This window comes from uncultured Reyranella sp. (genome assembly GCF_945957355.1).
GTDB lineage: Bacteria > Pseudomonadota > Alphaproteobacteria > Reyranellales > Reyranellaceae > Reyranella.
This window is the reverse complement of sequence record NZ_CAMFKM010000001.1, coordinates 393,118-505,489: the sequence shown is the minus strand read 5'-3', so window position 1 is coordinate 505,489 and position 112,372 is coordinate 393,118. Positions and strand designations below refer to the sequence as shown.

The following is a 112,372-nucleotide window of genomic DNA, read 5'->3' as shown; positions in this document are numbered from 1 at the left end:
TCATCCCTTCCATGGCCTCGCAGATGATCTGCGATACCGCGAGATTGCGGAACCACTTGTGGTTGGACGGGATGACGTACCACGGCGCCCGGTCGGTCGAGCAGCGGTCCAGCATATCCTCATAGGCCTTGACGTAGCCGTCCCAGTATTCGCGTTCCTTGTAGTCGCTGTCGCTGATCTTCCACCGGCGCGCCGGATCGTCCAGCCGCTGCTTGAAGCGCTCGAGCTGCTCTTCCTTCGATATCCAGAGGAAGAACTTGAGGATCGTCGTGCCGCTGTCGGCCAGTAGGGTCTCGAAGGCGTTGATGTGGTCGTAGCGGAGGGACCAGGTCTCCCTGGGTGCGAGATCGTGCACGCGCACCACCAGCACGTCCTCGTAGTGCGAACGGTTGAAGATCGCCACCTGGCCGAGTTCCGGCGCATGCCGGTGGACGCGCCACAGGAAGTCGTGGCCGCGTTCCTCGGCCGTGGGCTGCTTGAAGCCCGTGACGGCGCAGCCCTGGGGATTCATGGCGCCGATGACGTGCCGGCACACCCCGTCCTTGCCCGCGGCATCGATGCCTTGCAGCACGATGAGCAGGGAATGGGCGCGCTCGGCATAGAGCGTGTATTGCAGCCTCCCGAGCTTCTGGAGATGGGCGGCGATCTCAGGCGCCGCGGCTTCGCTGGATTCGTGCTTGCCGTGGAAGCCGGGATCGACGTCCTTGAGTTTGACCTTGCGTCCCGGCGCCACGACCAGCTCGTGTGCGTAGTTCATCGCCGCACTCCCTTTCAGCTCATGGATTTCGGGCGCAGGGGCACGTTGCCCTGCAGCGATTGCGTCACGATCGACGCGCTGCGCTGGCGGCCTGCCGTGCGATTGTCGATCGTCCGCTCCGTCGCGAGGCGCACCGCGCCGAGCACGACCATCCAGACGAGATTGTAGGCCCACACCGCCGCGATCGTCCCCCACGAGATCGCGGGCACCAGCCAGCCGTAGCCGCACATCAGGGCGGCCACGACCTGCGTGGCCGCAATGGCGCCGAACAGCGGCGCCGCCGGGAAGGGCGGCAGGAAGAACCAGCGCTCCGTGCGGGTGACGAACAACAGGAGATGCCCGCCGACCACGAGTTGCAGGAACACCGCGGTCTGCAGATGGTCGCGGTCGTCGAGTGCGAACCAGGCGTTCCAGGCCGGGTTGGACAGCACCTCCATGCCGATCAGCAGCAGGCCGAAGGCCTGTGCCACGGAGAACAGGCCGAGCACTGCCGACACCGAAAGCAGGCGCGCCATGCGCCATCGGATCGGACGCTCGGTCACCGGCGTGTTGTCGTAGGCGATGGTCATGATCGGGATGTCGTCGAGCAGCGACATGATGACGATCATGACGGCTGTCAGCGGCTGGAAGCCCAGCGTGATGGACGACAGCACCACCAGGAACATGATCGTCATGGTGAGCGCGACGCGATAGATCGTGTAGCTGGTGATACGGCCGAAGATGCGGCGCGCCTCGTCGATGGCGCTGTTGATCACCGAAAGGCCCGGCGAGGTCAGGATCAGCGCGGCCGCGCCGCGTGCGGCGTCGGTGGCGCCGGACACCGCGGTACCGCAGTCGGCCTGCTTCAGGGCCGGCGCGTCGTTCACGCCGTCGCCGGTCATCGCCACCAGGTGGCCGCGGCCCTGCAGAGCCTTGACGATGGCGTACTTGTGCTCCGGGAAGACCCTCGCAAACCCGTCCGCCGTCTCGATCGCATCGACGATGTGCGGCGGCACGTTGTTGGGGTCCATGTCCTTGGGGAAGGCGTCGGCCGCGGCGATGATATTGGTGCCGAGCCCGAGCTGCCGCGCGGTCTCGCGGGCGATCGCGGTATCGTCGCCGGTGATCATCTTGACGGTCACGCCCTTGGCGCGCGCGAGGTCGATGGTCGCCTTCGAATCGTCGCGGGGCGGGTCGAACATCGGCAGGATGCCGAGCAGCCGCCAGGTCGCCCCGGCGTCGTCCGAGCGGGCCACGCCCAGCGCACGGTAACCCCGCGCGCCCAGCGCCTCGACCGTCTCGTGCACGGTTGCGACGGCCTTTGCGTCGGCCTTGACGAGATCGGCGATCACCTGTGGCGCTCCCTTGGACACGACGATCTGGCGTCCGTCGGGCGCCGTCACGTGCGCCGTGGTGCGCTTGGTCACGGGATCGAAGGGCGTGAAGCCGGTCTGCTTCCAGCCCTTCAGGGCCCCGGGGTCCGCCAGCGCCTCGATCACGGCCGTGTCGATGGCGTCGCGGTCCTCCGCCTTCGAGGCCAGCGCGCCGGCCAGCACGACCTCCTGCCCGTCCCTTGCGGCGAACAGGATCGGGTCGCCGAGCTTGAGCTGGTTCTTGGTGAGCGTGCCGGTCTTGTCGGAGCAGAGGATGTCCACCCCGGCCATCTCCTCGATCGCCTCGAGCCGCGACACGATCGCCTTCTGGCGCGACAGGGCGAGCGCGCCCAGCGCCATGGTGACGGAGAATACCGCGGGCATCGCGACGGGGATGGAGGCCACCAGCAGGACGAGCACGAACTGCAGGATGCGCAGCGCATCGGCGGTGCTCCAGGAGTCGGCCACGACGATGTCGCGATAGACGCGAAAGGCGACCATCACGGCGGCCAGCGTCAGCGCCAGCACGATCAGGAAGTTGCCGATCTGGAACATGGCCTTCTGCGCGTGGCTTGCCGCGCCGGCACCGGCCACCAGCCTGGCGGTACGGCCGAAGAAGGTGTGGGAGCCGGTGGCGATGACCACGCCCTCCATCTCGCCCTGCTTCACGACGCTGCCCGAATAGGCCCCGTCGCCGATCTTCTTGGCCACGGGCAGCGATTCGCCGGTGAGGGCGGACTGGTCGATCGCCGCGTAGTCGCCGCCGACCAGGCGCAGGTCGGCGGGCACGATCTCGCCCAGGCGGATCTTCACGATGTCGCCCGGCACCAATGTCGAGGCGGCGATGTGGCCCCACGTTCCGTCGCGTCGCGCCGTGGCCACGGGCGCCAGGCCCTTCTTGAGGGCCGCCAGCGCGTTCGAGGCCTTCAGGTCCTGCCACAGGTCGAGGGCGGCATTGAACAGCAGCAGCGCAGCGATGACGGCGAAGTCTTCCCAGTGACCCAGGAACGCCGAAATGGCCGCAGCTGCTTCGATGAGATAGGCAATCGGTCCCGTGAAGCAGCCCAGCAGCTTCGCGGCGAGGCTCTTCTCCTTCTCGATGATGGCGTTGGGACCGTACTGGTTCAGGCGACGGTCGACCTCCGCTGCCGACAGACCTGCCCCGGGAACCGTGTCGAGGGCGGCGAGCACGCGCTCGATGGGAAGCTTCTCGAGATCGGCCACGGCCGCGGCGTCCTTGCCGGGCTGGCCGGTTGTAGCGGTGTCCATGGTGGTCGCCCTCGCTGTGCTCTCCGCTGTTGGTCATCGCCGACCGAGAGCGCGGGCGGCAATGGTCGTCGATCGTACTTATTGGAATGGCCAGGGGTGGGTATGATCTGGATCAAGGAAGCGGCGGCTCATCCGAGGCGACGCCTCCCCCGGCGGCGGTTTCGGGCGCGTCGAGCCGCCACCGGCGGACGGTCAGCCGCTCGCGCCGTCCCTTGATCGCGACGGATTCTTCGACGCCGAAGCCATGGTCTCCGGCGGTGCGTACCGTATCCGTGTCCACGACGAGCTCGCCGCGCGCGGCGATGCTGCACAGGCGGGCCGTGATGTTCACGCTGTCGCCGATGACGGTGAAGTCCATCCGATCCGCTGACCCCACGGTGCCGAAGATGACGTCGCCGGTATAGATCCCGATGCCGACTCCGCGCGGAAACCCTGTCTGGTCCAGGCGGCGCAGGGCCTCGCGCGCCGCCGATATGGCGCGTACTTCCCCCCGGTCGCCTTGAAAGCGCGCCAGCACCGCATCGCCGATCAGCTTGTCGACGTCGCCCCCGGCGCGGTCGACTTCGTCGACGATGATCGCCATCAGCCGATTGAGGAAGCCGATCACCTGTTCCGGCTCGTTGGCCTCGGAAAACGAGGTGAAGTCGCGGATATCCGAATAGAACAGCGTGCAACGCGCCCGTGCGGAACGAATGCCGCTGCCCGTCCCGACTGCCCGATGCACGGCCCGCGACGCCGCGCCCGAGACCAGCCGTTCCAGCCGTGTGCGAAGATCGGCCACCAAAGCCGCCCGCCCTGTGATGTTGTTCTGCGCCAGCACGACCATGCGCGTCATGGCCAGCATCAGCCCCAGCAGGATCAGGCTCGGCACGCCGGCTGCGGCCGCGCCGGCGCGCCAGAGCAGCGCGTTCAGATGGTCGACCGGTTCGTACAGCTCGAACACGACCGGCGCGCTGCCGGGCACGGCGACCAGCACGTACAGTTCGTAGAGCGCCGATCCGTTGGGATCGATCCGGTACACGAGCGAACTTTCGCCGCGTTCGGCCGCAACATAGGCCGCGCTGCGATCGATGCTCCCGATCCGTCCGGTATCGGTGTCAAACTGGATGACGCCGCCGTTGGCATAGATTTTCAGCGCGGTGAGATCGAGCTCGCGCACCTCCCGTGTCAACTCGGCCAGCAGCAATTGTCCTTGGGGCTCGGCGTAGATCGGGCCGGGTGCATCGCCGCTCTTGAGGCGTTGCCACGGTTCAGGCGCCACCTCGGTCATCGCGCGATCGATCACCTGAGCGCGCCGCATTGCCAGTTCGAGATAGATGCCTTCGACGAGCTGCCGGGCGCCGTACATCGTGAGGGCAGCCGAAACCACCAGCAGCAACGCGAGACCCGGCAGGATGAGGCGAACGAAGGATCGCAGAAGCGGATACGGCTGGTCGAACCGAGCCTGGTCGTCCGGCTCAGTCTTCACGCGACCATTGTCCTCTCAGCGCCCGCTGCCCGGGAGCATGCGCGCAAGAGTGCGGTCGTGCAGGATCCAATGGTGAACAAGCGCCGCGGCGGCATGCAGGGCGGCGAGAATCACCAGTGCGTTGGCCAGGACCTCGTGCACTTCCTTCATCGAGCGCGCGAACGCGCGGTCAGCGGTCCACGGCGAGGCAATATCGGCCAAGCCGAACAAGGGCAGGGGGGCGCCGCGCGCGAACTGTACCGCGATGCCGACCACCGGCACCAGCAGCAGGAGCGCGTACAGCGTGTAGTGCGCAAGCCGGCTCGCGCGATCGCCCCACCTGCCGAACGTGGTGGGTTCAGGAAGCGGCGGCGGATCGGTCGCGCGCCACACCAGGCGCACGGCGAGCACCACCAGGACCGCGAGCCCGGCAGCGATGTGGACGGCCAATCCCGTCGTGCGCGCTTCGCCCTTGGGCAGGACGTCCCCGAACGTGCCCACTGCCCAGGCGATCAGCACAAGGAAGACGGTGATCCAATGCAGGGACCGCGAAATGGCGCCGTAGCCGCTCGCCGAGTTGCGCAATTGCATGGAAAGCCTCCTCTGGAGGCTTCCCTGCGACCGATGCGGCGGAATGTCATTGATTTGAGTCAAGGTCGGACGTCCTCGGCGGGACATCATCGCACGCCCGAAGTCCGGTTAGCTCTTGATTTGTCTCAAGGCCCGCCGTTCGCTGCCCGCTAGAGTGCGCCCCGCAAAGGTGAAAGGCGGTCGATGGACATCGTGCGAAAAGACGAACGTGCGTCCGACGCAGCCTCGCCGGTCGAGCGCGATTCCTATGTCGTCACGGCGCTGTCGGACATCACCGATCGCGCGCTCCATGCGACGATGGCGCGGTTCACCATGGGCCTCTCGCCGGCGGCGATCGCGGCGGCCTATCTCGACTGGCTGGCCCATCTGATGGCGGCGCCGGGCAAGCGCCTGCAGCTGATCGACAAGATGACGCGCAAGTCGATGCGCTTCGCCGACTTCGCCTGGCAACAGGCGCAACGCCCGGGACATGTTCCCCCGGCGATCGAGCCGCTACCCCAGGACCGGCGCTTTGCCGGTGAGGCCTGGCAGCATCCCCCGTTCAATCTGTTCTACCAGGGGTTCCTGCTGCAGCAGCAATGGTGGCACAATGCAACCTCCGACGTCCGTGGCGTGACGCGTCATCATGAGGATATCGTCAGGTTCGCGTGCCGGCAGATTCTCGACGTCTTCGCGCCCTCGAACTTCCTGCCGACGAACCCCGAACTCCAGCAGCGCACCCTCGAGACCGGCGGCCAGAACTTCCTCGCTGGACTGCAGCACCTGTTCGAGGACTGGCAACGAACCGTCAGCGGCAAGAAGCCGGTGGCCGCCGAAGCCTACCAGGTCGGGCGCAACGTCGCGGCGACCCCCGGCAAGGTCGTCTTCCGAAACCGGCTGATCGAACTGCTGCAATACGAGCCGGTGACCCGCCAGGTCCATGCCGAGCCGGTGCTGATCGTGCCGGCATGGATCATGAAGTACTACATTCTCGACCTGTCGGCGCAGAACTCGCTGGTGAAGTACCTGACGGAGCAGGGCTTCACCGTCTTCATGATCTCGTGGAAGAACCCATCCGCCGAGGACCGCGACCTGGGCCTGGACGACTATCGTCGCCTCGGTGTCATGGCGGCCCTCGATGCCATTGCCGACATCGTTCCCGGCCGCCAGGTACACGCGCTGGGCTACTGCCTGGGGGGCACGTTGCTGGCGATCGCCGCCGCCACCATGGCTCGCGACGGCGACTTACGGCTCAAGACGATGGTGCTGCTGGCGGCGCAGACCGATTTCAGCGAAGCCGGCGAACTCATGCTGTTCATCGACGACAGCCAGATCGCGTTCCTCGAGGACATGATGTGGGAGCAGGGCTTCCTGGATGCCAAGCAGATGGCGGGCGCCTTCCAGTTGCTGCGCTCCAACGATCTGATCTGGTCGGTGGTGCTGCACCGCTACCTGATGGGCACACGCGAACCGATGAGCGATCTCATGGCCTGGAACGCCGATTCCACGCGCCTGCCCTATCGGATGCACTCGGAATATCTGCGCGGCCTGTTCCTCGGCAACGACCTGGCGGAGGGACGGTATCAGGTCGACGGCCGGCCGATCACCCTGACCGACATCCGCGTTCCGATCTTCGCCGTCGGAACGACATGGGATCACGTGGCGCCCTGGCGATCGACCTACAAGATCCATCTGCTGGCCGACACCGAGGTCACGTACGTGCTGACCAATGGCGGCCATAATGCCGGCATTGTGTCGGAACCGGGCCGCGACGGCCGCCATCACCAGGTCATGACCAAGAAAGCCGAGGATCGCTATGTCGATCCCGATACCTGGCTGGCCATCGCGCCACAGCAGCAGGGCTCGTGGTGGCCCACGCTCGCCGCTTGGCTCACATCGCGTTCGGAGGGCGATCATCTGCCACCGCCGATGGGCAATCCAGCCGCCGGCCTGACGCCGCTTTGCGACGCGCCGGGTACCTATGTGCTTCAGGAGTGACGTTGCCCGAGTGCAACGTCAGCGCCAGAACAGCGCCAGCAGGATGATGATCGGAATCGGAACGCCGATCAGCCAGAGCAGAATTGAACGGCCCATGGGAATCTCCTTTGTGTCAAGGCGATTGCAAACGGGGCTCTGGTCTTGAAGGTTGCGTCGGTCCATGCAACTTGGATGATGCAGGTACGTTCACGCGAGGCTGATTGGAGTAGCGTTCCTTGGCACTTCTCGATGGCCGCACGATCCTCATCGTGGAGAACGACCCGGCCATTGGGCTGGACCTGCGGGCAACTCTGTTCGCGGCGGGGGCTGTTCCGGTCGGACCGGCCAACAGCGTCGAGGGCGCCTTCGCGCTGATCGCCGATCATGCGATCGATGCCGCCATTCTCGACATCCGCCTCTACAAGGACGAGCTGGTCTTTCCCGTTGCCGACACGCTGCAGGCGCTGCGGGTGCCTTACGTCTTCGCCAGTGGCCGGTCGACGGCTCTGATGCCGCTGCGCCATGGCGATAAACCATTCTTCGACAAGCCGTTCCGCCCCGAGCAGATCGTCGAAGCGCTGGCGGAAATGCTGGCTGGACGGAGTGCCGGCTAGAGTGCTTCCTGGCTCGGGCGAACCGAATTGGATGGCAAGGGGAATGGCCCGGTCGAAGTCGCCTCGAAGACGCGACCGATTCCGATCTGGATGAGCGTCCCGTCACGGCGCTCGACGAGCAGGGCGTCGAAGTCGTGCTTCTGCGCAAGTGCCCTGCCTTCTCCCGGCCCGAGCACCATCAGCGCGGTCGCCCACGCATCCGCATCCATGCAGCTCGACGCAACGACCGAAACCGAAGCAACCGCATTGTCGACCGGACCGCCGCGCGCGCGGTCCATCGTGTGGGAGAGCCGCGTTCCTTCGACCTCGATCCAGTGCCGGTAGTCGCCCGAGGTGGCGACGGCGGCATCCCGCAGCTCGATCGTACCGAGCGGACTACGAAGCTCGTAGTCGGGCTTTTCCACGGCGATGCGCCACGGCGCTCCGTCCGGCTTCGTGCCGCTTGCCGCAAGTTCACCATCCAGTCCGACCAGCGCGTCGGAGATGCCGAACGTCTTCACGGTGCGCATCATCTCATCCACCGCAAACCCCTTGGCGATACCCGAAAGGTCGAGATCGAATTGGGCGTGCTTGCGTGCCCGTGCGCCCGGCGCGTCGAGCTCCAGGACCGTATGGGTCGGCGGCGGCCGTTGGTGAAGGGCCGCCCGGATCGCTTCCCCGTCGGGCACCGTGCCAGCGGATCCGAAGCCCCAGGCCTTGACCAGGCGCCCGACACCGATGTCGAACGCGCCTCCGGACAGGGCTCCGATCTCCAGCCCTCTGGCCAGGACCTGCATGAGTTCTCCTGGCAACGACACCCAGGTACCGGGAGAGGCGGCATTGAGGCGCATCAGGTCGCTATCCGGCTTCCAGGTGGACATCTGGCGGTCGACGCGGTCGACGGCGTTCGCCAGGGCGATGTCCAGCGCGGGTATGTCGGTCGCGGGTGAGGCATGGAGGAGCGCCGACCACCGCGTTCCCATGGTTGCGCCGTTCAAGGCGTGGAGACGAAGGCTAGTAGACATCTTCGAGGTACCTCCCTTCGTCCTTCAGAAGGCCGGGTGTCAGGCCGGCGGGAACGAGCAGTTCGCCCAGCGTTTCCTTCACGCCGGCGGCCATCTCGCGTCCGCCGCAGACCAGGACCTGGGCGCCCGCGCCGACGAGGGTGCGCAAGCGTTCGGCATCCGCCCGGAGGCGATCCTGCACGTAGCCGCCGCCGCTCACGCGCGAGAACACGGTCGCCAGGCTCGTCAGCCGCCTGTCGTCCAGCCACCCCTGGATCTCGCGCCGGTACAGGAAGTCCGATTCCGGATCGCGTCCGCCGAAATAGAGGTGCACGGGCCGTCGTCCACGATTGGCACGAATGAATCCCGCCAGGGGACCAATGCCGGTGCCGGCGCCGATCAGGATGATGGGCTTGCGGCCCGCTGCCGGATGGAAGGACGGGTTGGGCTTCACGAAGGCCTCGATGCGATCGCCCGGGCGCAAGCCATGGAGCTGCCCTGAGCAGAGGCCGCCGGGATGTTTGCGCACGCAGATCTCGACGAAGCCATCGTGGGTCGAACTGGCCAGGGAATAGGAGCGCGGCAGGGTGTCGCCCGGCGGCACGACCGCCAGCAGGTCGCCGGCGGAGAACTGCGGCCAGCCACGGCCGGCGAGACGCGCGAACGCGCTGCTGTGCGGCAAGGCGAAGCGCAGCACGCAGGTGGGCGCCTGCACCTCCGTGCCGTAGTCGATACGCTCGATGAGCGTCAGCGCCTGGGTACGGGGCCGCTCCGGCACATGCGCCAGCGCGAGGTCCTCGCCCAGGACGGCCGACAGGGACTTGCCCCAGCGCGCGAATTCCTGCGGGGATTGACGGTCGATCGTCTCCAGGGGGAGCAACGACGTCCAGCCTCTGCGCGTCAACGCGGCATCGACATCGCGCGCGAATTGGCAGAACTGCGGGAACTGACGATCCCCAAAACCCAGGACGGCGAACGGGACCGGCGATGGCGCCCCGTTCCCGTCGAGGCGCTCGAGGAATGCGCCGGCGCTCGCCGGGGCCGTGCCGTCGCCATGGGTCGCCGTCAGCAGCAGCATGCGCTGCACCGCCGAATAGGAGCGCGCGACGCGGTCCATTGCGATGGTGTGAACCTTGTGGCCGTTGGATGTCAGGGCCGCATGCAGTGTCCGGGCGAAGCCCCAGGTGCTGCCTCCTTCGCTGCCGACCAGGATCACCGTATCGGCCGTCCTGGCAGGGGCATTGGCGGCGATCGGCGCGCGGGTGCGCCGCCGCCTCCACCACAGGGCAGTGCCGCTCACGCCAAGGACCGGAACACCGAGGGCGGTCAGCCCGAGCAGCACGCCGACCCACCACAATCCCCGGCCGGTATGCATCATGTAGATGACTTCGTAGATCTGGCGGCCGAGCGTGTGATCCTGCCAGGCCAGCAGCTCTCCACTGGACGGGTCGACATAGCCCTCGCCATCGGCGGTCGACAGCTGGAAGACGTCGGTCGGATCGGCCGGGTTGGGAAACGTCAGCTTGCGAAGCTGGCTGAGATCAATGCCGCGCAGCGCATCGATCCCGGCCAACGGCAGAGCGGGACCGTTCGGCGCCGTTGCCGGGAAGGCGGGCGCCTGCGACGGGCCGTCCGGGATCACCCCGAACGTCGTCAGCGACAGGACGAGCGCGGTGAACGTCGACACGATGAGCCCGGGCGTCGCCAGTCGACCCAGATCGGCATGCAACCGCTCCATGGTGCCGCCGCGCGAGCGATCGAGAAGGCGGGTCCACCCGCCCATTCGACGGGCCGTCATCTGCAGGCCGGACAGCGTCAGGACGAGCAATGCCAGCGCCGCCGCGCCGGCGGCCATGCGCCCGCCGTCGCCCAGAAAGAAGGAGCGGTGAAGATTGGTCATCCAGCGCTCGAACGCGGATGGGGCGTAGGTCGAAACCGGTTCGCCACTGGAAGGATCGACCACGGTCGCAACCGGTCCGTCGGTCCCGGCGTGGAACGCAACGACCTTGCCCGAGGACAGCCGCTTGATCTGCTCCACGCCGGGCAGGGCGCTGGCGGTCCGCGCGGCCAGCTCGGCCATACTGATGCCGTCCGCGGGCGGTGAGATCGCCCCGGCACGGTCCAGGGCCGGCATCACCGACAGCACCGAGCCGCTGATGACGAGCGCCATCAGCGGAATGACGACGGAGAGGGCGAGAACCTTGTGAAGCCAGCGCAGCATGACATGCCTCCCGAGCGGCCTGGGCCTACATGCCGTAGCTGAAGGTCTGGATGTAGCTGCGGCCCGCCACGGGCCGGCCGGCTCCCGCGGCGGTCAACGGGACGACCACTTCGGACGGGCTGTCGCGCATGTCCTCGGCCGCAACGTCGATGTGCAGCTTGTAGCCTGCATCGAACAGGGCATCGGCCAGGTCGACGGTGACCTTCAGCGTACGGCCGGCACCGACGCTCGCGCCGGTGATGCCGTTGATCCCGGCGACGTTCCCGCCAGACGCACGTTGCCAGCTGCTGAGATGGCTGTGGTACTTCGACTTGGGGCCGGCCACCCACAACGTACCCTTGTAGGCTCCCGAAGCGTCGGTCACGTAGAGCGCGAGATAGGCGCCGTTGCCGCCGTAGTTCTTGAGCGTGGTGGTCAGTGTGACGGGGCGCGCCATCGCCAGTTCCGGGACGGTCAGGGCGGTCGTCAGGGCGAGGCCGGCAAGAAGCGTCTTCATTCGCATTGTCTCATCTCCAGCGGATCGTGTTGGCGAGCTCACACTGGAGGCAAAGGCTGAAGCATTGCTGAAGCGCGTCGGGACTCTGCTTCAGGTCGCCGTCAGGTTGGAGATCGCGGAACGATCGGGTTCACACGAGGCGTCGGTTACTGAATCTCCGCCTTGGGCGGCGTCGTTCCCTTGAAGAGCTCGTTGGCGGGCGGTGTCGGGTTGGCCGGGAGGGGCTGTTCAGGAGCGACACCGCGCCGTCCGCCGTCGCCATCGCCGCCGCCGTTCCTGCGCTTCATCCGGACGATGGCAAGCGATCCGGGGTCGACCTTTGCTGCGATCTCGCGGCCATCTGCATCAATTCCCTTGATCTGATAGCAGCCGTCATCAACCTTGAGTCGCTGCACCGTCCAACCTCGCGCCTTCGCCATTTGTTCGACGGCTTCGCGCGGCTGCCACTGGGCCATGGGGACCTTGCAGTCGTCCTCCCCGGCCATTGCCGCCGGGGATGCCAGCGCGCCCGAAAGAATAGCGGCGATCAATATCGTCCTTTTCACGTTCCGTACTCCCGCCAATGGACTCGATGTCTTCTCTTGAGCCGGATTCCTGACGGCGACCTGAAGGCGCCCCCCGATTTGCTTCAGGTCAATGTCAGCTCGCCGACTATAGTTCACCGCAGGTCCGGCGGGCGGACCCTGGCAACTGACCGGATTGGGACCATGCGGGTTCTGTTGATCGAGGACGATACGATTTTGGGCGCGGCCGTGCGCGATCAGATCGCCGCCGAGGGCCACTCGGTGGACTGGGTCACGCGGCTGGACGCGGCGCGGGACCATATCCGCAGTGCCGCCTACGACCTTCTCCTGCTCGACCTGATGCTGCCCGATGGCCGCGGCATTGGCCTGCTGCGCGATCTCCGCGCCCGGGGGAATGTCACGCCGGTCATCATCCTGACCGCGATGGATCAACTTTCCGACCGTGTAGAAGGCCTGAATGCGGGGGCCGATGACTACCTGGTCAAGCCCTTCGATCTCTCAGAGCTGTCGGCCCGGCTGAATGCCGTGGCGCGGCGCTATGCGGGGAACCCCAATCCTCTGGTCTGTATCGGGGATCTCGAGATGGATCTTGCCGCGCGCTCGATCCGCCGTGCGGGGCGGACCGTCGACCTGACGGCTCGCGAATGGGCGCTGTTCGAGGCCTTCGTGCAGCGCCCCGGCCAGATCCTGTCCAAGGCGCAACTGGAGGAAAGGCTATACTCCTTTGGGGCGGAGGTGGAGAGCAACACGACCGAGGTGCACATCAGTCGCCTGCGCAAGAAGCTCGGCCATGGCATCATCGAAACCGTGCGCGGCGTCGGCTACCGGCTGGGGGGCGCCGCGTGACGGGGCCGCGCAGCCTGCAGTGGCGGATTTCCCTATGGCTGGGGCTTGGCATTGCGCTCTTGTGGGGCATTGCCACCGTGGCGACGGCACAGAGAATTCGCCACGAGATGGACGAGGTCTTCGACAGTGCCCTCGAGGAGACCGCCCAGCGTCTTCTCCCGCTCGCCGTGCTCGATATCCTGAACCGCGAAGAGGGCGACAAGTCCCAGCGTATCGTCACGCTGAGGGAGCACGACGAGTATTTTACCTACGCGGTACGCGATGCGCGCGGAGAAATGTTGCTGCGCTCCCATCGCGCCGACGATTCGGTGTTTCCGCCCTTTTCGAAGATGGGGTTCGTCGATACGCCGACCCACAGGATCTACTTCGACGCCGCCTTGCAGGGCACGATCACGATCGCCGTGGCCGAACCGCTCGGGCATCGACGCGAGGTCGCGAACGAGGCTCTGCTGGGCCTTGCCTGGCCGCTGGCCCTGCTGATACCCGCCAGCCTTCTTCTCGTCTGGGGCGTCGTTCGCGTCTCGATGGCGCCCATCAGGAACCTTCGAACCGGAATCGAGTCGCGCGGCAGCGGAGACCTCACCCCCATTCCAGCCGCCGGCCTGCCGTCCGAGATCGGGCCGATCGCGGACGCCGTGAACCATCTCCTCCTCAGACTGGGCCGCGCCCTCGATGCCGAACGCAGTTTCACCGCCAATTCGGCGCACGAACTGCGCACGCCCGTTGCCGCCGCGCTGGCACAGACGCAACGACTCATTGCCGAGACCGGGGACGCTGCTTCCCGGGAGCGGGCGCAGCAGATCGAGACGGCATTGCAGCGTCTTTCGCGGCTGTCGGAAAAGCTGATGCAACTGGCCCGGGCGGAGGGCGGCCGCCTCAAGGGCAGGGAGACGACCGACATCGCAAGCGTCGCGAAGATGGTCGTCGACGAGATGGCGCGGAAGCCCGGCATGACAGAACGGATCACGCTCGATGTTCCCGGGACTCCCGTGCCGGCCGGAATCGATGCCGACTCATTCGCAATCGTTTTGCGCAACCTCGTCGAGAACGGTCTCAAGCACGGGCTCCCCGACCGGCCGGTCGCGATCGCCCTGTCAGGAGACGGCGTTCTCACCGTTTCCAATGAGGGGCCATCCGTTCCTCCCGACCTGCTGTTGCGCCTGCTCCAGCCTTTTGAGCGCGGCCGCACCGCCGCCGAGGGCTCCGGTCTCGGCCTCGCCATCGTCAACGCCATCGCCACCGGAACCGGCGGTCGGCTGGTCCTGTCATCGCCGTTGCCGGGGCGGCAAAGCGGCTTCGAGGCGAGATTCTCGGCCCCACGTCCTGGCGTGGAAGGGCTCACTGCCGGAAAAGCGAGAGCCGGATGACGATCCCGATCGAAAAACCAACTAGAAGTTGCGGCGGAACGAGAAGAGATCGCCGTCCGGATCGTCGCTGCCGGCGATCGCTGCCGACAGGATTTGCGCCGACAGCATCGAGAAGGTGATGCCGTTCCCGCCGTAGCCGAGCGCGGCGAAGCAATTCTTCATGCCGGGCACCGCACCGATCGAGGGCGATCCGGTGGGCGAGGTGCCGAAGCTTCCGGTCCAGGCATAGTCGGCCTCCGGGCGCACCCGTGGCAGCAGGCGCACGAGTTTTTTCTGGAGGGCCGCGATCTTTTGCGGGATCAACGCATCGCGTTTCTCTTCGTCGAGAAATGCCTCGTCCTCGCCGCCGCACAGGATGCGGCCCTGCGGTCCGACCCGCAGGTAGAGATAGGGATCGGAAGCCTCGCTGATCATCACCTCGTCCCGCCAGAGGGCCCGCGGTTGCGGCCGCGTCGCGAATGCCCAGGTCGAGGTCACGCGATGTCCCTTGTGCGGAACGCCCTTGGGCATCTCGTAGCCGGTGGCAAAGACGACGGCGCTGGCGCGGAGCGAGGGACCGGCGGCGGTATGAACGACGGCGCCGGAGGCAAGCGGCTCGATTTCGGTCGCTTCCACCGGCGCATGCAGGCGCGCCTTGCGGGTGACGGCGTTCCGCAGGAAGCCCGCGGCGAGCTTGCGCGGATCGGCCGCCAGCCCGCCATGGCCGAGCAGCGCCGCGCGACCCTTGATGCCGTAGAGGCGATGGACCTCGCCGCGGTCCAGGTAGGAGACCTCGAAGCCGGCGCTCCGGCGCGCGGTCGCCTCGTGGCGTAGTCCCTCGGCATCGAGCACGTCGCCCTGCAGGTAGATCGAACTGCGGTGTGCGCAGTCGGCGCCGAGGCCTAGGCGATGGAGTCGCTCGCCGAGCGCATCCAGCGCGAGCTTGGAGCGCCGCCACAGCCGCTCGGCGCGGATGAGGCCGATCCGCGTCGAGAGGCGGCTCAACGGGACATCGAGCTCGTATTGCAGCAACGCGGTGGACGCCATCGTCGAGCCGGCGAGAGGCCCGCGGCGGTCGATGATCACGACGTCGAGACCGTCCTCCGTCAGCCGCTCGGCGATCATCGCGCCGCTGATCCCGGCGCCGATGACGACGACGTCGCAGGCGAGATCGCGTCGGAGGGGGCGTGTCGTGACTCGGGGAACCGGAATGTCCTGCCAAACAGTGCGTCCTGTCCGCAGGCTTCGATGATGCGTCGCACTCACCCGCGGCCAACGTCGCTGACGGGCGAATCGTTGCAACGGGGCTCGGGGGCGTGCGTTGGCCGGCCACCCAAAACCACCAGAGAGGAGCTGCCATGCCCACCCCGAAGGAAATCGAAGAGAAGTTCTGGTCGGCGCTGAAGTCCGACATGACCATGATGCTGGGCCTCGATGGCGTCGAGGATGGTCATGCCCGACCGATGACGGCACAGCTGGACGGCGAGCGGGAGGGTGGTCGGGGGCCGATCTGGTTCTTCACCAGCCGCGACAACGCCATCGTGCAGAAGCTGGGTGCCGGGCAGGGCAATCGCGCCATCGCGACCTTCACCTCCAAGGGCCACGACCTGTTCGCCACGGTTCATGGCGGGGTGTCGCTCGACAACAACCCGGCGACGATCGACCGGCTGTGGAACCGCTATGTCGCGGCCTGGTATGAGGGCGGCAAGACCGATCCGAAGCTGGCGCTGCTCAGGCTCGATCCGGAGAAGGCCGAGATCTGGCTCGACGCGTCGAGCCTCGTCGCGGGAATCAAGATGCTGCTCGGCGTCGATCCCAAGCCCGACTACAAGGACAAGGTCGCCCAGGTGAGCCTGCGAGGCTGACATGCCGACCACCATCGATCGCGTCGCATTCAACACGGCCCAGGCCATCAACAGTCGTATCGAACGGGCGACCGGGGAGCGCCTGCGCCGCTGCGTGGGCAACCCCCTGTCGATCGAGCGGCGGCTGCGCGAGCTGGATCGCGAATGGGACATCGAGCGCGTGCTGGAAACCAACGCGTCGGTGGTTGCGTTCCTTGGGCTTGTGCTGGGCACTACCGTCAATCGCCGCTGGCTGCTCGTCCCCGCGGCGGTGACGGCATTCCTTTTTCAGCACGCCGTGCAGGGCTGGTGTCCGCCTCTGCCCGCCCTGAGACGCATGGGCGTGCGGACATCGCGCGAGATCGAGGTCGAACGGGTTGCCCTCAAGATCCTGCGCGGCGATTTCGACGCAATACCCGCGCCGTCGGGCAGCCGCCGCCGTTCGGACGATGCGATCCGGATCGCCCGCGCCTGACGGCGCGAGCTATCGCGCGGCCGGTCAGTCGCCGGCGGCGGCGACACCTTCGGGCGGCGGCGCGGTCGGCTTCTTCTTGGCCTTGCGGCGTTCCTCGAAGCGCTGCAGCACCGTGAAGAATGACGGCACGAACAGCACGGCCAGGCAGGTGGAGGCGATCATGCCGCTCATTACGCACATGCCGAGCGAGATGCGCGAGTTGGCGCCGGCGCCGGTCGCCGTCACCAGCGGCACGACGCCGAGGATGAAGGCGAACGATGTCATCAGGATCGGACGGAAGCGGGTCCGCGCCGCCTCGATGGCCGACTCCATGATGTCCCTGCCCTCGGCGCGACGCTCGCGCGCCACTTCGACGATCAGGATCGCGTTCTTGGCACCGAGCGCGATCAGGAGCATCAGGCCGATCTGCGTGTAGATGTTGTTGGCGAGGCCCACCGCGGTCAGCGCAATGGCCGGGCCGCTCAGCGCCAGCGGCACCGCCAGGATGACGCCGAGCGGCGCGATCCAGCTCTCGTACTGGCCGGCGAGGCAGAGATAGACCAGCAGGATGGCCAGCGCGAAGACGTACATCAGCTGGTTGCCGACGATGTTCTCCTGATAGGCCATGGCCGTCCATTCATAGCCGGTGCCCGGTGGCAGGATGGCCTTCGCGATCTGGTCCATCAGCTCGATGCCATCGCCCGAGCTGAACCCGGGCGCGGGCGAACCGACGATCGCGGCCGAGGGATAGAGGTTGTAGAGGCTGATCAGCGGCGGGCCGAGGGCCGGCTTCAGCTCGGCGATGGCACCGATCGGCACCATCTGGCCGTCGAGGTTCTTCACCTGCAGCTTCAGGATGTCCTCAGGCCGCGTGCGATACTGCGAATCGGCCTGGATGTAGACCTGCAGGCTCAAGCCGAACTTGTTGAAGCGGTTGACGTAGGACGAGCCCATGTAGCTCGACAACGTCGTGAAGACGTCGCCGACCGGCACGCGCAGCGACTCGGCCTTCACCCGATCGACTTCGATCCGCACATGGGGGGCGCCGGAGCGGAACGAGGTGACGAGATTGGTCAGCGCCGACTGCGTGCTGGCATTCTGGATCATCGTGTCGGTCACGGCCTGCAGCTTGGTGTAGTCGAAGCTGCCGTCCTTCTGCTCGATCTGCATCTGGAAGCCGCCGGCATTGCCGATGCCCTGGATGGCGGGCGGGACGATGACGAAGGCGCGGCCGTCCTCGAGGGACTTCAGCTTCTCCATCAGGCCGAGCACGATCGAGCGCAGGTCCTGGCCGGGCTGCTTCAGGCGCACGTTCCAGTCCTTGAGGATGACGTAGGACACGGCGGCATTGGCCAGCGACGAGTTGCTGTCGAGCACCGACATGCCGCCGAGCGCGACCACGTTCTCTACGCCGGGGGCGGCCATCGCGATCTCGGCGGCCTTGTGCAGCGAGGCGCCGGTGCGTTCGAGCGAGGCGCCGTCGGGCAGCTGCACGCCGATGATCACGTAGCCCTGGTCCTCGTTCGGGATGAACGCCGTCGGCAGGCGCGCGACGCCCCAGCCGCCGATACCGGCGGCGATGAGCGCGATGACGACCATGATGCCGGCACGGTGGACCATGTGGCCGACGATCCAGGCATAGCCATCCTCGAGCTTGTTGTAGACCTTGTTGAAGCTGCGGAAGAAGATGTTGCGCTTCTCCGGCGGCGTCGCCGGCCGCAGCCACATCGCGCACTGGGTGGGCTTCAGCGTGGCCGCGTTGATGGCGCTGATCAGCGCCGTCGCGGCGATGACGAGGGCGAACTGTGCGAACATCTGGCCGGTGAGGCCCGGCAGGAAGGCGGCCGGCAGGAACACCGACATCAGCACCAGGGTGATGCCGATGACGGGCCCGAAGAGCTCGTCCATTGCCTTGATCGACGCGTCGTGGGGCGTCATCCCGCGCTCGATGTGATGCGCCACGCCCTCGACGATCACGATCGCGTCGTCGACCACGATGCCGATGGCCAGCACGATGCCGAACATGGTCGTGGTGTTGATGGTGAAGCCCAGGGCGGCCATGGCGGCGAATGCGCCGATGATCGTCACGGGGATCGTGGTGGCCGGCACGAGCATCGCGCGCCAGTCCTGCAGGAAGACCACGATCACGATCAGGACCAGGATGCCGGCCTCGATCAGGGTCATGAAGACCTCGTGGATCGAGGCGGTCACGAAGCGCGTGGTGTCGAACGGCACTTCGTAGGCGAGGCCGGGCGGGAAGGACTTGGACAGTTCCGCCATCTTGGCCTTCACGGCCTTGGCGACGTCGAGCGCATTGGCGTCGGGAAGCTGGTAGATCGCGAGGCCCGAGTTGGGCTTGCCGTTGATGTGCGACGTCGTGGAGTAGGTCTGGGCGCCCAGTTCGACGCGGGCGATGTCCCGCACCCGGACGATCCTGCCGCCGCTGCCCTGCTCGGCCTTGACGATGATGTTACCGAACTCCTCGGGCGTGCTGAGACGCCCGACGACATCGATCGTGTACTGGAAGTCCAGGCCCTTGGGTGCCGGCGGCTGGCCGACCTGGCCGGCCGTCACGTCCTGGCTCTGCTGCTGGATGACCTTGCTTACATCCGACGGCGTGAGGCCGAACGTGTAGAGCTTCTGCGGATCGAGCCAGACGCGCATCGAGTACTGGCCGACGCCCAGCACGTTGACGTTGCCGACGCCGGGCAGGCGCGCGAGCTCGTTCACCAGATTGATGGTGGCGTAGTTGCTGAGATAGAGGCTGTCGTAGCGCTGGTCGGGCGACGTCAGCGACACGATCTGCAGGATCGATGTCGACTTCTTCTGGACGACGAGGCCCTGAGCCTGCACCGGCATGGGCAGCGAGGCGAGCGCGGCGCTGACCTGATTCTGCACCAGCACCTGCGCGAAATCGAGATCGGTGCCGATCTCGAAGGTCACGGTGAGCGTGTAGGTGCCGGAGTCCGTGCTGTAGGACTGCATGTAGATCATCTTCTCGACGCCGTTGACCTGCAGCTCGACGGGCAGGGCGACATCGTTGACGACGACCGCGGCGCTGGCGCCCGGATAGGTCGTGGTGACCTGGACCGTGGGCGGCACGACGTTGGGATATTGCGCGACCGGCAGGGTCGCCAGCGCCACGCCGCCGATCAGGACGATGATGATGGCGAGGACGTTGGCCAGGACCGGCCGGTTGATGAAGAACGCGGAGATCATGGCTGCGTTTCCCGGCCGGTCACTTCGGGGCGGCGGGAGTCGGCGCTGGGGGCGCGCTGTCGGTCGTGACCGGGATGGTCGTCACCTTGGGAACCACCTTGGCGCCGGGAATCGCGGCGCCGTTCAGGTTCAGCACCACCTGGTCGTCGGGCTGGAGCCCCGTCGAGATGACGCGCAGGCCGTTGGGGAGGAGCTGACCGGTGGTGATCCGCGTCTGGACGACGACATTGTCCTTGCCGACCGTCAGGAGATACTTACCGGCCTGGTCCTCCGCGATGACGCGGTTGGGCACCAGCAGCGCGGCGTTTGCGGCCAGACCCTTCGGTACCTTCACCCGCACGAAGAAACCGGGAATCAGGATGCGGTCCGGATTGTTGAACAGGGCGCGGACGAGGATCGTGCCGGTCGTCGCGTCGAGTTCCGGCGACACGTAGTTGAGGAAGCCCTTGTGGGGGAAGCCCTCCTCGTTCATCAGGCCGATCTCGACCGGCACCTTGCTCAGCTCCTCGACGTCGACGCGCCGGTTCTTCAGATTCTGGCGGATCTGCAGAATGTCCTGCTCGCTCATGTTGAATGTGACGTAGATCGGATCGAGCTGGACGATCGTGGCGAGCTTGGTGGCCGTGGTGGCGCCCACCAGTTCGCCGACCGAGACGAGATGCTTGCTGACGATGCCGTCGAACGGCGCGGTGACCGTCGTGTAGCCGAGGTTCGTCTGGGCGATCGTGAGGTTGCCCTCGGCATTCTCGACATTGGCCCGCGCATTGTCGCGCTTGGCCTTGGCCTGATCGAAGGTGTTCTGCGCCGAGACGTTCTGGCGGAGCAGGGTTTCCTGGCGGGTGAACTCGGCCTCGGCCTGGACCAGCGAGGCCTTGGCGCCGTCGAGCTGGGCCTCGGCCTCCTTGACCTTGGCCTTGTACATCGTCTGCTCGATGCCGAAGAGCTTGTCGTCCTTCTTCTTCACGGAGCCGTCGACATAGTCCTGGGAGACCAGGAAGCCCTCGACGCGGGCGACGAGATCGACGGTCGCGAAGGCGACCGTATTGCCGGTGAGAACTTCGAAAGGCGCCACGTCCTGCTTGACGGGCACCCCGACGCTGACCTCGGCGGGCGGCGGGGGCTGGAACTTGTTCTCCTGCTTGCAGCCGGCCAGCAGTGCAGTCAGCGTGAGCGCGGCGAGAAGGGGCGCCAGCGCTCGGAAGGGTCTCATGACTGCAAGAACTACGGCTTCATCGTTACGATTCGACATATTTCCGACGATGCTCCCCGCGAGGCCGGCCCCAGCGTTAGCGCATCCCCTGCAGGATTGCCACCGCCCAAGGTCATCACAGGCGATTGAACAGCAGCGACAGATTGTTTGCTGGCATCCCGACGATCTCCGGGGCGGAAAAGCCCTGCGCGGCGGCCAGATCGACGACGGTCTCGAGGTCGCGCACGCCCCATGCGGGATTGCGGCGCCTGAGGTCGGCGTCGAAGGCCTCGTTGCTGGGCGCGGTATGCCGGCCGCCGCGTCGGTAGGGGCCGTAGAGGAAGAGCAGGCCGCCGGGCGGCAGCAGGCGTGCGGCGCCGGTCACGAGCCCGATCGCGGCCTCCCACGGTGCGATGTGGATCATATTGCAGCAGAGCACGGCGTCCGCGCGCTCGACCGGCCACGACTCCCCGGTGACATCGATCTCCAGCGCCGGCCGCACATTGCCGAGGCCCAGCGTCCGCACCCAGTCGTCGACGCTGGCGCGGGCGCCGGCATCCGGGTCGCTCGGCTGGAAAGTGAGTTCGGGCCGGGCGGCGGCGTAGTGCACGACGTGCTCGCCGGTGCCGCTCGCGATCTCCAGCACCAGGCCCTTGGCCGGCAGGCGCGGCTGCAGCACGTCGAGGATCGGTTGCCGGTTGCGGGCCGCCGCCGGTGCTTCGCGTCTCATCGTGCCTCCTGGATGGCCTGCCAGATCCGCAGCGGACTCGCCGGACCGTCGAAGCCTTTCACGCCAAGCGGTGCCAGCGCGTCAAGGATCGCGTTGGCGATGGCGGGGAAGGCCGCAATGGCGCCGGCCTCGCCGCACCCCTTCACGCCCAGCGGATTGGTCGTGCAGCGGGTCGGATTGAAGCCGAGATCGAACGAGGGCAGGTCGTCGGCGCGCGGCAGGGCGTAGTCCATGAAGGAACCGGCCACCATCTGGCCCGACTCCGGGTCGTAGGTGGCATGCTCCAGCAGCGCCTGGCCCGCGCCCTGGGCCATGGCGCCGTGCGCCTGGCCGCTCGCGATCATCGGATTGACCAGCACGCCGTAATCGTCGACCGCCGTGTAGCGCGCCAGGTCGACCCGGCCGGTGTCGCGGTCGATCTCGACCTCGACCACGTGCGCGCCATTGGGAAAGGTCATGTGCTCGCGCTTCCAGGCATGGAACGTGTCGAGCGGCCGACCCCTCTCGCGGCCGAGCGCCGCCACGTCGAGCAGGCCGATGGCGCGGTCGGTGCCGGAGACGACGAAGCGCCCGTCCTCGAAACGGATATCGGCTTCGGAGGCCTCGAGGGCGTCGGCCGCCAGCGCGTTGCCCTTGGCGATGATCTCGTCGGAGGCGCGCCAGATCGCCGTGCCGCCCATATAGGTGGCGCGCGAGCTGCCATGGCCGCCGCCGAACGGGATCGCGTCGGTGTCGCCCTGCACCAGGCGGATTCGCGCGTTGGGCACGCCCAGCCGTGTGCTGAGGATCTGCGGGAAGGTCGTCTCGTGGCCCTGGCCGATATGCTGCGTGCCGGTGATCAGCGCGACCGTGCCGTCGGCCTCGAAACGCACGTCGACATTCTCGTCGGGCGGGCCGCCCGTCGCCTTGATGTGATAGGCGAAGCCCAGCCCGCGCAGCCGTCCGCGACCCTCGCTCTCGCGCCTTCGGGTGTCGAAGCCCGCAAGGTCGGCTCGCGACAGCGCATGGTCGAGCGATTCGGCGAAGCGGCCGCTGTCGACCTCGAAGCCAAAGGCGTTGGTCATGGGCATCGCTTCCGGCGGCACCATGTTCCAGCGCCTGAGATCGGTGCGATCGAAGCCGGTCTGGCGGGCCGCCGCATCGATCAGCCGCTCGACGATGTTGATCGCCTCGGCGAAACCGGGACCGCGCGTCACGCCGATCGGCGCGGTGTTGGTGACGACGGCCACGACGTGCAGCGCGATCGCCGGGATGCGGTACACCGAGCCCTGGAGATGGATGTACTGGAAGGTCTGCACGCCGCCGCCGGCGCCGGCCATGTAGGCGCCGAGATTGGCCACGCTCGCGATCTTCAAGGCGAGGAACTGGCCCTGTGCGTCGAGTGCCAGCATAGCCTCGGCCTGCATGTCGCGCGCCGCGTGGTCCGACAGGAAGACCTCGCTGCGGCTCGCGATCCATTTCACTGGCCGGGCGACCCGGCGCGCGGCCCACAGGATCAGCGCGTGCTCGACATAGGCAAAGTTCTTGGCGCCGAAGCCGCCGCCGACATCGTGCGCCACGAAGCGAACGTCCTTCGGCTCGACGCCGAGCGAGCGGGCCACGTGGTTGCGGTTGATGTGGATGTTCTGGCTCGAGACGTGGAGCGTGTAGCGGCTGCTCGCCGGATCGAACGTGCCGACAACGCCGCGCGGCTCCATCGGGTTCATCACGATGCGATGATTGTCGAGGCTGAGCGATACGACATGCGCGGCCCTGGCAAAGGCTGCTTCGGCGCCTTCCGAATCGCCGGTGTGCCAGTCGAGGCAGGTGTTGCCCGGAACTTCGTCCGAGAGCTGCGGTGCGTGCGGGGCGCGGGCCGCCTCCGGCGAGGTCACGGCCGGCAGCGCCTGATAATCGACGACGACCCGCTCGGCGGCGTCGAGCGCCTGCGCCTGCGTTTCGGCGACGATCAACGCCACGGGCTCGCCGGCGAAACGGACCTTGTCGGACGCCAGCAGAGGCTGCGGTGCGAAGGCGAAGGGCTCGCCGGTCTGCACGTTCGCCTCGGCATAGGGGCGTAGCGGCTTCAGCCCGTCGGCCGTGGCCTCGGCGGCGGTGAGGACGGCGAGCACGCCGGGCGCGGAGCGTGCCGCCGTCGTGTCGATGGACCGGATGAGCGCATGGGCATGTGGCGAGCGCAGCACCACGGCCTGCGCGACGCCTTCGAACTTCAGGTCGTCGAGATAGGCGCCCTGGCCGGTGACGAACCGCGCATCCTCGCGGCGCCGGGGCGAGTCACCCATCCGTTCGATCGTCATGTCCGCAACGTCTCCGCGTTCTGGGCCTGGCGCTTCTCGTCCCACCAGTCACGCATCTGGAGGCCCCAGTAGGCAAGCTGCGTCGCCGCGCGTCCGGCCGTTCCCCCGGCCCAGCCGGTGCCGAAGGGTGCGAACAGGTGCCAGCGCGACGGGTCGCCCAGGATGCCGGCGGCCACCGCATCTGCGCCGGCCGCCGTCTGCGCGACGCCATGGCCGCCGAACGCCGAGCAGACCCAGAGGCCGGGCTCGATCTCGCCCACCTGGGGCATCTTGTGCGGCGCGTAGCCCATGATGCCGGGCCACGCATAGTCGATGCCGATCTCGCCGAGCTGCGGATAGACCGAGAGGATGTCGCTCCGCATCATCTCGCGCAGCCGCGGCGGCTCGGTCGTGTCGGTGGTGATGCGACCGCCCCACAGCAGCCGGTCGCCATCGACGACGCGATAGTAGTCGCCGGCGCGGCGCGTGTCGGAGATGGCGCCCGTCCAGCGGATCGCCTCGCCGAGGCGGGGCCCGAGCCTTTCGGTGACGGCGACGTAGGTCGCGACCGGCAGCACTGCCCGCGCGATGCGCGGCTGCACGGCACCGAGATCGGCATTGCCGGCCAGCACGACGTGCCGGGCCCTCACGCCGCCGCGCGGTGTGCGCAGTCGCCAGCCATTGCCGTCGCGCGTCAGTGCGATGGCCTCCGTGTTCTCGTGGACCCGACCGCCCCGACGCTCGATGTCGTCCGCCAGCGCCAGCGCCAAGTCGAGCGGATGGATATGGAACGAGGTCGGGTCATGGATCGCCTGATGGTAGCGCATCGTGTCCAGCACGCTGCGCGTGCGCCCGGTCGGCCAGGGTTCGAACGAAGCGCCGAGCTGCTCCGCCAGCTTGCGCGTGCGGTCGGCGAACCCTGCGCCCTGGTCGGAGCGCGAGACGCTGAGCTTGCCGGTGCCCATCAGGATGCCGGGCCGGCCGAGCTCCGCGATCGCGCCGCGCACGATCGCCACGCCGCGCTGCGACTGGGCATAGAGCCGGCGTGCGTGATCGAGTCCCAGCCGGTCGATCAGCGCGCCGGACCGCTGGGCATAGCCCGGGCCGACGAAGCCGCCGTTGCGGCCGGAGGCACCCCAGCCGATGCGCCGCCGTTCCAGCAACATCACGCGCTTCCCCTGCCGCGCCAGCAGCCGCGCCGTGTGCAGGCCCGCAAAGCCGCCGCCCACGACCGCGACGTCGGCCTCTTCCGTCGTGGCAAGCGGTGGGCGCGGCCTGTCGGCGTCTCGCGTGGCGGCATACCAGCTCGCCGGATAGTCGGATTCAGTCATTTCCATTCTTCTCCGCGAGAAGAGGTGCCACGGGAAGGCTTGCGTGGCCACCTGCTCTCCCGCACTAATTTTGCCGAGGATTTTCTACCGACTTCAGCAATTCCGGAGGATGCATGTCGATCGATTTCGATGCGGTGATCATCGGCGCGGGCTTCGGCGGCATGTACATGCTGCACCGGCTTCGCCAGAAGGGGTTCACGGCGCGCGTGTTCGAGGCCGGCAAGGGTGTCGGCGGCACCTGGTACTGGAACCGCTATCCCGGTGCGCGCTGCGACGTCGAAAGCGTGCAGTATTCCTATCAGTTCTCGCCCGATCTGGAGCAGGAATGGGAGTGGAGCGAGCGCTACGCCACCCAGCCCGAACTGCTGCGCTACGCCAACCACGTCGCCGACCGGTTCGACCTGCGCCGCGACATGCGCTTCGAGACGCGCGTCGGCAAGGCGGCGTTCGATGAGAAAGCGAACCTGTGGCGGGTCGAGACGGAGAAGGCCGGCCCGTCCGGCACGGCCGAGGCGGTCACGGCGCGCTTCGTGATCACTGCCATGGGCTGCCTCTCTTCGCCCAACACGCCGAAGATTCCCGGCCTCGAGGAATTCAAGGGGCCGACCTACCACACCGGCAACTGGCCGCATGAAGGCGTCGACTTCACCGGCAAGACCGTGGGCGTGATCGGCACCGGCTCCTCGGCGATCCAGTCGATCCCTGTGATCGCGGAGCAGGCGAAGCACCTCACCGTGTTCCAACGTACCGCCAACTACACGGTGCCAGCCCACAACAGGCCACTCGATCCAGACTATGTGCGGCAGGTGAAGGCGAACTACCCGGAGATGCGCCGGCGGGCCAAGACCAAGCCGGCCGGCATCGACTTCACGATCAATCCTGCCTCGGCCGCCGAGACACCGGAGGAGGAGCGCGCCCGCGTGTTCCAGGAACGCTGGGACTATGGCGGCCTGGGCTTCATGGCCTCCTTCTCCGACCTGCTCCTGAACGACGAGTCCAACCAGTACGCGGCCGATTTCGTGCGCGCCAAGATCGGCGAGGTGGTGAAGGACCCGAAGACGGCGGCGGCGCTGGTGCCGAAGAACATCATCGGCTGCAAGCGGCTGTGCGTCGACACCGGCTATTGGGCGACCTTCAACCGGCCGAACGTCACCTTGGTCGACATCAGCGACGAGCCGATCGAACGCATCACGGCGACCGGGCTGCGCGTCAAGGGAGAGGATTTCACCTTCGACTGCCTCGTGCTGGCGACCGGCTTCGACGCGATGACCGGGGCCCTGCTCAAGGTCGATTTCCGCGGCAGGGGCGGCGTGTCGCTGAAGGAGCGCTGGAACGAGGGGCCGAAGACCTATCTCGGCCTGACCGTGGTGGATTTCCCCAACCTGTTCATGATCACAGGTCCGGGCAGCCCCTCGGTGCTGACCAACATGCTTCCCTCGATCGAGCAGCACGTCGATTTCATCGCCGATTGCCTCGAGGCGTTGCGCGCCCAGGGCAAGACGGTGATCGAGCCGGTGCCGGAAGCGCAGGAGGAATGGGTCGGCCATGTCGGCGACGTGTCCAACATCACCCTGCGCTCGACCTGCAGCTCCTGGTATGTCGGCGCCAACATCCCCGGCAAGCCGCGCGTGTTCATGCCCTATATCGGCGGCCTGCCGGCCTACATCCGGGCCTGCGAGAAGGTCGTGGCCAACGGCTACGAGGGCTTCGCGCTGGCCTGAAAAAGCCGGAGCGAATGCTTCGATTGACGAGAGCGTCCGTATCGCCGTAATGTTAACCATCGGGTTAACTGAGGCGGCGCGGATCGAATGTGGAAGTTTCTGAAGATCGTCGGCGCCATCCTGCTGGTGGCCGTCGCGGCGATCCTGATCTACGCCTCGACCCGGCCCGACTCGTTTCGCGTCGAGCGGTCGACGGCGATGAACGCGCCGCCCGAGAAGATCTTCCCCTATATCGAGGGGCTGAAGCGCTGGACCGAGTGGTCGCCTTACGAGAGCCGCGACCCCGCGATGAAGCGCACCCACAGCGGTGCCGAGAGCGGCAAGGGCGCCGTCTATGAATGGGATGGCAACGACAGTGTCGGCAAGGGCCGCATGGAGATCGTCGACTCCAGGCCCCCGAACAAGGTCACGATCAAGCTCGACTTCCTGAAACCCTTCGAAGGTCACAACATGGCCGAGCTGACGGTGGAACCGAAGGGCGGTCGGACGATTGTCACCTGGGCGATGTACGGTCCCAGCACCTTCATGACCAAGCTGGTCGGCACCTTCGTGGACATGGACGACATGATCGGCCGGGATTTCGCGGCAGGATTGGCGAAGCTCAAGACCGTCGTCGAGAAGTGAACACACACTTGTCGAGGAGGATCACATGAACCGCGTATTGCGCACGTTCGCCGTCGTTCTGGCGATGGGTCCGACGGCGGCACTGGCACAGGCGCCTGGACCCATGGCCCTGCCGCCCGGTGTCTTTGCCGGGGAGCGGGACATCGCCCTCGCGACGGCCGGCGCCTATACGCTCGACGAGATGCACACCGCCGTCATCGTCCGCGTCTCCCATATCGGCTATTCGCAGAGCGTGTTCCGCTTCGACCGGGCCAAGGGGTCGCTCACCTGGGATCCCGCGGCAATCGAGAAGTCGAAGCTCTCGGCCTCGGTCGAGACGGCGTCCATCACGACCAACGTGAAGGGCTTCGCCGAGGAGCTGGCGGGCGACAATTTCCTGAAATCGAGGGCCTTCCCCGACGCCACTTTCGTCTCGACCGCGTTCAAGCCCGTCGACAAGACCCGCGGCAAGGTCGAGGGCGAGTTCACCCTGATGGGCAAGACCCGGCCCGTCACCTTCGACGTCGAGCTGGGCGGCGCGGGCAAGGGCTTCGAGGGCAAGCCGCGCATCGGCGTTCATGCCGTTGCGACGATCAACCCGCAGGATTACGGGCTGCCGCCGCTCTTCACCGACCCCATCCAGATCCAGATCGATACCGAGTTCGAGAAGAACCCTTAGCAAAGGAGAAAGACATGGCTATTCAACCGTACCTGTTCTTCAACGGCCGCTGCGAGGAAGCGCTCGACTTCTACAAGGAGAAGCTCGGCGCCAAGGTCGACATGCTGATGCGCTTCAAGGAAAACCCCGACAAGGGCGCGGCCGAGTGCATGCCGGTCAATCCCGAATCGGTCATGCATGCCAGCATGCATATCGGCGACGCTATGATCATGTGTTCGGACGGCATGGGAAGCGACGGCAAGACCAACTTCCAGGGCTTCTCGCTGGCGCTCAACGTCGCCAACGAAGCCGAAGCGGACAAGGCGTTCGAGGCGCTGGCCAAGGATGGCCAGATCCAGATGCCGATCGGCAAGACGTTCTTCTCGCCGCGCTTCGGCTGCGTCGCCGACAAGTTCGGCGTGTCGTGGATGGTGATCGTCCCGCAGGAGATGTAGTTCTGAGACGAGGTCTCGAAATGGAGCGCGCCACTTCAGTGGCGCTCAAGCTTCGTCGATAAGCTAGGGATGAGCGCAACTGGAGTTGCGCGCTCCATTGATCGGCTTCGACAAAAGAGAAGGGCCCGGCGGAGCGATCCGCCGGGCCCTTCTTTTTGAAGAAGACCTACCTCTTCTCGACGTTGGCCGAGCGCAGCGGCACGCCGAATTCGCGGCGGCAGACGTCGGCCAGGACCTCGACGCCCTTGCGGATCGTCTCGGGCTCGGGGTTGGCGAAGCAGAGCCGCAGGCGCGAGCGGGCGTATTCCTTGTTGGTCGACCATTCCGGACCGGGATTGAGCGACACACCGGCCGCCAGAGCGGCCTGCGCGAGCTTCGTCGTGTCCACGTTGTCGGGCAGCTTGATCCAGAGATAGATGCCGCCCTCGGGATCGCCGAATTCGGCATCGGTTCCGAACTGCTCCGCCAGCGCCTCGCGCAGGACCTGCAACTTGGCCGACAGGGTCTTGTTGAGCTTCGGCACGTGGTTCGCGAAATGCTGCGTGCAGAACTCCGCCAGCACCATCTGCTCCAGCGCGCCGGAACCGGCGTCCTGCTTCAGTCCGAGGATGCGGCCGAGAATGTCCCACTTGGCCACGATGTAGCCGACGCGCAGCGCCGGTGCGATCGACTTGGAGAAGGAGCCGATGAAGATGACGCCCTCGCCCTTGGCCATGGCGTAGAGCGATTTCGGGCGCTTGCCGCTCCAGATCAGGTCGGAATAGCACTCGTCCTCGAAGATCATGACGCCGTATTCCGCGGCGATCTTCAGCAGCTCGGCGCGGCGCGCCTCGCCCATGATGGCGCCGGTCGGGTTCTGCACCGTCGGGATGGTGTAGATGTACTTGGGCTTGATGCCCTTCTGCTTCAGCTCCTCGAGCTTCTGCTTCAGCACGTCGAGGCGCAGCCCTTCATGGTCGAGCGGGATGCCGACGACGTTGGCGCCCAGCTTGTTCAGCTTGGTGAGCGCGCCGCCATAGGTTTCCTGCTCGATCATGACGGTGTCGCCCCTGGTCACCAGCAGGCTGTTGATCAGGTCTAGGCCCTGCATCGATCCCGAGGTGATCAGGATTTCGTCCGACGCGCAGTCGATGCCGGCATGATCCTTGAGTTTGCCCGCGAGGAACTCGCGCAGCGGCTTGTAGCCCAGCGGGCCGCTGTTCAGGCCGTAGGTCGCGAGCGTCGCGCCCTCGCGCGCCAGCACCGCCGTGGCCGCATCGATCAGCGCCTGGACCGGCACGTTGGCGGCGTCGTTGTGGCCGCCGATGAAATTGTACTTCGGGAAGCCGTTCCACTTGACGGCGGGCGCGGGCGTTCCGGGCGCCAGCAGGGGCGTGAAATCGAACGGAGCGGTCATGGTCGTTTCCTCTTTGGTTGGCCAATTGCTGGGCCAACCAAAGGGGAATCGCAACAGATTTGCGCGGACTCAGGCCGTCGCGCGGAACGAATCGGCGTGAGCCATGTCCCACGCCTTGCGCCAGCGCGGGTTGTCCGTGCCGGCCACCAGCTCGCCCTCGGCCAGCGCCGGGTACAGGTCGGCGAAGGTCTTGACCTCGCTGCCCGAGACGCGCTGGGAGATGTGGATCGGCTTGAAATCGGTCGGATGGTCGAGGCCCGCGGCGGCGGTCAGCTCGGCGAGCTCGCTCAGGGTGGCGCGGTGGAAGTTCGCGACCCTCTCCATCTTGTCCGGCACGACCAGCGCCCGCTGGCGCCCCGGATCTTGCGTCGCGACGCCGGTGGGGCAGCGGTCGGTGTGGCAGGACTGCGACTGGATGCAGCCCACGGCGAACATGAAGCCGCGTGCGGAGTTGCACCAGTCGGCGCCCAGCGCCATCGCGCGGATGATGTCGAAGGCGGTGACGATCTTGCCGGCGGCGCCGATCTTGACCCTGTGGCGGGCGCCGATGCCCACGAGGGCGTTGTGCACGATGTGCAATCCCTGCCGCAGCGGCTTGCCGACATGGTCGAGGAACTCCAGCGGCGCCGCGCCGGTGCCGCCTTCCTTGCCGTCGACGACGATGAAGTCGGGATAGATGCCGGTCTCCAGCATCGCCTTGCAGATCGCCAGGAATTCCCATTCGTGGCCGACACAGAGCTTGAAGCCGGCCGGCTTGCCGCCCGAGAGACGCCGCATCTCGGCGATGAACTTCATCATCTCGATGGGCGTCGTGAACGCCGTGTGATGCGAGGGCGAGATGCAGTCCTGACCCATCGGCACGCCGCGCGTGAGGGCGATCTCCTCGCTGACCTTGGGCGCCGGCAGCACGCCACCATGGCCGGGCTTGGCGCCCTGGCTGAGCTTCAGCTCGACCATCTTGACCTGCGGGTTGGCCGCGCCGGCGGCGAAGCGCTCGGCAGAGAAGGTGCCGTCGGCATTGCGGGCGCCGAAATAGCCCGAGCCGATCTCCCAGATGATGTCGCCGCCGCCCTCGCGATGATAGGGGCTGTAGCCGCCCTCGCCAGTGTCGTGGGCGAAGCCGCCCAGCTTGGCGCCGCTGTTCAGCGCGCGGATGGCATTGGCGCTGAGCGCCCCGAAGCTCATGGCCGAGATGTTGAAGATCGAGGCCGAGTAGGGCTGCGTGCAGTCGGGCCCGCCGATGTTGATGCGGAACGGCTCCTTGCTGACCGGGGTCGGCGAGATCGAATGGGTCATCCACTCGTAGCCCTCGGCATAGACGTCGTGGGTGGTGCCGAAGGGCCGGACGTCGAGGGACGACTTGGCGCGCTGGTAGACGATCGCACGCCGGTCGCGCGAGAAGGGCATGCCGTCCTTCTCGCCCTCGAAGAAATATTGGCGCATCTCGGGGCGGATCGCCTCGAAGATGAAGCGCAGGTGCGCGGCGACGGGATAGTTGCGCAGCACGGCGTGCTTCGTCTGGAAATAGTCGTAGAGGCCGACGCAGGCGAGGAAGACGGCGATGAGGAAAGCGACGCCGATCCACCAGGAGCGGGGATCGAACGCCCAAGCGAGGCCCAGCACGACAGCGAAGGTCGTCGCCAGCGTCCAGGTGATGAAACGCGGCGTGAGCGGCAGCGGCATCGACTTCATTCGGTTCCTCGCGTTCATTGGCGGGCCAATGTGCCCACCCGCACTCTAGCGCAGTTAACTGCGTTCGAATGACACGCTCTTGACGACGGCGTAGACCGGCCGTCCGGGCGCCAGGGCCAGCCGGTCGACCGATTTGGCGGTCACCCGGGCCAGCAGGACGGCACCGCTGCAGTCCAGGCGGACATCGGCCTGCGCATTCGTCGTCGCGCTGATGGACGCGATGCGCCCGGCCAGCACGTTCAGCGCGCTGATGTCCTCGGGAGGCCGGAGGCTCAGCATCACGTCGCGGGCGCGGATATAGGCACGGACAGGTGCGCCGGCGGGCGCATCGAGCCGCGGTACCTGAAGCTCGCCCGCAACGCTTTCCAGCACCGACAGGTGGAACGTCTCGTCGTGCCGGACGATCCGTGCCTCCAGCACCGCGCCGCCATCCGTGGCGTCGGCCATGGGCAGGATGTCCTGGACCGGCCCGACCGCCGTCACCGTGCCCTCGCTCATGATCACGACCGTCGTGGCGAGCCGGGCGACCTCGGCGACCGAGTGGCTGACATAGAGGATGGGGACGCCGGCCTCGTCGCGCAGCCGCTCGATATAGGGCAGGATCTCGCTACGCCGCGATTCGTCGAGCGAGGCGAGCGGCTCGTCCATCAGGACCAGCCGCGGTCTCGCGAGCAGGGCACGGCCGATGGCGACCCTCTGCTTCTCTCCGCCCGACAGGGAGTCGGGATCGCGCTCCAGCAGATGCCCGATGCCCAGCAGCTCGACCACGGCGCCGAGATCGGCGGTCGCGCCGCCGTCGCCGCGCGCGAACCAGCGCCCGTAGAGAAGATTGCGCCGCACGCTGAGATGGGGAAACAGGCGGCTGTCCTGGAAGACGTAGCCGATGCGCCGGCGATGCGCGGGTACGAAGACGCCGCGTTCGGTGTCGACGAGCGTCTGGCCGTCGACGGCGATGCGGCCGCGGTCGGGACGGATCAGGCCGCCGACGATGTTGACCAGGCTGGTCTTGCCAGAACCCGAGCGGCCGAACAGCGCCGTCAGGCCCGGCGCGGCCGTGAAGCGCGCCTGTAGCCGGAAACTGCCGCGCCTGTGGTCGACGTCGACGTCGAGGCTCATGCCGTCTGCCGCCGTGCGCCGATACGCTTGGCCAGCAGCTCGGAGCCGAGCAGCGCCAGCATGGAGATCGCGATCGACACCAGGGTGAGGCGCATCGCGGCGGCGTCGCCGCCCGGTACCTGGGTCAGGGTGTAGATCAGGGCCGGGAGGGTCTGCGTCTCGCCGGGAATGTTGGAAACGAAGGTGATGGTAGCGCCGAACTCGCCCATCGACTTGGCGAAGGCCAGGATGGCGCCGGCGATGATGCCGGGCAGGCAGAGCGGCAGGGTGATGGTGGCGAAGACCCAGAGCGGGTTGGCGCCCAGGGTGCCCGCGGCCGCTTCGAGCCGCTGGTCGACGGCCTCGATGGACAGGCGGATGGCGCGCACCAGCAGCGGAAAGCCCATGACGGCGCAGGCGAGCGCCGCGCCGGTCCAGCGGAAGGAGAAGACGATGCCGAATTCATCGGCCAGGAACGAGCCGATCGGCCCGCGCCGGCCGAACGACAGCAGCAGCAGGTAGCCGGTGACGACCGGCGGCATGATCAGAGGCAGGTGAACCAGCGTGTCGAGCACGCTCCTGCCCCAGAAGCGTCCCCGCGCCAGCAGCCAGGCGACGGCGATGCCGACCGGCAGGCTGCAGAGCGTCGCCGTCGCGGCGATCAGGAGGCTCAGCCGTACGGCCGTCCATTCTTCCGGAGTCATACCTTCTTCCGTTCAGGAAGTCGGTATAGTCGGACGGATATAGCGCTGCGTCCAGAGCCTGCTCGCCGCGGCGAGCCCGCGCCGCAGTCCGACCAATCCGATCGCCAGCAGAGAGACCGCCAGCACCTTCTGGGCCGGTCGCGGCACCAGCTCGGGATCGAGGTTGGCGGCCAGGACGCGGACCGGATCGATCTTGTTGACCAGCCCGTACCACGAGGCCTCGAAGACCACCGTGATCGCTGTCGCTCCGATGGCGAGCAGGGCCAGGCCGGCGAAGCTCTTGCGCAGCTGCACGGGCAGCACGCGCCACAGCATCAGCCAGGCGAACAGGCCTGCGGCGAAGGCGGCCTCGCCGATCTTGACCTTGGACTGGATGAAGAAGTGCAGCAGGGCCAGCGTGACGGCCGGATAGACCATCCAGTGCAGGCGCTTCCAGTTGCGCTTCAGCCGCTTCTGCCAGCCGTTGGTCGAGGTGATCGCCAGCGCCACCAGGGCGAGCAGCGCCACGAAGCCGATGGTGAGATAGAAGCGCTTCACGATCTCCGTGGCGACGACAACCAGGTTCCATTTCTGGTCGAGCACGTAGATCAGCAGGTGAGCGACGGCGTAGAGCGCCGCCGCGACGCCGACCCTGCGGCGGATGTGGATCAGCGGCGCCCAGTCGAAGACCGCGCGGGCCGGCGTCAGCGCCAGCGAGACCAGCAGGAACACGACCGCCCAGTCGCCGGTGATGTGCGTGGCGAGCGTCACGGCACGCGGTTCGAGATCGCCCGTGTACCAGCGCCAGGCCAGATCGAGGGCGGGCAGGCAGAGGGCGACCAAGGTCGCGAGCCTCAGCCAGAAGATGATGCGTTGGTTGGACACGCGCCGACCCTAGTCGATTGGGCGATCAACGATGGGTCAAAGAAACGTCATCGCTGGTTGCCGAACAGGAACCTGTAGGTGCCGATCGAGGGTGCCGTCTCTACACCGAAGGGCCGCAGTCGAGCGATCGTGAACAGCGAACGCGCGGCGGCGCCGACGGCGGCGACGTCCGCGCCCTCCAGCAGCACGACCCATTCGGACTCGTCGGCCCGCGGATGATCCATGCTCTTGTCCTGCAGCGGCGCGTGCATCACCTCGAGATCGTTCTCGCCGGCCGCGGCACCCAATACGCCGGGTCGCGCGATCAGCTTCGGGAGCGCCTGGGTGGAGAGCCATTCGACCAGCGCATTGCGCCGGTGCAGGTCCGGCACGAAGCGCACCGTGGCCAGCGCCGCGCCCACCCCGTGGGTCTGGTCGACCTGGATGCGCAGGGTGAGCCGGGTGAAATGCGTGAACCGCGCCATCACCCGCTGGCTCCACGGCGTCTGGTTGTCCAGCGTGCGCAGGTAGTTCTGGGTGCCCAGGATGGCGACCGTGTCGCATTCATAGACTGCGAGATATCGCGGCGTGCCGCGCACCGCGGCATAGCGCCGGCCGCGATGGAAGCCCGGCAGGTTCACACGATCGTCGATATGCTCGCGATTGTACCACTCGTTGTAGTCGCGCTCGTCGCGCGCCGACACGTCGGTGAACGTGAGCAGCATTCCCTTGCCGAGGAGGGGCATCATAACTCCTGTCGTGGATGCGCCGGTGCCTGTGCAATCTAGCATTTTGCGGGAGCGCGGTTACATCTTTCGGCGGTTCCCGGCCAGACCAACGCTCTACGACGGTTCGGTGGCCGCTCGCCGACAAGTATGGCGGTCCGTGTCCTGCCACGATGTTTTGGAACCCGTGCAACGTCGATTCTCCGCGCGCTTTGATGCGCAATGACTGAAATCGATCGCGAACTGGAGCGCCTCGACAAAGCCGCACGGGACGCCCATGAACGGTACCTGCGCCTCGAGAGCTTTCATGACGTGCAGGTTGTCGAGGCGGCGCGTGCGCTCTGGCGGACGGCGCTTGCCGCCCTCGATGATTACCGCGCCCGGAAAGAGCGCCGATCCTAGGGGTTCATGAGGCTGGCCGGTCGTGCCGGCGAGGTGACAGGGACTTCTGGTTCAGTGGCTCCGGCCGGCAACAGCGAAGGGAGTTGGAATGGCACGTATCCCCAGGCCGCCGAACGAGGCGCCTTGCGAACCGCCGCCCGGATCGAGGCCAACGCCTCTGCCTCCGATGCCGCCCCCGCGCGAGCCGCCTCCGGGTCCTTCGCCTGCATCATAGGCCCGCAAGAGCAGGTTCTTTTGCCAACCCTCCGGATTCGCCACCGAACCACCTATCTCTATCACGCGCCCGTCCGGCTGGGGCCGCACCGGCTGATGCTGCGGCCGCGCGAGAGCCGCGAGCTGCGGCTGGTGTCGCACGAGGTCACGGTGACGCCGGCGGCCAGCGTGACCTGGGCGCACGACGTGTTCGGCAATGCCGTGGCGATGGCGGGCTTCGAGGGGCTGACCGACCGGCTGGTGGTCGACAGCGAGGCGGTGCTCACGCTGCGCGTCGATCCCTGGCCGGTGTTCGACATCGCCGCCGTCGCAACGCGCTATCCCTTTGCCTACACCGATGCCGACTGGACGGATCTCGGCGCGCTGGTGGTGCCGCAGTATCTCGATCCTGATCGGAAGCTGGCAGCCTGGGCGAAGGGATTCGTGCGCAGCGATCCGACGGACACGCTGTCCCTGTTGAAGGACCTCAGCTCCGGTGTCGCCCAGCAGATCCGCTACCAGAGCCGCGAGAGTGAGGGGACGCAGGCGCCGCTCGAGACTCTGGCGCGCGGGCTGGGCTCCTGCCGCGACCTGGCGGTCCTGTTCGTCGAGGCGGCACGCTGCCTGCGCTTCGGCGCACGGCTCTGCTCGGGCTATCTCTTCAGGCCGGATCGCGCGACGGGACACTACGAAGCCGACTCCACGCACGCCTGGGCCGAGGTCTATGTGCCGGGCGCGGGCTGGATCACCTTCGATCCGACCAACCGCAGCGTCGGCGGGCATAACCTGATCCCGGTCGCTGTGGCGCGCGAGATCTGGCAGGTGACGCCGGTGTCGGGCGACTTCATCGGCGCCAGCGACGCCTATCGCGGCCTCTGGGTCGATCTCAGCGTGACGCCTCTCTGAAAGCGGCGTCGAACGCGGCCAGGTCAGGGCGCCTTGCGCGCCTTTTCTCCAATCACGATGCGTATGGCAGCGTCGGTGGGGCTGGGTATCTGCGGCCCGTTGAGCGTGCCGCGGAACCGGCCCCAGTTCGCCGGCCAGTCGCCCTTGCTGGCGTTGAAGCCGGCGGTACCGAGTGCATCGACGAGGGCGGCGGCGGCCTCGTGCGTGGCCGGGTCGCTGCCGTCCCGGACCAGCACGACGACACCATAGATGCCGGCCACGCCGCCCCAGGTCCAGGTCTGCGGCGCCCAGCCTGCCTGGCCTAGATCGTCGGAAATCGTTGCCCCGATGGCGGGCGCGTCGGAGATCTGGCCCAGCAGGAAGATCGCGGCCGGCGTGCCGGCATATCTCTGCAGGCCCGCGACAAAGGGCGAGGGCGGCGGGGCGGGGGCCGCCACGGCCGGCGGGGTCGCTTCCGGGGTCACCTCTCGGCCGGGCTCCGGTGCGCGTGTGGTCGCGTCCTTGACCATCTTGCCCAGGTCGGCGAGGCGGCGCCGGATCTCGGCCGCATCGAACAGCGGGGCGCGCGCGCTTTCCGCGGCCGCCTTGTTCTCGGCAGAGGCCTGGGTCACTCGCTCGGTCGCCTCGCGGGCGGCCTGCTCGAGCGCCAGGCTCCGCTGGCGCGCTTTCTCCGCTTCCTGTGCGAGCGCGGTGGCCTGGTCCCGCGCGAGAGAGACCTCTCGTTCGAGCTTTGCCGTGCGATCCCGCTCGGTGGCGATGGCCCGTTCGAGCGCCGCCGCCTGTTCGCGCGCCGCCGAGGCCTCCCGCTCGCGCCGTGCGGCCTCGCTTTCCAGATCCTTGTAGCGGTCGAGGGCGGCCTGTTCGTGGGCGCGAATAGCGCCACTGTACCGGAACGACAGGAACGTCGTGATACCCAGCGCCGACACGGCCAAGAGGGTGGCGACAAGGCTCGCGATCATGGCCTTGTCCATGACCGACGCCCATCCCCGAAGCTGATCGATGTCCATGTTCACCGGCTTGTTGGAGCGCATGCCAAGCCCGTGCTCTCCCCGCGCTCGATTAACAATCGGCAAATCGCCGCCGGCTGGTGAATCGTCGTGACAAATGGGAGGCGTGACCCCCTGTCGAGGAGGGAACTGCGCTATCTAGGCGCGCCGCCCCTGGAGGACGACGGCCCGGCCTTCTTCCTTGAGCCGGACCGTATCGGCGGCGAGCTGTGTCCATCCACGTCGCGCGCAATCCTTCGCGATGGCCTCCGCTTCGAAGAAGCCGAGACGCATGCGCGACGCGACGGTATCGAGCATCCGCCAGGAGCCGGCCGACATGCCAGGCGTCTCTTCCGCCAGAGCGGCGCAGAAAGCGCGTGCACGGTTGTCCGGAACGGAAGGCGTAGACATCAGCGACTCCTGGGTGGCTCACGACTGCTGCGAGTTGCAGCGCACCGCGCATTCGACTTCATGGCGCGCTGCTCCACCCTATGTCAGATCGGAGAGACTTCCGTCGACACTGTTCCTCGCGATATCCACATCACTTGTCGTGGCCACGGCCATGCGCCATGTCGATCAACGCCTTGAACGCGGCCGAGTGATTGCGCCGGCCAGGATAGTACAGACAGAGCGGTGCCAGCAGCGGCGTCCAGTCCTCCAGGACCCGGACGAGACGTCCCGCCTCGACGTCTTCGAGCACATCGGACTCCATGAAGTAGCCGATGCCGACATGGTGGAGCACCGCGATGCGCGAGAGGCTGGCCTCGTCCAGCGTGATGGGCCCTTGAACGTCGATCTGGACGGGCCGCCCGTTCTTTTCGAATTGCCAGCGATGCAGCGTGCCATTCGGCAGTCGGATGCGGAGGCATGCGTGGCGTAGCAGGTCGGGAGGCACGCGGGGCTTGCCGTTGGTTTTGAAATAGTCGGGCGATGCGACCACGGCAAAGCGACGGGGAGGACCGACGGGAATGGCAATCATGTCGCTCGGCACCAGGTCGGCGCTCCTCAGGCCGAGATCGAAGCCTTCGGCGACGATGTCCACGATCCGGCCCTCGGTGACGAGATCGATGTGAACTTGCGGATAGCGCCGCAGGAACTTCAAGAGGAGTGGACCAAGCACCTCCCGCGCCCCTGTCGCGAAGGCATTGATCCGAAGGGTCCCGGATGGGGTTTCCTGCTGCGAGCGGGCGGCGCCCATCGCATCGTGCAGGGTGCGTACTGCAGGACCGACCTGATCGACGAAGGTTCGTCCGGCATCCGTCAGGGAAACACTGCGCGTGGTGCGATTGAACAGTCGGACGCCGAGCCGGCGTTCCAGCTTGCCGATGAGGTTGCTCAGGGCGGTGGTCGACAGGCCAAGTTCCTGCGCCGCTGCCCGGAACGATCCGCGCCGGGCAATGGCGAGAACGGCATCAAATTCGATCAGACCGTGATTCGCCATTGTCCTGATTTTCGCAACATCGCATGTCGGTTTGCCCCGATTATCGTGAGTGATCGCTCCTTCTAAATCAATCTCCTCACTTCAAGGAGCCGAGCGATGCCGATCGAACTACCCAAACCCATAGCCGACTATGTCGAGGCCAACGCGGGGCTCGATGTGGACGGAATGCTGAAGCCCTTCGCCGCCGATGCGGTCATCGTGGACAACGGAAAGCGCCACGAAGGCCACGCCAGGCTGCGCACCCTGTTTGAAGACGAGGTGATTGCGGTCAAGGCCATCTTCACGCCGGACACTGTTCGCCACGAGAACGGTCAGGTCGTGGTCGAAGGACCTGCCCATGGCGACTTCAAGGGCAGCCCGATCCGCTTCACCTATCGCTTCACGCTCGAACACGACGTGATCAAAGCCCTGGAGATCACGATATGACCATCAAGGCTGATCCCACGGAGTTCGCGGGAAAGCGCGTGCTCGTCAGCGGCGGCACCAAGGGTCTGGGCCGCGCCACCGTCGACCGCTTCCTGGCCGGCGGCGCCGCGGTGATCACCGCCGCCCGGGGAAGCGCTGAGCCCATCGACGGCGTCGAGTTCGTGCAAGCGGACCTGACGACGGCCGAGGGCGGAGAAATCCTGGCCAGGGCCGCGCTCGAGGACATGGGTGGCGTCGATATCCTGGCCCATGTGATTGGCGGCTCGCCCTCGCCGGGCGGCGGCTTCGTTGCCCTGACGGACGATCACTGGCTCGCCGAGCTGAACCTGAACCTTCTCGCCACGGTCCGCCTTGACCGGCTTCTCATCCCGCAGATGGTCGAACGGGGCACCGGCAGGGTGGTGCACGTCACCTCGATCCAGTCGGTCCTGCCTCTTCCCGAAGCGACCACCGCCTACGCCAGCGCCAAGGCCGCGCTCAGAACCTACAGCAAATCGATCTCGAAGGAACTCGGGCCGAAGGGGGTGCGGGTCAACACAGTGTCCCCCGGCTGGATCATGACCGAGTCGTCCGTCGACCTGTTGAAGCGCCTGCAGGCGGCCAATGGCGGAACGATCGAGGAGGCGCGGCAAGTCGTCCTCGACAGCCTGGGCGGCATCCCGATCGGGCGCGCGGCCGAGCCCTGTGAGGTCGCCGACCTCATCGCCTACCTGGCTTCCGATCGCGCCGCCGCCATCCACGGCGCCGAATTCGTCATCGATGGGGGCACCATTCGGACCGTCTGAGGACTGCCGGCAAGAGCATTGTTTCGTCCCGCCGTCGTTGCCGCCTAGTCTATGCTCCAGGCTCCGCGGGAGGAAAAATCATGAAAATCGCCAGGATCGAGGATCTCCATTGCGACGCCGGCTGGCGCGACTTTTCGTTTCTCAAGGTCACGACCGACGACGGGCTGGTCGGCTGGTCGGAATACAACGAAGGCTATGGCAGCGCCGGTCTCACCGCCGTGATCCGGCGCATGGCGCAGGGGCTGATCGGCCAGGATCCGCGTCCCGTCGAGCGCATCATGTCGACGCTCTATGCGATCACGCGCCAGGCGCCGGGTGGCATCAACCAGCAGGCGATGGCCGCGATCGAGAATGCCCTGATCGACGTGAAGGCCAAGGCACTGGGCATCCCGGTCTGCGAGCTGTTCGGCGGGCCGGTGCGCGATCGGCTGCCGCTCTACTGGTCGCATTGCGGCAGCTACCGGTTCCGCAATGCCGAGGTCATGGGTGTCGAGCCGGTGCGCTCGCTCGACGACCTCGTGACGCTCGGCCGGCATGTGAAGGAGCGTGGCTTCAAGGCGCTGAAGACCAACATCTTCCGCTTCGATCTCGATCCGCCGAACATGTACCAGCCGGGCTTCGGCCGCAGCCCCGGCGGGCCCGAACTGAATGCCGACGGCGCCGTGCTGGGTGCGATCTCCGACGGGCTGGCGGCCTTCCGCCAGGGCGCCGGCCACGAGATGGGGATCCTTCTGGACACCAACTTCAACTTCAAGACCGAGGGCTATATCAAGGTCGCGCGGGCCTGCGAGCCCTACAATCTCTTCTGGATGGAAATCGATTCCTACGATCCGGAGGGCTTGCGCCTGATCCGCGACCGCGCCTCGATGCCCATCGCCTCCTGCGAATCGCTGTTCGGCCGCCGCCAGTTCCGGCCCTACTTCGAGAACCGATCGATCGACGTGTCGATCATCGACGTGCCGTGGAATGGGCTCGCGGAGTCGCTGAAGATCGCGTCGATGGCCGAGGCCTACGAGATCAACTGCGCGCCGCATAACTTCTACGGCCACATGTCGACGCTGATGAGCGCGCATCTCTGCGCCGCCATGCCGAACTTCCGCATCATGGAAATCGATATCGACGACGTGCCGTGGAAGGACGATCTGGTGACTCACCCGCCGGTGATCCAGAATGGCGAACTGATCGTGCCCACCCGGCCCGGCTGGGGCGCCGACATCAACGAGGAGGCGGTGAAGGCACATCCGCCGAAGAACCCGCATCCCTGAGAGGACTCAAAAAGATGGTCTACGAGTTTCGCACCTACACGCTGGCGCCCGGCAAGATGCCGGAATATCTCAAGGCCGCCGAGACGATCGGCCGCCCGGCGCGCGGCAACAACTACGGCGTCAACCACGGCTACTGGACGTCGGAGTTCGGCGCGCTGAACCAGATCTGGCACCTGTGGAAGTACGACAGCTACGAGGAGCGCACGCGCCTGCGCACCGAGCTGCAGAAGAACAAGGACTGGACCGAGAAGTATCTCCCGATCGTGCGCACGTGCGTCGTGCGCCAGGACCTGCGCCTGATGAACGCCGTGGTCGACATCCGGCCGGACGACGGCACGACCGGCAACGTCTACGAGCTGCGCATCTATCGCTGCGGCCTGGGCGGCGCGGTGCAGTACGGCAAGGACTTCAAGGAAGTCCAGGCGGCGCGCGAGAAGTACTCGCCGATCTGGGGCGCCTGGACCGGCGAGTTCCCGCAGCCCAACGAGTGGATCCACCTCTGGCGCTACAAGAACCTGCAGGAGCGCTTCGAGGCCCGCGCCGCGGCCATGAAGGACCCGGCGTGGCAGGCCTATCTCGCCAAGGGTCCGGCCAAGCTGCAGGAGATGCATTCGACGCTGTTGCTGCCGACCAACTACTCGCCGCTGAAATAGCAACGAAGTAATTGTCATCCTGAGCGCAGCGAAGGATCCTTCGCCTGCGGCTCAGGATGATTTTTTGTGAGTATGCGCATGGACACGTTCGACGACAGCCTCGCCTTCGTGAAGTTCGGCGTCGGCCAGCCGGTGGCCCGTAAGGAAGACCCGACCCTCCTGCGGGGCGAGGGCCGTTACACCGACGACATCAATCTTCCGGGCCAGGCCCATGCGGTGATGGTGCGCAGCCGAAACGCGCACGGCGTGCTGAAGGGCATCGACACGTCCGAGGCCAAGGGGATGCCGGGCGTTCTGGCGATCCTGACGGCCGCCGATCTCGACGAGGCGGGCTTCGGTCCGCTGGTGTGCCCCCTTAACCTTCCGCAGCGGGACGGCTCGCCGATGAAGCGGCCGCCGCGCTGGCCGCTGGCGAAGGGCAAGGTGCGCTTCGTGGGCGAGGTGGTGGCCATGGTCGTCGCGGAGACGGCGGTCCAGGCGAAGGACGCCGCGGAAGCCGTGATGCTCGACATCGACGAACTGCCGGCCGTGACCAGTCCCGAGGCGGCGCTGGCCGACGGGGCGCCGCAGATCCATGCCGAAGCGCCGGGCAATCTCGTGCTCGACTTCCACTTCGGCGATGCGGAGGCCGTCGCGAAGGCTTTTGCCGAAGCCGCCCATGTCACGCGGCTCGAGATCGATTCCCAGCGCATCGTGGTCAACGCGATGGAGCCGCGCTCGGCGATCGGCTCCTACGACATGGCGAAGGACCGCTGGGTGTTGAACGTTGGCTGCCAGGGCGTGTTCGGTTTGCGCGGCGGGCTGGCCAACGACGTGCTCAAGGTCACGCCGGACAAGCTCCATGTACTGACCGGCAATGTCGGCGGCTCGTTCGGCATGAAGGCGCCGCCCTATCCGGAATATGGCCCGCTGCTGCTGGCGGCGAAGAAGCTCGGCCGGCCGGTGAAGTGGACCGACGAGCGCTCCGAGAGCTTCCTGTCGGATCATCACGGCCGCGACCATGAGCGCGTCGCCGAACTGGCGCTCGACAGGGACGGCAAATTCCTCGCCGTGCGGCTCACCGGCTACGGCAATGCCGGCGCCTACATCTATCCGCCGATGCCGGCCACGACGAATGCGGTGAAGAACCTGATCGACGTCTATAGGACGCCGGCGATGGAGGTGAACTCGAAGATCGTCTTCACCAACTGCACGCCGGTCGCGGCCTATCGCGGCGCGGGCCGTCCCGAGGGCAACTATTTCATGGAGCGCCTGATCGACACGGCGGCGCGCGAGATGGGCATCGACGCCATCGAGCTGCGCCGGCGCAATCACATCGCGCCGGAGCAGATGCCGTACAAGTCGCCGGCCAACAATCTCTACGATTCCGGCGAGTTCCGCGCCATCCTCGACGAGACGCTGCAGCTCTCCGACTGGGAAGGCTTCGCGGCCCGCAAGGAAGAGAGCGCCAAACGCGGCAAGCTGCGCGGGCGCGGCGTCGGCAGCTATCTCGAAGTGACGGCGCCGGCCGGCAAGGAGCATGGCGGCATCCGCTTCGAGCCCGATGGCGACGTCACCATGCTGAGCGGCACGCTCGACTATGGCCAGGGCCATGCCTCGGCCTTCGCCCAGGTGTTGACCGGCCTGCTGGGCATTCCCTTCGAGCGCTTCAAGCTGCTGCAGGGCGACAGCGACCAGCTCAAGGCGGGCGGCGGCACCGGCGGTTCGCGCTCGGCGCTGGTGGGCGCGGAAGCCTTCCTCGAAGCCAGCAAGAAGGTCATCGACCAGGGCAAGCAGATCGCCGCGCATGTGCTCGAAGCGTCGGTGGCCGACATGGAATTCGAGAAGGGCCGCTTCAAGATCGCCGGCACGGATCGCAGCATCGGCATCCTCGAACTGGCGCAGAAGCTGCACGACGGGCTGGCGCTGCCGGAGGACGTGCCGCAGACGCTCGACGTCGCGCATGTCTCGGACACGCCGCCCTCGTCCTTCCCCAACGGCTGTCACGTCTGCGAGGTCGAGGTCGATCCCGAGACCGGCACGATCGAGCTGGTGCGCTACTTCATGGTCAACGACTTCGGCACGGTCATCAATCCGCTGCTGGTCGAGGGCCAGGCGCATGGCGGCGTCGTGCAGGGACTCGGCCAGGCGATCATGGAGCGCACCGTCTACGACGAGCAGGGCCAGCTGCTGACCGGCTCCTTCACCGACTACGCGCTGCCCCGGGCGCAGGATGCGCCGAGCTTCACGATCCAGAGCCATCCCGTGCCGGCGAAGACCAATACGCTCGGCGTGAAAGGCTGCGGCGAGGCGGGCTGTGCGGGCGCCCTGCCGTCGATCATGAACGCCATCGTCGATGCGCTGGGCGGCAAGCACATCGACATGCCGGCCACGCCGGAAAAGGTCTGGCGGGCGTTGAACGGGGGGTAGCGACGAAGCCGTTCAGCGGAGCGCGCTTAGCCCTTCTCGATCTCGATCGTCTTCTTGACCGCCGGCCGTTCCAGCATGCGGGCATGGTGGGCTTCGAGCGCGGGGAAGTCGCCGGGCTTGCGCTCGAGCTGGTCGCGGAAGCGCCAGTAGACGCGGAACAGGTGAATGTCGGCGATCGAGTAGCGATCGCCCAGGATCCATGTGCGGTCGCCCAGGCGCCTGTCGGCCACGGCGTAGAGCTCGCGCGCCTCGGCGACGCCCTGCCGGATCGCCGGATGGATCGTCGAGGCGACGTAGGACATCCAGGAGATGGCCTGCGCCTCGGCCTCGATGTCGCCCGCCGGCAGGAGGTTGGCCGCGGGGTAGGTGCGGGCGAGGTAGTAGAGGATGCCGGCCACCTCGGTGAGCGGGCGGCCGTCGATCATCAGTACCGGGACCTTGCCGACGGGATTCACGGCCAGGAACCCGGGCGTGCGCGTTTCCTTGCGCGGCACCGAGACCGCGTGCTTGTCGAAAGAGGCTCCGACCTCATGGAGGGCGATGTGGACGGCCATGGAGCTTGAGCCAGGCGAGCAATAGAGCGTGAGCATGAGTGACCGTACCACGCCTGTCATCGTGGTCGAGGGTCGGTTATCCTGCCGCCATGATCACGCTTCTGCTGTCGTCCCATGCGCAGCGTATCTGGGGCGAGCGCATCGCGGCCGCCGTGCCGCCGGGCACGTTGTCTTTCCTGACCGCCGAGGAGGCGCTGGCGGCCGAGGGTCCCAGCGCCGCCGACATCGCCTTCATGACCCGCGAGGTCACGGGCAAGTCCAGCCCGGCCAATCCGACGCCCGAACTGCAGGGCTTCGACGCGGTGGTGCGAAAGTCGCCGAACCTCAAGTGGCTGCAGATCCATCTGGCCGGCGCCGAGCGCCCGATCTATCGCGAGCTGCGGGCGCGGGGCGTCAAGGTGACGACCGCCTCGGGCGCCACGGCGATCACCGTGGCGCACAGCACGCTCGGCGCCGTGATCGCGATCAACCGGCGGTTCCCGCTACTGGCCGACGCCCAGCGCCGCCATGCCTGGGAGCCGCGCCTGGCTGAGCGTTCGCCGCGCGATCTCGCGGGGCAATGTGCGGTGATCGTCGGTATGGGCCCGATCGGCCGCAACATCGCGTCGCTGCTCGCGATGCTGGGTATGCGCACGATCGGCGTGCGCCGGACCGCCGAACCGGTGGAGCCATGCGAGAGGGTCGTGGCCTACGAGCAGTTGCACGAGGTGCTGCCGCAGGCCGACTGGCTGATCCTGTGCTGCCCGGCCTCGCCGGTGACGCGCGGCATCGCCAACGCCGCGGCCTTCGCCGCGATGCCCGAGGGGGCGCACCTGATCAACGTCTCGCGCGGCGAGGTCGCGGTGGAGAAGGACATCATTGCGGCGTTGCAGGGTGGCCGACTGGCCGGCGCCTATCTCGACGTGTTCGAGCGCGAGCCGCTCGATCCGGCATCGCCGTTGTGGGACCTGCCCAATGTGATCGTGTCGCCGCACACGGCCAGCCATTCGCTCGGCCAGAACGAGGCGATCTTCGGCATCTTCCTCGAGAACCTGGCGCGCTTCCGCGCCGGTCAGGCGCTGCGCAACGACGTCGACAATCTAGGCTGAAGCGCCTGCTCCACGGCGCGGCGATCCAGGTCCCGGCGCAGGCCGATCACGACCAGCCTGCCCGGTTTCGCGCCGGCAGGCGCTGCATCGATCTCGAAGCGCCGGCCCACGACGTGCAGTGCGACCTCGCCCAATATGCCCTTGGCGCGCAGGACGCCTGTGCCGGGTGCGCTCAGGCGCCGGCCGAGTTCGGCGACGTCGATGTCTTCCGGGATGGCCAACTCGAGTGACTCGTAAAGCGCAGCCGCGTCGGGTGCGCCCGGCGTGGTGAGCGTCGCCGACAGGCGGGGCCGGGCGCCGTCGCGCAATCCCAGCAGCAGGTCGGGCGCGACTTCCGCCCGCGTCGCCGGCAGGATCCGGGCCGCAGGACTTTCCGTGGCGAGCCAGCGGAGTGTCTCCTGCAGGGAGGCGTCGTCCACGAGGTCGCATCGATTGGCGACGACGAGATCGGCGGCGGCGAGCTGGCGTGTGATCGTGTCGCCAAGATAGGCATCGTCCGCCATTTTCCGCACCGTCTCGACGTCGACCATCACGACGATACCGTCGATGCGATAGGGCAGCAGGAGCGTGACGGCACTGGCCACCATGCCCGGCAGCGCAACGCCGCTTGTCTCGATGACGACGCGCTCGATGTCCGGCTGCCGTTCGGGCAGAGCCATCAGCACGTCCATCAGGTCCGAGCCGTAGCTGCAGCAGATGCAGCCGCCGGAAATCTCCAGCGTGTCGCCGTCCGACGACACGATCAGGTCGCGGTCGATCGGCGTGGCGCCGAAATCGTTGACCAGGACCGCGAGCTTCCGGCCGTCGGCCGCGCGCAGCAGGCGATTGACCAGCGTCGTCTTGCCGGTGCCGAGATAGCCGCCGATCACCGTGACCGGCAGCCGTCCGCCCGGTCGCGTCTCGCTCACGTTCCGTCCCTCACACTCCGTTGGCGGGGAAGAGCCGGCCGCCCTGGACCGTGCCCCAGATGCGCACGTCCTTGAGCTTCTCCGGCGCGATCTCCAGCGGATCGTCCTCCAGCACGGCGAAATCGGCGCGCTTGCCGCACTCGATCGAACCGACCTCGCCATCGAGCCTGAGGGTCCAGGCGGCGCCCAGCGTGATCGTGCGCAGTGCGTCGGCCACGGAGATGGCCTCGCTGGTGCCCAGCACCCGGCCGCTGGCGGTGCGGCGGTTGACGGCGCCCCAGGCGGTGAAGAGTGGGCCGAGCGGCGTCACCGGCGCGTCGGAATGGATGGCCAGCGGCACGCCGCTGGCCAGTGCCGTGGCGCAGGCATTCATGCGCATCGCGCGCTCGGGTCCGACCGTCGTCTCGTAATGCTGGTCGCCCCAGTAGAAGTGGTGGTTGGGGAACAGATTGGCGCACATGCCGAGCCGGGCCATGCGCCGGAACTGGGCGGCATCGGCCAGCTGGCAGTGCTGCAGGGTGAAGCGGTGGTCGCGAGCGGGCTGTTCGAGCAGCGCACCCTCGAGACAGTCGAGCGCCATCTCGGTGGCCTGGTCGCCGTTGGTGTGGCTGTGCACCAGCACGCCCTTCTGCAGCGCCAGCTTGTAGAGACCGCTGATCGCCTCGGGCGGCGTGTACCACAGGCCGTTGGGCGCGCCGTTGTAGTAGCCCGGCCAGCGCAGACGGGCCGAGAAGCCCTGGATCGAGCCGTCGACGAACAGCTTGACGGCGCCGAGGCGCAGCCGGTCCGTCGACCTGGCCTTGAGCTTCACGGCCATGTCGACCACCTGCTCGGGCGTCAGCGCCTGGAAACGGCGGAACGACACGATGCGCACGGGATACCCGGCCTCGCCGGTGACCCTCACCATCATCGAGACGGCGTCGTCGGGCAGCAGGTTCGCGAGATCGGTGGCGGTCGTGACGCCCTGGCGCACGCAGAGCTTGGCGAAGCGCCGCAACCCGCCCTCGTCGTTGGCCAGCGCTTCGCGGTCGAAGCCGACATGGGCGCCGACGATCGTCATCGCCTCGGGACCCTTCAGCTCGCCGGTCGGCAGCCCGTCGGGCCCAAGCGGGATTCCCGGATGGTTGACGCCCTGGCGCAGCAGGCCGGCCAGCTCCAGCGCGCGGCTGTTCACGTTGAAGATGTGGCCGCTCGCATGCATCACGCCGACCGCACGTGTCGTCGACACGCGGTCGAAGTCGGCGCGCACGACGCGGCGATCACCATAATAGATCGGGTCGAGACCCCAGCCGGCCAGCGCTTCCGTGGGCGAGGCCAGCTTGCGCTCGGCCTCCTGCAGGCGTGCCACCACGTCCTCGATCGACTCGGCACCGGGCCAGACCTTGCCCTCGGGATCCATGCGGTCGAAGCGGCCGAGATAGGTGTAGCGCCAGAAGGTGCCTTCGGCGGCATGGCTGTGGCCTTCGACGAAGCCCGGCATCAGCACCTTGTCGGCGAAACTGTCGTCGAGCGTATAGGTGCCCCAGCCGGTCAGCTCCTCCAGCGGGCCTGCACCCAGGATGCGGCCGTCGCGCACGGCCACATGGGTGGCCTCCGGACGGGCGGGGTTCATGGTGAGGATGCGGCGGGCGCGGAAGATCGTGATCGGGCTCGGTGTCATGCACCGGACAGTAGCGGTCACGCGGCGCGAGGCCAATCGGTAGTGAGAAAAGAGACGGCGGTGTCAGGGACACCGCCGCCGGTCGATCATTGATTATCGCACCGTGTTCCGCGGCACGTCGCGGAAGGGCTTGGTGGTGTCGATGCTCGGCTCCTTGGGCATCTTGAGGACGCGCTCGGAGATGATGTTGCGCTGGATCTCGTCGGTGCCGCCGGCAATCGACGTCGCCGGGACCGAGACCAGGATTTCCGCGATGACGCCGTTCATCGGGCTGTCGGAGCCCGAGAGCAGCGTATCGGCGCCGGACAGCTGCGTGTGCACGCGCGCGGCGGCGCGGGCGACATGGCTGGAGACCAGCTTGCCGAGCGAACCTTCGGGTCCCTGGGGCTTGCCCTGCTGGGCGGCCGCACGGGCGCGACGCGCCGTCCATTCCGCGGCCTTCGACATGACCAGCAGCCGGGCGATCTCCTGCCGCACCACCGGATCGTCGAAGTGGCCGGTTTCCCTGGCGCGCGACAGGATCAGATCGACCCGGCCGGCGCGCTGCGGATACCACTTGTAGGGCTCCATCGTCGTGGCGATCTCGGCGCGCTCCTCGTCGTAGGCGCGGCCCTTGCGGTCCGATCCCATCGCCCAGCTGCGCAATCCGTCGGCGCCGCGGCGCTCATGCATCAGGGTCGTCGTCGTCACCGCCCAGCCGTCGCCGACATTGGCGACCAGGAATTCCGGCTCGACCACGGCGTCGGTCATGAACACCTGGTTGAACGAGGCATGGCCGTTCATCTGCTTCAGCGGCTGCACGTTCACGCCGGGCTGGTGCATGTCGAGGATGAAGTAGGAGAGGCCCTTGTGCTTGGTCTGGTCCCAGTCGGTCCGGGCCAGCAGCAGGCCCCAGTGCGCATGATGCGCCGATGTGGTCCAGACCTTCTGGCCGTTGACCACCCACTTGTTGCCGCGCATCTCCGCGCGGGTGACGGCGCCGGCCACGTCGGAGCCGGAGCCCGGCTCGCTGAACAGCTGGCACCAGGTATCCTCACCCGTGAGGATGCGGCGCAGGAACTTCTCCTTATGGAGATCGGTGCCGTGCGCGAGGATGGTCGCCGCGGCCAGCGTGCGGATGCCGGCCTTGGCGACGCCGATCGCGCCGATCCTCTGGAATTCCTCGTCGACGACGCCCTGGAAGGCCTGCGGCAGGTCGCGGCCGTACCACTGCTTCGGCCAGGTGGGCACGCCCCACCCGGAATCGGCCAGCTTGTTGCGCCATTCGACGAGGCCCAGCTCGGGATTCCAGTTGGCTTCGAGCCAGGCGCGGACTTCGGCGCGGACGGAGTCTTCGGTGAGTTCGCTCATCTTCCTGCTCCTCAGGCGGCCCAGTTCTGCATCATCTTCTCGCGGTGGTGATGGGCATCGCCCAGCAGCACCTCCGAGCTCTTGGCGCGCTTGAACCAGAGATGGGTATCGTTGTCCCAGGTGAAGCCGATGCCGCCATGGATCTGGATGGCATGGATGCCCGTCTGCAGGGCGGCTTCGCTGGCGGCCGCCTTGGCGAGCGACGCCACGGCAACGATATCGTCGTCACCCTCGTCGAGCGCGGCGGCGGCGTAGTAGGCCGCCGACTTCGCCAGCTCGACGTCGACCAGCATGTCGGCGTGCTTGTGCTTCATGGACTGGAAGGAGGCGATGGGCCGGCCGAACTGCATGCGCATCTGCGCATAGGCCAGCGCATCCTCGCGCAACCGCTCGGCAACGCCTGCCATTTCGTTGGCCAGGCATACCGAAGCTTCGACCATGGTGCGGGCAAAGGGCGCCGCCGCGCCGCCCGCCGTACCGAGGAGCGTCGCCTCGACGCCCTTGAAGTCGAGCCGCGCCAGCTTGCGCGTCGGATCCATCACCTTGAGGTTCCGCCGCTCCAGCCCCTTGGCATCGCCCTTGACGGTGAACAGCGAGAGGCCCGCCTCACCCGCGGTGCCTGCGGTGCGCGCCAGCACGACGATGAGATCGGCGGTATGACCGTCCAGCACGTAGCTCTTGTGGCCGTCGAGCGTCCAGGTGCTGCCCGACGGGGTGGCCGTCATCTTCGTGGCCGCTCCGTCCCAATGGGCGGGATCCTCGACCCAGGCCAGGGTCGCGACGGTGTCGCCCGAAGCGATGCCGGGCAGCAGCGCCTGCTTCTCTGCTTCGGTGCCGGCATTCAGGATGGCGCCGGTCGCCAGAACGGCCGTCGAGAAGAACGGCGCGCAGAGCAGCGCACGGCCCATCTCCTCCAGAACGATGCAGAGTTCGCCGAAGCCGAAGCCCTGTCCGCCATAGGCTTCCGGGATGCGCACCGCAGTCAGTCCCAGCTCGGTATTGAGCTTGCGCCAGGCCGCCGGCTCGAAGCCGGCATCGGTTTCCATCAGGCGCCGCACTTCCTTGGTGGGTGAGCGCTCGGCCAGGAAGCGGCGCAGGCTGGTCCTGAACTCTTCCTGCTCGCTCGAGAAGCTGAACTTCATACACAAATCCTCCCGGTGCCGATTTTAGGCACAGGGAGTGACGACCGGAAGCGCCCCGCGAGCGTCGTGGATTGCAGGGCGAGACGCCGCAGGATCAGAGTTTCTCCGGCCGAGAAAGAATCATCTGTTTGAGAAAAACACCTCACCCTGAGGAGCGCTCTACAGGAGCGCGTCTCGAAGGGTGGGCACGCGCACCGCGTTTGTTGCCCATCCTTCGAGACGCAGCCTGTGGCCGCTCCTCAGGATGAGGTTAGGGGGCAAATCCGAGACAAAAGGCAGCGTCACCTCTGAAGTTCGACCTCAGACGTGCAGCAGGTCGATGTGCACGGTCGATGGATTCTGGGCGCCCGAGGCCACGAATCCGAAGCTGGTGTCGCCGTCATGGGCGATCGTTCCGTTGTACGAGGCGTTGCCGACGACATAGCCGCTCGCATCGTGCGATACGATGACGGCGTTCCAGATGTCGGTGATCTGGTTGGTCGTCTCGATCCTGACCTGCCAGCCGTTGACCGCGCTCGCGCCGTCATTCTCGAGCGTCACACTGCCGTTGAAGCCGCCCGACCAGGAATTGACGATCGCGAACATGGCGTCCAGGTCGCCCGAGCCCGACGGCGGTGTCGGATCGGTGGGCGTCGTCGGCGTCGTTGGTGCGGTATCGTCATCGACGATGGTGCCGGTGCCGGTGGCGCGTGCGATCGTGGCGCCGGCGGCGTTGCTCAGCACGACGCCGAAATGCTCGTTCCCCTCGGCCAGCCTGTCCGGCGAGATCTCGATCGTGATCGTCTTGCTCTGCTCGCCGGCCGCGAAGGTGACGTGGCCGTTGCTGGCGATGAAGTCCGATGCGCCGGCCGTGCCGTAGACGGTCTGGTAGTCGACCGTCACCTCGTGCGTGGCGGCCTCCGAGAGGGTGAGGACGAAGCTTGCCGTCGGACCGCTCGGCGTGCCGCCGCTGCCCGCCGCATCCTCGTGGAACTGGTACTCGATGGGCGTGAGGTAGCCCATCTTGGTCTGGTTCACCGTGGTCCAGTTGTCGTTCAGGATGCCGCCGGTGTCGCCCGAATTGGGATTCCACGACCAGAAGGTCCAGCTCGGCCCCTTCTGCCCCGCGGCGAGATCGGACGTGCCGTCATTGTTGAAGTCGCCGCCCAGGTAGGAGGTGATTGCCTCCAGCCACGGCGCGTCCTTGGGGTCGACCAGCTTGGTGCCGAACTCGCCGATCCACACCGGGGCGATGCCTTCCTTGTAGATATAGCCCCACATCTGGTCGAACTTGGCGGGCAGGTTCGCCGGGAAGTCGGCGCCCTGGAACCACGACTGCTCGTACACCGAATTGGGATAGTCGTGCGCCGAATAGACCAGCTTGTTGTCGAGCGCGAGGTCGATCGGCCGGTCGCGCACGCCCATCAGGTTGCCGCCCCACCAGTAGTTCTGTCCGTTGTAGGTGCCGACACCCTCGACGAAGACCAGCCAGTTGGCGTTGACCGTGCCGATGGCGTTGCCGGCGGTTTCGGCCGCCAGCGCCCAGTCCTTGGCGCCGCCGCCGCCCCAGGTGCCGTTGTAGGGCTCGTTGTGCAGGTCCGCGCCGATGACCGCCGGATCGTCGGCGTAGCGCGCCGCCAGCATCTTCCAGTCGTTGATCCAGGCGGCCTGCGTGTACTGGCTGTTGTACCAGAGGCCGTTCTCGGACGTGCCGGCGCCGGCATCGCTGCGGTGATGGTCGAGGATGATCTTGAGACCGATCTCGCCGGCGTAGTCGACGATCTTGTCCATGACCTGCAGCGCCGACAGGCCCTTGAGGTCGGGATTCTTGCTGAAGTCGATGCCGTTGGGCGCCGCACTGGTGTGCAGCATCTCGCTGGAGAAGGGGAGGCGGATGGTGTTGAAGCCCTGGTCCACCATCTGGTCCATCATGTCCTTGTAGCCGCGCGTCCACAGGCCGTGCGGGGCGAAGGTCGACGATTCGAAGCCGAACCAGTTCACGCCGGCGATCTGCACCGAGTGGCCGGCCGCGTCGACGATCTGGTTGCCCGAGGTGCTGAGCCAGCCGGGCGCCGCGCCGCCGCCGGGATTGCCCTCGTTCACCGAGGCATCCGAGATGCTGAGCGTCGGCTGGCCCGGCGTCGCCACGTCGTCGTTGACGATCGTGCCGATGCCGGTCGCGTCGGCGATGGTGGCGCCGGTCGCGCTCGACAGGACGACGCTGAAGCCCTCGTTGGCCTCGACGACCGCATCGCCGATGGTGGCGATCTGGATCGTCTTCTGCGTTTCGCCAGCGGCGAAGGTGAGCGTGCCGGACTGGGCGACGTAGTCGCTGCCGGCCACCGCCGTACCGTTGGCCGTCGCGAAGTTCACGGTCACCGGGCCGGTGGCCGGAGAAGACAGGCTCACGGTGAAGGTCGTGTGCCCGGGTGCTGCCGCGCTGCCTTCGCCCGCCGAGGCATCGCTGACCGACAGCGACGGCGGGGGCGCGACGTCGTCGTTGACGATGGTGCCGGTGGCCACGCCGTCGTCGATCGTGGCGCCGGTCGGCGACGACAGGGTTAGCTTGAGCGTCTCGTTGGCCTCTACCGTCGTATCGCCCGTCACCGGCACGAGAACGACCTTGGAGGTCTCGCCGGCGGCAAAGGTCAGAGTGCCCGACCGGGCGGCATAATCCTGGCCCGCCTTGGCCGAGACGTCGCTGGTGGCATAGGCGACGGTGACGGGACCGGACGCCGCGGCGGACAGCGTGACGGTGAAGGCCAGGTTGCTGGTGCCGTTGTTTCCTTCCGTCACCGTGGCGTCGGCGACTGAGATCCGCGCATCGTCGTTCACGATCGTACCGGTCGCGGAACTGTTGGCGATGGTGGCGCCGGTCGGCGAGGTGAGGTTGATCTTCAGCGTCTCGTTGGCCTCGATCGCCGTGTCGCCGGCGACCTTGACGTTGATCGTCCTGGAGGTCTCGCCGGGCGCGAAAGTCAGCGTGCCAGTCTGGGCGATGTAGTCCTGGCCGGCCTTGGCGGTGCCGTCGGCCGTGCCGTAGGCCACCGTGACCGTGCTGGTAGTGGCCTGAGACAGCGTGACGGTGAAGGAGAGGTCGCGGGTCCCGCTGTTGCCTTCCTTCACCGTGGCGTCCGTGATGGCGATCCTGGGAACGACGGCGTCGTCGGTGAGGATCGTGCCGACCGCCGCGCCGTCGGCGATGGTGGCACCGCTCGGCGACGAGAGGTTGAGTGCCAGCGTCTCGTTGTTTTCGATCGCCGTGTCGCCGTTGACCGTGATGCTGATCGTCTTCTGGGTTTCGCCGGCGGCGAAGCTCAGCGTGCCCGACTTGGCGACGTAGTCCTGGCCGGCCGTCGCACTGCCGTTGGCGGTCGCGTAGTTGGCCGTCACCGGCCCGGTAGCAGCCTTCGAGAGGCTGACCGTGAAGACCATCTGCTTGGTGCCGCTGTTGCCCTCGACGAGCGACGCGTCGCCGACCGAGATCGCCGGCAGCACCGGCGGCGGCTCCTGGCCGGCGCCGTTCAGCGACAGGCCGGTCGCCGCCGTGCCGCCCGTGGCGCCGGTTGCCGCCTGGAAGCCGAAGGTGACGCTGCCGCCGGAGGAGACGTCCGCGTTGTAGGAGGCGTTGCGGAGGACATAGTGGGTGCCGACATGGCTGACGATCTCGGCGCCCCAGATGTTGGTGATGGCGAAGCCGGCATCGAACTCGACGGTCCAGCCGTGGACGCCGACGGTGCCGCCGTCGACGGTCATGTTGCCGATGAAGCCCGAGCCCCAGCTGTTTCCGACAGCGTACCTGACCGTCGCCATTGCCTACCTCCACATGGTTTCGTGCCCGAACAGATGCCATCGGCATTCGGGCAGTAAATCGGCGCCCCAGCCGCCAGTCGACGAACCCGGCAGGAAACTCGACGAACGGTGCTCACGCGCCCCTCGAAGGGCGGCGCTTGCCTCGCTTCGCCAAATGCCCAATCTTCCGCGGGACTTCCGCTGCTTCGTCCGGAGTTCACGACCTTGTCCGCATTCCTGCTTGCCCGGTGGAACGGCCTGCCCCTGTTCTGGCAGGCCCAGATCGCGGGATGGGGACTCTTCGCAATCGCCAACCTCATGGCGCAGCGCGTGGCGTTTCACAGTTATGGCGTCGCCTTCGCCCGCACGGGACTGATCCTTCTGTGCCTGGTCGCGGTCTCGACGGCGATGCGCGCCGTGTACGTCTCGCGCCGCTCCGAAGCCCGGGTGTCGCTGGGTGGCCTGGCCCTGATCGCCGTGCTGTCGCTTCTCGGCGCCCTGGTGACCGCCTCCATGATCGTGGTCGCCCATGAAGCCCTTCCCTGGCTCGTGACGCCCGACCACCGCGGGCCGGGGGAGTTCCTCATCCCGCTCGTGCATTATTTCTTCGTCCTGGCGGGATGGAGCCTCGCCTATTTCTGGCTGCGCGCCGAACTGGCGGAGCAGGCGGAGCATCGCAAGGCGATGCGCGCGCAGGCCGAGGCCCTGCGTGCCGAACTCGAGCAACTGAGGCTCCAGCTCGACCCGCATTTTCTCTTCAACGCTCTCAACGGCGTGGCGGAGGAGATTCCAGAGCACCCGGACGCGGCCCTCGAGATGCTGCGCAATCTCACCGCCTATCTCCGGCATTCGCTCGACGGCATCGATCGTACCGTCGTGACGGTTTCGAACGAAGTTGCCGGCCTGATGGCCTATCTCGGCGTCCAGAGGGCGCGCTTCGGCAACCGCTTGCACACCCGTCTCGACGTGATGCCCGAGGCCGCACAACGGCCGATCGCGAGCTTCCTGCTTCAGCCCCTCGTGGAGAATGCCGTGAAACACGGACGGCGCGACGATGGACTCGACCTCCGCGTCGACATCCGCCTCGCGGGCGATACGCTGCATGTCGAGATCGAGAACACGGGCGCGCTCGACGCGACGCGGCGATCGGCCCGCCGCCGGCGCCCCGGCATCGGCTTGGAGAACGTGCGCCGTCGTCTCGCGCTGCACTATCCGGACCGCCACGTCTTCACCTTGCACGAGGTTGGTGCACGTGCCTGTGACAAGAAGGTGATCGCGACGCTCGAACTGCAGGGGGAACCGTGCGGGTCCTGATCGTCGACGACGAGCCGCTGGCCCGCAGCGCTTTGCGGCGGCTGCTCGCGGCCCATCCCGAGGTCGAGATCGTCGGTGAGGCCGACAGTACCGAAGCCGCCCGCGGCCAACTCGCCAGCACGCAGCCCGACCTGGTCTTCCTCGACATCGAACTGGGCGAAGGCCGGGACGGCTTCGACCTTCTCGATTCGCTGGAACGCCGGCCCATCGTCGTCTTCGTGACGGCCTATGCCGAGCATGCGGTCGATGCCTTTGCCGTCGAAGCCGTCGATTTTCTCCTCAAACCGGTCGAGCCGGCCCGCCTGGAACGGGCGCTGGCGCGCGCGGCGCGGGAGATCGCCCTGCAGGCGGTGCCGCCCGGTCCCGGCACGATCGAGCTCAGGACGCCCCGGCGCACCCTGCTGGTCGCGCCGGCGGAGATCGTGGCGATCTGCGCCGACGGCGACTTCGTGCGCGTGTTCGTGGCCGGGCAGCCGCCGGTGATGATCCTGCGGACGCTGGCGCATTTCGAGGAGGTGCTGCCGTCCGGCTCGTTCGTGCGGCTGGGCCGCTCGGTGATGATCAATCGCGACAGGTTGCGCCGTGTCGAATCGCCGGCGCGATCGACCAGCCGGCTCATCCTCGAGGGCATGCCCGACGCGCTCGTCATCGGCCGCGCCGCGACGGCCCGTCTGCGCGAGGTGCTGGCGGAAAAAGCCTAGCCGTCCGGATCGGTCTGGCACCGAAGCTGCAAGTCTCTCGCCGCAAACATCGCGGGAGGGACCCCATGAAGGCCGTCGTCATCCATGCCACGGGTGGACCCGAGCAGCTCGTGCTGGCCGATCTGCCCGATCCGGTGCCCGGGGCGGGCGAGGTGCTGATCGACGTCGCCTATGCCGGCTGCAACTGGGCCGACACGCAGGTCCGCATGGGCATCTATCCGCATCCCATGACCTATCCGATGGTCCTTGGCTTCGAGGTCTCGGGGACGGTGGCCGCGCTGGGTGCGGGCGTGAGCGGCGTGAAGGTCGGCGATCGCGTCGCGACCTTTCCGGAAAAGGGTGGCGCCTATGCCGAGAAGTGCGTCGCCTCGGCCAAGGGGCTCATCAAGCTGCCCGACGCGGTCGGCCTCGACGTCGGGGCGGCCTTTCCCATCCAGGCCCTGACCGCCTGGCACATGATGTGGACGATCTACGGCGGCATCGGGCCGGGCGACACCGTACTGGTGAACGCGATCGGCGGCGGCGTCGGGCTGATGTGCACCCAGCTCGCCGTCCACGCCGGCGCGCGTGTCATCGGCACGACGGGGACGCCGGGCAAGGAGGCCAGGGCGCTGGCCTACGGCGCGTCGCGGGTCGTGGTGACCTCGCAGGAGAATTTCGAGCGCGCCGTGCTCGACTTCACCGGCGGGAAAGGCGTCGACCTCGCCATCGACTCCTACGGCGCCACGATGCTCGACCGCACGTTCGGCGTCGTCAGGATGCTTGGCCACGTCATCAGCATCGGCGAGGCCGAGGGGCAGCCCTTCAAGAACATCCGCGAGCGTATCCTGCCGCGCTCCCAGACCTTCACCCGCCTGCATCTCGGCCATATCGACCAGACCTCGGCCGAATGGCTGGAAGGCGTCGAGCAGGTGCTGGCGGGCCTGGCCGAAGGCTGGCTGAAGGTGCCGATCGAAGGCGTGTTCCCGCTCAGCCAGGCGGCGGACATGCACCGCCGCCTCGAAGGCCGGGGCGTCGCCGGCAAGCTTTTGTTGAAGGCGAACTGATCCTCGTCTCCTCCCCCGTTTGACGGGGGAGGCTACAATTCATCGATCCAGCCAGACGTCCTCGAAGCGCCAGCCGTTGTAGATGCTGTTGGTCTGGATGACGACGCCCTTCACGTGCGGCTGCCAGCAGCCTGCCGCGCGACCGTGGCTGATGATCGGCCGCGCCACGTCCTCCTGCAGCTTGCGGTCGATCTCCCACACCAGTTCCTGCCGCTTCCTGCGGTCGGTCTCGCGCGACTGCTCTTCGAAGAGCTTGGTCATCTCCGGATTGCAGTAGTTGTTGTAGTTGCGCAGCGAGCCGCACGCATAGCCCTCGAACAGCGTCACGTCGGGGTCGTCGACCGCGCTGCCGGTCAGATTCAAGGCCACCACGTAGTCCTTCTTGAAGACCCTGTTGTAGTAGATGGTGGTGTCGATGATCTCGAGCTCGCCATCGATCCAGATGTGTTTGAGCTGGTCGATCAGGATCACCGCCGGATCCTTGAACGTCGCGATGTTGCGCGTGCTGACCTTGAGCTTCAGGTGTTTGTCGGGCCCGTAGCCCGCCTGCTTCATCAGCTCGCGACCCTCCGCACGGGCCTTCTCCACGTCTCCATAGCCGATGATCCCTTCGAGCTTGTCGCCGGGAAGCCCCCAGACCCCGTCGGGTGGCGGCAGCATGGCGCCGCCCATCTGGCCCTCGCCCTCGCTCAGGATCCTGATGAACGACGGGCGGTCGAGAGTCAGCGCCATGGCGCGGCGTATCCGTGCATCGTCGAAGGGCTGGACCTCGCGGTTCACGATCAGGTTCGTGCTGACGCCGGTCTCGCGCATCGTGCACTGCGCCTCGGGTGCGTCGCTTCTGATGTTCTTCAGCAGGGGCACCGACACGTCGCTGGGGAAGGTCATGTCGAACTTGCCGGCCACGAAGGACAGCATGCGCGTCGAGCGATCGGGTATGATCGTGTACTCGATGGCGTCGAGATAGGGCCGTCCCTTCTTCCAGTAGTCGGGATTCTTCACCAGCTTGATGCCCTCGTTCAACTTGAATTCGGCCAGCTTGAACGGCCCGGTTCCCACGGGCTTGCGCCGCATGTCGGCGGTGGGCACGTGACAGGGATAGATCGGCGAGTAGCCCGAGGCGAGGAGTGCCAGCAGCGACGGCTGCGGCTGCTTCAGGTGGAGCGTCACCTCGAGTGGGCCGTCGACCGTCACCTTCTCGACGTTGCGGTACCAGGCCTGGCGCGGATTGCGCCGGAGCTTGTCGGGGCTGAGCAGCAGGTCGAAGGTGCAGCCCACGTCCTCGGCGGTGAATGGCTTGCCATCATGCCATTTCACGCCCTCGCGCAGCTTGAAGGTGAGCGCGCGGCCATCGTTCTTCAGCGTCCAGCCGGTCGCGAGGTCCGGCACGACGGAGTCGAGGCTGTTCTTCGCCACGTGCTGGTCGAAGATCACCAGGTTGTTGTAGAGCGCCATGAAAGGCACGGCGACCGAAACGGTCGCTTCCTCGTGGATCGAGGCACTGGGCGGCGTATCCATGTGCTGGATCTTCAGAACGCCGCCATACTTCTGCGCCCATCCGGCGCCCGTCGATGCAATCACTCCAGCCACTACGCAAACCAACGCGAAACATCCGTTCGGGATCTTCATGTTGTCCTCCCAGTGACGTCATTTGTTCGTTCTTGGTCTCTCCAGTTCGATTGCAGTGCGTGCGACCCTAGACCCGATGCAGTCGCCGTGTCGACTGCACGGGCATCTCTGCTATCGTCCGGCCCGCAAATTCACCCGGAGGAGATTTCTGTGACCACTGCCCCCCAACGTCTGCGCGCCCTGCTGGCCGAGCCCGGCCTCGTCGTCATGCCGGCCGTGTGGGATGGGCTGACCGCGAAGCTGGCCTATGGCGAAGGGTTCAAGACGGCGTTCCTCTCGGGATCTTGCGTGGCCGCCAGCCGTCTGGGGGGACCCGATCTGGATCTCGTCTCGTTCGGCGAGATGTTCGATTCGTTCAACATGGTGCACAGCGCCGCGCCCGATCTCCTCGTCCTGGCCGACGGCGATCACGGTTACGGCAATGCGATGAACGTCCAGCGCACCGTGCGGGCCTATGGCCGTGCCGGCGCTGCCGCGGTGCTCATCGAGGACAAGATCACGCCGCGCGCGCTCACCGCCGCCGGCAAGCCCTGCCTGCCGCGCGAGGAAGCGCGCATGAAGATCCGTGCGGCCGTCCAGGCCGCGAAAGAGTCCGGCATCCTGGTGCTGGCGCGCACCGACTGCCGCCCGACGCAGGGCATCGACGAGGCCGTGGCGCGCATCGAGATGTATGTCGAGGAAGGCGCCGACATCCTGTTCCTCGACTCGCCGGCCGACGACGAGGAGATCAGGCGCGGCGTCGCCGCCGCCAAGGGCCGCCCGTCCTTCGCGGTGCTGTCGCCCGGCGCGCCGCGCGCCACGCCCTCGCAGGTGGAAGCCGCCAAGCTCGGTTTCAAGATCGGCACCTATCCGACCGGCATGCTCTCGCCGGCCGCCGCCGGCATGAAGGCGGGCCTGGCCGCGCTCAAGGCCGGCGAAGCGGAGAGCAAGACCGCGCTGTCGCCGGCCGAATTGCGGGGCGTACTGGGCTACGCCGACTACGACACCGCGGCCAAGCCGTTCATCGTGAAGGCCTGAGTCCATGAAGCGCAAGGCCAGCAAGGCATTCGTCCATCTCGGCGCCTCTTCCATCCATGGCCTCGGCTGCTTCGCCGACATCGACATAAAGAAGGGCGAAGCCGTCAAGGTGTGGGACGGCAAGGACAGCCGCTTCATTCCGCTCGCCCGGGCGCATGCCTCGCCGCAGGTCCAGCTCATCAAGCGCTTCGGCATCCGCGTCAGCGGCGGCTATTGGGCGCCGCTCGACTTCCTGCGGATCTCGACCGGCTGGTACATGAACCACGATGCCGATCCCAACATCGGCTCCGACGATGGTGACGTGACCTATTACGCGTTGCGCGACATCAAGGCCGGCGAGGAGCTCACCATGGACTACCGTCTCATGGACGAGCAGCACGACAACCTCAGCCGCGACGAGGAGGTCCCGGCTGTGTCGCGGGCGAGGGCGCGGCGCCGCCGCTGAGGTCGAGAGGCCTCGCGCCTCTGTCCGTTCCTAGAGCGGCTGCTTCCGGATCCAGTCGTGCGCCGGGCCGGCCTCGTGGAAGACGCGCATCGGTCTGCGCGCCGCGGCCAGCATGCCAAGCACGCGGGAGACCATGGCGACCTTGTCCTCCGGCACGATGACGGCCAGCGGGCCGACCGGGTTGGTCTGGTGCGAAGTCCGCATGCGTACGCCAACCGCCAGAAGGTGCTCCGCCCCCATGCTGGTGTCCGCGCGGATACCGTCGAACAGCTTGCGATAGGTGTGGAGGCAGGCCTCGTCGATCACGTCGAGATAGGCCTCGAATTCGGCGCGCGTGACATCGCCCTCCGCGACGACGGTGAGCAATTTCGCCTTGGAGTCGATGGTCCAGTTCAGCGGCATGGCCAAGGAGTCTGCCAGCGACCGTCACGCAGCGCCAGACGGCGAAAGGAGGGGGTGACGCTACCGCGATGCAGGCCTGGGTGCAGCAACAGTTGCCGGATTTGCAGGCGCGCGGATGCTCCCGAAAATAGTCTGATCTCGCACTGAAACTTCCTCGTCTTCCTCTACATTGCTCCCGTTGGAACCGGTTGTTCCAGCGTGAGGAGTAAGCATGCCGCTTGGTTGGTCGCGCAGCGACGAGTTCGGAATCCTGACCGTGGTGGGGCAGGGAGACGTCGGCCGGCGGGATATAGAGGACTACCTGAACGCCACCGTGCGGGAAGGGACCAAATCACACGCCAAGCTCGTCGATATGACGGTTGGCACTCTCAACCTCGATCGCGACGACCTCGAGTCGGTGGCCCGGACCCTGCTCGAGTACGGGGTCGGGGGCGGTGCCGGTCCTGTCGCCATGGTGGTCCACGGGGCGCTGAACATCGACATGGCGGTGCTGTTGAAGCAGCGCGTCGGCCCGAGGCCGTTCCGCGTCTTCACCGATCCGCTCGACGCGCGCGGCTGGCTCATGACGCTGGTCCGGCCCCTGCCTGGGGGGCCTACGCCTCGCTAGCCAGCGCCGCGAGATAGGCCTCGGCCCGCACGGCGTCGGTCGGCGCACCGGCGAAGCCGACATAGCCATCGGGCCGGATCAGCCGCAGCGCCGTTGTGTGTGCGGGATCGCTCGTCGGGGCGGCGACGACAAGCTTCGGAAACTTGGCGGCCAGGTCGGCGACGAGACCGGCTGGACCCAGGGCCGTGAACCGGGTGCCGCCGGCCCCCTCGGGCAGTCGGTCGGGCCAGCGTTCTCCGGCCTTCGGTCCGTTGGCGACACGTCCGTTCCTCGCGGTGAGAGGACTGTCGGGATAGCCGATATCCATCTCGCCGAGCTGATCCGCCATCTTGTGCTGGACCTGCGGGAAGCCCGCCGCGAAGCGGACGACCGTGTTGCGCAGATCCTGCAGCAGCGGATTGCGCAGCATCGCCGCCTCGGTGAGGCGGCCCGCGTTCCTGAGCACGCGGTCGCCCACCGCCGTGCGCTCCGGTGAATAGCTGTCGAGCAGGGCGGGCCTGGCGGCACCTTCGATGACGAGTGCCAGCTTCCAGGCGAGATTGAACGCATCCTGCATGCCGGTGTTCATGCCCTGGCCGCCGGCCGGGCTATGGATATGCGCCGCATCGCCCGCCAGGAACACGCGACCCTTGGAATAGTCCCTGACCTTGCGCTCGTTGATGCGGAAGGCCGCCAGCCAGACCGGGTCGGACATCACGATGCCGGGTGAGCCCCGGCGCGCCATGAGCGCATTGATCTCCTCGAGGGTCGGATCGGGATGGGTTTCGCCATCCCGGGCCGGGCCAAGGTTGGCGATCACCCGCCAGCGGTCGCCGACGATCGGGAAGAAGGCCAGGATGCCGTCGCGGTGCCAGAAGATGTGAAGATGGTCCGCCGGCGCGAGGCCCGTAATATGGCCGTCGGCCAGCGCCCAGTGCGACTGGAGGGTCGAGCCCTCGAAGGCGAAGCCCAGCCCGTGCCGGACGGTCGAGTGGGCGCCGTCGCACCCGACCAACCAGTCGGCCTCGACCTTTTCGGTCTCGCCGTTTGCCCTCGTGAGCTGCGCTTCGACGGCGGAGCCCTTATCGGCGAAGCCGGCGAGCGCCACGCCACGCTCGACCGCCACGCCCGACGCCGCCAGCCGTTCCTCGAGCACCCGCTCGGTCTCGCTTTGCGCGATCATCAGCGCATAGGCGAAGCGGCTGTCGATCAGGTCGAAGGAAACCCTCGCCACGACCTGGCTGCCGGTCGAGATCTGCGCGCCATGGGCCGGCATGCCGGACGACATGAAGTCCTTCGCATAGCCGGCATCGTCGAAAAGTTCGAGCGTGCGGCTCCACATGACGAGCGCCTTGGACTTGTCGGTGCGTCCAGCCGACTTGTCGACGATGCGGACGGAAATTCCGTGCCGTACCAACTCGTTGGCGAGCGTGAGGCCCACCGGGCCCGCACCCGAGATGAGCACTTTCGGATTGTCGGTCACGCGAACTCCCCTGCATATCTCGGACGAGCCTAGCCGCCCGTGGCCAATCGGTCCTTGCAAAAGTCCCGGCGAAAGGCCATATGCACGCGGTCGATAGACGGACAGACGATTTGGTCCGCGTTCCCGGCCTTGCCGGCAGCTCGCTCCCGAACTTTGATCCCGAAAACCAGTGCGAATTCGACGGCCGGCTGCGCGTTCCGTTTTATGAGTGGGACGCCGCGCGGTTCAGCATATCTAAAGTAGTGAAAGGGTTACCCATGGCGACGGGAACCGTGAAGTGGTTCAATATTCAGAAGGGCTTCGGCTTCATCCAGCCGGACAACGGCGGTGCCGATGCCTTCGTGCACATCAGCGCCGTCGAGCGCGCCGGCCTGGGCACGCTGAACGAAGGTCAGAAGGTCGAGTTCGAACTCGTCGCTGACCGTCGCAGCGGCAAGATGGCGGCCGACAATCTGAAGGCCATCGGCTGATCGCGCGGCTGCCGGTGACGGCGGCCTCGTAACAGCGATACGGAATCGACCCCGCACCCCCTGGGTGCGGGGTTTTTCGTTGGCGCGCCTACGGCCGGGGTTGCCTCGCTGCAGCGGGGGCCGGTTGCTGAATCGTTCCCTTGATTTGCGGCTCCGGTGCGTGGGCTTCGTCCGGAGCCTTAATGATCGGTACGCCCAAGGCGAAGTAGCCGACGACCAGCACGACCACCAACAGGCCCGCGACGATCCAAGGCAGACCGCTTCTGCCACTGGCCGTGGCGGGCGGCACGATGGGGGTGCGCAGGTCGGTCGGTCGACGGTCGGACATGGCCGCATCTCCCGGGGGCGGTTGCTGTGGTCAACGCAGGTCCCCTGCGCGTGTTCCCGACGGGGAAGGCGTGCGAGTTCCTTCCGGTCGACGGACTTGAACCGATATGGAGGCCCCGATGGGCAAGAAATCCAGCAAGCGCACGGAATACGTGCTGTTCAACGTCACCTACGAAGACGGCAGCCAGCGCTCCAACCGCCGCGTCCCGCTCGAGGCCCTCCAGGGGCTGGAGAAAGACCAGCCGGCCCGGCAGATCATCGAGGAGCAGGATCGCGAGGTTGCCGAGAAGTCCGGCAAACCGGCGCTCGCCATCAAGACGCTCGTGCGCGCCTGACCGCCAGGTCAGGATCGCCCTCACCGGAGACCGGCTTGTCGCGGGCCCGCATCCGCCCCGGGGCGTCCGTTCAGGGCGTCGGCGGCAACAGCCGGTCGATGGCGCGGATCCACACGTCGCGCGCCGCCTCGACGCCGAGCCCGTGGCGCTCTCGCATGCGGCCCCAGTTCTCGAAGTCGGTCAGCGCCTCGAGCGTGATCAGCAGCGATGTCCTCTCGGGCTCCGCCAGGGTCGAGAGCTCGGGCCGGTACATCAGCATCAGCCGCGCCCACACCGCGTCGCGCATGCGGTCGATGCGCATCGTCAGCAGTGGCGATTCCCGCTGGTTGTGCAGCAGCACCCGCCACAGAGGCAGCCACTGCTCGCAGATGCCGGCCCGCGTCTCGACCTGGGAGCGGATGCGGGCCGCGCGATCGCCGTCGAGATCGCGGACCGTGGCCTGGGCCAGCCCCGCCGCAAAGGCATAGTCCGCCGCGGCGAAACTCAGGGCCAGCAGGTCGTCGAACCGCTCGAAGACGGAGCGCACGGAATAGCCCGCCCGCTCGGCGATCTGGGCGGCCGTCGGGATCTCCGGACGCTCGCGCAGCAGATCCAGATAGGCCTCGATGATGAGTTGCTTGGTGCGCTCGCTGCGCAGCCGCCTGCCGTCGATGCGGCCGGGAAGCGCTCTGTCGGCGGGTGGCGCCGTGTCCTGACCGTCTTCCAAGCTTTCCCCGTCATCTCGTCGTGCCTTGGGTCCTGCACCTTGCCGCCTTTCCGGCATGTAGGCCAGCGCGCTTCGGAGCGGGACACTTACACTGGTGGAGGCGTGCGGGGACTCCTGCGCAATGCCACCACCATCGCCCCCGTGAGCACCAGCCCCATCGCCGCCATCGCGATGACCGCGCCGCGCGGGCCGAGGGGAGCGGAGAGGGCGCCGGCGGCGAGCTGGCCGAGCGGGCCGGTGCCGATGCAGACGGTGACGACGCCCATCAGGCGGCTGCGCATCTCGGGCGGCGCCTCGGTCAGCATCAGGGTCGATTGCATGTTGCCGAAGCCCGCCGTGCCGAAGCCGCCCAGCACGAGCAGCGCGAAGGCCAGCCAATAGAACGGCGACAACGCCATCAGGACGAGCGCGACCATGAACAGGGCCGCGCCGCCGGCGAAGGCGAGGCGCCGGTCCATACGCACGATGCCGGCCGCGATCAGCGCGCCGCCGACCAGGGCGCCCAGCGGCTCGCCGGCCGCCAGCAGGCCGACCAGGGCCGGCGAGACGTGGAACTCGCCCTGGCCGAGCGGCGCGACGAGGCCCGAATAGGCGAAGGCAAACGCGTTGGTGACGATGGTGACGCCGAACACCAGCAGGATGGTGGGCCGCGTCCAGGCGAAGCGCAGCCCCTCGGCGATCTCCTGCGGGATGCGCACCAAGTCGAGCCGCCGCGTCACTTGTGCGTGCGTGAGGCCCGCGATGGCGAAGGCGCCGGCGAACTGCACGAGGGCGGTGACGGTGTAGGCGCCCTTCATGCCCAGCCACTCGAAGGCCATGCCGCCCAGCAGCGGGCCCACCGCGCGCGTGGCGGCCGAGGTCACGCTGTCGAGCGCGATGGCGTTCACGATGCGGTGCGGGCCGGCGACCTCGCCGACCATGCGTCGGCGCGTCGACATTTCGGTCGACCACATGGTGCCGGAGACGAGGTTGCCCAGCGCCACGTGCCAGACCTCGAGATGGCCGGTGAAGGCGAGCGTCGCGAGCACGGTCGAGATCGCGGCCGGGATGGCCAGCGCCAGCATGAAGATAAGCTTGCGGTTCAGCGCCTCGGAGAGGGCGCCGGCGAAGGCGCCGAACAGGAGCTGCGGAATCTGCCGCAGCGCCACCACGACCGTGACGGCGAAGGCGGAGTGAGTGACCTCCCAGGCGAACAGGCCGGACGCCAGCAGCTCCAGCCAGCGCATCGCGTTGGCGAAGGCGCCGACCAACCAGAGTCTCAGGAAGTCGGGTGAGCGCAACAGCTCCCGGATCGGCGAGTTCATTGCGCGGAGGGTACCCGCCGGGGCGCGACAAGCGAAGCGCGGCCTGCAGGTTTCAGCGCCCGATTTCCTCCAGATTGACGCCTGCCGTCTCAATGCGGAACCACCAGGTGATCAACGCCCCGAGGAGCGAGGTGAAGACGAGGGCGGTCAGCAGGACATCGGTGCCGATCTCGGCCAGCACCACGGGGAAGGTGAAGGCCGTCAGCACCGCGCCCATCTTGGCGAAGGCGGCGGCGAAGCCTGCCCCCTTGCCGCGGATGTGGGTGGGGAAGACCTCGCCGGCCAGCAGGTAGGTCTGCGAGTTCGGCCCGAGGTTGGTCATGAAATTGAAGATCATGAAGCCGCCGAACAGCAGCAGCGTGCGCATCGGCTCGTCGACATGGGATTGCAGCGCCGCCATCGCGAGCCCGACGGCGCAGCCGACGAAGCCCAGGACCTGGAGCCGGATTCGGCCGACCTTGTCGGACATCAGCACGGCGGCGAGGATGCCGACGATCAGCAGCGTATCGACCAGCGCTGCGCCCTTCGCCCCCTGCAGGTCGCGGGCGATGACGGCCGTCACGTTGTGGGCCTTGGTGATCTCGTGACCGATCGTGTGGGAGAGGATCGTCGGCGTGAAGATGCCGATGCCGTAGGTCCCGAGGTCCTGCAGGAACCACGGGACCGACGCGAGGAGGGTGGCGCGACGGTTCTTCCGGTCGAAGAGATCGCTCCAGCGACCATGACGGTGATGGCTGCGATGGGGAGAGCCGGCGAGTTCGGCCAGGTGCACCTGCTTGGGGTATTGCGGCGTGCGCTTCAGCAGACGCCGCAGCTCGCGCTCGGCATCGGCGTGCCGGCCGCGGCTCATCAGCCATTGGCCGCTGTCGCTCACGAACAGGCGGGCGAACACGACGAAGGCGGCCGGCACGATCACGACGCCGTACATCCAGCGCCAGGCATCCAGTGAGGGATCCAGGGTCAGGATCGCGAAGCCCAGCGCCGTGCCGACCAGCGCGCCGATCGCCTGGAAGGCGAAGGCCGCCAGCACCAGCTTGCCGCGGTCGCGGCTGGGGATGCTCTCGGAGATCACGAGATGCGCCGTCGGATAGTCGCAGCCCAGCGCTACGCCGACCCCGAACAGGAAGAAGACCAGCCAGCCGAAGCTCGGCGCCAGGGTGAGGCCGGCCAGGAAGACGACGAAGACCAGCATCTCGATCACGAACATGCGGCGGCGGCCATAAGTATCCGCCAGCCCGCCCAGTGCCACGGCGCCGATCATGATACCCGCCAGGGTGGCGGCGCTCACGATGCCCTTGCCGGCGGCCGAGAGGCCGAACTCCTCGACGATCAGCGGCAGCGCGACGCCGGTCATGAACACGACCTTGCCTTCGAAGAACTTGCCGGCGGTGGCGAGTACCCAGATGCGCCATTGCATCGGGGTCATCGGCACGCTGGGGGTCGGCGTCCCGTCGGGCCACGACGGGGTCTGGTCGATATAGGCCTGTACGCTCTGCGGCTCTGTCATCTGGACAGATTACCGAAGGACGTTACGCTCAGGTGTCTGAAAAGAAAAAAATCAAGAATCAGGGAAACGCCATGAAAAGACGCAGCCTGCTCGTCGCGGCTCTCGCCGCGCCGACGATCGTTCCCGCCGTCGCGCTGGGCCAGGGCGCCTGGCCGAACAAGACGGTGAAGTTCATCTGTCCCTTCGCGCCGGGCGGCGGCACCGACACGGTGAGCCGGCTGATGTGCGACGCGCTTTCCAAGAGCCTCGGCCAGACCTTCGTCGTCGACAACAAGGGCGGCGCCGGCGGCAACATCGGCACCGTCGAACTCGCGCGCGCCACGCCCGACGGCTACACGCTGGGCCTCATTTCGGTGGCCAGCCACACGCTGAACCCGATGCTCTACTCCAGGCTGCCCTACAATCCGGATAAGGACATCGTGGCGATCTCGCGCGTGGCGATCCTCGCCAACCTGCTGGGCGTGACGCCGTCGTTGCCGGCCAGCAACGTCGCCGAGCTGATCGCGCTCTGCAAGAAGGAGCCGGGCAAGTACTCGTTCGCCTCGTCGGGCCCCGGTACGTCGCTCCACCTGAGCGGCGAGCTGTTCAAGAAGCTGGCCGGCGTCGACATCATCCACGTCCCCTACAAGGGCGCCGGCCCGGTCTATTCCGACCTGATGGCCGGTGTGGTGAACATGATGTTCGCCAACATGCCCTCGATGCTGCCGCAGGTCCGCGCCGGCAAGCTGAAGGGGCTGGGCGTGACATCGGCCCAGCGTTCCAGGGCGGCGCCCGACATTCCAGCCATCGCAGAGACCGTGCCGGGCTACGTCGCCACCTCGTGGTACGGGATCGGCGCGCCGGCCGGCACGCCCGAGCCGATCCTCGCCCGGCTCGAGACCGCGATCGCCGAGGCGCTGAAGTCGGCCGACATCCAGAAGCGCTGGAACGACGATCTCGGCCTCGACCTGCCGCCGCCCGGCCGCGCCGGCTTCGACCAGTTCCTGGCCGAGGACCGCAAGCTCTGGGAGCCCGCGGTCAAGGCCTCGGGCGTGAAGCTCGACTGACCCTCTTCGGGAGTAGTTTCGATGTCCGTACAATTTGCAGAAGCTCCGGACGAAGCCGGAGAGATCGCCGCGCGCTGGCTCGATTCGTTCGGGGCTGCGCTCCAGGCGCAGGATGCCGCTGCCGTCGCGGCGACGTTCATGCCCGACGGGCATTGGCGCGACGTGCTGGCCTTCACCTGGGACGTCGTCACCCATTCCGGGCGAGCGGCGATCGAGGCGGCGCTGGCGCCGGTGCTGGCGCGCACCGCCGCGAAGGATGTGGAAATTCCCGGCACGCGCACGCCGCCGCGTCGCGTGACGCGAGCCGGCACCCCGTGCATCGAAGCGATCTTCGAGTTCGAGACGGCGCTCGGTCATGCCAATGGCGTCGTGCGTCTCGTCGATGATGGCGGAACGTGGCGGGCCTGGTCGCTGCTCACCACGCTCGAGGAACTGCACGGCTGGCCCGACGGTAGGCCGCGCGAGCTGAGCGATGCCGAGCGCTACAGCCGCGACTTCGGCGGCGCCAACTGGCTCGACCAGCGGCTGAAGGCGCAGGCCTACGAGGATCGCGATCCCGCCGTGCTCGTCGTCGGCGGCGGCCAGGCGGGCCTCGCCACCGCGGCGCGCTTGCGCGCGCTGGGCGTCGATACGCTGATCGTCGATCGCCATCCGCGCATCGGCGACAACTGGCGGCGACGTTACCACTCGCTCACCCTGCACAATGAGGTGCACGTCAATCACCTGCCGCTGATGCCGTTCCCCTCGACCTTTCCGGTGTTCATTCCCAAGGACAAGCTGGCCAACTGGTTCGAAGCCTATGTCGAGACCCTCGACCTCAATTACTGGAGCGACACGCAGCTCACGTCGGGCCGCTACGACGAGACCGCGCAACGCTGGACCGTGACCCTGAAGCGCGGCGACGGGACCGAGCGCGTGCTTCATCCGCGCCACGTCGTCTTCGCCACCGGCGTGAGCGCCATCCCGATCAAGCCGTCGCTGCCTGGCCTCGAGTCGTTCGCCGGCACGGTCATGCATTCCGGGGACTACACCAATGGCGCGGACTGGAAGGGCCGCAGGGCGATCGTGGTCGGCACCGGCAACAGCGGCCACGACGTGGCGCAGGATCTCTGCGCCAGCGGCGCCGAGGTGACGATGGTCCAGCGCAGCCCAACCTACGTCGTGTCGATCCGCGAGGCGCAGAAGGTCTATGCGATCTACACCGAGGGCCTGCCGTTCGAGGATTGCGACCTGCTGGCGGCGGCCTCACCCTATCCGGTGATGCAGCGCGCCTATCAGCTCTCGACCGCCGAGATGCGCCAGGTCGATCGCGATCTCTTGGCGGGTCTGGAAAAGCGCGGCTTCCGCCTGACCTTCGGCGAAGACGATACCGGCTTCCAGATGATGTATCTGCGGCGCGGCGGCGGTTACTACTTCAACGTCGGCTGCTCCGACATGATCGTCGACGGGCGCATCGAGCTGTTGCAGTACGACGACATCGACCGGTTCGAGGCCGGCGGCGTGCGCCTGAAGGACGGCACCTTGCGCGAGGCCGAGCTGGTGGTGGTCGCCACCGGCTACGAAAACCAGCAGGAGACGGTGCGCGCCTTCCTGGGCGACGCGGTGGCCGACCGGATCGGCCCGGTCTGGGGCTTCGATGCCGGCGGGGAACTCGCCAACATGTTCAAGCCGACGCCGCAGCCCGGCCTGTGGTTCATCGCCGGCAGCCTCGCACAGTGCCGCATCTACTCCCGCTACCTCGCCTTGCAGATCAAGGCGCGCGAGGAGGGGTTGGTCGCCTGACGTTCGAAGCGTTCCATAGGAGCGCGCCACTCCAGTGGCGCTTAGAATAAGGCATGAGCGCAACTGGAGTGGCGCGCTCCTTTGAGCCTAGATGAACTGCCGGATCGCCGCGATCACGACCAGGGCGCCGATCGCCATGACGGCACTCCCGAGCGAGATCACATAGAGCGCGCGGCCGGGCGAGAGCCGGCCCATGTGGGCGGCGATCCAGAAGAACGGGTCGTTGACGTGGCAGACCGCCATCGAGCCGGCGCCGACGGCCGCCGCTGCGATGGCGCGGCCAGAGGCGCTGTCGAGGCCGAGTGCCGGCAGCATGGGCTCGACCATGCCCGCGGCGGTGAGCACCGCGGTGAGCGAATTGCCCTGCATCGTCTTCACGATGGCCGCGGCCAGGAACGGCGTCAGCACGCCGTAGCGTGGATGCAGCGCATACTCGGCCAGAAGCTCCGACATGCCGGTCTCGTCGAACACCCGGGCCAGCCCGCCCGACGCGCCGACCGCCAGCAGCAACGGCGCCCAGGAGCGGCCGGCCAGGACCGACGGCTCCCAGCGGCGGGCGAACAGGATCGCCAGGGTGACGGCAATGGCCGTCAGCATCAGCGGCCTGGAGATGCCGATGTAGAGTTCGCGCGCGCCGCCCCGGCCCAGCGGTTCGCTGGGCATCTGCGCCACCGCCTGCAACACCAGCAGCAGGAGCGGGATGCCGACGCAGAGCCATGCCCAGGAAAGCTGTCCTTCGGTCGGCTGCGACGGGATCTGCCGCGCCACATGCCACCAGCCCAGGGCGATCGCGAGCGCCGCGACCGGCAGAGCGATCAAGAACTCCGTGCGGATGTCGGCCTTCATGACCGAGGCCGCGGCCACCGCGAGCGGCGAGGGTGCCAGGAGAGCGGCGGTGGCGAGCAGGGTGAGCGCCAGGCCCAGCGCGCGCCGCGGCGCGTCCTGCCCGGCCGGCTGCAGGAGCGCGAGCCCGCCCGAAGCCGAGGCGCCCAGTCCGGCCACCAGTCCCGCGGCGGCGGAGGTGCCGGTACCGAGCGGCGTGTGCAGCACCAGGCCACCGACCAGCGCGCCCGCGACGACGAGCAGGCCCGTCTGTTCCAGGGCCGTCGTGAAACCCAGCCCGAACGCCTTGCCGACCGAGTCGAATGTCATGTCGGCGGCGATGCCATAGACCACGACCGTGGCCATGATCGCGAGGAAGACGGGCAGGCGGATGCGCTGGACCAGGAAGACGATGGCGGCGACGGCGATCGGCAACAGGAGCGAGGCGAGAAACATGACGGGACGAACCTTAGTGGCCTGCTACAGTCCCGTCATGCGCCTCCTCGTCGCTCTCCTGATGATGCTCGCTTTCGCCGCGCCCGTTCATGCCGAGGCGCTGGTGCGCATCGAGGGCAGGAACTTCGTCGAGCCGAACGGTCGCATCCTGCGCCTCAAGGGGATCAGCCTCGGCAACTGGCTGATGCCCGAAGGCTACATGTTCAAGTTCGAGGTCGCGAAGTCGCCGCGCCAGATCTACGGCGCCTTCGACCGGCTGCTGGGGCCGGAGCGCGCCTCGGCGTTCTGGCGCCAGTATCGTGACGCCTACGTGACCGAGGACGACATCCGCTTCATCAGGTCGGCCGGCTTCAACATGGTGCGGGTGCCGCTGCACTGGCGATTGTTCATGACCGCCGACGGCGAGATCGGCGGCGAGGGCTGGTCGCTGCTCGACCGGGTGGTCGGCTGGGCCGCCGCCGCAGGGCTTTACGTAATTCCCGACCTGCATGCCGCGCCGGGCGGGCAGACCGGGATCAACCACGATGACGGGCCGGGCTATCCGCTGATGTTCTACGTCCGGCGCGACCGCGACCTCACCGTGAAGCTGTGGCGGGCCGTGGCGCAGCGCTATCGCGGCAATCCCGCGATCCTGGGCTACGACATCCTGAACGAGCCGATCGCGCCCTACCACGACGTGGCGACCCTGAACGCGCGGCTGGAGCCGTTCTACAAGCGGGCGACGGCGGCGATCCGCGAGGTCGATCCCGGGCGCATCGTGATCCTGGCGGGCGGCCAGTGGAGTTCGAGCTTCGCCATGTTCGGCCCGCCCTTCGCGAAGAACCTCGCCTACACCTACCATTCGTTCTGGGCCTCGACGCAACGCGATTCGATCCAGCGGCACCTGAACTTCGCCAACCTGCATGACGTGCCGCTGTTCCTCGGCGAGACCGGAGAGCTCAATGACGAATGGAACGAGGAGTTCCGCCGTCTCCACGAGACGCATGGAATCGGCTGGTCGTTCTGGACCTACAAGAACCTCGACACGCCATCGACCGTGGTGTCGATCCCGCGCCCCGAGGGGTGGAAGGAGATCGTGGCCTATGCCGACGGGGCGACGAAGGAGAAACCGTCACCGGAACTGATCGACCGTGCCGTCGCGCAGTATCTCGAGGGCATCCAGTTCCGGAACGGCACGGTGCGCTGGAGCTACCTGGCGTCCCTCGGCCTGAAGGGAGAGCCCTGAAAGGCGGCGCGAGGACACGCGGCCGGCCGGGCCTTCGCCGTCAGTGCCCGCGATGCAATTGTCTGCCGAGACCCGAACGGCCGCTGTCGAGCAGGGCCTGCGCTCTCATCGACAATGCGTCGACGAAACGGAGCCATGCGCCCTTGCTGCTGTCCGAGCGGACCTCCAGGGCGCGCTTTACCAGCGCCTTCGAATTCGCATGACGCCAGTCACCGAAAGCGGCCCGGATGGGGGAGGCCTGTTCGTCGAGGATGCGCTGGACCAGCTGGAGGATGTGATTGCTGATCGGGCCCCAGTCCTTGGTCGAGGAATTGTAGCTGCCGCCCATCACCGCTGCGTTCGAATGCTTGTTGGCGCCGTGCATGCGATAGGCATAGAGCGCGTCGTGGATGGCGATGGAGCCCGTCAGCAGGACCGCGAAGGTCGACAGGTAATAGTCGAGATAGAGCCTGAGATCGTTGTCCGGCACGACGAGCACGAGGTCCACGAAGCTGCGGCGGAACATCATGCTCGCCATGCTGTTGGTGGCGCTGAGCGGCGTCCAGTGCGGATGGAAGGTCAGCCGGCCGTTGGCCGGAAAGGCGAATTCGCCGGTCGCCGCGTCGATCTTCGGCACGATGGCGGCTTCGAGAGCCTTCTTCGCCGAGGCGCCCTGCTCGAACCACCAGGCGGTGCCGGCCAGCAGATGATCGTCGCCGTCGACGATGTGGGAATCGCAGTAGGTGAGAGCGACGGGAAAATCGGCGTTCATGTGAACGCACAGATGTCGCTCGATGAAGCTCTCGTACCACATGTCGTCGGAGTCGAGGAAACCGACGAACGGCGTGTCCAGCCGGGAGAGGCCGCGCTTGATCGCGCCGGTCTGTCCGACATTTGTCTCGAGCCGGATATAGTCGAACCGCGAATCGCCGAGCCGCGACAGGCAGTTGCGGATTTCCTCGTCCGAATTGTCGGTCGAGGCGTCGTCGACGACGATGGTGCGAAGATTGCGGCACGACTGGCGGGCGACCGATTCGATCGCCCGTCCCACGAAGGCGCCGTTGTTGTAGTTGGCAATCACCACACCGACCGGGGGCGCTGAAGGCATATTGACCGTTTCCGTCTGCTGGATTGGACTCTGGGGGCGATCGCACGGAGATGCGGCGCCTGAAGATGGTCGACGATTGGGTGCACTGCAACCTCAAGCCACCCTCGCTGGAGTATCGGCTGCCATTCCCTATGCGGAAGGCCTGCGAAATCTCCAATAGAAGCGGTTTTTGCAGTCGAATGGTAGAGACAGCCGCCGTTCGCCAATGCTAGGTGGGCTCGCCGGCCCGCCGTCCGGGGACGGCAGGGCGGCCGATGAGGGACGTGACAGCTGCATGACCCGGGCCCCAACACCTGCCGCAGGATCGCCACGGACCGAACTGGCGGAAGTCCTTCGATCCTGCCGCACGTCCTACATGGGCGTGGCTTTGTTCACGGCCATCCTGAACGTTCTCTATCTCACCGGCTCGTTCTTCATGCTCCAGGTCTATGACCGGGTGCTGCCGAGCCGCAGCGTGCCGACCCTGGTCGCGCTCTGCATCCTGGCGCTCGGCCTCTACGGTTTTCAGGCAATCCTCGACATCGTCCGCAACCGCGTCCTGATCCGGATCGCCGGCGGGTTTGCCGAGGCGCTGGACCGGCGCGTCTATCACCTGCTGGTCAAGCTGCCGCTGCGGGCGCCGCAGATGAACGGCTTCGAGCCGATCCGCGACCTAGACCAGATCCGCGGCTTCATGTCGGGCACCGGTCCCGCGGCGCTGTTCGACCTGCCCTGGATGCCGCTCTATCTCGGCATCTGCTACCTGTTCCATCCGCTGATCGGCCTCACGGCGACGGTCGGCGCCCTCATCCTGGTCGCCATCACCTTCATCACGGAGGTCAAGGTCCGACAGCCCTCGATCGAGGTCTCGTCGCTCTCCGGCCGGCGCACCAGCCTGGCCGAAGCCAGCCGCCGCAATTCGGAAGTGCTGCATGCCATGGGCATGGTTGGGCGGTTCGCGCACCAGTGGGCGGATTACGGACGCCGCTACGTCGCGGCCCATCAGCGGGCCGGCGACATCACCGGCGGCATGGGCAGCTTCTCGCGCGCGCTGCGCATGGCGCTGCAGTCCGCCGTGCTGGCGGTCGGGGCCTACCTCGTGATCAAGCAGCAGGCGACGGCCGGCATCATCATCGCCGGCTCCATCCTCTCGGCGCGGGCGCTGGCGCCGGTCGAGCAGGTGATCGCGCAGTGGCGGGTCTTCGTGTCGGCCCGCCAGAGCTGGCACCGCCTCAACAATCTGCTGGCCCGCATTCCCGAAGACCGGGAGGTCATGGCACTGCCGAAGCCGAAGGCCACGCTGTCGGTCGAAGCCGTCAGCATTGCGCCTCCCGGCGTGAACATGCTGGTCGCCCGCGACATCGCCTTCGGCCTGAAGGCCGGCCAGGGGCTGGGCATCATCGGCCCCAGCGCATCCGGCAAGTCGTCGCTCGCCCGCACCCTCGTCGGCGTCTGGCGACCCGTCAACGGCAAGGTCCGGATCGACGGGGCGACGCTCGACCAATGGTCGTCCGAGGCGCTGGGCGAGCATATCGGCTACCTGCCGCAGGACATGGAACTGTTCTCCGGCACGGTCGCCCAGAACATCGCGCGCCTGGAACCGGAGCCCGACTCGAGGAAGGTGATCGCGGCGGCGCAGGCCGCCGGCGTCCACGAGCTGATCCTCGGCCTGCCCAACGGTTACGAGACCGAGATGGGCGAGGGCGGCACCGCGCTGTCGGCCGGGCAGCGCCAGCGCGTCGGCCTGGCGCGGGCGCTCTACGGCGACCCCTTCCTCGTGGTGCTCGACGAACCCAATTCCAGCCTCGACCATGACGGCGAGGAGGCCCTGACCAAGGCCATCATGTCGGTGCGGGCCCGCGGTGGCATCGCCATCGTGGTCGCCCACCGGCCGAGCGCGCTCGCCGCCGTCGACCAGCTGCTGGTGATGCGCGGCGGCCGGCAGCACGCCTTCGGTCCCAAGGACGCCGTCCTGAAGGAGACGCTGAAGGCCGCGCCGCCACCGGGCCGGCCAGTCCGGCCGGCCAACGGGGCCCAGCCCGTGCCCGTCCCGTCGCCGGCCGTACCCGTCCCGTCGCCGCCGGCGGCGCGGGCGCGCGAGCCGTCATGAAGCAGGACCCGCCCGTGTCGATCCCGGCCATGACCCGCAAGCCTCTGATGGTCGGCGTCGTGTCCTGCCTCGTCCTCGTCTTCGGGATCGGGGGGTGGGCCGTCACCACGCAATTGTCCGGCGCCGTGATCGCGCCCGGCAAGCTCGTTGTCGACACCAACGTCAAGAAGATCCAGCACCCGACCGGGGGCGTCGTCGGCGAGCTGCCGGTCAAGGAGGGCGACCGGGTCAAGCAGGGGGACGTGGTCGTCCGGCTCGACGGAACGCAGGCCAAGGCGAATCTGGGGATCGTGACCAAGTCGCTCGACGAACTGGCCGCCCGCCAGGCCCGCTTCGAGGCGGAGCGCGACAACGACAGGACCGTGGAGTTCCCGCCCGAACTGACCTCGCGGGCCAGCGATCCGGAGATCGCGCGGCTGATGACCGGCGAGCAGAAGCTGTTCGAGATGCGCCGCACCGCGCGCGATGGCCAGAAGGCGCAGCTCCGGGAGCAGATCAAGCAGCTCAATCTCCAGATCGACGGCACCCAGGCGCAGGAAGTCGCCAAGGGCAAGGAGCTGGCGTTGCTCGCGCAGGAGCTGGACGGCGTGCGCACGCTGTGGAAGCAGAACCTGGTGCCGATCAGCCGGGTCACGACCCTGGAGCGCGATTCGGCCCGCATGGAAGGCGAACGCTCGTCGCTCGTCGCCTCGCTGGCGCAGAGCCGTGGCCGCATCGCCGAGCTCGAACTCAAGATCCACCAGATCGACCAGGATCTCAGCACCGAGGTCGGCAAGGAACTGGCCGAGATCCGCGCCAAGAAGTCGGAGATGACGGAGCGCCGCGTCTCGGCCGAGGACCAGCTGAAGCGCATCGATCTTGTGGCGCCGCAGGACGGCAAGGTGTTCCAGCGCAACGTCCATACGGTGGGCGGCGTCGTCCAGGCCGGCGAACCGCTGATGCTGATCGTGCCGGACTCCGACGATCTGATCGTCGATGCCAAGGTGGCGCCGCAGGACATCGACCAGATCCATGTCGGCCAGCACGCCGTCCTGCGCTTCGCCGCCTTCAACCAGCGCACGACGCCCGAGGTCAATGGCGAGGTGATCCATATCGGCGCCGACGTGACGCAGGAAGACAAGGCGACGGAGCCTTACTACTCGGTGCGCATCCGCGTTTCCGAGGGCGAGCTCGCCCGGCTCGGGGGATTGCAATTGCTGGCCGGCATGCCGGTCGAAGCCTTCATCCAGACCACGCCGCGCACGGTCGCGTCGTTCCTGGTGAAGCCTCTGAGCGACCAGATCGCGCGCGCGTTCCGCGGGCGTTGAGGTCTTTTCGTGCCCGACAAGATCACCAGCACCGACCTCATCCTGAGGAGGCCCGAAGGGCCGTCTCGAAGGATGGGCACGAGCACTCCGTCTGTTGCCCATCCTTCGAGACGGCTGCTGCGCAGCCTCCTCAGGATGAGGTCAGTGCGGCTATGAGGCGGAAAGACCCTAAGCCGTATCCCTCATCACCATCTCCGCCGCCTTCTCGCCGATCATGATCGAGGGTGCGTTGGTGTTGCCCGAGGTGAGCGTCGGCATGATCGAGGCGTCGGCGACCCGGAGCCCCTCGATGCCGTGCATGCGCAGTCGCGCATCGACCACGGCCATCGGGTCGGAGCCCATCTTGCAGGTGCCGACCGGATGATAGGTCGTCTCGGCGGCCTGGCGCACCCAGTCGAGGATCTCCTCGTCGCTGTTGCCGTTCGGCCCGGGCGCGATCTCGGTCACCTGCAGCGGCGCCATGGCGGGCGCCGTCATGATGGCGCGGGCGATGCGCACGGCGCGCACGGTCAGTTCGCCGTCGACCGGGGCCGAGAGGAAATTGTAGCGGATCTCTGGTGCCCGCTTCGGATCGGCGGAGACGATGTGGATGGTGCCCTTGCTTTCGGGCCGCATCGGATGGGCGTAGCAGGAGACGCCCGACTGCCGCGCGATGCGCGGCCCGCGCGGGCCGGGCTCGGTGAACATCGGCACCCAGCCCAGCAGCAGGTCGGGCGCCGCGAGCCCGTCGCGCGAGCGCACGAAGGCGCGCAGCGGCGCGCCCACCATCGAGAGAAGACTGTCGCGGTTGAGCGCCCAGCGCAGCGCCTGGTGCACGAGGCCGAGGCCGCGCCCGCGATCGTTGAAGGTGACGCCGCGCCTGCCGATGGTCCATCGCGTGCGCGGCGCATAATGCTCGCGCAGGTTCTCGCCGACGCCGGGCAGCGCATGCCGCACCTCGATGCCCAGCGCGCGCAGCCGGTCCGGCTGGCCGATGCCCGACAGTTCGAGGAGCTGCGGCGAGTTGATCGATCCGCCGCTCACCACGACGGCGCGCGCGGCCCGTGCCTCGCGCGCTTCGCCGGCCACCGAATAGCGCACCCCGGTGCAGCGCCTGCCGTCGAGCAGCAGCCTCTCGGCGAGCGCCCCGGTCTCGATGCGCAGGTTGGGGCGCCGCCGGGCCGGATCGAGGTAGCAGCGGGCCGTGCTCATGCGCCAGCCCGAGGCGATCGTGGCCTGGCTCATGGCGATGCCGTCCTGCTTCGCCCCGTTGTAATCGGGGTTGTGCCGGATCCCGACCTCGCCGGCCGCCTTGATCACCGTGGCATAGAGCGGATTGAGCGGCGGCGGATTGGTCACCTTCAGCGGGCCGGAGCGCCCGCGGAAGCGCTCGTCGCCCTCCTCGTAGCTCTCCATGCGCTTGAAGAAGGGGAGCACGTCCTCGTAGGCCCAGCCCTGGTTGCCCATCTGCGCCCAGGTGTCGAAGTCCTGCGCCTGGCCGCGCACGAAGGCGAGGCCGTTGATGGCGCTGGAGCCGCCCAGCAGTTTTCCGCGCGGCACCGGGATGCGGCGGCCGTTGGTGCTGGGCTCGGGTTCGGAACTGTAGAGCCAGTTGACGGCCGGGTTGGTGATCAACCGCGAATAGCCGACGGGGATGCGTGTCCAGGGATGATCGGCGGGGCCGGCTTCGAGCAGCAGCACCTTGTGGCGCGGGTCGGCCGACAGCCTGTTGGCGACGACGGCGCCCGCCGAACCGGCGCCGACGACGATATAGTCGTATTCCATTGCGGCCAGTATGGCGCGCGGCCGCTCCGCCTGTCGACCGCCGCGACGATGGCCCGGCTTTACGCGGGCCGATGTTTGGGCATGATGCGGCCCCCGACAACCTTGAAGGAAAAAGCCATGCGTGGTGCCACCCTCCTGCTTCCCCTCGGCCTTTCCCTCGCCTGTGCCGCCGGCATCGCGGTCGCCCAGCCGGCCGGGCCGGACATGACGGGCACCTGGACGGGCACCAACAAGAGCATCGTGAGCGGCCTGCCGGCTCACTTCCCGGTGACCGCGCCGGCGACGATCGTCGACGGCAACCGCCTGGTCGAGCTGAAGATCACGGTGAAGATCGACGGGCAGGACGAGGGACGGTTCTGGGGCACGCTGTCCTCGGAGTCGAAGGCCGAGCCGATCATTGGCGTCATCGGATCGGACGGGAAGCGCGTGCGCATGATCGGGCAGGGCGGTTCGGCCATCGAAGGCACCTTGCTCGACGACGGCACGCTCGAACTCTTCTATACTGAGAACCGCGCCGGCGTTTCCGTCGCCGCCACGAACGTGCTGAAGAAAGCGAAGTAGGAACTCCCCCTCGATGATCTCACGGAGAAGCATGCTGGCGGGCGGTCTTGCCCTGCCGGCGCTGGCCGGGTGCGGCGGCCAGCCGACCCAGCCTGTGGCCTATGCCCCCGGCCAGACGCGGCCCGGCCTCGATGCCGTGATCGACATCAGCCACAACGTCACGGTCACCAGCTTCGCCGCGGTCCGCCGCAGCAACATCCTGGCCGTGATCCACAAGGTGACCGAGGGCGGCGACTGGTTCGATCCGTCCTATACGCCGCGGCGGCGCCAGGCCGAGGCGGCGGGCCTGCTGTGGGGTGGCTACCATTTCGGCACGCGCCAGTATTCGGGTGAGCGGCAGGCGGACGCGTTCCTGTCGGCCTGCCAGCCCGGGCCGCAGACCGTGATGGCGCTCGACCTCGAGCCGAACGACGCCAACCCGCGCAACACGATGCGGCTCGACCAGGCCGAGGCCTTCGTGCTGGCCGTGCAGAAGGCCACCGGCCGCCTGCCGATGCTCTACACCCATCCCTCGTGGGCCGATGGCGAGATCTACGGCCGTCGCCGCATCAGCCTCGGCGCCAGTGTGCGGCCGGGCTCGATCCTGGCGCGCTGCGACCTGTGGCTGGCCGATTATCGCGAGGAGCCGCGCCTTCCCATCGCGTGGGCGACCCGCGGCTGGAAGCTCTGGCAGTACGTCGCCGACGAGACCGCCCAGAACTTCGCCTACGGCAGCGAACCGCGCCACGTCGAGGGCGTCGGCCACTGCGACCGCAACATGTACAACGGCGACGCCGCCAGCCTGACCCGCTGGTGGAAGAACGGCGGGCGGTAGGCCGAGCCTCGCTCGGCCTCCTGAGCGTCAGGACATCGCGGAGCGATGTCCGGGAGCGCCGAAGGAAGAGCGATCACACGAAGCTCATGACCCCTGGAGCGCGCCACTCCAGTGGCGCTCATCCCTCGCTTCATCAACGACGCTTGAGCGCCACTGGAGTGGCGCGCTCCAATGAAGACCTACCGCGCCGCCAGCGCCGCGAACGCCTTGCGGGTCGCCTCAAGTGCGAAGTCGATGTCGGCTTCGGTGTGGGCGGTCGACAGGAACATGTTGTGGCGCGGGTGCAGGTAGGCGCCGTGCTTCAGCGCCTCCAGGGTGAAGAAGTTGCCCTTCTCGCAGTCGGGATCGTTGTCGAACAGCACCGTCGGCATCTGCGGCGGGCCGCTCTGGCGCACGCCGATGCCGAACTCGGCCGACTGCGCCGCGATGCCGTCGCGCAGCCGCTGGCCCATGGCGCGCATGTGCGCCGGCCCGTCGACGCTCTCCAGCACGTCGAGCGTCGCCAGTGCCGCCGCCATCGACACGGCGCTGCACCAGAACGAGCCGGTGACGTAGAGCTTCGACGCGGCGTCGCGGTAGCGGTCGTTGCCGGTGACGGCGGCCAGCGCATGGCCGTTGGCGATCGCCTTGCTCCAGGCGCTGAGGTCGGGCTGCACGCCCACCAGGTCCCAGCTGCCGCGCATCGTGAGGCGGAAGCCGGCGCGCACGTCGTCGACGATCAGCGCCGCGTCGTTGGCGTCGCACAGTTCGCGGGCGCGGCGGGCGAAGGCCGCGTCCGGCATCTCCTGGTCCTTGCCGAAATCGTGCTTGAAGGCGGAGACGACGATGCCCGCGAGGTCGTCGCCGGCGCGCTGCACGGCGCTCTCCAAGCTGCCGGTATCGTTGAACTTGAAGGTGAGCATGTGGGCGCGATCCTCGGGCGTCACACCGTACGGGTTCGGCGTGCACCACGGGATGGCGCCGTGATAGGCGCCCTCGGCCACCAGGATCTTGCGCTTGCCCGAGGCGGCGCGCGCCAGGGTCACGCAGGTCGTGGTGGCGTCGGTGCCGTTCTTGCCGAACAGCGCCCAGTCGGCATGCGGGATCAAGCCGACCAGCCGCTCGGCCAGCTCGACCAGCCGCTCCGACGGGCCGTTCAGGCAGTCGCCCGCCGCCATCTGGCGCGCGACGGCCTCGGCCACCACCGGATTGCCGTGGCCGACCACGATCGGGCCCCAGCTGCACATGAAGTCGACGTAGCGCTTGCCGTTCACGTCCCACAGGTGACAGCCCTCGCCGCGTTCGAAGAACTGCGGATAGCCCTCGGGCAGCCGGTCGCTGCGCAGGTGCCCGTACATGCCGCCGGGAATGACCTGCTGGGCGCGCTGTCGCAATTTCTGGTCGGCTGTGAGGGACATCGAACGGGCTCCGCTACGCTGTGAACTGGCCTATATATACCGCACGAACGAGAGCCTGCACCCGGCACGGGTCGCAAGGCAGCCACGGGGGAAACGGATGGATCTCAAGGGAAAGGTGGCCGTCGTCACCGGCGGCAATGGCGGGCTGGGCCAGCGCATCTGTCACGCGCTGGCGGCCGAGGGCTGCCACATCGCCGTCGTCTACGCCAGGAGCGGGGACCAGGCCGAGGGCGTCGCGCGCGACCTCGAACGGCATCAGGTCAGCGCCGCCGCCTTCGCCTGCGACGTGACCCAGCGCGATCAGGTCGACCGGCTGGTCGACGACGTGGTGAAGCGCTTCGGCCGGCTCGACATCCTCGTGAACGACGCGGCCTACAACAAGTCGATCCCCTTCACCGATCTCGACGGCCTCACCTACGAGGAATGGACGAAGATCATCGACATCAACCTGACCGGCCCGATGCTGCTCACCAAGGCGGTTGGCCCCGTGATGAAGCGCCAGGGCGAAGGCCGCATCGTCAACATCGCCTCGGTCGCGGGGCTGGGCCCCACCGGCTCCTCGATCGCCTACGCCGTCTCGAAGGCGGGCCTCATCCATCTCACCAAGTGCATGGCGGTCGCGCTGGCGCCCGAGGTGCTGGTGAACTGCGTCGCCCCCGGCCTGCTCGAAGGCACCCGCGCCACCGCCAACCTGCGCCCCGAGGTGGTCGCCAAGAACGCCAGCGCCTCGCTGCTCGGCAAGCCCGCCGACAAGGACGACTGCGCCGACCAGGTCGTCACCATGTGCCGGACCAACAGCACGACCGGCCAGACGCTGGTGATCGACTCGGGGCGGGTGTTTCATTGAGGGGAGACGACCACACGACCTCATCCTGAGGAGGCCCGAAGGGCCGTCTCGAAGGATGGGCAAATAGGCGCGGTGCTCGTGCCCATGCTTCGAGACGCGCTCCTGCGGAGCGCTCCTCAGCATGAGGTTCGTGGTGGTGCTTCTATCGAACTCGGCGAGACTCTAGACTAAGCCGGCAACACGAACCGCACCCCCGCGCGCGCCAGGCCGCCGCCCAGCGCGGCCGCCGTGCCGTCGGCGCGCCAGCAGGCGGCGCCGGTCATGGTGCCGTCGTCGTGGAACTGGATGGCGTTCATGCCGCCGGCCACGGTCGGCATGATCTTGAGTTTGTGGCCGCGGGCTTCGAGGCCCTGGCGGACCGGGGCGGGGATGCCGTGCTCGACTTCGAGGACGGGGCCCTCGGTCCAGATACGCGGCGCCTCGACGGCTTCCTGCAGGTCCATGCCGTGGTCGATCAGGTTGAGCAGGGCCTGCAGCGCCGAGGGGAAGATCTTGCGGCCGCCGGGCAGGCCCAGCGCATAGCGCACCTTGCCGTCCCGCAGCGCCATCATCGGCGACATCGAGGTCGTGACCCTCTTGCCCGGCGCGATCGACAGCGCGTTGCCGCGGCGCGGGTCGTAGTTGTTCATGTAGTTGTTGGGGATCATGCCGGTGCCGGGCACGATGAAGCGCGCGCCGAACAGGCTGTTGATGGTCTGCGTCGTGCTGACGACGTTGCCCTTGCCGTCGGCCACGGTGAGATGGGTCGTGTCCTGGCCTTCGGCGGCCTGCAGCCCGCCCGTCCACTGCGTCGCGCGGGCGATGTCCAGAAGCTTGCGGCGCTGGTCGGCATAGTCGCGGCTCACGATGCGCTCGACCGGCACCTTCACGAAGTCCGGGTCGCCGCTCGCCTCGGCGCGGTCGGCGAAGGCGATCTTCAGCACTTCGGCCAGCAGGTGCAGCGTGTCGACCGTGCCGAAGCCCATCTTCGCGATGTCGTAGGCTTCGAGGATGTTCAGCATCTGGGCGATGTGCACGCCCGAGGCGGCGGGCGGCGGCGGTCCGAGGATCTCCCAGCCCCGATAGTGGCCGCGGATCGGCGCGCGCTCTTCCACCTTGTAGCCGGTGAGATCGTCGCGGCGCACGAAGCCGCCGGTCTTCTCCATGCATTCGACGAGGAGGTCGCCGAGCGGCCCGCCGTGCAGCGCCTTCTCGCCCTGCTGCGACACCAGGGTCAGCGCCTCGGCATATTGTCCCTGCACCAGCCGCTCGCCGGGCTTCAGCGGTGTGCCGTTGGGCAGCAGCAGGTTGGCGGCGAGCTTGTCCTTCGAGAGATCAGCGCCGGCATCCTTGATGCAGTCCGAGAGATAGGGCGTCACCGAAAAGCCGCGCGCGGCATGGCGGATCGCGGGCTGCATCACGTCGGCGAGGCTCATCGTGCCGAAGCGTTCCAGCGCCAGGCACCAGGCGCGCAGCGAGCCCGGCGTCGCGACCGACTTCGGCCCGACCAGGTTCTCCTGCCCCTCGACGTCATAGACCTCGGGCGCGGCGCCGGGGACCGGCTTGTACATGTCGGGATGGCCCATCTGCGGCACGGCGCTCATGCCGTCGAGGATGCGATGGCTGCCGTCGGCCAGGCGGATGTGGCAGGTCGTGCCGCCGATCAGCCCGACCATCATCGGCTCGACCACGGTCAGCGCAAACTGCATGGCGACCGCCGCATCGACCGCGTTGCCGCCGGCCGCCAGCATTTCCAGCCCGGCCGCCGAGGCCAGCGGATGGTTGGAAACCGCCATGCCCGCAGGCCCGTGCGCCGGCTGCTTCTCGCAGGTGAATTGCGTGCCCGCGCGCTCGCGCCATGTCGACTGGGTCATCCGTGTCCTCGCTGAATGTCGGTGAAATCTCGCACGCGGTTCAGGCGGCGGCTAGCCACCCACCATCTCGTGGAAGGTGAAAGGTCCCTCACGGCGTTCGGGATGACAATTTTGTTTGGAATTGCGCAGTGCGCCGATCAAACAAACGATGTCATCCCGAACGCCGTGAGGGACCTTTACTGCCCCACACGCTGCTCCGCTTCCTCGCAACGCTGCAGCCGGGCGCAGGCGGCTTCGTCGCGGTCGCCCTTGGGGTTGAAGCAGGCGCGGGCGTCGGTCGAGCCGTCGGAGACGATCTTCGTCAGGCGCGCGCGCGACTCCGGCGGGCGCTCGATGTCTAAAAGGCCCTTGCGGGTCAGCACGTTGGCGAAGCGGATGACCAGCCGTTCGCGGGCCCGCATCGCCTCGGGCGCGGACGCCTTGGCGTCGCGGCACCACTGCATCCCCGCCGCCTTGCCGCAGCCCCAGAGCTGCATCTGGCGGAAGCGCTCGGCGAGCTGGCCGTTCACGCCCAGGCAATAGGCGGCGAGGTCGTCGTCGTTCAGGAGCGGTTCGGGGTCCTGCGCCTGTGCTTGTGCCTGCGTCGGCAGGGCGGCAATCACGAGCAGCAGAACGAGGCCGAACCGCATCCCGTCAGATGAACATGTCGAGCTGGTTGTAGTTCTTCAGCACCGCCTCGCGCATCGCCTCGCTCCAGCGGTTCTCGTCCTGGCGGTCGGCGAGCGGGCGATAGACGTAGCTCTTCTCCTGCGGGAAGCGCTGGCGGCGTGCGTCGATGGCGAGCAGCAGGATGCGCAGCCGCCTGTCGATGCGCTCGCCGTCGTAGGTCACGGTCTCGCCGTTCAGCCGCTTCGTCGTGACGTTCAGCACGCGCTTGCGCGGGAAGAAGCCGGCGTTGAGCGTGACCCGGCGGTCGGGCGAGGAGTTGGCGAAGGAGCCGTGCAGCAGCTGGCGGTTGGTGACGATCGTGTCGCCGGCGCCGGCCAGCATCGGCACCGCGCCTTCGATCCGGTCGGAGCCGCTCTCGGCGACCAGCTTGCGGATGTCGGCCTTGCCGTGGCGATGGCTGCCCGGCAGCACCCAGACGCAGTTGCCCGCCGTGCTGGGATAGAGCTGGGTCATGAAGTTGAAGCCGTGGGCGCCCATGTCCCAGTCGGCGGCGTCCCAATGGGTCGTGCCGTCCTGGTGCCAGGCGACCGAGGGGCCGAGGCCGGCTTCCTTGATGAAGGTCACCTCGTTGTAGGGCACGAAGTCGTCGCCCAGGATCGATGCGGCGGCGGCCAGCAGGCCGGGATGGCCGTAGAGCCGGAAGGCGGCGTTCATCAGGTAGAGGTTGCCGTCGAGCAGCTCGACGGTCCAGGCCGGCGCGTCCTCGCTGAGCGTCGGCTGACTCATCGCCACCGGATGGCGGCCATTGTTCTTGGTGGTGCCGCCGAGCGGATCGCTCAAGGGCTTGGCCCAGCGATAGGGCGGCTTCAGCACGCCCTCGCCGAACGCGGGACGGCCGTTGCGGTCGAGCGCGGCACCCGGCTCGACCGGCGCGCGCTCGAGGATGGCATCGACGTCGGCCCGCAGCTCGGCCAGCTCCTCCGGTCCCGCCACGCCCTCGAAGACGTAGAAGCCGTGCGTCCAGTAGGCGTCGAGGATGTCCTGGGCCAGCTTTCCATTGGCATCGAGCCGGATCGGCCCGCGATTGCCCAGCGCCCGCGCGCGCTCTTCGCCGGCGCGGCTGTATTCGGCCATCACCTTTGCATGGTCATCGGCAGTGAGAGGGGCAGCGGCTTCGGCCATCGCCATCGGGACGTCTCCATTATGATTTTAGGCGACGACGATAGCGCGGCCGTTCGGGTACAGCCAAACGTCCCGAAATGGTTCGCCCGCTCTGCGGCTCAAACAACAACCTCATGTTGGCCGGAAATGAATCGATTCAAGCACTTACCTCATCCTGAGGAGCGCCCCGCAGGGGCGCGTCTCGAAGGATGGGCAGCGGGCCAAGTCATTCGCCACCTCTTTTCGCGAGCACCCGAAGCGCCCCGAAATCGCCTTTGATCAGGGCCTCCTTCTTGGCCCGCGACCAGCCTTTGACTTGTCTTTCGACCGCGATTGCATCGGTGATGTTCAGAAAATGCTCCGACCAAACGATGACCACCGGCAGACGTTTGGCAGTATAGCCGCCGTAAGTACCGTTATTGTGTTCGGAAAGACGCCGCTCCAGGCCACGACGCGCCGAGCCGACATAGTAGCTGCCGTCTGAACAGCGAAGCATGTAGACGTGCGCTCCGTCTTCATTGTCCATGGTTCCAGCCAGCTCGACCTTTGCCCATCCTTCGAGACGCGGCCTGCGGCCGCTCCTCAGGATGAGGTGATTGTTTGAACCAATTCAGCTAATGGGGCGGGCCAGCGCCGCCTCGATGGCGCGTTCGAGCTTCGATCCCGTGCCGCTCACGGCGGTGAACCAGTCGATGACCCGTCCGTCGCGGCCGATCAGGATCTTGTGGAAGTTCCAGCTCGGCGTGCCGATCGTGCCGGTCTGCGCCGCGGCCCAGCGATAGAGCGGATGGGCGTTGGCGCCGGACACGATCTGCTTGTCGGCGAGCGGAAAGGTGACGTCGAAGCTCGCCTCGCAGAAGCGCTTGATCTCCTCCTTGCTGCCGGGCTCCTGGCCGCCGAAATCGTTCGACGGCACGCCCAGCACCACGAGGCCCTTATCCTTGTAGCGCCGCCACAGCTCCTCCAGCCCCTTGTACTGGCCGGTGAAGCCGCAGAGCGAGGCCGTGTTGACCAGCAGCACGACCTTGCCGGCATAGTCTTTGGTCGGCAGCGGCCCGCCGCCGATCGATTCGAGCGAGACGGTGGCCCAGTCGACCGGCTGGCGCCCGGCCTGCGACCAGGCTGCCGCCGACAGCAGCGCGCCCGCGACGGCGAAGGCCAGCATGCGCAGCACTTTCATATGCGGCCGCCTGCTTCGCTGGTGTTCGCGCGATCCCGCCTCTTCGTCATCGATGGCCTCCTGGGCTGCCAAGGGTATCGCATGGGACGGGGTGTGTCGTCCCGGCGGCCCTGTACCGGCCGCGGGTCCCCCGCCATGCTGCTGTCCGGTGGCGTTCGTGAGAAGGGGGCGTGATGGTGTCGTCCGGTCCAGCTGAAGTCTTTCGTAGCCTGTGGTTTCGGAGCGCCGAGGAGCGGCTCGCCTCGCCCGAGAACCCCTTCCTGCTGGAGGCGCTGCGCAAGGAGAAGCTCGAAGGGCAGCGGATCGCCGCCTGGGCGCGCACGGTCGCCCTCGGGGCGAGCGGGGTCCTGATCGCGTTCCAGAACGCCAGCTGGAGCATGCTCTATTTCCACGGGCTGCTGCTGGTCTTCATCGCGCTGGGCTGGGCACAGCTCCGCTTCGCCACGGTGGGCCGTTCCCGCATCGAGCTGCTGCTGATCCTGGCCGACCTCGTCCTGCTGGCGGTGGCGCTCACGGTGCCGAATCCCTTCGTGGCCGAACGCTTCCCGACGGCGATGATCTTCCGCTTCGAGACCTTTCCCTATTTCTTCATCATCCTGGCGCTCGCGACGCTCGCCTATTCATGGCTGACCATCCTTTCGATCGGGAGCGCCGTCGTGGTGATCTGGCTCGTGTCGGTGCTGGGCGTCGCCCTGTTCGGCAGCACCGACCCGGAGCTGGGCGCCCGGGTTGCCGCCGCCTTCGCCGACATGCCGGTCCTGCGGGGGATCGTCGACCCGAACGCCGTGGTCTGGTCGATCCGCGCGCAGGAAATGCTCATCTTCTTCCTGGTGGCGGCGATCCTCGCGCTGCGCGGGCAGCGATCCAACGCGCTGCTGATCCGCCAGGCCAATGTCGCCGCGGAACGTGCCAACCTCTCGCGCTACTTCCCGCCGTCGATGGTCGACGAACTGGCCGCCGCCCGCAGCGACGTGGGCGCGGTGCGATCCCAGGACGTCGCGGTGCTGTTCGCCGACATCGTGGGCTTCACCAAGCTCGCCGAGCGCGAGACGCCGGAGACGGTGGTCGAGCTTCTCCGGCGCTGCCACGGCGTCATCGAGCAGGCGATCTTCTCCAACGGCGGCACGCTGGACAAATACCTGGGCGACGGCGTGATGGCGACCTTCGGCACGCCGCAGGTCTCGCCCGCGGACTGCACCAACGCGCTCGCCGCCGCCCGCGACATCGTCCAGGGAATCGCCGCCGCCAACGCCGAACTGGCGGCCGCCAGGCTGCCGCCGCTCAGCATCTCGGTGGGCGTCCATTTCGGGCCGGCGATCCTCGGCAACATCGGCTCGGAGCGGCGGCTGGAATTCGCGACCCTGGGCGACACGGTGAACGTGGCGAGCCGGCTGGAGGCGGCGACCCGCGCGCTGGGCTGCCGCATCGTCGCCAGCGACGCGGTGGTGTCGCGGGTCGGCGACGCCACCGGCAGAGATGTGACCGGTGGCTTCCGTCGCGTCCCGGCCCTCAGCCTGCGCGGGCGGGAAGCGCCGATCGACGTCTGGGTCGCCTAGCCGGGCGGTGACAGCCTATTTCTTGGTCGCGGCGTAGCGCGCCTTGGCTTCGTCGTTCGGCGGATAGAGGCCGGGCAGCGGCACGCCGCGCTCGACCTCGGACATGATCCAGCCTTCCAGCCGCTCCTGCTCGGTGCCTTCCTTGGCGACCGCCTCGACCAGCGCCTGGGGGATCAGCACCGCGCCGTCATCGTCGACCACGACCACGTCGTTGGGGAACACCGCCACGCCGCCGCAGCCGATCGGCTCCTGCCAGCTCACGAAGGTGAGGCCGGCGACCGAGGGCGGGGCCGCGGCGCCCTGGCACCAGACCGGCAGGCCGGTGCCCAGCACGCCCGCAATGTCGCGCACCACGCCGTCGGTGATCAGGCCCGCGACGTTCTTCTTCTTCATGCGCGCGCAGAGGATGTCGCCGAAGATGCCGGCATCGGTGACGCCCATCGCATCGGCCACGACGATCGCGCCCTCGGGCATCGCCTCGATGGCGGCGCGGGTCGAGATCGGCGACGACCAGCTCTCCGGCGTGGCGAGATCCTCGCGCGCCGGCACGAAGCGCAGGGTGAAGACGCGTCCCACGAGACGGCCCTGGCCCGGCTTGATCGGCCGCGTGCCGCGCATCCAGACGTTGCGCAGCCCCTTCTTCAGCAGGATCGTCGTGATGCTGGCGGTGGTGATCTTCGACAGGGTGTCGTGGAGCTCTTTCGAAAGGGGCGTCGTCTGCACGGTGTCTCCGTTTCTCTGGGATTCTGAAATCCGGCGGAGAATAGGCGACGCGCCGCGGCGCGGCCATGACCGATTGAGAAAACGTCAATAGCCCAGAGGATCGGGGCCGAACCGGTTGGGTCCGACCGTGCCGCGCAGGAAGCCGAGCTCGACCAGGAGCCAGATCACGCCGATGAATGGTATCAGCGAGATGAAGATGAACCAGCCCGACCTGTCGCGGTCGTGGCAGCGCTTCACGGTCACGGCAAGGCTGATCCAGTACAGGGGAAGGAACAACAACCCGACAAGGTTCATCGTCCTGGAGGCGTCCTGAATGGCGTCCATATCCTGTGCCTCCATCGCCGGGTAGACGAGAAGGGCGAACAAGGTGACCATGATCGGAAACTGGATGGCCGCCAGGGCAAGATGCACGTACCAATAGGGCGCGCGGTTGAGGCGGCCCTGAAAGCTGAACAACAGACTCTTCAATTTTGACTCCCCCGATGCTCGCAATCCGAGCAATTCAAGTCTGGCACGTCATCGGGCCGTGTGCCTAGGCCAACCGCGAGCGGTGCCCTGTCGCCGCAGCAAGCTTCACACGCTGCGAAGAGACGGCACCATGCCGCGCCGGGGACGGCTTCCCCCGGCGGCCGGGCTGGGGCAGAAGGGCCGCGTCGGCGCCCCGCGCCGGCCCGGTCGTAGTCCCACCCGGTCAAAACAGGAGCCCCCGATGATCGACTTCGCGTCCCGAGCGCGCGGCTGATGTTCAGCCTCGTCTTCACCCGGCGTTACAGCATGGCGCACCGGCTGATCGCCGACGCCCACAGCAAATGCGCCATTCCCCACGGTCACAACGAACAGGTGATCGCCCGCATCCAGCCTGTCGCGCCGCAGCGCCTCGACGGCGACGCCAACATGGTGGCGCCCTTCGACCGCGCCAAGGCGCGCTGGCACCGCTGGATCGACGACCGGGTCGACCATGCCTTTCAGCTGGACGAGCGCGACCCGATGATCGACTGGTTCCGCACGCACGAGCGGGAGCGCCTGTCGCGCCTGCTGGTGACGCCCGGCGATCCCACGACCGAGATGCTGGCCGCCTGCTTCATGGCCAAGCTCAACGCTTTCCTCGCGGCCGACGGCAACGATCTGCATTGTGTCGAGCTGACGGTCGAGGAGACGCCGACCAACGCCGTGACCCTCACGGGCGATCCCGCCGACGCGTTGCCTCTTCGCCGCGATGGCTGGTGGCGCCGCGCCGACGACAGCATCAACGATCTCGCGGCATGAGCGCGATCCGCATCTCCGAGATCTTCGGGCCCACGGTGCAGGGGGAGGGCGCGCTGATCGGCAAGCCCACCGTGTTCGTGCGCACCGGCGGCTGCGACTATCGCTGCACCTGGTGCGACACGCTCTATGCCGTGCTGCCGGAATACCGCCACGACTGGCGGCCGATGGCGCCCGACGCGATCCTCGCGAAGGTCGACGAACTGACCGGCAGCGCGCCGGTGCTGGTGACGATCTCGGGCGGCAATCCCGCGATCCAGTCGCTCGGGCCGCTGATCGAGCAGGGCCACCTACGCGGCCATCGCTTCGCGATGGAGACCCAGGGCAGCGTCGCCGCCGCCTGGTTCGCGATGCTCGACCATCTCGTGCTCTCGCCCAAGCCGCCTTCGTCCGGCATGGCGACCGACTGGAGCGCCTTCGACGCCTGCCTCGCCGCCGCGAACGGCGGGCCGCAGACCGTGCTCAAGGTCGCGGTGTTCGACGAGGCCGACTACGCCTTTGCCCGCGCCGCCGCCGCGCGCCATCCGTCGCTGCCGGTCTATCTCTCCATCGGCAACCACACGCCTGGCGAGCCCAACGAGGCCGGCCGCGACGGCGTCGACCAGCAGGGCCTCATGGCCCGCTTCCGCTGGCTGGTCGACCGGGTGGCGCAGGACCGCTGGTTCGACGCGACCGTGCTGCCGCAGCTGCACGTGCTGGCCTGGGGCAACGAGCGCGGGGTGTAGCGCAAAGCCTTTCAAGGGAGCGCGCCACTCCAGTGGCGCTCGAGCAAGGCATGAGCGCCACTGGAGTGGCGCGCTCCAAGGAGCTACCGGCTCAGGCTCACCCCGGAATTTCCGGCTGCACCAGCTGCGCCAGCAGGGTCAGAGACTCCTGCCAGCCGAGGTAACAGGCCTCGGTCGGGATGACGGCGGGGATGCCCTCCTGCACGATCTCGATCTCGGTGCCTACCGACACCTTGCGCAGGACGATCGTGGTCTGCATCTCGCCGGGCAGGTTGGGATCGTCGAATTTGTCGGTGTGGCGAATGCGCTCGTTGGGCACCAGCTCGACGAAGGTGCCGCCAAAGGAATGGCTGTTGCCCGACGAGAAGTTGGTGAAGGACATGCGGTAGCCGCCGCCCACCCGCGCATCCATCGAATGGACGTGGCCGGTGAAGCCGTGCGGCGGCAGCCACTTGGCCATGGCGTCGGCGTCGAGGAAGGCGCGGTAGATGCGCTCCGGCGGGGCGGTCAGCACGCGGTGCAGGCGGACGGTTCCGGTCTCGGTCGTGGTCTCGGTCGCCATGGGGTCTGATCCTCCTTCTGCGATCAGTCTCCCCCGGCCGGCGGCCGCCTTCAAAATAGGTTCACTATTGGCTGGCATTAGTTCCGTCGTGCCGACCAAGCTCATCGACGTCTTCCTGCGCGACGAATTTCTCCGCTCCTATTCGATCGTGCTGGGCTTCGTGAACGCCCCGATCTTCGACCAGGATTACGTCGACCGCGCCCGCGCGCAGATGCAGGCCGACGGCTGGTCGGCCGAGGAAGTCCGCCAGGCCCGCTTCGTCATCCGCGACGAGGACTGAGGGAATTCTTCCGCGCGCCTCCGTCGTCTCGACCGTAGCCTCGCGCAGCGAGGCGAAGCGGAGAGACCTTCTCTCCACCAAAAGCCGGCTAATCGTTGAGAGAAGGTCTCTCCACTCCGCTTCGCTCCGGTCGAGACGACGGGTATGTCTTCCCGGCCCTCAGGCCTTCACCGGCCCCGGCAGATCGAGCCCGACGCCGCTCAGGTGCCCGAACGTCCGGTGCAGCCGCTCGACCACCGGCGCGGGCAGCGGCGGGCGCAGGATCGACTCGATATTGGCCTTCACATGCGCCCGGTTGCCGGTGCCGAACAGGATCACGTCGGCGCCCTTCTCGTGGCGCGCATAGCGATAGGCCGCATCGGTGATGCTCGCCGCGCCGCCCTCGGCGACGAGGAAGGCGAGGGGATCGTCGCCGCCGGCCAGCACCGACGCATCGAGCCGCCCGTCCTCGACCAGCTTCGCGAACACGGCGCGGCGGTAGGCGTCGTTGCTGAAGATGTTGCGCACGACGAACATCAGCAGGGTGCCGATGCCGCGCCGCGCGGTCACCGGGAACACCCTGGTGCGCGCGCCCTGGTTCACCAGGCTGTAGGCCAGCATGACGACCTCCCACGGCGCCTCCTCGACGGCGCGGGAGAGCATCGCCTGCTCGGGATCGCGCGGCCCCGTCTCGGTGAGGCCGACATGGCGCACCTTGCCCTGCTCCTTCAGCCGCAGCAGCGCCGGCGCCAGCACGTCGCGATGATGCTCGTAGGCAGCGGGACCGACCGCGTGGAAATGGAAGACGTCGACATGGTCGAGCCCGAGCCGCTTCAGCGACGCCTCGACCTTCCGCGTCACCGTCTCCGCCGTGTCGCCCTCCTTGAACAGCGCCTTGGTCGAGATCACCAGCTTGTCGCGGTCATAGGCTTTCACCGCCGCGCCCACGATCTCCTCGGTCCCGTAGGCTTCGGCCGTGTCGAGGAAGTTGACCCCGAGATCGATCGCCGCCCGCGCGACCCCCACGCACTCGTCGAAACTCGCCCCGCGCCCCAGCCCGAGCCGGCTGTTGCCGCCGCAGCCGAGCCCGGCGACGGAGACGGTGAGGCCGGTGTTTCCGAGGGGGCGGTAGTGCATGTGAGTTCCCAATTCGGGGACGATCGAAGCGGCGGGCTTGCCTTGCAGCTAGGCTTACGCGACAGCCCGAGTGGATTTACGTTTGCCGCAGACCCCCTGATGAAGTCCCCGACAGTCTTTTGACGACGAAAAGAAAGCTTGAGGACTCCTTCCGGGCGCCACAATCTCTAAGAGAATTAGCTCCGCAATAGGGGGCATTTTTGTTGTCTCGCAATCATCCGATTCTCAAGGAAGTTCGCCGAACAGAGGTTTGTCGCAGTGCTTCATGGCCATCCGAAAAGCACGCCAATCTGAGGCTTCACAAAGTGACTTCTCTTGACGAGTGAGACCTGTCGCATAGGCGATCCGCCAGCCTTGATGTCCGTCTCGATCTAGACGATCGCCCGCTCGATCATCGCTTGAAGCAATTCGTTACGAACGAGCAGCTTGCCGTTGAGAATGACTTCCCCGAACGTGTCATCGATTATCCGATCCATGCCGTCATGTACGTGAACGTGAATTCCAAATTCCTGCGGTCGACTCGCCGTCCAGACAATCGCAGGCGTTGATGCCCAAATCGTGTAACTGTGTCCCTTGTGGTCGTCGAGATTTAGCACTCGATTGGCTGTCAAGCATGAGAGATTGCTCGCCGTCCGATCATGGAGCGGCTTTAATGGCGTCGATATGATCGCTGTTTTGCTCCAGGTACTGTCTCGGCCACAATTTGCGCAGAAGTGCTTGCGATGTGGCGTCTTTCCAAATGTTCCAAGGTCCAGATGAGGGTGGCCACAGTTTGAACAATCAATGCAGCCCAATTCCTTGCCTGATTCCAATGCGCACACGAAGTCGAACGCCGCTGGTGGGGTGATATCAACTCGTATTGTATCTTCGCGTCCGAACAGTCCGACCTGCGTGGAGTAGGCGGTGCTTACGACTGCGAAATCCTTGTCTATGCGTTTCCGGGCGCCAGGCTTGTCACGAACATGGACGTGTATCTTCGGTGGTCGTGGACTTATCTCAGCGGTCGAAAGTGCAGCAGGCAGAGAGCACCAAACGCCGACTTCCGCATACTCGTCGAGATCTACAGTGTAAGGGTGAAGCTCATAATTCATCAGCTGGTTATGGTTTGAGCATTGTAGAACACCTGAAGCATCTAGAGCAGCGAGATCCGACTTGATTCCCCAGTGGCTCTGATGGGTCCGGCACCACCACCGATCCGCGCCGTGCCGATACTTTCCTGCATAAACAAAATCGCAGGGTAGAGTGACGTCTTCGGCGCGCTTCCTCGCGAATTGATTGAGAAGCTCAGGTGATTGAATCTCGATATTTCCCAAGGTTCGCCCGTGTGCCCAGCAAATGGCACCGCGCTCTCGCGATCCCCGCTCTGAATCCATCACCAAAGGCTGCTCATCGGCGATCTTGCGGACGAGCGTCCTCTCCGCCCCGGGGCCGTCTTTGGCCCACCAGAGCTCGACAGTCCCCGACGTAGGGCTGATCTTTCTCTCTACGAACATCTACTTCCTCACGCCGCGTCCGATAGGTATGGAGATCGAGACTAGATTGGTAAGCCTACGCCCTGAAATTCAACAACGGCGGTCAAGCTGGCGCGGCAGAAGGGGCAACAGAAGTGCGGTCGTCCAGCAGCATCACCCCACAACGTGCGTAACCAGCCACATCTACCCAAGAATCGATGTGACTTGGAGTTTGCACCAAGCGGGCGATCTTCGTGACTACCATCGCTAAGATTTCCCGAATCTGTGGATCTTGGCATTCATCGACTATGGCTCGCATGGCGGCGATGCGCCGGTAGGTGTCGGCCGGCGCGCCGTATATGTCGCGTCGATCTAGGGTCACCGTGGCGTAGGCGGCGTCGAACTGCTCCAGAAGGGTCTGTGCACGTTCACTTTCGCTCATGCTGCTTTCTCTCCCCGTTGGTTCTGTGTTGCTCGGCTCACGTTGGCGCGCTGATGCAGAAAAAGTCGCTCTCTAGCTGGGGCAAGAACCCGCCACTGTCCCGCATTGAAAGGTAGCCCGCAAACGCGTCGGTGCACTTTATCAGCGAGGCTTCAACCGCAAGCTTCAGAAGTCGCAGGCTGCCGAAAACTTTCGCGGCGCCCAGCATGTTGGACGCGAGCCGCCGAGCCGGTCCGTCGTCGGTGCAGAACGCACGGTCAGTGGCCTCGCACACTGCGATGGATTCTAGTTCGCCATCGCCGATATCATTTTCAGCTACGAGGTCCAGGAAGCGATCTGTCGAAATCTCGCTGTCGGGCACAAAGTGAATGCGCCCTGCCGCCTCCAAGGCGAGAATTTCGGCGGCGCAACCTAGTCCGCATTCAGAGACGACGATCGGCGAAAGTGCGATCTCGGTGTTCGGCAAATCACAAACGATTGCGAGCTTTCCGCAATTGTGGAGATTTATCGCTGCGCAGGCGTCAATGAGTAGACGCACGTCGCTCGCCCGTCGATGCGTGGGTGCTATAAATGCTTTCTATCGACATACCGAGGCGGTCAGCGATCCACGATGGGGAAGTCTCGCCGCTTGCTACGCTTTGGTGGACAAACTTCATGAGGATGGGAGAGACGGCGTCGAAGTGCACGGCTTGCCTCGGCGGCAGCTTCAGTGCTTCCGCCCGCTTCTCAGGATTCTTGTGATGCTGGCGCAAGTACTCAGCTAGCGACACCGCGCCACCGCTGGGTAGCAAATCGAGGGCCTCGCACCGCCGCGCGGCGACATCAAAGGATACGCCGTACATTCGGGCTAAAATGAGAATCTCGACGTCGCCAATCTCATCGCTCGTCGCGCGGATTGCTTCGCGTACCGCTTGGAGCGTAGCGCCTACAGTTTGAGGCGGCAGGAGAAATGCCGATGAAAATGCATCGGCGAAGCTTTCCGATCGGTTGCGAAAGGTCCCAATGTTGGTCGCGAGATCGAGGTGCGCGGATTGCAAGGAATGGTGAGCAACTACATGGCCGAGTTCATGGCCCAGCGTGAATAGCATCCTCGCTGGAAAGCGCGGTGAAACAAAAACAAAGAGATAGCCGCCCGCTGCGACGGACGCTCCCTCATACTTAGAGTTTTTGAGTTGGCTGACGATCAGGCCGTCGAGCTTGCGCAAGCGCTGCGGAAGATCGATCGCGGGGCTGTCCATCTCACCTGGATAGATGAAGGCGCGCAGTTCTGAAGCCAGGCGCTCTGCTTCATCGTAGGATTCTTGTCCTTGAAGTCCGAACTCGTTGAGCCAATCAGGAAGGCGTTCGCGAGCCGGTAGGACTTTGAGCGCGGCATCCACAAACCCTGCCAAGCGATCAAGGGTGGGCTCTCGCTCTACACTCGCAACTCCAGGCGACCGGAAGCGAGTCCCGAACTTCTGATTGGCCGCCGGCGATCCGGCCGACGTGAAGTCTCGCATTGACAGCTTGAGACCGCGCGCCAAGGCTCTCAGTTCCGACGCCGCAACTTGAGAACCGCCCAGAATCTCCTGCACGCGCTCAGGCTTCAAACGAGTGCGTGATGCGATCTCGTTCGGCTGGAGCAAAAGCGCTCGAAGGGTGGCGGCCACGTTTGCCATTTCAGGCTGACTGGGCCTTGATCCCACGTAGTCAGTCAAGCGTCTTCATGATTTGCGCTTCGTCGAGCTTGGCCCAACGCCCCATGACATCGATAACTCGATTGGCGCGTGGTCGCTCAAGAATAGAAGATAGGCGGTCCAGGGTTTCGCTTCGGCCGCGAGCGACTTCCTCAGGCGTTTCCAGTGCCACAGGATTAACGCCAACCAGGTAATTTTCGACCCGGCGAGCGAAATTTTTGGAGCTATGAGTATCTAGCGGATGCTGGTTTCCTGCGCTATCCACCAGGATGTTTCCCACCAGCTTGCCGTTGGCGTCCATTTTCAGTCGGTTCTCGGGAAACCGCTTATAGGCAGCTAATGCGCTAATTTTTTCAGCCACTTGGAAGCCGCCTACGACGTACTGCTGTACGCCTTTAGTAGTCCCGCTAATTACGAAGACATGATCGCCAGCCTGCACCAAGCGCCGGATGGGCGGCATGCACCCGCCGAGCGTTGGGGGGCGGCGGAAAATTGGATCATTCAGGTTCTTGTTTCGCTCAGGGTCTGCCCTAGGGCTGCTAATATAGATGTAGCCTTTCACAAACTACTCCTCCCGGTGGTTGTAAGGAGGTTAGACTTACTCCAGCTAGAAGAGAAGCCCTTGGCGGCTTCGATTGACGACGTTTAAGATAGGTTGTTGTACTGAAATCTAGCGTGGCAACACCGCGCCGCCGTCCGGAAAGTCTGCTCAATCACCTTTGTTCAGGTCGAATAACTTGAGCGTGCCTGTTCCAGTTAGCTGAAGCCAAATGCGGAGGCAGCCTCCCTCGGCGAACGCGACCGACGCATGCTTGCGACGCGTCAGTAATACTCCGCCAACCCCTCCAACGCCTTTGTCCCATCGCCCTTGAACGTCGGACCGTGCATCAGCGCAATCGTCGTTGGCTTCAGCGCGGCCAGCCGTCGTAGCGTCGGCGCGGCCATCGGCGTTGGCGGCATGAAGGGCAGGCGCTCGGCGACCGCGATGGCGGGGGCGACGATGTCGCTTTCGGTGGTGGGATCGGCGGGGCCGGTCTGGGTGAAGAGGTCGCTGCTGAACAGCGTGCCGGTCGTCTCCTCGTAGATCAGGCCGGCGTCCCAGTTGTGCGGCACGTGCGGCGTGTCGAGCCAGCGCACTTTCTTTCCGCCGAGGTCGAGCACCTCGTTGTCCTTGAGCGTGCGCGGCGGGCGGTCGGCCATGTCGCTCAGCCAGATGTTGCAGCCGGTCAGGCCGTGCGCCGGCTGGGCGTTGGGGGCGGCGGCGAGCCACTGGTTCAGCGCGCCGCTTTCGTCGCCCTCGACATGGGAGCAGGTCGTCCAGCGCAGCTTCGTCAGCGGGATCACGCGCTTCACCGCCTCGACGATCAGCGGGAAGAGGCTGCGCTGGCCGTAGTGGAAGAGCAGCGGCTCGTCGGCGTCGATCAGGAACTGGTTGAAGGTGAAGCCGGTCGGTCCGACGGCGGGCACGAAGGTCGAGAGCCGATAGATGCCGGGGGCGATTTCGGCTATGGTGGTTCTCATCGCGGTCTCCTTTCGCGGGCCGTTGGAAACGCCGACGTTCGGGCCAACAAACGAAACGAACGAAATAAACGAAACAATCGAAATGAGTGTCGCACCCCCTCGGCGATAACCGATCGCGCAATCATATTGCGTGCTTTTCGGTCGAGGAGACGGGATATTTCACATACGATAGCCTTGGGGGATGAGCGGAGCTGTTACGGCAGCGGTTGCCAGATCGTGCTGCGGACCTCGCCGAACTCGCGCGGCAGCTTGGTCCAGCTCTCGCCGCCGTCGGTCGAGCGGAAGAGCTGGCCGAGGTTGGAGCAGACGAAGATCAGCTTCGGGTTCGAGGGATGCGTCGCCACCGTCCACGGCGTCGAGTTGAGCTCCCCCGGCAGGTTGGCGTCCGTCCAGTGGGCGCCGTGGTCGGTGCTGCGCAGCAGCCGTCCGGTCGAGCCCGGCGGGCCGTTGCCGTTGGTCAGGAACACCGTCGCGTCGCCGTCGGCGCGGGGCACGATGGTGCGGGTGTACTGCCAGGGCGAATCGAGTTCCTGGAAGGCGAAGGTCTCGCCATTGTCGCGGCTCACGTTCAGGCCGCGATTGGTCGTGGCATAGACCAGCTTGCTGCCATTGCGGATAACGGCGAGGCCGTGAATGTCCTCGGAGTTGATGCCCTGGCCCACCTTCTTCCAGCTGCGGCCGCGATCGGTCGAGCGGTGCACGCCATCGATCTCGACGCCGGCCCACAGCGTGTCCTTGTCGACCGGATCGAACAGGATCTGCGTCACCCTCGGCTTGCCCACGAAGATGCAGGCGTCGGCGAAGGAGCCTTGCGCGGGCGTGAAGCTCTTGCCGCCATCGGTCGAGACGAAGATCGCGGCGGGCTGCGTGCCGACCACGATGAGGTTGGGATCGTCCGGCGCCTGCGCCATCGCCCAGATGTCGTACTCGTCCAGCACCGAGGGCAGGTGCGTCCACTTCTGGTCGGTCTCGTTCCAGCGGTAGAGGCCGGAGTCGGTGCCGGCCAGCACTTCGCCCGGCCGCTGCGGATGCGCCGACAGCGCCCAGACGCGCGCCTCGAGATAGAGGCCGGATTCGATATAGGGCCGGATCCAGGTCTCGCCGTCGTCGCGGCTGAACCACACCGACATGCCGGCCGTACCGACACAGAGCAGGTTGGGCATTCGAGTCCTCCGTTCGGGCGCCCTCTTTGTGGGGCTGCCGCGTATGACTAAAGGTCCCTCGCTGCGCTCGGGATGACAACTGTTTCTGAACGGGCGCACGGCGCCAATCCCACCACCATTGTCATCGCAGGCGGGGTAACCCCCGCCTTGGAGCGTAAGCGAGGGACCCTTCCCGACCGTACCCTTGCCACTCCGGTCGAATTGAACGACAGTCGCGGCAACCGCGCGGGGTCAAAGGCGCGGAACAGGGAGCGACAGATGAAATTCACCGCACTTCTCGGAATGGCGGCGGCGTTGGTCGTCGGCAGCACGGGTATCGCTTCGGCGCAGACCGCCGCGCCGGCACAGCTCGACAGCAAGAAGTTCAACGTGATCGGCACGTGGAACTTCCTGAACATCAACAAGAAGGTCGAACAGCCGTTCTGGAGCGAGCAGCTCGGCGCGGCCTCGGGCGGCAAGCTGACCGGCAATATCAAGTCGATCACCGAGCTCAACCTCAAGGGCACCGAGGTGCTGCGGCTGCTGAAGACCGGCGTGTACGACGTGGCGCACGCGCTGCCGATCTACGTCGACGACGGCGCCGCGATCTTCGAAGGCTCGGACATTTCGGGCGTGGCGCAGAGCGTCGCTCAGCAGCGCGAGATCCTGAGCGCCTGGATGCCCGAGATGCAGAAGGTGATGCGCGACAAGTTCGGCTCGATGATCGTGTCGACCTTCGCCTTCCCGCAGCAGGTGTTCTTCTGCCGCGACGAGATCTCCAGCCTGGCCGACATCAAGGGCAAGAAGGTCCGGGTGCAGGGCGTCTCCCAGTCCGACCTGGTGAAGGCGCTGGGCGGCTCGGCCGTCACCATTCCCTTCGGCGAGGTCGTGCCGGCGCTGGAGAAGGGCGTTGTCGACTGCGGCATCACCGGCACCCTGCCGGGCTACCAGGCGAAGTGGCCGGAAGTGGTGAAGACCGTCGTCGACGTGTCGCTGGGCTACACCGCGGGCTTCGTCGCCGTGAACCTCAACGCCTGGAACAAGCTCTCCAAGCCGACCCAGGAATTCATGACGGCGCAGTTCAAGAAGCTCGAGGAGGCGGCCTGGGCCAGCGTCGAATCGGACACCAAGGAAGGCATCGCCTGCGACACCGGCAACGGCCCGTGTTCGGTCGGCCCGCCGGCCAAGCTGAAGCTGGTGATGCCGACCGACGCCGACCGCGCGCTGGTCAAGAAGGCGCTGAACGACGTCGTGCTGCCCGAATGGGCCAAGCGCTGCGGCGCGGAGTGCGCGGCCAAGTGGACCGAGATGGTCGGCAAGCGCTACGGCCTCGTCGCCAAGGCGAACTGAGCTTCGCCTCGCGGCCGCCCTTCGGGGAGGGGAATAGATGGAACGTCTGTGGCGCGGCGCGTCGGTCGCCGCCCTCTGGGGAGCGTGGGCCGGCGGCGCCATGATCCTGCTGGCGGCGGTCGTCGTCACGGTCGAGGTGATCTGCCGCAAGCTGCTGGCCTTCGCCTTCTCGGGCTCCGACGAGATCGCGGCCTATCTGTTCGCGGTCGGGACCTCGTGGTCGCTGGCGCACGTGCTGGTGACGCGCGGCCATGTCCGCATCGACGTGCTCTACGGCGCGCTCGGGCCGCGGATGCGGGCGCTCCTCGACCTGGTGGCGATCGTGGGCCTGGCGATCCTCGTCCTCGCGATCGTCGACCGCGCCGGCGAGATCTTCCTCGACAACCTCTCGGGCGGTAACCGCTCCAACACGCCGTTGCGCATCCCGCTCGCCTGGCCGCAGGCGCCGTGGTTCGCGGGCTTCGTCCTCTTCCTCGCCGTTACCGGGCTCGCCTTTTTGCGCAGCCTGATGGCGCTGCTGCGCGGCGACGTCGGCACCGTCGCCGCGACCATCGGCGTGCCGTCGCAGGACGAGGAAGTGAAGGGTGAGCTGGGCTCGCTGGGGATCGGCACCACCAACTCGGGCGCCGGGAGATAGACATGCTGGGCACCGCGCTCCTTCTCCTCGTCGCCCTGCTGGCGGTCAGCGTACCGGTCGCCGCCGTCATGGGCGTGCTCGGCCTCGCACTCAACCAGTTCTTCTCCTCGATTCCGCTCTATCTCGCGATGGGCGACATCGTGTGGAACGCCAGTTCCGAATACATCCTGATCGCCATCCCGATGTTCGTGATGCTGGGCGAGATCCTGCTGCGCTCGGGCATCGCCCATCGCGTCTATGCCGCGATCGCGACCTGGCTCTCCTGGCTGCCGGGCGGCTTGATGCACGCCAACATCGGTACCTGCGCGATGTTCGCGGCGACCTCGGGGTCGAGCGTCGCGACCGCCGCCACGGTCGGCGTCGTGGCCCTGCCGCAGGTCGCGATCCGCCGCTACGACGAGTCGCTGTTCCTCGGCACGCTGGCGGCCGGCGGCACGCTGGGCATCCTCATTCCGCCGTCGATCAACTTCATCCTCTACGGGCTCCTGACCCAGACCTCGGTGCCGCGGCTCTATCTGGCGGGCATGATTCCCGGCCTGCTGCTCACCGGCTTCTTCATGGCGATCATCCTCGCCTACTGCCTGATCTGGCCGGCCAAGGGCGGCACGCCGGTGGAAAGCACCTGGCGCGACCGGCTCGGCAGCCTGAAGGACCTGGTAGCGCCGCTGTTCATCTTTGGCGTCGTCGTCGGCTCGATCTATGCCGGCTGGGCCACGCCCACGGAGGCGGCCTCCATGGGCGTCTTCGCGGCGCTGGTGCTGGCCGCCTGGGAGCGCGCGCTCTCCTGGCCGATGATCAAGGCGGTGTTCGAGGGCACGATGCGCACGACCGCGATGATCATGCTGATCATCATCGCCGCGCAGTTCCTGAACTTCGTGTTGGCCAATATCGGTGTCACCGACGGCGTGGCCAAGGCGATCGAGGCGCTGGGCCTCGGCAAGGTCGGCACCATGCTGCTGCTGATCGTCTTCTACCTGATCCTCGGCTGCTTCATGGAGACGATCTCCATGATGATCCTCACGACGCCGTTCGTGTTCCCGATCGTGATCGGGCTGGGATGGGATCCGATCTGGTGGGGGATCGTGCTGACGATCCTGATCGAGGCGGCGCTGGTGACGCCGCCGGTCGGCCTCAACCTCTACGTCGTGCAGAGCCTGCGCACGGGCGGCGCCATCGCCGACGTGATCCGCGGCGCCCTGCCGTTCGTGGCGGCGATGCTGGGCCTGATTCTGCTGCTCATGGCCTTCCCCGACATCGCCCTGGGCCTGCCGCGCCTGGTGATGGGGTGACGGACAGGTCTGCGAATCAAAGGTCCCTCGCTGCGCTCGGGATGACAATGGAGGTTGGATCAGCGCACTGCGCTGACCCGACCAAGATTGTCATCCCGAGCGTAAGCGAGGGACCTTTCGCTTAACCCTTCAACACCTCGACCAGCTTCGCGTTGAACGCATCCGCCGCCTCGTACGCAACCCAATGCCCGGCGCCCGGGATCACGTTCATCTCGAAGCCGGGCTGCAGGGCGCGGAAGAGATCGATGCGCTCCTGGATGTGCGGGTATGTCGTCGAATCGAACTCGCCCCAGATGCCGGTGAGCGGCGTCTTCACCCGCGGCAGCACTTCGCTGAGCTTGAAGGCCTGGCCCATGATGCGGCTGCGCGTTTTGGCGCGCGTGGTGTTCAGGATCTGCATGTGGATCGCGATGCCGTCGACCGACTTCGGGTCGTGCAGCATCAGGATCTCGAGATTGCGCCGCGCCTCGGCCGCCAGGGTCTCGGGCGGCATCTCGGCTAAAAGCTTGTGAAGCTTGGGGCCGGGCTTGCGCGTGGCCTTGAGGCCGCCGGCGCCGACCAGCGCGATGCGCCGGATGCGGTCCTCGAACAGCGTCGCGATATGGCCGGAGACCATGCCGCCGAACGAGAAGCCCGCGATGGCGAAGTCCCGGTCCTTCGGCAGCAGCTCCTTCATCGCGGCCTCGACGCAGTGCGTCACCGACCAGATGTCGTTCACGTCGTCGGGCGGGTCGCTGTCGCCCAGCCCGGGCAGGTCGGCGGCGTAGACGCTGAAATGCTCGGAGAGCGGCAGGACGTTGCGGATCCAGTGGATCCACGAGCCCGACCCGCCGTGGAACAGCAGCAGAATCGGCTTGTCGGGGGCGGCGCCGAACACGTGCCACATCATCGTGCCGCCATTTCCCATGGGCACCCGCACGATCTCCGACTTCGCGGCGACTTGTTCGATATGTTCGGCGGCGGTACGGCCGTCCGACATACGCGGGACGGCGGAGTAGTCGAGGCTCATGCCTTGATCGCCCCCAGCAGACGTTCGACGAATTCCGGCGCCTTCTTGCGGTCGATCCAGCGCAGCACCGTGACGAGATCGTTCTCGGGATCGATCCAGACGATGTGGCTGCCCCATCCCAGCGCGAAGTAGCTGCTCTCGGACGCGGCGGCGAATTGCCTGCGGCCGGTGTTGAGCCACCACATCAGCCCGTAGAAGGGGGCGACCGGGCAGGGCTTCACCAGTTCCGCGGTCCAGCCCTTCGGCAGGATCTGCTTGCCCTCCCAGACGCCGCCCTGCGCCACCAGCCGGCCCATCAGCGAGAGGTCGCGCGCCGAGATGACGATGCCGCCGCCCCAGTGGCCGCCGCCCGGCACCGACAGCATCTGCTTGCCGTCGATCGTGTCGTAGGAATTGCGGTAGCCGTCCCACCGCCAGCCCTGCGAACCGCCGATCGGGTCCATGATGCGGCGCTTCAGCACCTGCGGCAGCGGTTCCCGGAAGACCTGCAGCAGAGAGCGCGACAGCCGGTTCACGCGGACGTCGTTGTACTCGTAGAAGCTGCCCGGCTTCTTCATCGCGCGGCGCGTGCCCTTGGGCGCGTCGGCGACGGCGACGCCGACCACGCGATTGTGGTCGATGCGGTCTTCCTTGCCGAAGACGGTGCCCGACCATTCGCTGGTCTGCGTCAGCAGATGGCGCCAGGTGATGTCCCGGTTCTGCTCGCTCTCGAACCCGTCGTCGAGCGCGTATCCCGCGACCTTGTCGTCGAGGCTTTTGATCAGCCCGTCGCCCAGCGCCAGGCCGGCGAGCAGGGCGAGGTAGCTCTTGGCCACGCTGAAGGTCATGTCGGCGCGGTCGACGTCGCCCCATTCGGCGATCTTGTGGCCGCCGCGATAGACGAGGCCCGACGGCCCGCCGCGCGGCGTCACCGGTCCCAGCACCTCGTTGTCGGGCGCCTTCTCGCCCGAATCGTAGGTCATCACGAACTGCCCGTCGGGCATGTACATGCTGGCAGGCCAGTTGGACTGGGCGGCCAGGGCGAAGGCGACGGCGTCGTTCAGGTCGTTCATGCCCGCAATCAACATTGGAGCCCGTCCGGGAGCAAGCGTAGAAAGCGCATCATGGCTCCTGCAAATCCGACACCCTCCACGATCACCATCCGCCGCCCCGACGACTGGCACGTCCACCTGCGCGACGGCGCGATGCTGGCGGCCTGCGCCGTGCACACCGCCTGCCAGTTCGCCCGCGCCATCATCATGCCGAACCTCGTGCCGCCGGTGACGAAGGTCGCCGAGGCCAGCGCCTATCGCGAACGCATCCGCGCCGCGGTCCCTGCGGCGCTGAAGTTCGAGCCGCTGATGACCTGCTACCTGACCGACGGCGCCGACCCGGCCGAGCTGGCGCGCGGCAAGGCGGAGGGCGTGTGGGTCGCGGCCAAGCTCTATCCGGCGCATGCCACGACCAATTCGGCGCACGGCGTGACCTCGATGGACAGGATCGCGAAAGGGCTGGAGGCCATGGAGAAGGCCGGCATGCCGCTCCTGGTCCATGGCGAGGTGACCGATCCCGAGGTCGACATCTTCGACCGCGAGGCGGTGTTCCTCGACAAGGTGCTGGCGCCGCTGCTGAAGCGCCACGAGGGCCTGAAGATCGTGCTGGAGCACATCACGACGCGCGAAGGTGTCGCTTTCGTCGAGGCGAATCCGGGCCGCATGGGCGGCACGATCACGCCGCATCACCTCAGCTACAACCGCAATGCGATCTTCAAGGGCGGCATCCGTCCGCACTTCTATTGCCTGCCGATCGCCAAGCGGGAGGAGCATCGTCTCGCCCTGCGGCGGGCGGCGACCTCGGGCGGGACGCAATTCTTCCTCGGCACCGATACCGCGCCGCACACGACGGACACCAAGGAGTGCGCCTGCGGCTGCGCCGGCGTCTTCAATGCGCCGGTCGCGATGCAGGTCTACGCGCAGGTCTTCGCCGAGGAGGGCGCGCTGGCCCATCTCGAAGCCTTCGCGTCGCTGAACGGCCCGCGTTTCTACGGCCTGCCGGCCAACGAGGAGCGGATCACGCTGCACGCGAAGCCGCTCGACATCCCGGACCGCATCGCGGTCCCGGACGGCGGAAAGGACATCACCGTCTTCCGCCCCGACACGCCGGTCGACTGGTCGTTCTAGGGTCGCTGGTTTATCGTGATGGCATGAGCAAACGAGGCATTCCCGAAGGCGCGGTCGTCCGCGGCACCGACAAAGGCTACGACGAGGCCCCCAAAGTCCCCCTGAAGCCCGGCAGCGAACGGCCGGTCGAGAAGATCGACAAGGTCTATCCCTACATGCGGCCGCGCGATGCCGCGACGCTGATCCTGGTGCGCATGCAGGGCAGCACGCCGGAAGTGCTGATGGGCTGCCGCGCCGCCGCCCACGCCTTCATGCCCAACCGCTACGTGTTCCCGGGCGGCAAGGTCGATCCAGACGATGCGCGCGTTCCCGTCGCGACCGCGCTCGATCCCTTCGTCAACGAGCGCCTGATGCGGGCCGCCTCGGCGCAGCGCGCGCGGGCGCTGGCCGTCGCCGCGGTGCGCGAGACCTTCGAGGAAAGCGGCCTGATGCTGGGCAAGCCGCTCGAGGGCGGTGCGCCGAAGAAGGACTATGGCGAGCACTGGAAGGGCTTCCTCGACCAGGGCATGGCGCCGGCGCTCGACTGCCTCGACCTGATCGCGCGCGCGGTGACGCCGCCCGGCCGGCCGCGCCGCTTCAATGCCCGCTTCTTCATGGCGCGCGCCGAGGATGCGTCGGGCGAGATCCGCCACTCGAGCGAGATGGGCGACATCCGCTGGGTGCGCCTCGACGAGGCGCGCGAGCTGCCGCTGCCGACCATCACCGGGCTGATCCTGGGCGAGATCGGACGGCTGGTGAAGGAGCCGCCGGACCGCACGGCGCAGCGCAGGATCCCGCTCTTCACGACGGTGCATCGCAAGCACCTGATGCTCGAAGAGTAGCATCGTGGCGGTGCGTGGCGACGACGCGCCCCCGTCTGCAGAGCCTCCGCCTGCCGCTCCGCGGCGCGCCAGCACCGTGACCGTCCTGACGCGCGGCGGCGTGCGCCTGCGCACCCTGGTGCTCATCCGCTGGGGCGCGGTCGCGGGCCAGGCCTTCACCGCCGCCGTCGTGCACTGGGGCCTGGGATTCGGCCTGCCGGTCCTGGCGGTCGGTGGCACGATCGCGCTGTCGGCGCTGCTCAACCTGACCGTCAGCATCGGCCGGCCGGGCTCGGCGCGCATCGACGACCGCGAGGCCGCGATCTTCCTCGCCTTCGACATCCTGCAGCTCGCGGTGCTGCTCTATCTCACCGGCGGCCTGATCAATCCGTTCTCGCTGCTGCTGCTGGCGCCGGTCGCGATCGGTGCGACGATCCTGTCGCTTGCCAGCAACGTCGCGCTCACCCTGCTCACCATCGCCAGCATCGCGTTGCTCGGCCTCTTCTATCAGCCGCTGCCCTGGAAAGGGCCGCCGCCCAACCTGCCCGACATCTATCAGGTGGGCGTCTGGTCGGGACTGTCGCTCACGACGCTGCTGATCACGCTCTATGGCTGGCGGCTCGCCGAGGAACAGCGCCAGATGGCCGATGCGCTGGCCGCCGCCCAGGCGGCGCTGGCGCGCGAGCAGCAGCTCTCGGCGCTGGGTGCACTGGCCGCCGCCGCCGCGCACGAGCTGGGCTCGCCGCTGTCGACGATCGCCGTCGTCACCAAGGAGATGCTGCGCGAGATCGAGCTCGACGATCCGTTGCGGGAGGATGTCGAGCTGCTGGCCGCCGAATCGGAGCGCTGCCGGTCGATTCTGGCGCGGCTCTCGACCGATCCTGCAGGCGATGTGTCGGATTCCTACACGCTCGTCCCGCTGCCGGCGCTGATCGAGGCCGCCGCGCAGAACTGCGGCCGCGAGGAGATCGAGATCGAATTCGAGGCCGGCCCGGTCGGCGACGGCGTGCCGAAGACGGCGCCCATCCAGCTGCGGAGCCCGGAGATCATGCAGGGTATCGGAAACATCGTTCAGAACGCCGTTTCGTTCGCGCGGCACGAGGTCCGCGTCAGCACGCGCTGGTCGCGGGAATGGTCGGAAGTGGAAGTGGTCGACGACGGGCCGGGCTTTTCCGAGGCGCTGCTGGACGAGCTGGGCACGCCGTTCATCTCGACCCGCCAGGGCCAGGAGGGGCACATGGGTCTGGGCGTCTTCATCGCCAAGACGCTGCTGGAGCGCACCGGCGCCAACGTGACCTTCGGCAATCGCAGCGACACGGGCGGCGGGGCCGCCGTTTCGGTGCGCTGGCCAAACCCCGTCTTCAAGGCTACATAGCGGCCGATGTCGAAGGAGTCGCCATGACCCAGGACAGCGGCGCCCCGCGCCCCTTGTCGCCTGTGATCGCCGGCACGACGAACAACAAGGACCGTACCTTGCTGATCGCCGACGATGATGCAGCTTTCCGCAACCGTATCGCGCGCGCGCTCGAGCAACGCGGTTTCATCGTCACCGCCGTGGGCTCGGTCGCCGAAGCGCTGGCCCAGACCGCCCGGCCGCCGGCCTTCGCCGTGCTCGACCTCAGGCTGGCCGACGGCAACGGCCTGGAGCTGGTCGGGCCGCTGCGCCAGGCGCGTCCCGATATCCGGATCGTCGTCCTGACCGGCTACGGCAACATCGCGACCGCGGTGGCCGCCGTGAAGGAAGGCGCCGTCGACTATCTCGCCAAGCCGGCCGACGCCGACGCCATCGAGCAGGCGCTGACGGCCCACGGCCGCAAGCTGCCGCCGCCGCCCAGCAATCCCATGTCGGCCGACCGCGTGCGCTGGGAGCATATCCAGCGCGTGTTCGAGCAGTGCGATCGCAACGTCTCCGAGACGGCGCGCCGCCTCAACATGCACCGCCGCACCCTGCAGCGAATCCTCGGCAAGCACGCCCCGCGCGAGCACTGATCGAAGCGTGACCCCTCCGTCGTCGCAAGACGACGACACCTCCCCATTTGAATGGGGAGGAACGAAGAAGCTTTGCCTCCCCATTCGAATGGGGAGGTGCCCCGCAGGGGCGGAGGGGTCAGATAGCTAGGCCCGCCGGCTCGCCGCGTTCCAGTACTGTTCGAGATTGGAGATCAGCGCCGGGCTGAAGTGGCAATAGGCCTGCTCGCGCGCGTAGAGGGCGGCGTAGCGGCGGAACGTGTCGAGCGGCTCTGAGCCAAGTCGCAGTGCGCGGCGGTTGCCGATGGCGCCGACGGCGCCCGATCCGGTCAGGCGATCGATCACGCGAACGATTGTGGCGTCGATCTCGTCGGGCGCCACGACCTCGTCGCAGATCATGCGGCCGACTTCGGAATCGCACTCGATGCGGCGCTCGTACATGATCGCCTGGCGCGCGAGCCGGTCGCCCACGAAGCGCTGGAGCCGCAGGTTCGCCATCGCCGGGATGATGCCTTCCTTGCGCGCCGGCAGGGTCATGTAGGCGTCGCGCCCGGCGATGTTGAAGTCGGAGGCCAACAGGATCTGGCAGCCGCCGCCGATGGCGAAGGTCTCGACCGCGGAGATCCAGAGCTTCTCGATCGAATCGCCCGCGACCTCGTCGGGCGGCACGTCCGGCCGGGCGAGGCCGCGGAACATCTTGTTCACGAACCCCATGTCGCGGATCAGGAACCACAGGAACGGGATCTTGCCGTAATAGAGGTGCGTGAGGTTGATGCCGGCATTGTAGACGCGGCGGCCGGCATACTTGCCCTCCGGCACCACGTCGCCGCGCAGCACCGCGACCTCGCTTTGCCGGTCGAGGATGCAGACATCGGCGCCGATCTCGGTCGCGGCCTGGGTCGCATTGTCCTCCGAGTTGAGGAAGCGCCGGTTGGACAGAAGCAGCACCGCCGCCTTGCCCTGGCGCTCGACCCGCGCGTAGCCGAGGTCGAGCTTTCCGTCGCGCTGGAACTTCGCGAGCGCTTCCGATGACTCTTCACGCGGCAGCAGCATGGTGTGGCAGAGGTGCAGGCCGCACTCGGGATCGGCGAGGAACTGGTTGCAGAGGATGCCCTGGTCGATCTCGACGCCGTCCTTCTCGGCCTGGCGCAGCTCGGCCTCGGCCGCGACCTCGGCCTGTGTCGGTGCGAGGCCGGGCACGAGGGCGGCGGCGTCATAGACCAGGCGCTCGATGCGCACGAACCTGGCGCGATTGTCGGTCAGCTTGTCGTAAAGCGTGCGTGCGTGGCGGCGCAGGAAGGCGAAGCGGGCTTCGCGTGCGGCCTGTTTCAGCGCTTCGGCCTGGTCATAGGCGGCGGCATCGCGGTTTGGCTTGGCGGGCAGTCGCGCCAGTCGCTCGGCGGCGTCTCGCCAATGGGCGGAGAAGGCGGCCACGTCGGCCGCGAAATCGCCGCTGGCCGCGACCGGCGCCGGTGCCATCCCATCCATTGCGACGTTCCTGCCCGAAAATTTTTGGAGCGGGCGACGGGATTCGAACCCGCGACCTACGGCTTGGGAAGCCGACGCTCTACCCCTGAGCTACACCCGCATTGGCTCCATTCTAGCCCGTCGTTGCGCCCGAGGTCCAATCGTGTATCTGAGGAAGATGCTCGATGAAGTCCTCACCCCCGAAGAGCGCGCCGTCGTGGCGCGCGCCAAGGCTTTTGCCGAAGAACAGGTCGCTCCCAACGCCGCGCGCTGGGAGTGGGAACGTCGTTATCCGCTCGAGACCATCAAGGCGGCCTGTGCGATCGGCCTCAACACGATCGAGCTGGCGAAGAAGCATGGCGGGCAGGGCCTGTCCTTCTCCTGCAAGCTGCGCGCCTTCGAGGAGATCGCGCGGCACGACTTCGCCTTCGCCTTTGCCCTGATCAACCACCACAATGCCTGCGCGCGCTTCGCCCGCGACGGCCAGCCGGCCCACGTGGCCCGTCTGCTGCCGCGCATGCTGACCGGCGATCTGATCGGTTGCGCGGGCCTCAGCGAGCCCGGCGTCGGCAGCGACTTCGGCGGCCTGGAGATGGAAGCCGTCAGAGTCGAGGGCGGCTGGAAGGTGAACGGCGCCAAGGCGTGGATCACAAATGCCGCGGTCGCGGGTCTTTCGGTGGCCTATGCGC

At 67.1% G+C, this 112,372-nt stretch carries 106 protein-coding genes and 1 tRNA gene (2 of these 107 running past the window's edge); 46 read left to right on the top strand and 61 right to left on the bottom strand.

The features are described 5' to 3' along the window. From Q0Q48_RS02425 to Q0Q48_RS02410, 4 genes are all read right to left on the bottom strand, one after another. A protein-coding gene (locus tag Q0Q48_RS02425) for a polyphosphate kinase 2 family protein (RefSeq protein ID WP_295133357.1) crosses the window boundary here: on the bottom strand, positions 1-757 show its 5' portion. Its footprint begins 74 nt before the window's first position; the window shows 757 of its 831 coding nt (coding positions 1-757); its start codon is at positions 755-757; the stop codon falls past the left edge of the window. Positions 758-771: 14 nt separating this feature from the next. Beyond that, entirely contained in the window at positions 772-3,378 is a 2,607-nt protein-coding gene (locus tag Q0Q48_RS02420; RefSeq protein ID WP_295133354.1) for a plasma-membrane proton-efflux P-type ATPase, read from the bottom strand. A gap of 112 nt (positions 3,379-3,490) precedes the next feature. After that, positions 3,491-4,846, bottom strand: coding sequence for an adenylate/guanylate cyclase domain-containing protein (locus tag Q0Q48_RS02415; RefSeq protein WP_295133350.1), 1,356 nt, complete (start codon positions 4,844-4,846; stop codon positions 3,491-3,493). 15 nt (positions 4,847-4,861) lie between these two features. Beyond that, on the bottom strand, positions 4,862-5,416 hold the full coding sequence (locus Q0Q48_RS02410; RefSeq protein ID WP_295133347.1) for a cytochrome b/b6 domain-containing protein: 555 nt from the start codon (positions 5,414-5,416) through the stop codon (positions 4,862-4,864). Positions 5,417-5,599: 183 nt separating this feature from the next. Between Q0Q48_RS02410 and Q0Q48_RS02405 the strand changes: the two genes are divergently transcribed. Next, the gene (locus Q0Q48_RS02405; RefSeq protein ID WP_295133344.1) at positions 5,600-7,393 is read left to right on the top strand and encodes an alpha/beta fold hydrolase; all 1,794 of its coding nucleotides are present in this window, start codon (positions 5,600-5,602) and stop codon (positions 7,391-7,393) included. Positions 7,394-7,411: 18 nt separating this feature from the next. On the opposite strand, the gene Q0Q48_RS02400 is transcribed toward Q0Q48_RS02405, so the two are convergent. Then, positions 7,412-7,555, bottom strand: coding sequence for a hypothetical protein (locus Q0Q48_RS02400; RefSeq protein WP_295133341.1), 144 nt, complete (start codon positions 7,553-7,555; stop codon positions 7,412-7,414). Between the two features lie 53 nt (positions 7,556-7,608). Here Q0Q48_RS02400 and Q0Q48_RS02395 point away from each other — a divergent pair, with 53 nt between their 5' ends. Next, positions 7,609-7,986, top strand: coding sequence for a response regulator (locus Q0Q48_RS02395; RefSeq protein ID WP_295133338.1), 378 nt, complete (start codon positions 7,609-7,611; stop codon positions 7,984-7,986). On the opposite strand, the gene Q0Q48_RS02390 is transcribed toward Q0Q48_RS02395, so the two are convergent. The 4 genes from Q0Q48_RS02390 to Q0Q48_RS02375 all read right to left on the bottom strand — a co-directional run bounded on the left by Q0Q48_RS02390 (position 7,983) and on the right by Q0Q48_RS02375 (position 12,231). Next, a complete protein-coding gene (locus Q0Q48_RS02390) occupies positions 7,983-8,948 on the bottom strand; it encodes an FAD:protein FMN transferase (protein WP_295133336.1) in 966 nt (321 codons plus the stop codon). The genes Q0Q48_RS02395 and Q0Q48_RS02390 overlap by 4 nt on opposite strands. Before the next feature lie 31 nt (positions 8,949-8,979). Continuing rightward, positions 8,980-11,190 carry a PepSY domain-containing protein gene (locus Q0Q48_RS02385; protein WP_295133332.1) on the bottom strand — a complete coding sequence of 737 codons (2,211 nt, stop codon included), beginning with the start codon at positions 11,188-11,190 and terminating at the stop codon, positions 8,980-8,982. A 25-nt stretch (positions 11,191-11,215) separates the two neighbouring features. Next, positions 11,216-11,686, bottom strand: a complete 471-nt coding sequence (locus Q0Q48_RS02380; RefSeq protein ID WP_295133329.1) for a DUF2271 domain-containing protein — start codon at positions 11,684-11,686, stop codon at positions 11,216-11,218. 146 nt (positions 11,687-11,832) lie between these two features. Next, positions 11,833-12,231, bottom strand: a complete 399-nt coding sequence (locus Q0Q48_RS02375) for a PepSY domain-containing protein (protein ID WP_295133326.1) — start codon at positions 12,229-12,231, stop codon at positions 11,833-11,835. A gap of 162 nt (positions 12,232-12,393) precedes the next feature. Between Q0Q48_RS02375 and Q0Q48_RS02370 the strand changes: the two genes are divergently transcribed. Together Q0Q48_RS02370 and Q0Q48_RS02365 are read left to right on the top strand one after the other, a co-directional pair. Next, entirely contained in the window at positions 12,394-13,056 is a 663-nt protein-coding gene (locus Q0Q48_RS02370; protein WP_295133323.1) for a response regulator transcription factor, read from the top strand. Next, positions 13,053-14,423, top strand: a complete 1,371-nt coding sequence (locus tag Q0Q48_RS02365; RefSeq protein WP_295133320.1) for an ATP-binding protein — start codon at positions 13,053-13,055, stop codon at positions 14,421-14,423. The genes Q0Q48_RS02370 and Q0Q48_RS02365 overlap by 4 nt, the downstream gene beginning before the upstream one ends. A 21-nt stretch (positions 14,424-14,444) precedes the next feature. Here Q0Q48_RS02365 and Q0Q48_RS02360 read toward each other — a convergent pair whose 3' ends face one another. Then, positions 14,445-15,668 (bottom strand): FAD-binding oxidoreductase, encoded by a 1,224-nt coding sequence (locus Q0Q48_RS02360; RefSeq protein WP_295133318.1) that lies wholly within the window; start codon positions 15,666-15,668, stop codon positions 14,445-14,447. Positions 15,669-15,760: 92 nt separating this feature from the next. Between Q0Q48_RS02360 and Q0Q48_RS02355 the strand changes: the two genes are divergently transcribed. Both Q0Q48_RS02355 and Q0Q48_RS02350 read left to right on the top strand, forming a co-directional pair. Then, entirely contained in the window at positions 15,761-16,267 is a 507-nt protein-coding gene (locus Q0Q48_RS02355) for a pyridoxamine 5'-phosphate oxidase family protein (protein WP_295133316.1), read from the top strand. 1 nt (position 16,268) lies between these two features. Then, positions 16,269-16,721: a hypothetical protein gene (locus Q0Q48_RS02350; protein WP_295133311.1), complete on the top strand. Its 453-nt coding sequence runs from the start codon at positions 16,269-16,271 to the stop codon at positions 16,719-16,721. Between the two features lie 24 nt (positions 16,722-16,745). Here Q0Q48_RS02350 and Q0Q48_RS02345 read toward each other — a convergent pair whose 3' ends face one another. From Q0Q48_RS02345 to Q0Q48_RS02325, 5 genes are all read right to left on the bottom strand, one after another. Further along, positions 16,746-19,919 (bottom strand): multidrug efflux RND transporter permease subunit, encoded by a 3,174-nt coding sequence (locus Q0Q48_RS02345; protein WP_295133308.1) that lies wholly within the window; start codon positions 19,917-19,919, stop codon positions 16,746-16,748. Positions 19,920-19,938: 19 nt separating this feature from the next. Continuing rightward, positions 19,939-21,129: an efflux RND transporter periplasmic adaptor subunit gene (locus tag Q0Q48_RS02340; protein ID WP_295133305.1), complete on the bottom strand. Its 1,191-nt coding sequence runs from the start codon at positions 21,127-21,129 to the stop codon at positions 19,939-19,941. 115 nt (positions 21,130-21,244) lie between these two features. Beyond that, positions 21,245-21,838, bottom strand: coding sequence for a DUF938 domain-containing protein (locus tag Q0Q48_RS02335; protein WP_295133302.1), 594 nt, complete (start codon positions 21,836-21,838; stop codon positions 21,245-21,247). After that, on the bottom strand, positions 21,835-24,135 hold the full coding sequence (locus Q0Q48_RS02330; RefSeq protein ID WP_295133299.1) for a xanthine dehydrogenase family protein molybdopterin-binding subunit: 2,301 nt from the start codon (positions 24,133-24,135) through the stop codon (positions 21,835-21,837). Before Q0Q48_RS02330 ends, Q0Q48_RS02335 begins: the two co-directional genes overlap by 4 nt. After that, positions 24,132-25,445, bottom strand: a complete 1,314-nt coding sequence (locus tag Q0Q48_RS02325; RefSeq protein WP_295133296.1) for an FAD-binding oxidoreductase — start codon at positions 25,443-25,445, stop codon at positions 24,132-24,134. Before Q0Q48_RS02325 ends, Q0Q48_RS02330 begins: the two co-directional genes overlap by 4 nt. Before the next feature lie 113 nt (positions 25,446-25,558). On the opposite strand from Q0Q48_RS02325, the gene Q0Q48_RS02320 reads away from it, so the two are divergent. The 4 genes from Q0Q48_RS02320 (at position 25,559) to Q0Q48_RS02305 (ending at position 28,882) form a co-directional block, all read left to right on the top strand. Continuing rightward, a complete protein-coding gene (locus Q0Q48_RS02320; RefSeq protein ID WP_295133293.1) occupies positions 25,559-27,166 on the top strand; it encodes an NAD(P)/FAD-dependent oxidoreductase in 1,608 nt (535 codons plus the stop codon). Positions 27,167-27,253: 87 nt separating this feature from the next. Continuing rightward, positions 27,254-27,790 carry an SRPBCC family protein gene (locus Q0Q48_RS02315; protein ID WP_295133290.1) on the top strand — a complete coding sequence of 179 codons (537 nt, stop codon included), beginning with the start codon at positions 27,254-27,256 and terminating at the stop codon, positions 27,788-27,790. Positions 27,791-27,815: 25 nt separating this feature from the next. Continuing rightward, positions 27,816-28,448 (top strand): YceI family protein, encoded by a 633-nt coding sequence (locus Q0Q48_RS02310; protein ID WP_295133287.1) that lies wholly within the window; start codon positions 27,816-27,818, stop codon positions 28,446-28,448. A 14-nt stretch (positions 28,449-28,462) separates the two neighbouring features. Continuing rightward, positions 28,463-28,882 carry a VOC family protein gene (locus Q0Q48_RS02305; protein WP_295133284.1) on the top strand — a complete coding sequence of 140 codons (420 nt, stop codon included), beginning with the start codon at positions 28,463-28,465 and terminating at the stop codon, positions 28,880-28,882. A gap of 166 nt (positions 28,883-29,048) precedes the next feature. Here Q0Q48_RS02305 and Q0Q48_RS02300 read toward each other — a convergent pair whose 3' ends face one another. The 6 genes from Q0Q48_RS02300 to Q0Q48_RS02275 form a co-directional block, all read right to left on the bottom strand. Next, positions 29,049-30,278, bottom strand: coding sequence for a PLP-dependent aminotransferase family protein (locus Q0Q48_RS02300; protein WP_295133281.1), 1,230 nt, complete (start codon positions 30,276-30,278; stop codon positions 29,049-29,051). A 69-nt stretch (positions 30,279-30,347) separates the two neighbouring features. Then, positions 30,348-31,970 carry an FMN-binding glutamate synthase family protein gene (locus Q0Q48_RS02295; RefSeq protein WP_295133278.1) on the bottom strand — a complete coding sequence of 541 codons (1,623 nt, stop codon included), beginning with the start codon at positions 31,968-31,970 and terminating at the stop codon, positions 30,348-30,350. Between the two features lie 54 nt (positions 31,971-32,024). After that, positions 32,025-33,086: a molybdenum ABC transporter ATP-binding protein gene (gene modC, locus Q0Q48_RS02290; protein WP_295133275.1), complete on the bottom strand. Its 1,062-nt coding sequence runs from the start codon at positions 33,084-33,086 to the stop codon at positions 32,025-32,027. Next, on the bottom strand, positions 33,083-33,769 hold the full coding sequence (gene modB / locus Q0Q48_RS02285; RefSeq protein WP_295133272.1) for a molybdate ABC transporter permease subunit: 687 nt from the start codon (positions 33,767-33,769) through the stop codon (positions 33,083-33,085). The genes modC and modB overlap by 4 nt, the downstream gene beginning before the upstream one ends. A gap of 12 nt (positions 33,770-33,781) precedes the next feature. Then, positions 33,782-34,633, bottom strand: coding sequence for a ferric reductase-like transmembrane domain-containing protein (locus Q0Q48_RS02280; protein WP_295133269.1), 852 nt, complete (start codon positions 34,631-34,633; stop codon positions 33,782-33,784). A 47-nt stretch (positions 34,634-34,680) separates the two neighbouring features. Next, on the bottom strand, positions 34,681-35,358 hold the full coding sequence (locus Q0Q48_RS02275; RefSeq protein WP_295133266.1) for a DUF4286 family protein: 678 nt from the start codon (positions 35,356-35,358) through the stop codon (positions 34,681-34,683). 201 nt (positions 35,359-35,559) lie between these two features. On the opposite strand from Q0Q48_RS02275, the gene Q0Q48_RS02270 reads away from it, so the two are divergent. Further along, a complete protein-coding gene (locus Q0Q48_RS02270; RefSeq protein WP_295133263.1) occupies positions 35,560-35,739 on the top strand; it encodes a hypothetical protein in 180 nt (59 codons plus the stop codon). Positions 35,740-35,973: 234 nt separating this feature from the next. Beyond that, positions 35,974-36,837, top strand: a complete 864-nt coding sequence (locus Q0Q48_RS02265) for a transglutaminase family protein (protein ID WP_295133260.1) — start codon at positions 35,974-35,976, stop codon at positions 36,835-36,837. A gap of 23 nt (positions 36,838-36,860) precedes the next feature. On the opposite strand, the gene Q0Q48_RS02260 is transcribed toward Q0Q48_RS02265, so the two are convergent. The 3 genes from Q0Q48_RS02260 to Q0Q48_RS02250 all read right to left on the bottom strand — a co-directional run bounded on the left by Q0Q48_RS02260 (position 36,861) and on the right by Q0Q48_RS02250 (position 39,264). After that, positions 36,861-37,868 (bottom strand): hypothetical protein, encoded by a 1,008-nt coding sequence (locus tag Q0Q48_RS02260; RefSeq protein WP_295133257.1) that lies wholly within the window; start codon positions 37,866-37,868, stop codon positions 36,861-36,863. A 114-nt stretch (positions 37,869-37,982) separates the two neighbouring features. Further along, the gene (locus Q0Q48_RS02255) at positions 37,983-38,234 is read right to left on the bottom strand and encodes a hypothetical protein (protein ID WP_295133254.1); all 252 of its coding nucleotides are present in this window, start codon (positions 38,232-38,234) and stop codon (positions 37,983-37,985) included. A 130-nt stretch (positions 38,235-38,364) separates the two neighbouring features. Beyond that, positions 38,365-39,264, bottom strand: a complete 900-nt coding sequence (locus Q0Q48_RS02250) for a LysR family transcriptional regulator (protein WP_295133251.1) — start codon at positions 39,262-39,264, stop codon at positions 38,365-38,367. Between the two features lie 96 nt (positions 39,265-39,360). Here Q0Q48_RS02250 and Q0Q48_RS02245 point away from each other — a divergent pair, with 96 nt between their 5' ends. From Q0Q48_RS02245 to Q0Q48_RS02225, 5 genes are all read left to right on the top strand, one after another. Beyond that, positions 39,361-39,690, top strand: a complete 330-nt coding sequence (locus Q0Q48_RS02245; protein WP_295133249.1) for a nuclear transport factor 2 family protein — start codon at positions 39,361-39,363, stop codon at positions 39,688-39,690. Then, positions 39,687-40,475, top strand: a complete 789-nt coding sequence (locus Q0Q48_RS02240) for an SDR family oxidoreductase (RefSeq protein WP_295133246.1) — start codon at positions 39,687-39,689, stop codon at positions 40,473-40,475. Before Q0Q48_RS02245 ends, Q0Q48_RS02240 begins: the two co-directional genes overlap by 4 nt. 80 nt (positions 40,476-40,555) lie before the next feature. Beyond that, positions 40,556-41,740, top strand: a complete 1,185-nt coding sequence (locus Q0Q48_RS02235) for a mandelate racemase/muconate lactonizing enzyme family protein (RefSeq protein ID WP_295133243.1) — start codon at positions 40,556-40,558, stop codon at positions 41,738-41,740. A gap of 14 nt (positions 41,741-41,754) precedes the next feature. Beyond that, complete coding sequence (locus tag Q0Q48_RS02230) at positions 41,755-42,393, top strand: NIPSNAP family protein (protein ID WP_295133240.1); 639 nt, start codon at positions 41,755-41,757, stop codon at positions 42,391-42,393. 78 nt (positions 42,394-42,471) lie between these two features. Beyond that, complete coding sequence (locus Q0Q48_RS02225; protein WP_295133237.1) at positions 42,472-44,802, top strand: xanthine dehydrogenase family protein molybdopterin-binding subunit; 2,331 nt, start codon at positions 42,472-42,474, stop codon at positions 44,800-44,802. 26 nt (positions 44,803-44,828) lie between these two features. On the opposite strand, the gene Q0Q48_RS02220 is transcribed toward Q0Q48_RS02225, so the two are convergent. After that, positions 44,829-45,392, bottom strand: coding sequence for a glutathione S-transferase family protein (locus Q0Q48_RS02220; RefSeq protein WP_295133767.1), 564 nt, complete (start codon positions 45,390-45,392; stop codon positions 44,829-44,831). Between the two features lie 53 nt (positions 45,393-45,445). Here Q0Q48_RS02220 and Q0Q48_RS02215 point away from each other — a divergent pair, with 53 nt between their 5' ends. After that, positions 45,446-46,444, top strand: a complete 999-nt coding sequence (locus tag Q0Q48_RS02215; RefSeq protein ID WP_295133234.1) for a D-2-hydroxyacid dehydrogenase — start codon at positions 45,446-45,448, stop codon at positions 46,442-46,444. On the opposite strand, the gene Q0Q48_RS02210 is transcribed toward Q0Q48_RS02215, so the two are convergent. The 5 genes from Q0Q48_RS02210 to Q0Q48_RS02190 all read right to left on the bottom strand — a co-directional run bounded on the left by Q0Q48_RS02210 (position 46,408) and on the right by Q0Q48_RS02190 (position 55,296). Beyond that, positions 46,408-47,352, bottom strand: coding sequence for a CobW family GTP-binding protein (locus tag Q0Q48_RS02210; protein ID WP_295133232.1), 945 nt, complete (start codon positions 47,350-47,352; stop codon positions 46,408-46,410). The two genes, Q0Q48_RS02215 and Q0Q48_RS02210, sit on opposite strands and share 37 nt — an antisense overlap. Before the next feature lie 10 nt (positions 47,353-47,362). Further along, complete coding sequence (locus Q0Q48_RS02205) at positions 47,363-49,012, bottom strand: amidohydrolase (protein ID WP_295133230.1); 1,650 nt, start codon at positions 49,010-49,012, stop codon at positions 47,363-47,365. A 93-nt stretch (positions 49,013-49,105) separates the two neighbouring features. Then, positions 49,106-50,362 (bottom strand): acyl-CoA dehydrogenase family protein, encoded by a 1,257-nt coding sequence (locus tag Q0Q48_RS02200; protein WP_295133227.1) that lies wholly within the window; start codon positions 50,360-50,362, stop codon positions 49,106-49,108. 11 nt (positions 50,363-50,373) lie between these two features. After that, positions 50,374-51,504 carry an acyl-CoA dehydrogenase family protein gene (locus Q0Q48_RS02195; RefSeq protein ID WP_295133224.1) on the bottom strand — a complete coding sequence of 377 codons (1,131 nt, stop codon included), beginning with the start codon at positions 51,502-51,504 and terminating at the stop codon, positions 50,374-50,376. Between the two features lie 300 nt (positions 51,505-51,804). Continuing rightward, entirely contained in the window at positions 51,805-55,296 is a 3,492-nt protein-coding gene (locus Q0Q48_RS02190; protein ID WP_295133221.1) for a Calx-beta domain-containing protein, read from the bottom strand. Between the two features lie 204 nt (positions 55,297-55,500). Here Q0Q48_RS02190 and Q0Q48_RS02185 point away from each other — a divergent pair, with 204 nt between their 5' ends. The 3 genes from Q0Q48_RS02185 (at position 55,501) to Q0Q48_RS02175 (ending at position 58,336) form a co-directional block, all read left to right on the top strand. Then, positions 55,501-56,589 carry a histidine kinase gene (locus tag Q0Q48_RS02185; protein WP_295133218.1) on the top strand — a complete coding sequence of 363 codons (1,089 nt, stop codon included), beginning with the start codon at positions 55,501-55,503 and terminating at the stop codon, positions 56,587-56,589. Then, positions 56,577-57,290, top strand: a complete 714-nt coding sequence (locus tag Q0Q48_RS02180; protein ID WP_295133215.1) for a LytTR family DNA-binding domain-containing protein — start codon at positions 56,577-56,579, stop codon at positions 57,288-57,290. The genes Q0Q48_RS02185 and Q0Q48_RS02180 overlap by 13 nt, the downstream gene beginning before the upstream one ends. Before the next feature lie 65 nt (positions 57,291-57,355). After that, entirely contained in the window at positions 57,356-58,336 is a 981-nt protein-coding gene (locus tag Q0Q48_RS02175) for a zinc-binding dehydrogenase (RefSeq protein WP_295133212.1), read from the top strand. 39 nt (positions 58,337-58,375) lie between these two features. Here Q0Q48_RS02175 and Q0Q48_RS02170 read toward each other — a convergent pair whose 3' ends face one another. After that, the gene (locus Q0Q48_RS02170; RefSeq protein ID WP_295133209.1) at positions 58,376-59,965 is read right to left on the bottom strand and encodes an ABC transporter substrate-binding protein; all 1,590 of its coding nucleotides are present in this window, start codon (positions 59,963-59,965) and stop codon (positions 58,376-58,378) included. 150 nt (positions 59,966-60,115) lie between these two features. Between Q0Q48_RS02170 and Q0Q48_RS02165 the strand changes: the two genes are divergently transcribed. Both Q0Q48_RS02165 and Q0Q48_RS02160 read left to right on the top strand, forming a co-directional pair. Beyond that, positions 60,116-60,982 carry an isocitrate lyase/PEP mutase family protein gene (locus Q0Q48_RS02165; RefSeq protein WP_295133206.1) on the top strand — a complete coding sequence of 289 codons (867 nt, stop codon included), beginning with the start codon at positions 60,116-60,118 and terminating at the stop codon, positions 60,980-60,982. Positions 60,983-60,986: 4 nt separating this feature from the next. Beyond that, a complete protein-coding gene (locus Q0Q48_RS02160; protein ID WP_295133203.1) occupies positions 60,987-61,427 on the top strand; it encodes an SET domain-containing protein in 441 nt (146 codons plus the stop codon). Positions 61,428-61,457: 30 nt separating this feature from the next. On the opposite strand, the gene Q0Q48_RS02155 is transcribed toward Q0Q48_RS02160, so the two are convergent. After that, positions 61,458-61,829 carry a hypothetical protein gene (locus Q0Q48_RS02155; protein WP_295133200.1) on the bottom strand — a complete coding sequence of 124 codons (372 nt, stop codon included), beginning with the start codon at positions 61,827-61,829 and terminating at the stop codon, positions 61,458-61,460. Positions 61,830-62,040: 211 nt separating this feature from the next. On the opposite strand from Q0Q48_RS02155, the gene Q0Q48_RS02150 reads away from it, so the two are divergent. Continuing rightward, a complete protein-coding gene (locus tag Q0Q48_RS02150) occupies positions 62,041-62,436 on the top strand; it encodes a hypothetical protein (protein WP_295133197.1) in 396 nt (131 codons plus the stop codon). On the opposite strand, the gene Q0Q48_RS02145 is transcribed toward Q0Q48_RS02150, so the two are convergent. Beyond that, the gene (locus Q0Q48_RS02145; protein ID WP_295133194.1) at positions 62,423-63,898 is read right to left on the bottom strand and encodes an FAD-dependent monooxygenase; all 1,476 of its coding nucleotides are present in this window, start codon (positions 63,896-63,898) and stop codon (positions 62,423-62,425) included. The two genes, Q0Q48_RS02150 and Q0Q48_RS02145, sit on opposite strands and share 14 nt — an antisense overlap. Positions 63,899-64,155: 257 nt before the next feature. Between Q0Q48_RS02145 and Q0Q48_RS02140 the strand changes: the two genes are divergently transcribed. Then, complete coding sequence (locus Q0Q48_RS02140) at positions 64,156-64,368, top strand: cold-shock protein (RefSeq protein WP_295133764.1); 213 nt, start codon at positions 64,156-64,158, stop codon at positions 64,366-64,368. An 88-nt stretch (positions 64,369-64,456) separates the two neighbouring features. Here the strand turns inward: Q0Q48_RS02140 and Q0Q48_RS02135 are convergent, their stop codons facing one another. Further along, a complete protein-coding gene (locus tag Q0Q48_RS02135; protein ID WP_295133191.1) occupies positions 64,457-64,696 on the bottom strand; it encodes a hypothetical protein in 240 nt (79 codons plus the stop codon). Between the two features lie 118 nt (positions 64,697-64,814). Here Q0Q48_RS02135 and Q0Q48_RS02130 point away from each other — a divergent pair, with 118 nt between their 5' ends. Then, positions 64,815-65,030 carry a hypothetical protein gene (locus tag Q0Q48_RS02130; RefSeq protein ID WP_295133187.1) on the top strand — a complete coding sequence of 72 codons (216 nt, stop codon included), beginning with the start codon at positions 64,815-64,817 and terminating at the stop codon, positions 65,028-65,030. 70 nt (positions 65,031-65,100) lie between these two features. Here Q0Q48_RS02130 and Q0Q48_RS02125 read toward each other — a convergent pair whose 3' ends face one another. From Q0Q48_RS02125 to Q0Q48_RS02115, 3 genes are all read right to left on the bottom strand, one after another. After that, positions 65,101-65,736, bottom strand: a complete 636-nt coding sequence (locus Q0Q48_RS02125) for a hypothetical protein (protein WP_295133185.1) — start codon at positions 65,734-65,736, stop codon at positions 65,101-65,103. 86 nt (positions 65,737-65,822) lie between these two features. Continuing rightward, a complete protein-coding gene (locus tag Q0Q48_RS02120; protein WP_295133181.1) occupies positions 65,823-67,040 on the bottom strand; it encodes an MFS transporter in 1,218 nt (405 codons plus the stop codon). A gap of 52 nt (positions 67,041-67,092) precedes the next feature. Continuing rightward, entirely contained in the window at positions 67,093-68,547 is a 1,455-nt protein-coding gene (locus tag Q0Q48_RS02115) for an MFS transporter (RefSeq protein ID WP_295133145.1), read from the bottom strand. Between the two features lie 71 nt (positions 68,548-68,618). On the opposite strand from Q0Q48_RS02115, the gene Q0Q48_RS02110 reads away from it, so the two are divergent. Both Q0Q48_RS02110 and Q0Q48_RS02105 read left to right on the top strand, forming a co-directional pair. Then, the gene (locus Q0Q48_RS02110; RefSeq protein ID WP_295133142.1) at positions 68,619-69,593 is read left to right on the top strand and encodes a tripartite tricarboxylate transporter substrate binding protein; all 975 of its coding nucleotides are present in this window, start codon (positions 68,619-68,621) and stop codon (positions 69,591-69,593) included. 21 nt (positions 69,594-69,614) lie between these two features. Beyond that, positions 69,615-71,375 carry an NAD(P)/FAD-dependent oxidoreductase gene (locus tag Q0Q48_RS02105; protein ID WP_295133139.1) on the top strand — a complete coding sequence of 587 codons (1,761 nt, stop codon included), beginning with the start codon at positions 69,615-69,617 and terminating at the stop codon, positions 71,373-71,375. An 87-nt stretch (positions 71,376-71,462) separates the two neighbouring features. Here the strand turns inward: Q0Q48_RS02105 and Q0Q48_RS02100 are convergent, their stop codons facing one another. After that, a complete protein-coding gene (locus Q0Q48_RS02100) occupies positions 71,463-72,653 on the bottom strand; it encodes a hypothetical protein (RefSeq protein ID WP_295133136.1) in 1,191 nt (396 codons plus the stop codon). A 37-nt stretch (positions 72,654-72,690) separates the two neighbouring features. Between Q0Q48_RS02100 and Q0Q48_RS02095 the strand changes: the two genes are divergently transcribed. Beyond that, positions 72,691-73,878 (top strand): glycoside hydrolase family 5 protein, encoded by a 1,188-nt coding sequence (locus Q0Q48_RS02095; protein ID WP_295133132.1) that lies wholly within the window; start codon positions 72,691-72,693, stop codon positions 73,876-73,878. 40 nt (positions 73,879-73,918) lie between these two features. Here Q0Q48_RS02095 and Q0Q48_RS02090 read toward each other — a convergent pair whose 3' ends face one another. Further along, complete coding sequence (locus tag Q0Q48_RS02090; RefSeq protein WP_295133129.1) at positions 73,919-74,965, bottom strand: glycosyltransferase; 1,047 nt, start codon at positions 74,963-74,965, stop codon at positions 73,919-73,921. Between the two features lie 274 nt (positions 74,966-75,239). Here Q0Q48_RS02090 and Q0Q48_RS02085 point away from each other — a divergent pair, with 274 nt between their 5' ends. Together Q0Q48_RS02085 and Q0Q48_RS02080 are read left to right on the top strand one after the other, a co-directional pair. Next, positions 75,240-77,054, top strand: coding sequence for a type I secretion system permease/ATPase (locus Q0Q48_RS02085; protein ID WP_295133126.1), 1,815 nt, complete (start codon positions 75,240-75,242; stop codon positions 77,052-77,054). Then, a complete protein-coding gene (locus Q0Q48_RS02080) occupies positions 77,051-78,361 on the top strand; it encodes an HlyD family type I secretion periplasmic adaptor subunit (protein ID WP_295133123.1) in 1,311 nt (436 codons plus the stop codon). The genes Q0Q48_RS02085 and Q0Q48_RS02080 overlap by 4 nt, the downstream gene beginning before the upstream one ends. 168 nt (positions 78,362-78,529) lie before the next feature. Here the strand turns inward: Q0Q48_RS02080 and Q0Q48_RS02075 are convergent, their stop codons facing one another. Continuing rightward, a complete protein-coding gene (locus Q0Q48_RS02075; protein ID WP_295133120.1) occupies positions 78,530-80,125 on the bottom strand; it encodes a GMC family oxidoreductase N-terminal domain-containing protein in 1,596 nt (531 codons plus the stop codon). 117 nt (positions 80,126-80,242) lie between these two features. On the opposite strand from Q0Q48_RS02075, the gene Q0Q48_RS02070 reads away from it, so the two are divergent. Both Q0Q48_RS02070 and Q0Q48_RS02065 read left to right on the top strand, forming a co-directional pair. After that, a complete protein-coding gene (locus Q0Q48_RS02070; protein ID WP_295133116.1) occupies positions 80,243-80,686 on the top strand; it encodes a hypothetical protein in 444 nt (147 codons plus the stop codon). Positions 80,687-80,699: 13 nt separating this feature from the next. After that, positions 80,700-81,500: a glycoside hydrolase family 25 protein gene (locus Q0Q48_RS02065; RefSeq protein WP_295133113.1), complete on the top strand. Its 801-nt coding sequence runs from the start codon at positions 80,700-80,702 to the stop codon at positions 81,498-81,500. Positions 81,501-81,679: 179 nt separating this feature from the next. Here Q0Q48_RS02065 and Q0Q48_RS02060 read toward each other — a convergent pair whose 3' ends face one another. Continuing rightward, positions 81,680-82,897 carry an aminotransferase class III-fold pyridoxal phosphate-dependent enzyme gene (locus tag Q0Q48_RS02060; protein WP_295133110.1) on the bottom strand — a complete coding sequence of 406 codons (1,218 nt, stop codon included), beginning with the start codon at positions 82,895-82,897 and terminating at the stop codon, positions 81,680-81,682. A gap of 97 nt (positions 82,898-82,994) precedes the next feature. Here Q0Q48_RS02060 and Q0Q48_RS02055 point away from each other — a divergent pair, with 97 nt between their 5' ends. Next, on the top strand, positions 82,995-83,744 hold the full coding sequence (locus Q0Q48_RS02055) for an SDR family oxidoreductase (protein ID WP_295133107.1): 750 nt from the start codon (positions 82,995-82,997) through the stop codon (positions 83,742-83,744). Positions 83,745-83,911: 167 nt separating this feature from the next. Here the strand turns inward: Q0Q48_RS02055 and ggt are convergent, their stop codons facing one another. The 5 genes from ggt to Q0Q48_RS02030 form a co-directional block, all read right to left on the bottom strand. Next, positions 83,912-85,597, bottom strand: a complete 1,686-nt coding sequence (gene ggt, locus Q0Q48_RS02050) for a gamma-glutamyltransferase (protein WP_295133104.1) — start codon at positions 85,595-85,597, stop codon at positions 83,912-83,914. A 176-nt stretch (positions 85,598-85,773) separates the two neighbouring features. Continuing rightward, the gene (locus Q0Q48_RS02045) at positions 85,774-86,226 is read right to left on the bottom strand and encodes a hypothetical protein (RefSeq protein ID WP_295133101.1); all 453 of its coding nucleotides are present in this window, start codon (positions 86,224-86,226) and stop codon (positions 85,774-85,776) included. 4 nt (positions 86,227-86,230) lie between these two features. After that, entirely contained in the window at positions 86,231-87,394 is a 1,164-nt protein-coding gene (locus Q0Q48_RS02040; RefSeq protein ID WP_295133098.1) for a phytanoyl-CoA dioxygenase family protein, read from the bottom strand. A gap of 199 nt (positions 87,395-87,593) precedes the next feature. Further along, positions 87,594-87,893: a GIY-YIG nuclease family protein gene (locus tag Q0Q48_RS02035; protein ID WP_295133095.1), complete on the bottom strand. Its 300-nt coding sequence runs from the start codon at positions 87,891-87,893 to the stop codon at positions 87,594-87,596. Positions 87,894-87,977: 84 nt separating this feature from the next. Continuing rightward, entirely contained in the window at positions 87,978-88,547 is a 570-nt protein-coding gene (locus Q0Q48_RS02030) for a glutathione peroxidase (RefSeq protein WP_295133092.1), read from the bottom strand. Positions 88,548-88,720: 173 nt separating this feature from the next. On the opposite strand from Q0Q48_RS02030, the gene Q0Q48_RS02025 reads away from it, so the two are divergent. Continuing rightward, positions 88,721-90,103 carry an adenylate/guanylate cyclase domain-containing protein gene (locus tag Q0Q48_RS02025; protein WP_295133761.1) on the top strand — a complete coding sequence of 461 codons (1,383 nt, stop codon included), beginning with the start codon at positions 88,721-88,723 and terminating at the stop codon, positions 90,101-90,103. 15 nt (positions 90,104-90,118) lie between these two features. Here the strand turns inward: Q0Q48_RS02025 and Q0Q48_RS02020 are convergent, their stop codons facing one another. Both Q0Q48_RS02020 and Q0Q48_RS02015 read right to left on the bottom strand, forming a co-directional pair. After that, a complete protein-coding gene (locus tag Q0Q48_RS02020) occupies positions 90,119-90,826 on the bottom strand; it encodes a ribonuclease activity regulator RraA (RefSeq protein ID WP_295133088.1) in 708 nt (235 codons plus the stop codon). An 84-nt stretch (positions 90,827-90,910) separates the two neighbouring features. After that, a complete protein-coding gene (locus Q0Q48_RS02015; RefSeq protein WP_295133086.1) occupies positions 90,911-91,294 on the bottom strand; it encodes a DUF805 domain-containing protein in 384 nt (127 codons plus the stop codon). 273 nt (positions 91,295-91,567) lie between these two features. On the opposite strand from Q0Q48_RS02015, the gene Q0Q48_RS02010 reads away from it, so the two are divergent. After that, a complete protein-coding gene (locus Q0Q48_RS02010) occupies positions 91,568-92,092 on the top strand; it encodes a 6-carboxytetrahydropterin synthase (RefSeq protein WP_295133083.1) in 525 nt (174 codons plus the stop codon). Next, positions 92,089-92,814, top strand: coding sequence for a 7-carboxy-7-deazaguanine synthase QueE (queE, locus tag Q0Q48_RS02005; protein ID WP_295133080.1), 726 nt, complete (start codon positions 92,089-92,091; stop codon positions 92,812-92,814). The genes Q0Q48_RS02010 and queE overlap by 4 nt, the downstream gene beginning before the upstream one ends. Before the next feature lie 97 nt (positions 92,815-92,911). Here queE and Q0Q48_RS02000 read toward each other — a convergent pair whose 3' ends face one another. Beyond that, on the bottom strand, positions 92,912-93,376 hold the full coding sequence (locus Q0Q48_RS02000; protein ID WP_295133078.1) for an SRPBCC family protein: 465 nt from the start codon (positions 93,374-93,376) through the stop codon (positions 92,912-92,914). A gap of 88 nt (positions 93,377-93,464) precedes the next feature. Here Q0Q48_RS02000 and Q0Q48_RS01995 point away from each other — a divergent pair, with 88 nt between their 5' ends. Continuing rightward, positions 93,465-93,656 (top strand): hypothetical protein, encoded by a 192-nt coding sequence (locus tag Q0Q48_RS01995; protein ID WP_295133075.1) that lies wholly within the window; start codon positions 93,465-93,467, stop codon positions 93,654-93,656. Between the two features lie 159 nt (positions 93,657-93,815). Here the strand turns inward: Q0Q48_RS01995 and Q0Q48_RS01990 are convergent, their stop codons facing one another. From Q0Q48_RS01990 to Q0Q48_RS01955, 8 genes are all read right to left on the bottom strand, one after another. Further along, the gene (locus Q0Q48_RS01990) at positions 93,816-94,772 is read right to left on the bottom strand and encodes an aldo/keto reductase (RefSeq protein WP_295133072.1); all 957 of its coding nucleotides are present in this window, start codon (positions 94,770-94,772) and stop codon (positions 93,816-93,818) included. Between the two features lie 371 nt (positions 94,773-95,143). Then, positions 95,144-96,265, bottom strand: a complete 1,122-nt coding sequence (locus tag Q0Q48_RS01985; protein WP_295133069.1) for a hypothetical protein — start codon at positions 96,263-96,265, stop codon at positions 95,144-95,146. Positions 96,266-96,347: 82 nt separating this feature from the next. After that, a complete protein-coding gene (locus tag Q0Q48_RS01980; RefSeq protein WP_295133067.1) occupies positions 96,348-96,665 on the bottom strand; it encodes a DUF6378 domain-containing protein in 318 nt (105 codons plus the stop codon). Between the two features lie 37 nt (positions 96,666-96,702). Then, entirely contained in the window at positions 96,703-97,131 is a 429-nt protein-coding gene (locus tag Q0Q48_RS01975; protein WP_295133065.1) for a hypothetical protein, read from the bottom strand. Between the two features lie 55 nt (positions 97,132-97,186). Beyond that, positions 97,187-98,314: an ImmA/IrrE family metallo-endopeptidase gene (locus Q0Q48_RS01970; protein WP_295133062.1), complete on the bottom strand. Its 1,128-nt coding sequence runs from the start codon at positions 98,312-98,314 to the stop codon at positions 97,187-97,189. Between the two features lie 40 nt (positions 98,315-98,354). Next, positions 98,355-98,903, bottom strand: coding sequence for a hypothetical protein (locus Q0Q48_RS01965; RefSeq protein ID WP_295133059.1), 549 nt, complete (start codon positions 98,901-98,903; stop codon positions 98,355-98,357). A 260-nt stretch (positions 98,904-99,163) separates the two neighbouring features. Next, on the bottom strand, positions 99,164-99,862 hold the full coding sequence (locus Q0Q48_RS01960; protein WP_295133056.1) for an MBL fold metallo-hydrolase: 699 nt from the start codon (positions 99,860-99,862) through the stop codon (positions 99,164-99,166). Between the two features lie 194 nt (positions 99,863-100,056). Continuing rightward, the gene (locus Q0Q48_RS01955) at positions 100,057-101,025 is read right to left on the bottom strand and encodes a hypothetical protein (RefSeq protein WP_295133053.1); all 969 of its coding nucleotides are present in this window, start codon (positions 101,023-101,025) and stop codon (positions 100,057-100,059) included. A gap of 258 nt (positions 101,026-101,283) precedes the next feature. On the opposite strand from Q0Q48_RS01955, the gene Q0Q48_RS01950 reads away from it, so the two are divergent. Genes Q0Q48_RS01950 through Q0Q48_RS01940 form a run of 3 tightly spaced genes read left to right on the top strand, consistent with a single transcriptional unit; the run spans position 101,284 to position 104,280 of the window. Continuing rightward, on the top strand, positions 101,284-102,354 hold the full coding sequence (locus tag Q0Q48_RS01950; protein WP_295133051.1) for a TRAP transporter substrate-binding protein: 1,071 nt from the start codon (positions 101,284-101,286) through the stop codon (positions 102,352-102,354). 37 nt (positions 102,355-102,391) lie between these two features. Then, entirely contained in the window at positions 102,392-102,991 is a 600-nt protein-coding gene (locus Q0Q48_RS01945) for a TRAP transporter small permease (protein WP_295133048.1), read from the top strand. Between the two features lie 2 nt (positions 102,992-102,993). After that, complete coding sequence (locus Q0Q48_RS01940) at positions 102,994-104,280, top strand: TRAP transporter large permease (protein WP_295133045.1); 1,287 nt, start codon at positions 102,994-102,996, stop codon at positions 104,278-104,280. 121 nt (positions 104,281-104,401) lie between these two features. Here Q0Q48_RS01940 and Q0Q48_RS01935 read toward each other — a convergent pair whose 3' ends face one another. Both Q0Q48_RS01935 and Q0Q48_RS01930 read right to left on the bottom strand, forming a co-directional pair. Then, the gene (locus Q0Q48_RS01935; RefSeq protein WP_295133042.1) at positions 104,402-105,289 is read right to left on the bottom strand and encodes an alpha/beta hydrolase; all 888 of its coding nucleotides are present in this window, start codon (positions 105,287-105,289) and stop codon (positions 104,402-104,404) included. Next, positions 105,286-106,341 (bottom strand): serine hydrolase, encoded by a 1,056-nt coding sequence (locus tag Q0Q48_RS01930; RefSeq protein WP_295133039.1) that lies wholly within the window; start codon positions 106,339-106,341, stop codon positions 105,286-105,288. Before Q0Q48_RS01930 ends, Q0Q48_RS01935 begins: the two co-directional genes overlap by 4 nt. 51 nt (positions 106,342-106,392) lie before the next feature. On the opposite strand from Q0Q48_RS01930, the gene pyrC reads away from it, so the two are divergent. The 4 genes from pyrC (at position 106,393) to Q0Q48_RS01910 (ending at position 110,237) form a co-directional block, all read left to right on the top strand. Then, positions 106,393-107,448: a dihydroorotase gene (gene pyrC / locus Q0Q48_RS01925; protein ID WP_295133036.1), complete on the top strand. Its 1,056-nt coding sequence runs from the start codon at positions 106,393-106,395 to the stop codon at positions 107,446-107,448. Positions 107,449-107,471: 23 nt separating this feature from the next. Then, positions 107,472-108,269, top strand: a complete 798-nt coding sequence (locus Q0Q48_RS01920; RefSeq protein WP_295133033.1) for an NUDIX domain-containing protein — start codon at positions 107,472-107,474, stop codon at positions 108,267-108,269. Positions 108,270-108,345: 76 nt separating this feature from the next. Further along, a complete protein-coding gene (locus Q0Q48_RS01915; RefSeq protein ID WP_295133030.1) occupies positions 108,346-109,623 on the top strand; it encodes an ActS/PrrB/RegB family redox-sensitive histidine kinase in 1,278 nt (425 codons plus the stop codon). A 23-nt stretch (positions 109,624-109,646) separates the two neighbouring features. Further along, positions 109,647-110,237, top strand: a complete 591-nt coding sequence (locus Q0Q48_RS01910; RefSeq protein WP_295133027.1) for an ActR/PrrA/RegA family redox response regulator transcription factor — start codon at positions 109,647-109,649, stop codon at positions 110,235-110,237. A 126-nt stretch (positions 110,238-110,363) separates the two neighbouring features. Here the strand turns inward: Q0Q48_RS01910 and Q0Q48_RS01905 are convergent, their stop codons facing one another. Further along, positions 110,364-111,704, bottom strand: coding sequence for an enoyl-CoA hydratase/isomerase family protein (locus tag Q0Q48_RS01905; RefSeq protein ID WP_295133022.1), 1,341 nt, complete (start codon positions 111,702-111,704; stop codon positions 110,364-110,366). 25 nt (positions 111,705-111,729) lie between these two features. Continuing rightward, a tRNA-Gly gene (locus Q0Q48_RS01900) sits at positions 111,730-111,804 on the bottom strand. Positions 111,805-111,861: 57 nt separating this feature from the next. Here Q0Q48_RS01900 and Q0Q48_RS01895 point away from each other — a divergent pair. Further along, positions 111,862-112,372 carry the 5' portion of an acyl-CoA dehydrogenase family protein gene (locus Q0Q48_RS01895; RefSeq protein ID WP_295133019.1) on the top strand. It continues 647 nt past the right edge of the window, so 511 of the gene's 1,158 nt are visible here — the first part of the coding sequence; it begins with the start codon at positions 111,862-111,864; its stop codon lies beyond the right edge, outside the window.

Bases quoted from the DNA above. Each gene is read 5' to 3' on its own strand.
- Q0Q48_RS01930 (WP_295133039.1), bottom strand. From the start codon at position 106,341: ATGAACGACCTGAACGACGCCGTCGCCTTCGCCCTGGCCGCCCAGTCC.
- Q0Q48_RS02230 (WP_295133240.1), top strand. From the start codon at position 41,755: ATGGTCTACGAGTTTCGCACCTACACGCTGGCGCCCGGCAAGATGCCG.
- Q0Q48_RS01960 (WP_295133056.1), bottom strand. From the start codon at position 99,862: ATGAGAACCACCATAGCCGAAATCGCCCCCGGCATCTATCGGCTCTCG.
- Q0Q48_RS02030 (WP_295133092.1), bottom strand. From the start codon at position 88,547: ATGAAAGTGCTGCGCATGCTGGCCTTCGCCGTCGCGGGCGCGCTGCTG.
- modC (WP_295133275.1), bottom strand. From the start codon at position 33,086: ATGAGCCTCGACGTCGACGTCGACCACAGGCGCGGCAGTTTCCGGCTA.
- modB (WP_295133272.1), bottom strand. From the start codon at position 33,769: ATGACTCCGGAAGAATGGACGGCCGTACGGCTGAGCCTCCTGATCGCC.
- Q0Q48_RS02320 (WP_295133293.1), top strand. From the start codon at position 25,559: ATGTCGATCGATTTCGATGCGGTGATCATCGGCGCGGGCTTCGGCGGC.
- Q0Q48_RS02310 (WP_295133287.1), top strand. From the start codon at position 27,816: ATGAACCGCGTATTGCGCACGTTCGCCGTCGTTCTGGCGATGGGTCCG.
- Q0Q48_RS01950 (WP_295133051.1), top strand. From the start codon at position 101,284: ATGAAATTCACCGCACTTCTCGGAATGGCGGCGGCGTTGGTCGTCGGC.
- Q0Q48_RS02340 (WP_295133305.1), bottom strand. From the start codon at position 21,129: ATGAGACCCTTCCGAGCGCTGGCGCCCCTTCTCGCCGCGCTCACGCTG.
- Q0Q48_RS02110 (WP_295133142.1), top strand. From the start codon at position 68,619: ATGAAAAGACGCAGCCTGCTCGTCGCGGCTCTCGCCGCGCCGACGATC.
- Q0Q48_RS02045 (WP_295133101.1), bottom strand. From the start codon at position 86,226: ATGCGGTTCGGCCTCGTTCTGCTGCTCGTGATTGCCGCCCTGCCGACG.
- Q0Q48_RS02260 (WP_295133257.1), bottom strand. From the start codon at position 37,868: ATGCGCTCCAACAAGCCGGTGAACATGGACATCGATCAGCTTCGGGGA.
- Q0Q48_RS02065 (WP_295133113.1), top strand. From the start codon at position 80,700: ATGATCTCACGGAGAAGCATGCTGGCGGGCGGTCTTGCCCTGCCGGCG.
- Q0Q48_RS02410 (WP_295133347.1), bottom strand. From the start codon at position 5,416: ATGCAATTGCGCAACTCGGCGAGCGGCTACGGCGCCATTTCGCGGTCC.
- Q0Q48_RS02355 (WP_295133316.1), top strand. From the start codon at position 15,761: ATGCCCACCCCGAAGGAAATCGAAGAGAAGTTCTGGTCGGCGCTGAAG.
- Q0Q48_RS01905 (WP_295133022.1), bottom strand. From the start codon at position 111,704: ATGGATGGGATGGCACCGGCGCCGGTCGCGGCCAGCGGCGATTTCGCG.
- Q0Q48_RS02060 (WP_295133110.1), bottom strand. From the start codon at position 82,897: ATGTCCCTCACAGCCGACCAGAAATTGCGACAGCGCGCCCAGCAGGTC.
- Q0Q48_RS01935 (WP_295133042.1), bottom strand. From the start codon at position 105,289: ATGAGCCTCGACTACTCCGCCGTCCCGCGTATGTCGGACGGCCGTACC.
- Q0Q48_RS02135 (WP_295133191.1), bottom strand. From the start codon at position 64,696: ATGTCCGACCGTCGACCGACCGACCTGCGCACCCCCATCGTGCCGCCC.
- Q0Q48_RS02325 (WP_295133296.1), bottom strand. From the start codon at position 25,445: ATGACTGAATCCGACTATCCGGCGAGCTGGTATGCCGCCACGCGAGAC.
- Q0Q48_RS02155 (WP_295133200.1), bottom strand. From the start codon at position 61,829: ATGCCGCTGAACTGGACCATCGACTCCAAGGCGAAATTGCTCACCGTC.
- Q0Q48_RS02225 (WP_295133237.1), top strand. From the start codon at position 42,472: ATGGACACGTTCGACGACAGCCTCGCCTTCGTGAAGTTCGGCGTCGGC.
- Q0Q48_RS02160 (WP_295133203.1), top strand. From the start codon at position 60,987: ATGAAGCGCAAGGCCAGCAAGGCATTCGTCCATCTCGGCGCCTCTTCC.
- Q0Q48_RS02420 (WP_295133354.1), bottom strand. From the start codon at position 3,378: ATGGACACCGCTACAACCGGCCAGCCCGGCAAGGACGCCGCGGCCGTG.
- Q0Q48_RS02255 (WP_295133254.1), bottom strand. From the start codon at position 38,234: ATGTCTACGCCTTCCGTTCCGGACAACCGTGCACGCGCTTTCTGCGCC.
- Q0Q48_RS02040 (WP_295133098.1), bottom strand. From the start codon at position 87,394: ATGGCGATGGCCGAAGCCGCTGCCCCTCTCACTGCCGATGACCATGCA.
- Q0Q48_RS01980 (WP_295133067.1), bottom strand. From the start codon at position 96,665: ATGAGCGAAAGTGAACGTGCACAGACCCTTCTGGAGCAGTTCGACGCC.
- Q0Q48_RS02305 (WP_295133284.1), top strand. From the start codon at position 28,463: ATGGCTATTCAACCGTACCTGTTCTTCAACGGCCGCTGCGAGGAAGCG.
- Q0Q48_RS02405 (WP_295133344.1), top strand. From the start codon at position 5,600: ATGGACATCGTGCGAAAAGACGAACGTGCGTCCGACGCAGCCTCGCCG.
- Q0Q48_RS02330 (WP_295133299.1), bottom strand. From the start codon at position 24,135: ATGACGATCGAACGGATGGGTGACTCGCCCCGGCGCCGCGAGGATGCG.
- Q0Q48_RS02100 (WP_295133136.1), bottom strand. From the start codon at position 72,653: ATGTTTCTCGCCTCGCTCCTGTTGCCGATCGCCGTCGCCGCCATCGTC.
- Q0Q48_RS02400 (WP_295133341.1), bottom strand. From the start codon at position 7,555: ATGGACCGACGCAACCTTCAAGACCAGAGCCCCGTTTGCAATCGCCTT.
- Q0Q48_RS02390 (WP_295133336.1), bottom strand. From the start codon at position 8,948: ATGGGAACGCGGTGGTCGGCGCTCCTCCATGCCTCACCCGCGACCGAC.
- Q0Q48_RS02295 (WP_295133278.1), bottom strand. From the start codon at position 31,970: ATGAAGTCGATGCCGCTGCCGCTCACGCCGCGTTTCATCACCTGGACG.
- Q0Q48_RS02200 (WP_295133227.1), bottom strand. From the start codon at position 50,362: ATGAGCGAACTCACCGAAGACTCCGTCCGCGCCGAAGTCCGCGCCTGG.
- Q0Q48_RS02245 (WP_295133249.1), top strand. From the start codon at position 39,361: ATGCCGATCGAACTACCCAAACCCATAGCCGACTATGTCGAGGCCAAC.
- Q0Q48_RS02205 (WP_295133230.1), bottom strand. From the start codon at position 49,012: ATGACACCGAGCCCGATCACGATCTTCCGCGCCCGCCGCATCCTCACC.
- Q0Q48_RS02025 (WP_295133761.1), top strand. From the start codon at position 88,721: ATGGTGTCGTCCGGTCCAGCTGAAGTCTTTCGTAGCCTGTGGTTTCGG.
- Q0Q48_RS02345 (WP_295133308.1), bottom strand. From the start codon at position 19,919: ATGATCTCCGCGTTCTTCATCAACCGGCCGGTCCTGGCCAACGTCCTC.
- Q0Q48_RS02250 (WP_295133251.1), bottom strand. From the start codon at position 39,264: ATGGCGAATCACGGTCTGATCGAATTTGATGCCGTTCTCGCCATTGCC.
- Q0Q48_RS02150 (WP_295133197.1), top strand. From the start codon at position 62,041: ATGCCGCTTGGTTGGTCGCGCAGCGACGAGTTCGGAATCCTGACCGTG.
- Q0Q48_RS02130 (WP_295133187.1), top strand. From the start codon at position 64,815: ATGGGCAAGAAATCCAGCAAGCGCACGGAATACGTGCTGTTCAACGTC.
- Q0Q48_RS02070 (WP_295133116.1), top strand. From the start codon at position 80,243: ATGCGTGGTGCCACCCTCCTGCTTCCCCTCGGCCTTTCCCTCGCCTGT.
- Q0Q48_RS02085 (WP_295133126.1), top strand. From the start codon at position 75,240: ATGACCCGGGCCCCAACACCTGCCGCAGGATCGCCACGGACCGAACTG.
- Q0Q48_RS02170 (WP_295133209.1), bottom strand. From the start codon at position 59,965: ATGAAGATCCCGAACGGATGTTTCGCGTTGGTTTGCGTAGTGGCTGGA.
- Q0Q48_RS02370 (WP_295133323.1), top strand. From the start codon at position 12,394: ATGCGGGTTCTGTTGATCGAGGACGATACGATTTTGGGCGCGGCCGTG.
- Q0Q48_RS02380 (WP_295133329.1), bottom strand. From the start codon at position 11,686: ATGAAGACGCTTCTTGCCGGCCTCGCCCTGACGACCGCCCTGACCGTC.
- Q0Q48_RS01910 (WP_295133027.1), top strand. From the start codon at position 109,647: ATGACCCAGGACAGCGGCGCCCCGCGCCCCTTGTCGCCTGTGATCGCC.
- Q0Q48_RS02190 (WP_295133221.1), bottom strand. From the start codon at position 55,296: ATGGCGACGGTCAGGTACGCTGTCGGAAACAGCTGGGGCTCGGGCTTC.
- Q0Q48_RS02275 (WP_295133266.1), bottom strand. From the start codon at position 35,358: ATGCCCCTCCTCGGCAAGGGAATGCTGCTCACGTTCACCGACGTGTCG.
- Q0Q48_RS02240 (WP_295133246.1), top strand. From the start codon at position 39,687: ATGACCATCAAGGCTGATCCCACGGAGTTCGCGGGAAAGCGCGTGCTC.
- Q0Q48_RS01990 (WP_295133072.1), bottom strand. From the start codon at position 94,772: ATGCACTACCGCCCCCTCGGAAACACCGGCCTCACCGTCTCCGTCGCC.
- Q0Q48_RS02075 (WP_295133120.1), bottom strand. From the start codon at position 80,125: ATGGAATACGACTATATCGTCGTCGGCGCCGGTTCGGCGGGCGCCGTC.
- Q0Q48_RS02315 (WP_295133290.1), top strand. From the start codon at position 27,254: ATGTGGAAGTTTCTGAAGATCGTCGGCGCCATCCTGCTGGTGGCCGTC.
- Q0Q48_RS02035 (WP_295133095.1), bottom strand. From the start codon at position 87,893: ATGGACAATGAAGACGGAGCGCACGTCTACATGCTTCGCTGTTCAGAC.
- Q0Q48_RS02215 (WP_295133234.1), top strand. From the start codon at position 45,446: ATGATCACGCTTCTGCTGTCGTCCCATGCGCAGCGTATCTGGGGCGAG.
- queE (WP_295133080.1), top strand. From the start codon at position 92,089: ATGAGCGCGATCCGCATCTCCGAGATCTTCGGGCCCACGGTGCAGGGG.
- Q0Q48_RS01945 (WP_295133048.1), top strand. From the start codon at position 102,392: ATGGAACGTCTGTGGCGCGGCGCGTCGGTCGCCGCCCTCTGGGGAGCG.
- Q0Q48_RS02010 (WP_295133083.1), top strand. From the start codon at position 91,568: ATGTTCAGCCTCGTCTTCACCCGGCGTTACAGCATGGCGCACCGGCTG.
- Q0Q48_RS01955 (WP_295133053.1), bottom strand. From the start codon at position 101,025: ATGCCCAACCTGCTCTGTGTCGGTACGGCCGGCATGTCGGTGTGGTTC.
- Q0Q48_RS01985 (WP_295133069.1), bottom strand. From the start codon at position 96,265: ATGTTCGTAGAGAGAAAGATCAGCCCTACGTCGGGGACTGTCGAGCTC.
- Q0Q48_RS02080 (WP_295133123.1), top strand. From the start codon at position 77,051: ATGAAGCAGGACCCGCCCGTGTCGATCCCGGCCATGACCCGCAAGCCT.
- Q0Q48_RS01920 (WP_295133033.1), top strand. From the start codon at position 107,472: ATGAGCAAACGAGGCATTCCCGAAGGCGCGGTCGTCCGCGGCACCGAC.
- Q0Q48_RS02115 (WP_295133145.1), bottom strand. From the start codon at position 68,547: ATGACAGAGCCGCAGAGCGTACAGGCCTATATCGACCAGACCCCGTCG.
- Q0Q48_RS02095 (WP_295133132.1), top strand. From the start codon at position 72,691: ATGCGCCTCCTCGTCGCTCTCCTGATGATGCTCGCTTTCGCCGCGCCC.
- Q0Q48_RS02220 (WP_295133767.1), bottom strand. From the start codon at position 45,392: ATGCTCACGCTCTATTGCTCGCCTGGCTCAAGCTCCATGGCCGTCCAC.
- Q0Q48_RS02195 (WP_295133224.1), bottom strand. From the start codon at position 51,504: ATGAAGTTCAGCTTCTCGAGCGAGCAGGAAGAGTTCAGGACCAGCCTG.
- Q0Q48_RS01940 (WP_295133045.1), top strand. From the start codon at position 102,994: ATGCTGGGCACCGCGCTCCTTCTCCTCGTCGCCCTGCTGGCGGTCAGC.
- Q0Q48_RS02385 (WP_295133332.1), bottom strand. From the start codon at position 11,190: ATGCTGCGCTGGCTTCACAAGGTTCTCGCCCTCTCCGTCGTCATTCCG.
- Q0Q48_RS02175 (WP_295133212.1), top strand. From the start codon at position 57,356: ATGAAGGCCGTCGTCATCCATGCCACGGGTGGACCCGAGCAGCTCGTG.
- Q0Q48_RS02270 (WP_295133263.1), top strand. From the start codon at position 35,560: ATGACTGAAATCGATCGCGAACTGGAGCGCCTCGACAAAGCCGCACGG.
- pyrC (WP_295133036.1), top strand. From the start codon at position 106,393: ATGGCTCCTGCAAATCCGACACCCTCCACGATCACCATCCGCCGCCCC.
- Q0Q48_RS02090 (WP_295133129.1), bottom strand. From the start codon at position 74,965: ATGCCTTCAGCGCCCCCGGTCGGTGTGGTGATTGCCAACTACAACAAC.
- Q0Q48_RS02300 (WP_295133281.1), bottom strand. From the start codon at position 30,278: ATGACCGCTCCGTTCGATTTCACGCCCCTGCTGGCGCCCGGAACGCCC.
- Q0Q48_RS02105 (WP_295133139.1), top strand. From the start codon at position 69,615: ATGTCCGTACAATTTGCAGAAGCTCCGGACGAAGCCGGAGAGATCGCC.
- Q0Q48_RS02235 (WP_295133243.1), top strand. From the start codon at position 40,556: ATGAAAATCGCCAGGATCGAGGATCTCCATTGCGACGCCGGCTGGCGC.
- Q0Q48_RS02055 (WP_295133107.1), top strand. From the start codon at position 82,995: ATGGATCTCAAGGGAAAGGTGGCCGTCGTCACCGGCGGCAATGGCGGG.
- Q0Q48_RS02335 (WP_295133302.1), bottom strand. From the start codon at position 21,838: ATGAGACGCGAAGCACCGGCGGCGGCCCGCAACCGGCAACCGATCCTC.
- Q0Q48_RS02350 (WP_295133311.1), top strand. From the start codon at position 16,269: ATGCCGACCACCATCGATCGCGTCGCATTCAACACGGCCCAGGCCATC.
- ggt (WP_295133104.1), bottom strand. From the start codon at position 85,597: ATGACCCAGTCGACATGGCGCGAGCGCGCGGGCACGCAATTCACCTGC.
- Q0Q48_RS02120 (WP_295133181.1), bottom strand. From the start codon at position 67,040: ATGAACTCGCCGATCCGGGAGCTGTTGCGCTCACCCGACTTCCTGAGA.
- Q0Q48_RS02000 (WP_295133078.1), bottom strand. From the start codon at position 93,376: ATGGCGACCGAGACCACGACCGAGACCGGAACCGTCCGCCTGCACCGC.
- Q0Q48_RS02140 (WP_295133764.1), top strand. From the start codon at position 64,156: ATGGCGACGGGAACCGTGAAGTGGTTCAATATTCAGAAGGGCTTCGGC.